The organism is Paraburkholderia phosphatilytica, assembly GCF_003443895.1.
Classification (GTDB): Bacteria; Pseudomonadota; Gammaproteobacteria; order Burkholderiales; family Burkholderiaceae; genus Paraburkholderia; species Paraburkholderia phosphatilytica.
Genome location: NZ_QQOA01000032.1, coordinates 1 through 92,597 on the forward strand (window position 1 = coordinate 1; position 92,597 = coordinate 92,597).

General features: G+C 65.2%; 85 protein-coding genes. 24 read left to right on the top strand and 61 right to left on the bottom strand.

Annotation, left to right across the window (positions count from 1 at the left end; genetic code table 11):
* Positions 1 to 123 precede the first annotated feature (123 nt).
* A complete protein-coding gene (locus DVS29_RS26885; RefSeq protein ID WP_118183572.1) occupies positions 124 to 1,428 on the bottom strand; it encodes a CitMHS family transporter in 1,305 nt (434 codons plus the stop codon).
* Between the two features lie 100 nt (positions 1,429 to 1,528).
* On the opposite strand from DVS29_RS26885, the gene DVS29_RS26890 reads away from it, so the two are divergent.
* The 5 genes from DVS29_RS26890 (at position 1,529) to DVS29_RS26910 (ending at position 5,288) form a co-directional block, all read left to right on the top strand.
* Positions 1,529 to 2,506, top strand: a complete 978-nt coding sequence (locus DVS29_RS26890) for a LysR family transcriptional regulator (protein ID WP_118183646.1) — start codon at positions 1,529 to 1,531, stop codon at positions 2,504 to 2,506.
* 102 nt (positions 2,507 to 2,608) lie between these two features.
* Positions 2,609 to 3,202, top strand: a complete 594-nt coding sequence (locus DVS29_RS26895; protein WP_118183573.1) for a cytochrome b/b6 domain-containing protein — start codon at positions 2,609 to 2,611, stop codon at positions 3,200 to 3,202.
* 4 nt (positions 3,203 to 3,206) lie between these two features.
* Entirely contained in the window at positions 3,207 to 3,980 is a 774-nt protein-coding gene (locus DVS29_RS26900; RefSeq protein WP_118183574.1) for a molybdopterin-dependent oxidoreductase, read from the top strand.
* Between the two features lie 67 nt (positions 3,981 to 4,047).
* A complete protein-coding gene (locus DVS29_RS26905) occupies positions 4,048 to 4,662 on the top strand; it encodes a hypothetical protein (protein WP_118183575.1) in 615 nt (204 codons plus the stop codon).
* A gap of 200 nt (positions 4,663 to 4,862) precedes the next feature.
* Positions 4,863 to 5,288, top strand: a complete 426-nt coding sequence (locus tag DVS29_RS26910; protein WP_118183576.1) for a DUF3237 domain-containing protein — start codon at positions 4,863 to 4,865, stop codon at positions 5,286 to 5,288.
* Between the two features lie 51 nt (positions 5,289 to 5,339).
* Here the strand turns inward: DVS29_RS26910 and DVS29_RS26915 are convergent, their stop codons facing one another.
* The 4 genes from DVS29_RS26915 to DVS29_RS26930 all read right to left on the bottom strand — a co-directional run bounded on the left by DVS29_RS26915 (position 5,340) and on the right by DVS29_RS26930 (position 12,104).
* Positions 5,340 to 8,123 (bottom strand): bifunctional diguanylate cyclase/phosphodiesterase, encoded by a 2,784-nt coding sequence (locus tag DVS29_RS26915; protein ID WP_118183577.1) that lies wholly within the window; start codon positions 8,121 to 8,123, stop codon positions 5,340 to 5,342.
* The gene (locus DVS29_RS26920; protein WP_118183578.1) at positions 8,120 to 8,884 is read right to left on the bottom strand and encodes a substrate-binding periplasmic protein; all 765 of its coding nucleotides are present in this window, start codon (positions 8,882 to 8,884) and stop codon (positions 8,120 to 8,122) included. The genes DVS29_RS26915 and DVS29_RS26920 overlap by 4 nt, the downstream gene beginning before the upstream one ends.
* A gap of 355 nt (positions 8,885 to 9,239) precedes the next feature.
* Positions 9,240 to 10,229, bottom strand: a complete 990-nt coding sequence (locus tag DVS29_RS26925) for a bifunctional helix-turn-helix transcriptional regulator/GNAT family N-acetyltransferase (protein WP_118183579.1) — start codon at positions 10,227 to 10,229, stop codon at positions 9,240 to 9,242.
* Between the two features lie 162 nt (positions 10,230 to 10,391).
* Complete coding sequence (locus DVS29_RS26930) at positions 10,392 to 12,104, bottom strand: purple acid phosphatase family protein (protein WP_118183580.1); 1,713 nt, start codon at positions 12,102 to 12,104, stop codon at positions 10,392 to 10,394.
* Between the two features lie 258 nt (positions 12,105 to 12,362).
* Between DVS29_RS26930 and gcvA the strand changes: the two genes are divergently transcribed.
* Positions 12,363 to 13,313, top strand: coding sequence for a LysR family transcriptional regulator (gcvA, locus tag DVS29_RS26935; protein ID WP_118183581.1), 951 nt, complete (start codon positions 12,363 to 12,365; stop codon positions 13,311 to 13,313).
* Here the strand turns inward: gcvA and DVS29_RS26940 are convergent.
* Positions 13,294 to 14,187 (bottom strand): LysR family transcriptional regulator, encoded by an 894-nt coding sequence (locus tag DVS29_RS26940; RefSeq protein ID WP_118183582.1) that lies wholly within the window; start codon positions 14,185 to 14,187, stop codon positions 13,294 to 13,296. The two genes, gcvA and DVS29_RS26940, sit on opposite strands and share 20 nt — an antisense overlap.
* Before the next feature lie 88 nt (positions 14,188 to 14,275).
* Here DVS29_RS26940 and DVS29_RS26945 point away from each other — a divergent pair, with 88 nt between their 5' ends.
* Entirely contained in the window at positions 14,276 to 15,052 is a 777-nt protein-coding gene (locus DVS29_RS26945; protein ID WP_118183583.1) for an NAD(P)H-dependent oxidoreductase, read from the top strand.
* Positions 15,053 to 15,081: 29 nt separating this feature from the next.
* Here the strand turns inward: DVS29_RS26945 and DVS29_RS26950 are convergent, their stop codons facing one another.
* On the bottom strand, positions 15,082 to 16,011 hold the full coding sequence (locus tag DVS29_RS26950) for a LysR family transcriptional regulator (RefSeq protein WP_118183647.1): 930 nt from the start codon (positions 16,009 to 16,011) through the stop codon (positions 15,082 to 15,084).
* 108 nt (positions 16,012 to 16,119) lie between these two features.
* Between DVS29_RS26950 and pcaD (DVS29_RS26955) the strand changes: the two genes are divergently transcribed.
* Complete coding sequence (gene pcaD / locus DVS29_RS26955; RefSeq protein ID WP_118183584.1) at positions 16,120 to 16,926, top strand: 3-oxoadipate enol-lactonase; 807 nt, start codon at positions 16,120 to 16,122, stop codon at positions 16,924 to 16,926.
* A gap of 6 nt (positions 16,927 to 16,932) precedes the next feature.
* Here pcaD (DVS29_RS26955) and DVS29_RS26960 read toward each other — a convergent pair whose 3' ends face one another.
* The 6 genes from DVS29_RS26960 to DVS29_RS26985 form a co-directional block, all read right to left on the bottom strand.
* The gene (locus DVS29_RS26960; RefSeq protein ID WP_118183585.1) at positions 16,933 to 17,322 is read right to left on the bottom strand and encodes a cupin domain-containing protein; all 390 of its coding nucleotides are present in this window, start codon (positions 17,320 to 17,322) and stop codon (positions 16,933 to 16,935) included.
* Between the two features lie 75 nt (positions 17,323 to 17,397).
* Positions 17,398 to 18,240 carry a helix-turn-helix domain-containing protein gene (locus DVS29_RS26965; RefSeq protein ID WP_118183586.1) on the bottom strand — a complete coding sequence of 281 codons (843 nt, stop codon included), beginning with the start codon at positions 18,238 to 18,240 and terminating at the stop codon, positions 17,398 to 17,400.
* 77 nt (positions 18,241 to 18,317) lie between these two features.
* Positions 18,318 to 18,530, bottom strand: coding sequence for a hypothetical protein (locus DVS29_RS38270; protein WP_118183587.1), 213 nt, complete (start codon positions 18,528 to 18,530; stop codon positions 18,318 to 18,320).
* Between the two features lie 509 nt (positions 18,531 to 19,039).
* Positions 19,040 to 19,744 carry a hypothetical protein gene (locus tag DVS29_RS26975; protein WP_124800721.1) on the bottom strand — a complete coding sequence of 235 codons (705 nt, stop codon included), beginning with the start codon at positions 19,742 to 19,744 and terminating at the stop codon, positions 19,040 to 19,042.
* A gap of 99 nt (positions 19,745 to 19,843) precedes the next feature.
* Positions 19,844 to 21,814 carry an APC family permease gene (locus DVS29_RS26980; protein ID WP_118183648.1) on the bottom strand — a complete coding sequence of 657 codons (1,971 nt, stop codon included), beginning with the start codon at positions 21,812 to 21,814 and terminating at the stop codon, positions 19,844 to 19,846.
* A 217-nt stretch (positions 21,815 to 22,031) separates the two neighbouring features.
* Entirely contained in the window at positions 22,032 to 22,400 is a 369-nt protein-coding gene (locus DVS29_RS26985) for a response regulator (protein ID WP_118183589.1), read from the bottom strand.
* Between the two features lie 306 nt (positions 22,401 to 22,706).
* On the opposite strand from DVS29_RS26985, the gene DVS29_RS26990 reads away from it, so the two are divergent.
* Positions 22,707 to 23,891 carry a metallophosphoesterase gene (locus tag DVS29_RS26990; protein WP_164707997.1) on the top strand — a complete coding sequence of 395 codons (1,185 nt, stop codon included), beginning with the start codon at positions 22,707 to 22,709 and terminating at the stop codon, positions 23,889 to 23,891.
* Positions 23,892 to 23,899: 8 nt separating this feature from the next.
* On the opposite strand, the gene DVS29_RS26995 is transcribed toward DVS29_RS26990, so the two are convergent.
* The 6 genes from DVS29_RS26995 to acnD all read right to left on the bottom strand — a co-directional run bounded on the left by DVS29_RS26995 (position 23,900) and on the right by acnD (position 31,823).
* Positions 23,900 to 25,138 carry a cyclic di-GMP phosphodiesterase gene (locus DVS29_RS26995; RefSeq protein ID WP_118183591.1) on the bottom strand — a complete coding sequence of 413 codons (1,239 nt, stop codon included), beginning with the start codon at positions 25,136 to 25,138 and terminating at the stop codon, positions 23,900 to 23,902.
* A gap of 340 nt (positions 25,139 to 25,478) precedes the next feature.
* The gene (locus DVS29_RS27000) at positions 25,479 to 25,763 is read right to left on the bottom strand and encodes a hypothetical protein (protein WP_124800722.1); all 285 of its coding nucleotides are present in this window, start codon (positions 25,761 to 25,763) and stop codon (positions 25,479 to 25,481) included.
* Positions 25,764 to 25,885: 122 nt separating this feature from the next.
* On the bottom strand, positions 25,886 to 27,229 hold the full coding sequence (locus tag DVS29_RS27005) for an ATP-binding protein (protein ID WP_118183593.1): 1,344 nt from the start codon (positions 27,227 to 27,229) through the stop codon (positions 25,886 to 25,888).
* Entirely contained in the window at positions 27,226 to 27,888 is a 663-nt protein-coding gene (locus DVS29_RS27010) for a response regulator (protein WP_118183594.1), read from the bottom strand. Before DVS29_RS27010 ends, DVS29_RS27005 begins: the two co-directional genes overlap by 4 nt.
* Positions 27,889 to 27,976: 88 nt before the next feature.
* Complete coding sequence (gene prpF / locus DVS29_RS27015; protein ID WP_118183595.1) at positions 27,977 to 29,161, bottom strand: 2-methylaconitate cis-trans isomerase PrpF; 1,185 nt, start codon at positions 29,159 to 29,161, stop codon at positions 27,977 to 27,979.
* Positions 29,162 to 29,228: 67 nt separating this feature from the next.
* A complete protein-coding gene (acnD, locus tag DVS29_RS27020; protein WP_118183596.1) occupies positions 29,229 to 31,823 on the bottom strand; it encodes a Fe/S-dependent 2-methylisocitrate dehydratase AcnD in 2,595 nt (864 codons plus the stop codon).
* Between the two features lie 305 nt (positions 31,824 to 32,128).
* On the opposite strand from acnD, the gene DVS29_RS27025 reads away from it, so the two are divergent.
* Positions 32,129 to 32,530: a heme-binding protein gene (locus tag DVS29_RS27025; protein ID WP_118183597.1), complete on the top strand. Its 402-nt coding sequence runs from the start codon at positions 32,129 to 32,131 to the stop codon at positions 32,528 to 32,530.
* Between the two features lie 66 nt (positions 32,531 to 32,596).
* Positions 32,597 to 34,780, top strand: a complete 2,184-nt coding sequence (locus DVS29_RS27030) for a malate synthase G (protein WP_118183598.1) — start codon at positions 32,597 to 32,599, stop codon at positions 34,778 to 34,780.
* Between the two features lie 69 nt (positions 34,781 to 34,849).
* Here DVS29_RS27030 and DVS29_RS27035 read toward each other — a convergent pair whose 3' ends face one another.
* The 3 genes from DVS29_RS27035 to DVS29_RS27045 form a co-directional block, all read right to left on the bottom strand.
* Positions 34,850 to 36,289, bottom strand: a complete 1,440-nt coding sequence (locus DVS29_RS27035) for an MFS transporter (RefSeq protein ID WP_118183599.1) — start codon at positions 36,287 to 36,289, stop codon at positions 34,850 to 34,852.
* Between the two features lie 124 nt (positions 36,290 to 36,413).
* The gene (locus tag DVS29_RS27040; protein ID WP_118183600.1) at positions 36,414 to 37,565 is read right to left on the bottom strand and encodes a CaiB/BaiF CoA transferase family protein; all 1,152 of its coding nucleotides are present in this window, start codon (positions 37,563 to 37,565) and stop codon (positions 36,414 to 36,416) included.
* Between the two features lie 7 nt (positions 37,566 to 37,572).
* A complete protein-coding gene (locus DVS29_RS27045) occupies positions 37,573 to 38,520 on the bottom strand; it encodes a hydroxymethylglutaryl-CoA lyase (protein ID WP_118183601.1) in 948 nt (315 codons plus the stop codon).
* Between the two features lie 139 nt (positions 38,521 to 38,659).
* On the opposite strand from DVS29_RS27045, the gene DVS29_RS27050 reads away from it, so the two are divergent.
* The gene (locus DVS29_RS27050; RefSeq protein WP_118183602.1) at positions 38,660 to 39,562 is read left to right on the top strand and encodes a LysR family transcriptional regulator; all 903 of its coding nucleotides are present in this window, start codon (positions 38,660 to 38,662) and stop codon (positions 39,560 to 39,562) included.
* A 196-nt stretch (positions 39,563 to 39,758) separates the two neighbouring features.
* Positions 39,759 to 40,922 (top strand): GGDEF domain-containing protein, encoded by a 1,164-nt coding sequence (locus DVS29_RS27055; RefSeq protein ID WP_118183603.1) that lies wholly within the window; start codon positions 39,759 to 39,761, stop codon positions 40,920 to 40,922.
* A 440-nt stretch (positions 40,923 to 41,362) separates the two neighbouring features.
* Here the strand turns inward: DVS29_RS27055 and DVS29_RS27060 are convergent, their stop codons facing one another.
* The gene (locus tag DVS29_RS27060) at positions 41,363 to 42,493 is read right to left on the bottom strand and encodes an ATP-binding protein (protein WP_118183604.1); all 1,131 of its coding nucleotides are present in this window, start codon (positions 42,491 to 42,493) and stop codon (positions 41,363 to 41,365) included.
* Positions 42,494 to 42,719: 226 nt separating this feature from the next.
* Here DVS29_RS27060 and DVS29_RS27065 point away from each other — a divergent pair, with 226 nt between their 5' ends.
* Positions 42,720 to 43,349: a LysE family translocator gene (locus DVS29_RS27065; protein ID WP_118183605.1), complete on the top strand. Its 630-nt coding sequence runs from the start codon at positions 42,720 to 42,722 to the stop codon at positions 43,347 to 43,349.
* A 54-nt stretch (positions 43,350 to 43,403) separates the two neighbouring features.
* On the opposite strand, the gene DVS29_RS27070 is transcribed toward DVS29_RS27065, so the two are convergent.
* Positions 43,404 to 44,807, bottom strand: a complete 1,404-nt coding sequence (locus DVS29_RS27070) for an aminotransferase-like domain-containing protein (RefSeq protein ID WP_118183606.1) — start codon at positions 44,805 to 44,807, stop codon at positions 43,404 to 43,406.
* Positions 44,808 to 44,962: 155 nt separating this feature from the next.
* On the opposite strand from DVS29_RS27070, the gene aptA reads away from it, so the two are divergent.
* Entirely contained in the window at positions 44,963 to 46,291 is a 1,329-nt protein-coding gene (gene aptA / locus DVS29_RS27075; RefSeq protein WP_118183607.1) for an omega-aminotransferase AptA, read from the top strand.
* Positions 46,292 to 46,325: 34 nt separating this feature from the next.
* On the opposite strand, the gene DVS29_RS27080 is transcribed toward aptA, so the two are convergent.
* Positions 46,326 to 46,844: a DNA-binding protein gene (locus DVS29_RS27080; protein WP_118183608.1), complete on the bottom strand. Its 519-nt coding sequence runs from the start codon at positions 46,842 to 46,844 to the stop codon at positions 46,326 to 46,328.
* A 305-nt stretch (positions 46,845 to 47,149) separates the two neighbouring features.
* Here DVS29_RS27080 and DVS29_RS27085 point away from each other — a divergent pair, with 305 nt between their 5' ends.
* Positions 47,150 to 47,398, top strand: coding sequence for a hypothetical protein (locus tag DVS29_RS27085; RefSeq protein WP_118183609.1), 249 nt, complete (start codon positions 47,150 to 47,152; stop codon positions 47,396 to 47,398).
* A 42-nt stretch (positions 47,399 to 47,440) separates the two neighbouring features.
* Here DVS29_RS27085 and pcaC read toward each other — a convergent pair whose 3' ends face one another.
* The 5 genes from pcaC to DVS29_RS27110 all read right to left on the bottom strand — a co-directional run bounded on the left by pcaC (position 47,441) and on the right by DVS29_RS27110 (position 51,598).
* Positions 47,441 to 47,824 (bottom strand): 4-carboxymuconolactone decarboxylase, encoded by a 384-nt coding sequence (gene pcaC, locus DVS29_RS27090; RefSeq protein ID WP_118183610.1) that lies wholly within the window; start codon positions 47,822 to 47,824, stop codon positions 47,441 to 47,443.
* Positions 47,821 to 48,612 carry a 3-oxoadipate enol-lactonase gene (pcaD, locus tag DVS29_RS27095; protein ID WP_118183611.1) on the bottom strand — a complete coding sequence of 264 codons (792 nt, stop codon included), beginning with the start codon at positions 48,610 to 48,612 and terminating at the stop codon, positions 47,821 to 47,823. The genes pcaC and pcaD (DVS29_RS27095) overlap by 4 nt, the downstream gene beginning before the upstream one ends.
* A 76-nt stretch (positions 48,613 to 48,688) precedes the next feature.
* Positions 48,689 to 50,059 carry a 3-carboxy-cis,cis-muconate cycloisomerase gene (locus DVS29_RS27100; RefSeq protein ID WP_118183612.1) on the bottom strand — a complete coding sequence of 457 codons (1,371 nt, stop codon included), beginning with the start codon at positions 50,057 to 50,059 and terminating at the stop codon, positions 48,689 to 48,691.
* A 155-nt stretch (positions 50,060 to 50,214) separates the two neighbouring features.
* Entirely contained in the window at positions 50,215 to 50,871 is a 657-nt protein-coding gene (locus DVS29_RS27105; protein WP_118183613.1) for a 3-oxoacid CoA-transferase subunit B, read from the bottom strand.
* Between the two features lie 19 nt (positions 50,872 to 50,890).
* Positions 50,891 to 51,598, bottom strand: coding sequence for a 3-oxoacid CoA-transferase subunit A (locus tag DVS29_RS27110; protein ID WP_118183614.1), 708 nt, complete (start codon positions 51,596 to 51,598; stop codon positions 50,891 to 50,893).
* A gap of 336 nt (positions 51,599 to 51,934) precedes the next feature.
* Here DVS29_RS27110 and DVS29_RS27115 point away from each other — a divergent pair, with 336 nt between their 5' ends.
* Positions 51,935 to 52,858 (top strand): LysR family transcriptional regulator, encoded by a 924-nt coding sequence (locus DVS29_RS27115; protein ID WP_118183649.1) that lies wholly within the window; start codon positions 51,935 to 51,937, stop codon positions 52,856 to 52,858.
* 99 nt (positions 52,859 to 52,957) lie between these two features.
* Entirely contained in the window at positions 52,958 to 53,602 is a 645-nt protein-coding gene (gene folE / locus DVS29_RS27120) for a GTP cyclohydrolase I FolE (protein WP_118183615.1), read from the top strand.
* A gap of 31 nt (positions 53,603 to 53,633) precedes the next feature.
* Here folE and DVS29_RS27125 read toward each other — a convergent pair whose 3' ends face one another.
* From DVS29_RS27125 to DVS29_RS27140, 4 genes are all read right to left on the bottom strand, one after another.
* Positions 53,634 to 54,602: a DMT family transporter gene (locus DVS29_RS27125; protein WP_118183616.1), complete on the bottom strand. Its 969-nt coding sequence runs from the start codon at positions 54,600 to 54,602 to the stop codon at positions 53,634 to 53,636.
* A gap of 113 nt (positions 54,603 to 54,715) precedes the next feature.
* The gene (locus DVS29_RS27130) at positions 54,716 to 55,510 is read right to left on the bottom strand and encodes an AraC family transcriptional regulator (RefSeq protein ID WP_118183650.1); all 795 of its coding nucleotides are present in this window, start codon (positions 55,508 to 55,510) and stop codon (positions 54,716 to 54,718) included.
* Between the two features lie 65 nt (positions 55,511 to 55,575).
* Complete coding sequence (gene epsC / locus DVS29_RS27135) at positions 55,576 to 56,526, bottom strand: serine O-acetyltransferase EpsC (protein ID WP_118183651.1); 951 nt, start codon at positions 56,524 to 56,526, stop codon at positions 55,576 to 55,578.
* 130 nt (positions 56,527 to 56,656) lie between these two features.
* Positions 56,657 to 56,890, bottom strand: a complete 234-nt coding sequence (locus DVS29_RS27140) for a hypothetical protein (RefSeq protein ID WP_118183617.1) — start codon at positions 56,888 to 56,890, stop codon at positions 56,657 to 56,659.
* Between the two features lie 562 nt (positions 56,891 to 57,452).
* Here DVS29_RS27140 and DVS29_RS27145 point away from each other — a divergent pair.
* Positions 57,453 to 58,058, top strand: a complete 606-nt coding sequence (locus tag DVS29_RS27145) for a short chain dehydrogenase (protein ID WP_118183652.1) — start codon at positions 57,453 to 57,455, stop codon at positions 58,056 to 58,058.
* Between the two features lie 94 nt (positions 58,059 to 58,152).
* On the opposite strand, the gene araD is transcribed toward DVS29_RS27145, so the two are convergent.
* The 8 genes from araD to DVS29_RS27185 all read right to left on the bottom strand — a co-directional run bounded on the left by araD (position 58,153) and on the right by DVS29_RS27185 (position 68,191).
* On the bottom strand, positions 58,153 to 59,913 hold the full coding sequence (gene araD / locus DVS29_RS27150) for an L-arabinonate dehydratase (protein ID WP_118183618.1): 1,761 nt from the start codon (positions 59,911 to 59,913) through the stop codon (positions 58,153 to 58,155).
* A gap of 33 nt (positions 59,914 to 59,946) precedes the next feature.
* Positions 59,947 to 60,957: an ABC transporter permease gene (locus DVS29_RS27155; protein WP_118183619.1), complete on the bottom strand. Its 1,011-nt coding sequence runs from the start codon at positions 60,955 to 60,957 to the stop codon at positions 59,947 to 59,949.
* Positions 60,957 to 61,841 carry an ABC transporter permease gene (locus DVS29_RS27160; RefSeq protein WP_118183620.1) on the bottom strand — a complete coding sequence of 295 codons (885 nt, stop codon included), beginning with the start codon at positions 61,839 to 61,841 and terminating at the stop codon, positions 60,957 to 60,959. Before DVS29_RS27160 ends, DVS29_RS27155 begins: the two co-directional genes overlap by 1 nt.
* Positions 61,838 to 62,956: an ABC transporter ATP-binding protein gene (locus DVS29_RS27165; protein ID WP_118183621.1), complete on the bottom strand. Its 1,119-nt coding sequence runs from the start codon at positions 62,954 to 62,956 to the stop codon at positions 61,838 to 61,840. The genes DVS29_RS27160 and DVS29_RS27165 overlap by 4 nt, the downstream gene beginning before the upstream one ends.
* A 95-nt stretch (positions 62,957 to 63,051) precedes the next feature.
* Positions 63,052 to 64,203, bottom strand: coding sequence for an extracellular solute-binding protein (locus DVS29_RS27170; RefSeq protein ID WP_420816169.1), 1,152 nt, complete (start codon positions 64,201 to 64,203; stop codon positions 63,052 to 63,054).
* Positions 64,204 to 64,509: 306 nt separating this feature from the next.
* On the bottom strand, positions 64,510 to 65,448 hold the full coding sequence (locus tag DVS29_RS27175) for an SMP-30/gluconolactonase/LRE family protein (RefSeq protein WP_118183623.1): 939 nt from the start codon (positions 65,446 to 65,448) through the stop codon (positions 64,510 to 64,512).
* A gap of 97 nt (positions 65,449 to 65,545) precedes the next feature.
* Positions 65,546 to 67,126 (bottom strand): aldehyde dehydrogenase (NADP(+)), encoded by a 1,581-nt coding sequence (locus DVS29_RS27180; RefSeq protein ID WP_118183624.1) that lies wholly within the window; start codon positions 67,124 to 67,126, stop codon positions 65,546 to 65,548.
* A 114-nt stretch (positions 67,127 to 67,240) separates the two neighbouring features.
* Positions 67,241 to 68,191, bottom strand: coding sequence for a dihydrodipicolinate synthase family protein (locus DVS29_RS27185; RefSeq protein WP_118183625.1), 951 nt, complete (start codon positions 68,189 to 68,191; stop codon positions 67,241 to 67,243).
* A 646-nt stretch (positions 68,192 to 68,837) separates the two neighbouring features.
* On the opposite strand from DVS29_RS27185, the gene DVS29_RS27190 reads away from it, so the two are divergent.
* On the top strand, positions 68,838 to 69,542 hold the full coding sequence (locus DVS29_RS27190) for a helix-turn-helix transcriptional regulator (protein ID WP_118183626.1): 705 nt from the start codon (positions 68,838 to 68,840) through the stop codon (positions 69,540 to 69,542).
* Here DVS29_RS27190 and DVS29_RS27195 read toward each other — a convergent pair.
* The gene (locus DVS29_RS27195) at positions 69,526 to 69,900 is read right to left on the bottom strand and encodes a helix-turn-helix domain-containing protein (protein WP_240655812.1); all 375 of its coding nucleotides are present in this window, start codon (positions 69,898 to 69,900) and stop codon (positions 69,526 to 69,528) included. The two genes, DVS29_RS27190 and DVS29_RS27195, sit on opposite strands and share 17 nt — an antisense overlap.
* 153 nt (positions 69,901 to 70,053) lie before the next feature.
* On the opposite strand from DVS29_RS27195, the gene DVS29_RS27200 reads away from it, so the two are divergent.
* The gene (locus DVS29_RS27200; protein WP_118183627.1) at positions 70,054 to 70,647 is read left to right on the top strand and encodes an acyl-homoserine-lactone synthase; all 594 of its coding nucleotides are present in this window, start codon (positions 70,054 to 70,056) and stop codon (positions 70,645 to 70,647) included.
* 201 nt (positions 70,648 to 70,848) lie between these two features.
* Here DVS29_RS27200 and DVS29_RS27205 read toward each other — a convergent pair whose 3' ends face one another.
* Together DVS29_RS27205 and DVS29_RS27210 are read right to left on the bottom strand one after the other, a co-directional pair.
* The gene (locus DVS29_RS27205; protein WP_118183628.1) at positions 70,849 to 72,357 is read right to left on the bottom strand and encodes an MFS transporter; all 1,509 of its coding nucleotides are present in this window, start codon (positions 72,355 to 72,357) and stop codon (positions 70,849 to 70,851) included.
* Positions 72,358 to 72,592: 235 nt separating this feature from the next.
* A complete protein-coding gene (locus DVS29_RS27210; RefSeq protein ID WP_118183629.1) occupies positions 72,593 to 73,282 on the bottom strand; it encodes a FadR/GntR family transcriptional regulator in 690 nt (229 codons plus the stop codon).
* Between the two features lie 408 nt (positions 73,283 to 73,690).
* Here DVS29_RS27210 and DVS29_RS27215 point away from each other — a divergent pair, with 408 nt between their 5' ends.
* Both DVS29_RS27215 and DVS29_RS27220 read left to right on the top strand, forming a co-directional pair.
* Complete coding sequence (locus DVS29_RS27215; protein WP_118183630.1) at positions 73,691 to 74,347, top strand: helix-turn-helix domain-containing protein; 657 nt, start codon at positions 73,691 to 73,693, stop codon at positions 74,345 to 74,347.
* Between the two features lie 156 nt (positions 74,348 to 74,503).
* The gene (locus tag DVS29_RS27220; RefSeq protein WP_118183631.1) at positions 74,504 to 75,802 is read left to right on the top strand and encodes an SUMF1/EgtB/PvdO family nonheme iron enzyme; all 1,299 of its coding nucleotides are present in this window, start codon (positions 74,504 to 74,506) and stop codon (positions 75,800 to 75,802) included.
* A gap of 80 nt (positions 75,803 to 75,882) precedes the next feature.
* Here DVS29_RS27220 and DVS29_RS27225 read toward each other — a convergent pair whose 3' ends face one another.
* The 11 genes from DVS29_RS27225 to DVS29_RS38190 all read right to left on the bottom strand — a co-directional run bounded on the left by DVS29_RS27225 (position 75,883) and on the right by DVS29_RS38190 (position 86,538).
* Positions 75,883 to 77,334, bottom strand: a complete 1,452-nt coding sequence (locus DVS29_RS27225; RefSeq protein ID WP_118183654.1) for an NAD-dependent succinate-semialdehyde dehydrogenase — start codon at positions 77,332 to 77,334, stop codon at positions 75,883 to 75,885.
* A gap of 26 nt (positions 77,335 to 77,360) precedes the next feature.
* Positions 77,361 to 77,678 (bottom strand): NIPSNAP family protein, encoded by a 318-nt coding sequence (locus DVS29_RS27230; RefSeq protein ID WP_118183632.1) that lies wholly within the window; start codon positions 77,676 to 77,678, stop codon positions 77,361 to 77,363.
* Positions 77,678 to 79,309, bottom strand: coding sequence for a bifunctional 3-(3-hydroxy-phenyl)propionate/3-hydroxycinnamic acid hydroxylase (locus DVS29_RS27235; protein WP_118183633.1), 1,632 nt, complete (start codon positions 79,307 to 79,309; stop codon positions 77,678 to 77,680). Before DVS29_RS27235 ends, DVS29_RS27230 begins: the two co-directional genes overlap by 1 nt.
* Before the next feature lie 11 nt (positions 79,310 to 79,320).
* Positions 79,321 to 80,196, bottom strand: coding sequence for an alpha/beta fold hydrolase (locus DVS29_RS27240; protein WP_118183634.1), 876 nt, complete (start codon positions 80,194 to 80,196; stop codon positions 79,321 to 79,323).
* A 26-nt stretch (positions 80,197 to 80,222) separates the two neighbouring features.
* Complete coding sequence (locus DVS29_RS27245; RefSeq protein WP_118183635.1) at positions 80,223 to 80,828, bottom strand: amino acid synthesis family protein; 606 nt, start codon at positions 80,826 to 80,828, stop codon at positions 80,223 to 80,225.
* A gap of 23 nt (positions 80,829 to 80,851) precedes the next feature.
* On the bottom strand, positions 80,852 to 81,310 hold the full coding sequence (locus DVS29_RS27250) for a VOC family protein (RefSeq protein ID WP_118183636.1): 459 nt from the start codon (positions 81,308 to 81,310) through the stop codon (positions 80,852 to 80,854).
* An 8-nt stretch (positions 81,311 to 81,318) separates the two neighbouring features.
* Positions 81,319 to 82,335, bottom strand: coding sequence for a WD40/YVTN/BNR-like repeat-containing protein (locus tag DVS29_RS27255; RefSeq protein WP_118183637.1), 1,017 nt, complete (start codon positions 82,333 to 82,335; stop codon positions 81,319 to 81,321).
* Between the two features lie 13 nt (positions 82,336 to 82,348).
* Positions 82,349 to 83,152 carry an SDR family NAD(P)-dependent oxidoreductase gene (locus DVS29_RS27260; protein ID WP_118183638.1) on the bottom strand — a complete coding sequence of 268 codons (804 nt, stop codon included), beginning with the start codon at positions 83,150 to 83,152 and terminating at the stop codon, positions 82,349 to 82,351.
* A 15-nt stretch (positions 83,153 to 83,167) separates the two neighbouring features.
* On the bottom strand, positions 83,168 to 84,682 hold the full coding sequence (locus DVS29_RS27265; RefSeq protein WP_118183639.1) for an aldehyde dehydrogenase family protein: 1,515 nt from the start codon (positions 84,680 to 84,682) through the stop codon (positions 83,168 to 83,170).
* A gap of 36 nt (positions 84,683 to 84,718) precedes the next feature.
* Complete coding sequence (locus DVS29_RS27270) at positions 84,719 to 86,311, bottom strand: acetolactate synthase large subunit (RefSeq protein WP_118183640.1); 1,593 nt, start codon at positions 86,309 to 86,311, stop codon at positions 84,719 to 84,721.
* Between the two features lie 92 nt (positions 86,312 to 86,403).
* A complete protein-coding gene (locus DVS29_RS38190) occupies positions 86,404 to 86,538 on the bottom strand; it encodes a hypothetical protein (RefSeq protein WP_276314343.1) in 135 nt (44 codons plus the stop codon).
* A 204-nt stretch (positions 86,539 to 86,742) separates the two neighbouring features.
* Here DVS29_RS38190 and DVS29_RS27275 point away from each other — a divergent pair, with 204 nt between their 5' ends.
* Entirely contained in the window at positions 86,743 to 87,504 is a 762-nt protein-coding gene (locus DVS29_RS27275) for an IclR family transcriptional regulator (protein WP_118183641.1), read from the top strand.
* Between the two features lie 82 nt (positions 87,505 to 87,586).
* Here the strand turns inward: DVS29_RS27275 and DVS29_RS27280 are convergent, their stop codons facing one another.
* The 5 genes from DVS29_RS27280 to DVS29_RS37435 form a co-directional block, all read right to left on the bottom strand.
* Positions 87,587 to 88,018 carry a hypothetical protein gene (locus DVS29_RS27280; RefSeq protein WP_124800723.1) on the bottom strand — a complete coding sequence of 144 codons (432 nt, stop codon included), beginning with the start codon at positions 88,016 to 88,018 and terminating at the stop codon, positions 87,587 to 87,589.
* On the bottom strand, positions 87,993 to 89,432 hold the full coding sequence (locus tag DVS29_RS27285; RefSeq protein WP_118183643.1) for an APC family permease: 1,440 nt from the start codon (positions 89,430 to 89,432) through the stop codon (positions 87,993 to 87,995). Before DVS29_RS27285 ends, DVS29_RS27280 begins: the two co-directional genes overlap by 26 nt.
* Before the next feature lie 126 nt (positions 89,433 to 89,558).
* The gene (locus DVS29_RS27290; RefSeq protein WP_118183644.1) at positions 89,559 to 90,503 is read right to left on the bottom strand and encodes a helix-turn-helix domain-containing protein; all 945 of its coding nucleotides are present in this window, start codon (positions 90,501 to 90,503) and stop codon (positions 89,559 to 89,561) included.
* A gap of 35 nt (positions 90,504 to 90,538) precedes the next feature.
* Positions 90,539 to 91,864 carry an MFS transporter gene (locus tag DVS29_RS27295; RefSeq protein ID WP_118183645.1) on the bottom strand — a complete coding sequence of 442 codons (1,326 nt, stop codon included), beginning with the start codon at positions 91,862 to 91,864 and terminating at the stop codon, positions 90,539 to 90,541.
* Positions 91,865 to 92,097: 233 nt separating this feature from the next.
* Positions 92,098 to 92,597, bottom strand: a 500-nt coding sequence (locus DVS29_RS37435; RefSeq protein WP_164707998.1) for a WD40/YVTN/BNR-like repeat-containing protein, incomplete at its 5' end; no start/stop codon positions are given.

Here is a 92,597-nt window from a genome sequence, read left to right on the forward strand (position 1 = left end):
GGCGCGCACTGTCTGGCTGCGAGTTGCTGAGAGCAATTGCTCGCGCTCAAGCGCCGTCAGATTCATCTTTTCCATGCATTTCATTGAATACCACATCGGGTGCCTTTTCAATGACGCAATGGACTAGAGGGGAAAAATGCCAAGCACGACGCACGCGAGAGTCATCACGAGCGACGCGCCAAATAACAGCGGAAACGTGAATTTCTGGTGATCGGCGAGATCGATGCCCGTCAGGCCGCAGACCAGAAACGTGGCCGGCGTGAGCGGGCTCACCGGAAAGCCGGTCGTCATCTGGCCGAGCAGCGCGGCCTGGCCGATCTTCACCGCGGGAATGCCGAGGTGCGACGCGATCTCGGCGATGACCGGCAGTACACCGAAATAAAACGAGTCCGGATCGAACAGCAGGCTCAACGGCATCGACAGCACGCCGAGCGCCACCGGAATATGCGGCGCCATCGAAACCGGCACGAAGCCGACCGCCGTCTGCGCCATCGCCTTCAGCATGCCGCTGCCCTGCATGATGCCGGTGAACACGCCGGCCGCGAGCAGGATGCCCGCCATCATCAGCGCGGCGCGCGCGTGCGCGTCGATGCGCTTGCGCTGCATCTCGACATCCGGGTAGTTGACGAGCAGTGCGATGCACAGCCCGACCATGAACATCAGCGCGGGCGGCACCTGCTCGCCGAGCGCGACCATCGAGCCGAGCACGATCACCGTCAGCACGATGTTGAACCAGAAGTTGCGCGGGCGGCGCAGCGCTTTTTCCTCGTCGGTCAGCACGCGTTCGGGCATCGGAATCGAACCGTTCGCGCCCGTCAGCCCGAGCCGCTTTTCTTCGCGGCGGCCAAGCCAGTACGCGGCGCCGAACACGAACACGAGCCCGATCAGTTGCACCGGAATCAGCGGATTGAAGAGCGCGGGCACCGGCAGATGCAGCGACGCGGACGCGCGGATCATTGGGCCCGTCCACGGCAGGAAGTTGATGCCCGCCGCCATCGACGCCGCCGCGGCCAGCACGCGCCGGTCCATGCCGAGGCGGTCGTAGAGCGGCAGCATCGCCGGGATCGTGACGAGGAAGCAGACCGCGCCCGAACCGTCGAGGTGAATCAGCAGCGCGAGCAGCGTGGTGCCGATCACGATGCGCGTGGGGCGCGTGCCGACGGTGCGCAGGATGCGGTCGATGATCGGATCGAGCGTGCCCGCGTCCGTGATCGTGCCGAAGTAGAGGATCGCGAATACGAACATGCCGACCACGGGCGCGAGGCTCTTCAGCCCGTCGATCACGAATTTGCCGGTATGCAGACCGAATCCGCCGACGAGCGACGCCGCGACCGGCACGACGATCAGCGCGACGAGCGGCGACATGCGCTTCGACAGAATGGCGGCGAGCAGTACGACGATGGTGGCGAGGCCAAGGAGCGGCAGCACGATGGATGTCTCCAGTCTTGTGTTTTGATGCTGTCGAGCGTAATTTCGGTCTATCGATAACACAATTGAAACGATTTCATCGCAGCAATTACAGTTAATGATCGATCTCAACCTGCGGGAGATTCGCGCGTTCGTTGCAGTGGCGCAGACCGGCAGCTTCACGCGGGCCGCCACGCGCCTGCATCTGTCGCAACCGGCCCTCACGGTGCAGATTCGCCGGCTCGAGGAGCTGATCGGCACCCGCCTCTTCGATCGCAACAGCCGTAGCGTCGCACTGACTGCGGCCGGGCGGGAGCTATTACCGCTTTTGCAGAAATCTCTGTACGATATGGAGAACGTGCTGCATGACGCGCGAGCACTTGGCGATGGGTCGAGCGGAAAACTCCGCATCGCATGCCTGCCGTCGTTCGCTTCGAGCGTTCTGCCGGACTGCATCCGGTCGTTTGCGCGCACGCTGCCGGGCGTCACGTTCGAGATCCGCGACGTGGTGGCGAGCGTCGTCAATCAGCTGGTGCGAAACGAGGATGTCGACCTGGGCGTGACGGGCGGCGAGGTGGACGACCCGGCGCTCGACGTGCTGATCGCCGGCACCGACCAGCTCTGCGTGGTCTGCCCGCGCGGGCATCCGCTCGCGAAGCCGCGCAAGGTCAAGCTCGCGGACATCGTGCGCTACCCGCTCGTGCTGACCGCGGCGGGCACCAGCGTGCGCGCCGTGGTGGACCGCGCCCTGGCCGACGCGGACGTCGAGCCCACGCTGACGTGCGAACCCACTTACATGATGACCGCGGTCGCGATGGTCCGTGCCGGGCTGGGCGTGACCGTGCTGCCGGGCTCAGCGCGCGAGGTCCATGCGGAACCGCATCTCGTCGCGCGACCGATCGACGACGCACGCTTCACGCGGCCCATCGCGCTCGTGAAGCGGCACGGCCGGTCACTGTCGAAGGCCGCCAGTGCGTTCGTCGACGTGGTCGCGCGGCAACTTGGACAGGCCACGCCCGACCGATCGCACACATCCCGCATTGGCCGCGAAAGTCACAAGACTGCATTGCGGCCAATAAAATCAATCCGCCTGGAATAAACCCATCGACGATGGCGTTCGCCACTTGTCGCCTGCCTTGTTGCCGGCTTTCGGGCATGTCCGTGCGCGCGCGGCAGCCCGCATCCTTTCAGCGAGAAAGCTTTGAGCGAGTCTCCGATTCAACCGCTGTGGGTCCGCGTCACCCACTGGATCAACGCCGTCGCGATCGTGCTGATGGCGATGAGCGGCTGGCAGGTCTACGACGCGTCGCCGATCTTTCCCGGGTTCACCTTCCCGCCGACGATCACGCTCGGTGGCTGGCTCGGCGGCGCGCTGCTGTGGCACTTCGCGGTGATGTACTTCCTCGTCGCGAACTTCGCCGTGTACGTCGTGCTGAATCTCGTGACCGGCCGCTGGCGCCGCAAGCTGTGGCCCGTCACGCCGCGCGCGGTGCTGCGCGATCTCGGCGCCGCGCTGCGCGGCTCGCTCAAACACGACGACCTGTCCCGCTACAACGCCGTGCAGAAGCTCGCGTACTTGCTAGTGATCGCCGACATCGTGCTGGTGGTGCTGTCGGGCCTCGCAGTGTGGAAATCCGTGCAGTTTCCGCTGCTGCGCACGCTGATGGGCGGCTACGACAACGCGCGCGTCGTGCATTTCTGCGCGATGAGCGTGCTGGTCGCGTTCTTCGCCGTGCACGTCGCGATGGTCGCGATCGTGCCGCGCTCGTTGCTCACCATGATTCGCGGACGCTAAACCGATGAGCCTTCGAAACCGCCTGCAACGCGCCGACGCCGACCTTATCGTCAAGGACGCCCAGCGCGAACTGAAAAGCCCCGCGCGCCGCCTGCTCGGCCGGCGCATCCTGTCGCTCGGCGGCCTCGTAATGCTTTCGGGCTGCGACCTCACGAACGACAAGTCCGTCGATACGATGCTGCGTCGCATGTCGCGTTTCAACGACGACGTGCAGGCGCTGCTGTTCGATCCGAACGCGATGGCGCCCACCTACCCCGAGTCGATGCTCACGCGGCCGTTCCCGTTCAACGCTTACTACGACATCGACGACGTGCCGGAAGTGGACCCCGCGACGTACCAGTTGACCGTCGGCGGACTCGCGAAGGGCAAGCGCGTGTGGCATCTGGAAGAACTGCGCGCGTTGCCGCAGGAAAGCCAGATCACGCGGCATATCTGTGTGGAAGGCTGGAGCGCGATCGGCCATTGGGGCGGCGTGCGCTTCTCCGACTTTTTACGGCGCTCGGGTGCGGACACCACCGCGAAGTACGTGTCGCTGCATTGTGCGGACAACTACTGGACGAGCATCGACATGCCCACCGCGCTGCACGCGCAGACGCTCCTCACGCTGACCTACGACGGCGCCGTGCTGCCGCCGAAATACGGCTTTCCGATGAAGCTGCGGATGCCGACCAAGCTGGGCTACAAGAACCCGAAACACATCGTCGCGATCACCGTGACGAACGACTACCCCGGCGGCTATTGGGAGAACCAGGGCTACAACTGGTTCGGCGGGTCCTGAGCGTCGCCGGCTCAACGGGCATCGGGCCGGTACGGCCGATCATTTCCCATTCTCTTCCGGAGCTGCCATGAGTCATCGATTCACCCTGGGCGCGGGCGCGCTGCTGCTTGCCGCCTCGAGCGTCGCGTTCGCGCAGACACCCGCCGCGAAACCCGAGCGCATTCGCGGCGAAGTCGTTTCGCTGGACGGCAATACGCTGAAGGTGCATCGCCGCAGCGGCGACACCGTCGACATCGCACTCGCGCCGAACGCCACGATCTCCGCCGTGAAGGCGCTGCAGCTGAGCGATGTGAAGCAAGGCGAATTCATCGGCACCGCCGCGACGACGGGCGCCGACGGCAAGCTGACCGCGACCGAAGTGGTGGTGTTTCCGGAAGCCGCGCGCGGCACCGGCGAAGGTCACTACGCGTGGGACCTCGGGCCGAACAGCAGCATGACCAATGCGAACGTGGACAGCATCGTGCAGGGCACGTCGGGACGCGATCTGAAGCTGTCGTACAAGGGCGGCAACAACACGGTGACGGTCCCCGCGAATGTGCCGATCGTGACGTTCATCCCCGCTGCCCGTTCGGATCTGGTTGCGGGCAAGAAGGTGTTCGTGGTCGCGACGCATCCCACGCAGGGCACGTTCGAAGGGCAGCGCGTGGTGGTCGAGAAGGATGGCGTTGCGCCGCCGATGTGAAGTTGAGGTCGATGTCGATGTGATGACGCGTGACCGTGCGGGCGGATGCTGGAACCGCACGGTCATCCGCCACCAGCGCACCACGCGCAACCGTGGCATCCTCCAGGTTCCCCGACACCGACGGTGACCTCCATGTCCACGACCCGTTTCGACGAACTCCCCGCCGCACTCCAGCAGATCCAGACCGCCCGCTCTTCGTGATGAAGCTCGACGTGAAGCCGCTCGTCACGGTCGGCGAAACGCCGGGATCGTTCCGCCGCATCGGCATCGTGCCGTCCGGCACCTTCACGGGAGAGCGGCTGTCGGGCAAGGTGCTCGACGGCGGCGCCGACTGGCAGGATGTGCGCAGCGACGGCAGCACGACGCTCGACGTGCGCCTCACGCTGGAAACCGACGACGGCGCCTATCTGACGATGGCGTATCGCGGCGTGCGGCATGGTCAAAAGGACGTGATGGAACGGCTCGCGCGCGGCGAAACCGTGGATCCATCCGAATACTATTTCCGCACCCTCGTCACGTTCGAAGCGCCGGTTGGCAAGTACGGCTGGCTGAATGGCATCGTCGCGGTTGCGACCGGTCACCGCTTCCCGGATGGCCCGGTGTACAGCGTGTTCGAAGTGCGATGAGAATGCGCGGCGTGACGCGATGCAAAGCATAAAGCGAGGTATGCCGCCCGCTCAGTCGACCATCGTGTCCGGTTCGATCGGCGAGGTCTCGACGGCGGTCTGGCGCCGCTGGTAGCCGGCCACGAACGTTTCGAACAGCTCGACCGGCAGCGGCCGCGCGAAGTAGAAACCCTGAAACGCGTGGCAGCCGGCGCGCACCAGAAAATCGCGCTGCGTTTCCGTCTCCACGCCTTCCGCGATCACGCCGAGGCCGAGCGTCTGCGCGAGCGCGACGATGGTGCGCGCAATCACCGCGTCGTTCGCATCGACGAGCACGTCGCGCACGAACGAGCGGTCGATCTTCAGTTCATCCAGCGGCAGCCGCTTCAGATACGACAGCGACGAATAGCCGACGCCGAAGTCGTCGAGCGAGAACGCGACGCCGATCGCCTTCAGCGCGGAAATCTTCTGGATGATGTCGCGCGCGTTCTCCACCAGCACGCTTTCGGTCAGCTCGATCTTGAGCTTCGTGGGGTCGGCGCCGGTGCGCGCGAGCAGCGTCATGATCCGCTCAACGAAACGCGCATCGCGGAACTGCCGCACGCTCACGTTCACCGCGACCACCAGATGCGCGAGCATCGGATTCATGGCCCAGCGCGCGAGCTGCAGACACGCGGTCTCCATCACCTTGCTGCCCAGTTCGAGAATGAGCCCGGTATCTTCCGCAAGCGGAATGAACTCCGACGGCTGCATCAGCCCGCGCTCCGGATGCTGCCAGCGCACCAGCGCCTCGGCGCCCGTCACGCGGTCTTTCGAATTCACCTGCGCCTGATACTGAACGAAGAACTGGTCTTCCTCGATCGCGCGGCGCAGCGCGGCTTCCATCGCCGCGCGTTCCATCACGACAGTCTGCATCGACGGATCGAAGAAGCACATCGCGTTGCGGCCGCGTTCCTTCGAGCGGTACATCGCGAGATCGGCCTGCTTCAGCAGCTCGTCGATCGACGCCTTGTGTCCTCTGAACACGGTCGCACCGATGCTCGCCGACGTGCGGTAGTCGATCCCGTCGAGCTCGTACGGTTCGCCGAGCAGTTCGAGCATCGTCGTGCCGACCGTGCCGGTGTGACCGATCGCCTGGCCGCGTCCCGCCCCCAGGCCGCCCAGCACCACGACGAACTCGTCGCCGCCAACGCGCGCCACCGTATCGCCTTCTCGCACGCATCTCGCCAGCCGCTGCGCGACCTGGCGCAGCAGCAGGTCGCCCTTGTCGTGACCGAGCGTGTCGTTCAGCGTCTTGAAGTTGTCGAGGTCGATGAACAGCAGCGCGCCGTACGCGCCGCTCTGCGCGCTCGCCGCGATCGCGTCGCGAATGCGCTCCCACAGCAGCGTGCGGTTCGGCAGACGCGTGAGCGAATCGTAGAACGCAAGCTCCTTGATCTGCGCTTCGGCCTTCTTGCGCTCGGTGATGTCGCGCCCGCTGGTACGGAAGCCGGTGAACGCGCCCTGCGCATCGTAGATCGGCTCCCACGACACCGACAGCCACAGGGTCGAGCCATCCTTGCGCACGCAGCGGAACTCGAGATCCGTGCCGCGCAAACCCTGGCGCCCGCGCGTCAGTTCCGGCGCGACGCGCGGCATGTCTTCGGGATGGATCAGCGTGGCCGCGAAATCGTCCATCGCCATGCATTCGTCGACGGTATAGCCGGTGTATTCCTTCACCGAAGGATTGATCCAGCGCGGCTTGCCGTCCGGTCCCCACCACACGTCGAGATTCACCGCGCAGTCGGCGATCGCGCGAAATTTCTGCTCGCTCTCGCGCAGCTCGCGCGTCATCACCGACGCGAGCCGCATCGCACGGCTGCGCCCCGAGCCCAGTGACCATGCGAGCACGGCAAGCAGCAGGCTCAAGCCGGTGCCGGTGAAGAAGATCAGCCACTCCGCCTTGCGGTCGTAGCGCGCTTCGAAGCTGTCCAGTGCCTCGAGCGACAGCAGCCAGTCGTGGCCGCCCACCACCAGATATTCGTTCGCCGACATCAGCACCGGCGTGTGCGCCGCATTGGCGTCGCGCTTGCGGTACATCAGCGCGGCCGGCGTCGGCTCGACGCCGTCGTAGATCGCCATCGACACGCCCGCCGGCTGCTCGCCGTACAGGCTCGCGACCACGTCGTGCATATGAAACGACGCATAGACCCAGCCGATCAGCGCGGCGCGGCGCTGTTCGACGGTGTCCTGCGGCGCGCCGCGCGCGTACAGCGGCAGATACATCACGAAGCCAGGCTGCGTGTCCTTGTCGGTATCGATCGTCAGACGCACCTTGCCCGACACGACCGCGAGCCCCGAGTCGCGCGACTGCTCCATCGCCGTACGGCGCTGCGGTTCGTTCCATGCATCGAAGCCGGTCACGTCGCGCTTGCCGTCGCTGTGCGGCTCGCGCAGGATCACGGGCCCGTAGTTGTCGCGCACGCCGGCGGGCTTGATCGCATAGTTCGGCATGCCAAGCTTGTGCATCGCGTCCACGTGCTGCGCGTAGTCCGCGCCGCGCACCCACTGCACAACGCCGAGCGACGCGACGCCCGCGAAGTTCGGATCCGAGTTGACCGCGTTGATGTAGTCGCGAAAGCGGTTCAGATCGATCGAACCGCTGGCGATGAAGAGACCCTGCGCGCCGCGCAGCAATTCTTCATAAGTGGCCATGCGCTGCTCGACGCGACCCACCGTGTCGCCCATCGCATGATCGAACTGGGAGAGCAGTTCCCGTTGCGATGCCTGCCGTTCGTGATGCCAGAGCGTGAACGTGACCGCGAAGCCGGCCAACAGGATCAACACCGGCAGCAGGAAAAGCCGCAGCCTGTTCACGGCGGCAGACGCACGTTGACCATCGATGCGGCGAGGTCGGGTTTGAAGTACTTCTCGAAGATGCGCAGCACCGTGCCGTCTTCGCGCATGCCGTTCACGAGCGCGCGCCATTTCGCCTGCTGCGCCGGCGACAGCGCCTTCTTCGACATGATCAGCCCGTGCGGCACCGCCGGATCGTTGAACTCGACGATCGTGGTCACGTCGCGGATGCGGGTTTGATCGACGGCCGGATAGTCGAACGGCTCGATGATCATGCCCTGGATGTCGTTGTGTACGAGCGCGTCGTACAGCGGCTCGAGACCGCCGGCCTGGCTCACGCGGTTGTCGGCCGCCAGCCGGTCGACGAGTCCGTTCGCCGCGTCGCTGTAGCGGAAGCTGCGGATCACGCCCAGCCGGAAATGGCTGTTGTGCTCGGCATCGGCAACCTTGCGGATGCCCGCGTCCTTGCGCACCAGCAGATAGAACTTGTCCGCGAAATACCACGCAAACGTCGCATAGCGGTCACGATCGGCATTGGTAATGCCGGACAGGCTGAAATCGAGCGCGCCCGATTCGATCAGATTCCAGATGCGCGCGCGCGACATCAGGCTCACGTGAATCTCGCAGCCGCTGCGGCGCGCGAGTTCGTCCGCGAAGTCTTTATCGATGCCGGTATTCGTTTCCTGTGAATACAGGAGGCCGTGATCGTGCAATGCGAGCGTGAATGGGCGCGTGCAATCGGGCCCCCCGGCCGCAACGGCCTGGGCAACGCAGCACAACATCAGGAACAGGCCGCCGAGAAGAGATCTGGTCACAGCGCCTCCGCGCTGAAAATTCTTGGTTTTTATGACGACTTCGCCTGTCGCGGACAACCGACCCGTCGTACGGCCGTCATCGCCTCGAAGATGACGCGTACCCGGTTGCCCGTTTCAACGCCAGCGCGACTGGCCGCCTATGATAGTGCTGAAATTCGCATACGGGTTAACGGAGCCGCGGCGCGAGACTTGAGCGTGCTGCCGCCTGGCCGCAACGGAACCGTGGGCATTTTCGGCGCCGCGAAAGGCGTGAGCGCAGATAGTAACGTGGATTAATTTCCGCCGCACCTGGTGGCTTTGCCCCTCAACTTTGGCCTGCCAATCAAACCGGCGCATTCGGGCGAATCCGTCTGAAGCGCTGTTCGGTCACGGCGGTGCCCCATTGCGAGCCCGCGAACTCGTCGGTCAGCTGAAAGCCCCACGATTCGTACAGGTGGCGCGCCGCATCGAGCCCCTTGAAGGTCCACAGGTACGTTTCTTCGTAATGCCGGTCGACGAATGCCATTGCCCGCGACATCAGCGCGCGCCCCATTCCGGTCCCACGCAACGAATCGTCGACGATGAACCAGCGCAGATGCGCGACCCGCGCGTCCAGATCGCCGTCGATGGCCAGCGACGCCAGCGTGCGGCCGTTCTCCACGCACAGCCACAATTGCCTGCCTTCGGCGGGCAGGCTTTCCGCGAACGCGGCCAGCTCCGTCGCGACCCGCTTCTCGAAGAACGCGCCGAAGCCCCAGTGCTCCGCATAAAAGCGGCCGTGCAGGCTCGCCACGTCGCCGATGCAGCCCGGCCGGTAGCCTTCGGCGATCGCGACGCCCGTTGCGCCGTCCACGGCCTCGGCGGCGGGCTTCGCGAGATTGCCCTGCGCCAGCGCATCCGCATAGAGCGCGAGCGAGCGCACGAGCGTCTGCTGCTCGGCGGGCACGAGGCGCCGCAGCGCATTCGACACCTGATCGGTCGCAAAGCGGTCGATCTTGCGCCGCAGCGTCTGGCCCGCCTCGGTCAGCTGGAGCCCAAACGAGCGCGCATCGTCCGGTGCCGCGTTGCGGCGCACCAGCCCTTCCGATTCGAGCCGCGCGACCTGGCGGCTCATGTTCGACTTGTCGAGCCGCAGGATCGCCGCGAGCTCTTTCGCGGCGATGCCCGGCTTCGCGCCGATCTCGAGAATCGCATGCACGGCCGACGGCGCGAACTCGCTCTCGGCCAACGTCGCGCGCATGAAACCCAGCTCGCGCACGAGGCGCCGCGAGAATTCGCGCAGTTCGAGAATGGTGCTGTCCCGCGGCGCGGCGGGGGGATCGATGACATCCATGACGGCTCCTTGCCATTGGCGCGGCCATGAATCCGCCACGCATGAGTTGCGCTTCGCAACCAATCTAGTTGCGAAGCGCAACCCGCGCAAGCAGTAGTTTTACGGATCGTCAGCGAAAAAGGCCCGCGCGACGCGGGCCCCGCACATCACAACACCGCGCGCTCAGCCGCGCCGCGGCTTCACGAGCTCGATGGTCTCGAACAGCTCGTAACTGGCGGTCGGCGTCTTGTCGGCACCGGGCGCGTGGTAGTAGTTCATCGTGATCTTCGTCGCGCCGCCCGGATGGCCCGGGTCGTGATCGAACACCGCGATGCCGTAGCCCGTGCCCGTGTCGCGCTGCGCGGACCAGATCGCATCCTCGACCGCGTCGGCCGCCGGACGCACGAACGCACCCGCGGTCGTCGTGCTCGCCACCGGCCGGTTCGACTTCGTGAACACCTGCGCCTGCGGCTTGCCCGTGCCGACGTCGAGCCCGTACACGTCGAGCGGCGCGCTCGTGCCGCCGCCGCCGAGAATCAGGTGGATCGTGCCGTGGCTCGTATCGAAGGTGGTCGCGCTCGCGGCCACCGCCGGCGCCGGACGCGGCTGCAGCGTATCGACCGCCTGGCCGGTCGCGACGTCGGTGCCGGCGTTGTGGTTGCAACCGCGCACCGGGTAGCTGCGCTCGTAGTCGTGGTCGTGCCCGCACAGCACGAGGTCGACGCCATAGCGGTCGAACAGCGGCAGCCACGCTTCGCGAATGCCCTTGTCCGAGCCGTTGCCGGTCTTCGACGAGCTCAACGCATCCTGATGCATCTGCACGATGATCCAGTCGATATCGTCGTCTTCATGCGCGCGGCGCAGCGTGTGTTCGAGCCAGCGCGTCTGCTCGCCGTTGCTGTAACCGCGCACGTACAGCGACGTGCCCGCCGGAATCGGCGCATTGCCCGTGCTCGCGACCGGCACCAGCGGCGTCGGTCCCGCGACGAACGCCGAAGCGTCCTGATAGACGACGTCGTCCGCGTCGAGCGACACGAACAGCACCGAGCTCACGCGGAAGCTGTACCAGTGGCCCGAAAAGCGCGTGCCGTTGTCGGGCAGCGTATAGCGCGTCAGATACGACGTGAGTCCCTGCTCGCCGTTGTAGAACTCGAGTTCGTGATTGCCGGGGCACGGCATCCACGGACGGTTCGCGGCCGAGCTCTGGTTGTTGTTGCCGAAGTCGCGCCACACGTCGGGCTGATGCGTCGGGTTCAGGTTCGCGTAGCAGAGGTCGCCGTTGAGCAGGTGGAAGAGCGGCTGGAAGCGCTCGACGGCCTGCACCGCGAAACGGCTCTGCGGATACGACAGCGCCCAGGCCGTGTTCGGCGTCGCGAGGTCGCCGTAGCTCGTGAAGCGGAACGGCGCGCGGCCGTGCGGCGCGGTGCGGAAGGTCGCGCTGAACGGCTGGCCGGCGCTGCTGTCGTTGTCGGCGGTGACTTCGTATTCGTATTCCGTATCCGCCTGCAGGTCCGACAGCCGCGCGTGATACGCGATCACGATCTCGCCGTTCAGGCCGTCGGTGTAGCTGCGCTGCACGCCGTGCACGCTGGTCTTCTTCTCGCCGCTGCGGCCGTAGCGCACGCGCGGATTCACAGCGGCCGCGAGCGACGCCCACGACACGATCACTTCATGCGCGGGCTCCTTGCCGAAGGTCAGGTGGATCTGCTCGGGCGTGCCGTCCGGCGTCGACGACGTCGCGCGCGATACGGACGCGAGTGTGCCGGTGGCGGTCGCGAAACCGGACGCGCCGGCGAGCTTCAGGAAGCCGCGGCGCGACACGTTCAGGGCCGGGCCATCGTCCTGGCTCGTGGATAAATCGATGGGCGAAGCATCAGCGGGGTTGTTGTTCGACATGTCTGCGTTCTCGTCCGGGGAGGGAGGGACGCTCGCGCATCTCCGTGGCACGACGGAGTGCCGCCAGTGCGCCAGACCGGCCGCACCTGGCCAGCCGCGCGGCGGGCTCGACCCGTACATTAGTCGTGCTGCCGTGACCGGGCTATGACACCGCAAAGCGCGCACCCGCTCGCTGCGGACGGGCCCGGCGCGGTTCCCGACGGCGCCAGGCGCAAGCGAGGATAATGGCGCCAGCCCCAAGAAAATCTATCACCTTCGATGCGTCCTCATCTTCCGCTCAATGCGCTGCGCGCGTTCGAATCGTCGGCGCGACACCTGAGTTTCACCCGCGCGGCCCAGGAACTGAACGTCACCCAGGCAGCCGTCAGCCAGCAGGTGCGCAGCCTCGAGGAGCGGCTCGGCTGCACGCTGTTCCGGCGGCTGCCGCGCGGCCTCGGCATCACCGACGAAGGCCAGGCGCTGCTGCCCGTGCTGAGCGATGCGTTCAACCGGATCGAGACGGTGCTCAAGCAGTTCGACGGCGGCCATTTTCATGAAGTGCTGACGGTGGGCGTGGTCGGCACGTTTGCTGTGGCGTGGCTGATTCCGCGCCTCAAGCTGTTTCGCGACACGCATCCGTTCGTCGAACTGCGGCTCCTGACCCACAACAACCTCGTCGACCTCGCGGCCGAAGGGCTCGACTTCGCGATCCGTTTCGGCGAAGGCAACTGGCCCGGCACGCAGAACGCGAGACTCTTCGACGCGCCGCTCGCGGTGCTGTGCGCGCCCGAGATCGCGAAGCGTCTTCTCACGCCTGCCGACCTCGCGAAAGAGACGCTGCTGCGCTCGTACCGCGCGGACGAATGGCAGAACTGGTTCGCCGCGGCCGGGCTCGAGCCGCGCACGCTGAACGGACCGGTGTTCGATTCGTCGCGCCTGATGGTGGAAGCCGCGGTGCAGGGCGCGGGCGTGGCGCTCGCGCCGCCGCGCATGTTCGAGCGCGAGCTGCAGACTGGCGTGCTGGTGCGCGTGTTCGACACCGAAGTGCTGACCGGCAGCTACTGGCTGACCTGGCTGAGATCGCGCGAGATGTCGCCGGCGATGCAGCTCTTCGTTGCGTGGATTCTGGCCGAAGCTGAACGTGACGAACCCGGTGACGAACCCGGTGACGGGCCCGATGACGGGTCTGATGGCGGTTCCACGCACGCCCTCACACCGACCGCGCGATGAAATCCCGCAGCCATTGATGCGCGGGATCGCGATGCGCGCGCTCGTGCCATAGCATCGACATCTCGTAGCCCGGCACCTCGACGGGCGGCTCGACGATCCGCAGCGCGCGGCTGTCGCGCACCAGACGTTCCGGAATCATCGCGACGAGATCCGTGTGCTCGATCACCGACCTGACGAACAGGAAGTGCGGCACCGACAGCACCACGCGGCGCGCCAGGCCGCGCTCCGCGAGCGCGGCGTCCGTGGGACCGCTGAAGCCGCCGCCATCCGGCGACACGATCACCTGTTCGAGCGCGCAGAACTGCGCGAGCGTCGGTTTGCGCTTGAGGCTCGGGTGCCCCGCTCGCGCCGCGAGCACATAGCGCTCGGTGAAAAGCGCGCGGCGGCGCAAGCCGGGCGGCGCGCCTTCCGTCGTATGAAACGCGAGGTCGATGTCGCCCTGCTCCGCCTGCTTCGCGACCCGCGACGGCACTACTTCGATCACGGCGAGGCGCGAACCGGGCGCTGCGCTTCGCAGCCCGGCCAGCACCGGCTGCACGACCGTCGACTCGCTGTAGTCGGACGCGGCGACCCGCCATGTGTCGTCGGCCGCGGCGGGATCGAACGGCGCGGCGGGCGACACCGCGCGCTCCAGCGCCGCCAGCGCCTGCCGCAACGGCTCGCGCAGGTCGTCGGCGCGCGCGGTGGGCCGCATGCCGCGCGGCCCCGGCAGCAGCAACGGGTCGCCGAAGATGTCGCGCAGCCGCGCCAGATGCACGCTCACCGACGGTTGCGACAGATTCAGCCGCTCCGCTGCGCGCGTCACGTTGTGCTCGGACAGCAGCACGTCGAGCGTCAGCAGCAGGTTGAGGTCGAGGCGCCTGAGATTAATCATCACAATACCTGACATTTCATCAATTCATTTCCAATATACCAGTGCGCGTCGTACGCTGTTCTCCAGAGTCCTTTCCGGAGATCGAAACATGAACGTCCTGCTCGTCTATGCCCACCCCGAACCGCGCTCGCTGAACGGGTCGCTGAAAGATTTCGCAATCGCGAGCCTCGAAGCGGCCGGCCACCATGTGCAGGTGTCCGACCTGTACGCGATGCAATGGAAGGCATCGCTCGATGCGAACGACAGCCTCGACCGTGAGCCCGACGCGCGCTTCAACCCGAGCCTCGATTCGAAGCACGCGTTCGCGAACGGCCGGCAAAGCGCGGATATCGCGCAGGAGCAGGCGAAGCTGCGCTGGGCGGATGCGGTGATCCTGCAGTTTCCGCTGTGGTGGTTCTCGATGCCCGCGATCCTGAAGGGCTGGGTCGAGCGCGTGTATGCGTACGGCTTCGCGTATGGCGTCGGCGAGCACTCGGATTCGCACTGGGGCGATCGCTACGGCGAAGGATCGATGGCGGGCAAGCGCGCGATGCTGCTCGTGACGACGGGCGGCTGGGAGTCGCACTACGGCGCGCGCGGTATCAACGGTCCGATCGACGACGTGCTGTTCCCGATCCAGCACGGCGTACTGTATTACCCAGGCTTCGACGTGCTGCCGCCGTTCGTCGTGTACCGGACGAGCCGGATGGACGACGCGCGTTTCGCGTCCGTTCAGGACGAGCTGGGCCAACGCCTCGATACACTGTGGACCACGCCGCCGATTCCGTTCCGTCAGCAGAACGCGGGCGATTACGAGATTCCGGCTCTTACGCTACGGCCGGAGATCGCGCCGGAACGGTCTGGGTTTGTCGCTCATCTGGCTTGAGCGGCTGCGCGAGGTGGCGGCCGCTACCGCTAGCGGCGGCCGCGGCGGGTTCCTTCCAGTTCATCGCGCAACGCTGAAGCCTGCGCCCCGATCGCGTCCCACAGCCGGTTCGCGACGGGGCCATGCGGGCGATCGCGCCGCCGCGCCGCCACCACTTCCTCGCGTCGCCCGGGCAATGCGCGGCTGACGATCGAACGCAGGCTGCCGTCGTCCAGCTCCGCTTCGATCAGGAAGCGCGGCAGATGTCCCCACGCGAGCCCCTGCAGAATGACCTCTTTTTTCATCGTCTGATCGGGCACCGTGCATTGCTGCGCGCCGTCGAGCACGAAGAAGTCACGAGCCGGCGAATGACGCGCGGTATCGCGGATGATGCACTGGGTGAACGCGCGCAGCTGCTTCGGTTGAGGAGCGCGCGCGGTCGGATCGGGCAGCAGCGCCGGCGCGATCACCGGCACGAACTGCACCTTGCACAGGTCGATCCACTCGATCCGCGCGTCTTCCTTGTCGACCCGATGCAGGATCAGATCGGCATCGCCATCCAGCAGGCGCTCGATCGGCCCCGTTACCGCTTCGAAATGCAGATGCAGCCGCGTGCCTGGACAGCCGGCGAACAAGCGGCTCAGGAGCCCGAGCAACGGCGCGCGCGGACACACGTCGCCGATCACCACGTGCAGCTCGCTCTCCTCGCCGTTCGCGAGATGCGTCGCGTGTTCGTGCAGGTCGTCGAGTTCGCGCAGAAGCGCCTGTGAGCGCCGATGAAACGATGCGCCGGCCTCCGTCAGCCGCACGCGATAGCCGGCGCGATCGAGCAGCGTGAGTCCGAGCTGCCGCTCGAGCCGCGCGACCGCGGAGAAGACGGCGGGATGCGAGCGATGCAGCGTCGCCGCGGCGGCCTGAAAGCCGCCCGCATGGACCACCGCGTCGAAGCACTGCAGATCGTGGAGCGTGAAATCGGCCATGTTCGTTTCGCTGACAAAGATTGTGCGATCTTTGTAATAGCTTTGGCGATCGCGCGCAACTACGATGGGTTCGTCATAGTCAATCACCGAACCCGGAACCCATCGAACATGAACACCCTTTCCAGTTTCACCACGTCGGACGGCTGCCGCATCGCATGGCGTCTCGACGGCGACGAACATCGCCCTGTGCTCGTGCTGTCGAATTCGATCGGCACCTCGCTGCATATGTGGGATGGCGAAATCGCCGCGCTGGCGTCGCGTTTTCGCGTGCTGCGTTACGACACGCGCGGACACGGCGCGTCGGGCGTGCCGTCGGGAGACTATTCGCTCGCGCGTCTCGGCATGGACGTCGTCGAGCTGCTCGATCATCTCGGCATCGAGCGCGCGCATTTTCTCGGGCTGTCGCTGGGCGGCATCATCGGGCAATGGCTCGGCATTCACGCGGCCGGACGCATCGAGCGTCTGGTTCTTGCGAACACGTCGTCGTATCTTGGGCCGGTGGAGCAGTGGAAAGACCGCATCGCGTCCGTGCTGCGCGTAGCGGACACGGGGGACATGACGGAAACCGCCGAAACGTTTCTGCGCAACTGGTTCCCGGCGCGCATGCTGGACGCGCGGGAACCCGTCGTCGAGCGATTTCGCGCGATGCTGCTGGAGACCGACCCGCGCGGTCTCGCCGGCTGCTATGCGGCCGTACGCGATACCGACCTGCGCACGGCGATCGCTTCGATTCACGTGCCGACGCTCGTGATCGCCGGCCGCTACGACACCGTCACGGCCGCAAGCCACAGCGAAGCGATCGCCGCGACGATACCGGGTGCGATGCTCTTCGTGCTGCCCGCGGTGCATCTGTCGAATGTCGAATTTCCGCGCGAATTCGTACAGGCCGTGACGGGATTTCTGGACGAAGCCTGAGCGGCCTCAAGCGTCGCCGGTCGGCACGATGCCCGCGCCTTCCACCATCAGCATCACCGTCTTTTCCGGCGCGCGCGGCCGGTGCAGCGTGCCTTTCGGCACGACGAAGCCGAAGCCCGGCTGCAATTCGACGGTGCGGCCTTCGAGTTCGATCAGCAAACGGCCGCTCACCACGTAAAAGAACTCGTCCTCGGTGTCGTGCTTGTGCCAGTGGTACTCGCCCTGCACCACACCGAGTCGCACGACCGACTCGTTCACGCGGCAAAGCGTCTGGTTGTACCAGGGGTGCTGGTTCGCGGCGACGAGCGACGGCACGTCGATCACGTGCGCGGCGCCGAACAGCACGTCGAGCCGCGTCAGGTAAGGGGAAGAACTGCTCTGCACGACATCCTCCATGGCGGATCGCCTTCGTTTGTTGAATCAACGAGCGATTCTGGAGCGCCATGCAGGCGGGTGTCTTGAACGATGCCGTCAGGCTTTGGAACGGGAGCGATCGGCCGCAAAGCGTGCCCGATACGCGCCCGGCGTCACACCGGTCCTGCGGCGGAATACGCGCGTGAAATGGCTTTGATCGGCGAAGCCGGCTGCTTCCGCGATCGCCGCCAGCGAGTCGCGCCCCGCTGCGAGCCGTTCGCACGCGAAATCGACGCGCAGGCCGCGCACGTAATCGCCCACGGTGCAACCGAAGCGCCGGCGAAACTCGCGCGCGAGATGGTCCGCGCTCACGTGGCTCCCGGCCGCGATCGCTTCGAGCGAAAGCGTCTCGTGAAAACGCTCGCGCAGCTGCGCTTCGACGCGATCGAGCCACTGGCGGCGACGCCCGGCGGACGTCGCGGGGTTCGACGCGCGCTCGCACGATGCGAGCAGTTCGAGAATCAGGCCTTCGATGGCGAGCGGCGTGGCAGAGTCCTGCTCGCGGCATTCGAGCGTCAGGCGACGCATGAACCACGCGGGCATGCCGCCCGCGAAATCCGCGGGACGATCGAGCACCTGCGTGCGGCCGCCGAGCCGCTCCACCCACGACGACGCGAACTCCACGTGCAGCGCTTCGCCGCCCTCGCCGTACCAGCGGTTCGCGTGAGGCACACCGGCTGGGAACAGCGTGAGCGACATCGGCGCGTCCTGTCCGTCGCGAGCGGACCACGAGCGTGTGCCCTGACCGCCGAGCACGAAGCAGAAGAACGGGTTCAGGTGTTCGTGCTGCGGAATGATCAGGTTGGTGGCGAAGTGCGTTTCGGCGATCGCGATACCGTCGGCGCTGTAGCGCGGCAGCGTGGCGCCGAAATAGTCGCCGGGTTCGAGAATTCTGAGCATGAGCCCTCCAGCGGGCAGCGGGGGCGCAAAGGAACGCGCCCGGGCGGGGCTCATTTTACGCGTGCGGCAGCCTGGACTCAGTCTGTCGTGAAGATCTCGATGCTGCCGGCCTGAAACGCGTCGACGCGCCCCGCGCCCAGATCGAGGATCAACTGGCTGATTGCATCGATACGCTGTTTCAGTGCCCTTCCTTCTTCGTGCGACATACCCTCGAACCTGCGGTTCAGAGCGGTACGCGCGTGAACGAGATACTCGATCGCCGCCGCACGGGACTGGAAATGACGTTCCATTGTGATTGATGTTTTCAGTAGTCAAAGCGACGTGCGGAACCACCGCCACCGCACGACCCATTCATGGCCCAATGAATGTGCGCCGATTATATCGCCAAAGACTCTGAAAAGAATTGAGATTTTTTGCGCTAAAGGAATCCGAATCGTTACGGTCGAATACGTAGCTTTAGTCAGGCCGGTCCGCGTTGCCCAGCTTTGATGGCGTCATGTGAACGCGATTGATCGCAATGCGGAAATGCCAATCGAAATGCCTTAAAAACAGGCGCTCACGCCGCTTCCGCAGCGCGATAGAACTCGTCATTGCGCTTGATTAAAGGCATTCGACTAACAAAGATCGAACCGCAAAACGCGTAATAGCGCTCCGGCACAACCCTTTAGAAATCGGCAAATGGCGAAGCTTTGAAGCCGCACTAAAGCCGCTCAATTCGTTCGCTTGATCAGCATTACGCGAATTATCGAGTCGTCGCAGTTGAAGACGCGCGGTTAAAGCCGATCAAGCCGCCCGGCGTTCAGTCCGTTTCAACCGGTCTGGCTGCCGCGCGCTGCGCGTCAGCTTCGAGCAGCGTGGCAAGCCGGTCCAGCAGTTCGTCGAGCGGGCGCTCGTCCGGATGCAGTGCGACGGCCTGAACGAGCGGGTTAGGATGCGCGGCGCGCTCTTCCGCGCTGAGCGACGCGACATGGGCATCGACCAGTTCCGACGCGTGCCCCAACGCCCCATACGAATCCTGCAACGCCGCGACCGTTGCTTCGGCCACGCCCGTCACGCGCGCTTCGGATCCATACGGCAAGACCGCGACGCCGTCATGAAAAAACACCACGCCATTGCGCGGCGTCAGAAACGGCAGCAACGCGGCGCCTTGCGGCAACTGCAGAGGAGGCGTGGACGTATCAGAAGCCAGCATGACGTCGAGCCGCTCGCGGGTGACCGCAAGCAGCCGCTTGGCCAGCGACGTGGGTGGGTTGAGCCAGGGATCCGCCGCAATGGCGGCTGCCCGGATTCGCCGGGCGCGAAGTACGGCTAGCAGGCCCGGCACTGCACAGCTCAGGAAGCCGCCGAGGAACCACACGATCTGCATATCTACGTATCTGACTGGTACATCCGCCCCGTTTGACGGACAGCGCGTCCCCGACGCGACGTGACGGTCACCAGCGCCTGTTTTACGTTCGATGGTACTTTCAATGGTACTTTCGATGGCGGACGCGACCGTCAGCACATCGTAACACTTTCAGTGACAACGCGTCCGTACCGCGGGCATTGCGCTCCGTTTCCTTGTGTTTCACCGTAAGGGGGCACGGTCAGACGCGCCGGTCAGTCACCCCACATTCATCGGCAGCAGCACCATCTGTCTGCCTTGCTGATGCAGGCGCGTCTGGATTTCGACAGGCGTCTGGTTATGCAGCCATGCGGTCAGGAAATTGACGCGCTTGAAGATCAGCTTGCTCGCGAAGCAGACGCTGTTCGGATACGCGTCCATCGTCGTCTCGGCAAGCTTCATGAATTCGCCAATCGGCTGCGTGCCGAAGCCGATGCGGTAGTCGGCCGCGAGCTGGTGTCGCCGGCAGTGATCCACGTAGTACTTCAGCGACGACGTGATGGTCTGCCGCAGCCGGTCCAGCTGTTCCGCGCCCTCATAGCTTTGCGCGTCCACTTCGCCAACTGCGATGAAAATGAAGTTGCGGAAATGCTCCGGGAACAGCCGCTGCACCCACAACAACGCATGCATGCTGGCGCCGCGATGTTTGCCGACGAGCAGGATCGCGGTGGGCAGCGACGCATCGAGCGCCGGTACCGTGGCTTCGTCGACCACCGGCGCCGCGGCGGAAAACAGCGCGTCTTCTTTCGCGAGCTGCGCGCGCGTGTCGCTGTAGTGCCGCTTGATCAGGAAACACAGCAGCACGACGGCGCTCGTCACGAGCACGGTCAGCCAGCCGCCTTCGGCAAACTTCTCGATCAGCGTGATCACGAGCACCGCACTCGTCACCGAAAGCCCCAGCGCGGACAGCGCGAAATGCTTGAGCCAGCCCGCGTCCTCGCTGCGGCGTCGCCACCAGTACGTGCACAGCCCGAGCAGCGACATGCTGAAGGTCAGGAACACGTTGATGCTGTACAGCACCACCAGCACGTCGACGTTGCCGCGCGTCCAGATCAGGATCGCGAGGCTCGCGAGGCCCATCACGATGATGCCGTTCTGACGCACGAGGCGGGTCGACAGGTCGCGGAAATGGCGCGGCACCCATGAGTCGGACGCCATGTTCGACAGCACCGCCGGGCCGTCCAGAAAGCCCGTCTGCGCGCCCACCAGCAGCAACCCGGCTTCGAACGCGAGCACCGCGGCGAGCAGCGCATGCCGCGCGAACGACGAGCCGAGGCCAAGATGATCGATCACGCTGCCGAACACCACCGCGTTCAGCGTCTGGCCCTCGACAGGCGTTGCATGCCACAGCATGTACAGCAGGATGATGCCGCCCGCCGTGAAGGCCAGCGACGTCGACATGTACAGCATGGTCCGCTTGCCGGCAGGCACGCGCGGCTCCGCTAGCATGTTGACGTTGTTCGACACCGCTTCGAGGCCCGTGTAGGTGCCGCCGCCCAGCGAGAACGCCCGCATCAGCAGCGCAGCGACGACGAGCGGTCCCATCGCGTGCGCCAGGCCGTGCGCCTCGCCCACGGCCGACGGTACGACGCTCGCGAGATGGCTGCCGTGCGCCGCGACGCCGTAGACGATCAGCCCGAGATGCAGCACGACGAAGCCCATGAAGATCGGCAGCAGCACGAGGATCGATTCGCGCATGCCGCGGAAGTTGAGACCCGTCATCAGCACGATCAGGATCAGCTCGGTGGCGAGCTTGACGGACTGTGCGCCGACGGGCAACAGGCTGAAGAACGCATCGACGCCGCTCGCGAGCGACGTCGCCACCGTCAGCACGTAGTCGACGAGCAGCGCCGCGCCGGATACCAGCCCGGCGCGCGGTCCCAGCAGCGCGGTCGCGACGCGATAGCCGCCACCGCCGGTCGGAAACAGCTCGATGACCTGGTTGTAGCCGATCGCGATAATGAAGACCGTCGCGGCCGTGGCGAGCGCGAGAAAGAGCGCGAGGGACGTATGCTGACCGAGCGCGAGGAACGCCTCCTCGGGGCCATAGCACGACGACGAGAGCCCGTCCGCGCCGAGGCCGACCCACGCGAGCAGCGGTGTGACGGCAATCGCATGCCGCGTTCGCGGATCCAGCGGATCGAGCGGTTTGCCAACGAGCCACTGCCCCAACTTGCCGAAAGCTGCCACGTTGCGCTCCTGCGGTCTGATTATCGATGTGCGGAGCCGGCTGTCGCGCGGCTGCCCCGTGAATTGCTGCATCGATTGTCATTGGCGCGAGATCAACGCACCGTAAAAAACCGCAGCCGACCTATAAAAAAGTCGTAAACGCGCGGCCTTCGTGTTTACGCGTTTGTTATTCGCAGCCGATGCGACTCAAGCGGATCTCACGCGCCATGTGCTGAGTTCAGCCCGACAGTCCGGCGAGTACCGCCTGGATCCGCCGCAAACCGACGGGCTTCGACAGGCACACGTCGAAGCCCGCGCGGATCGCTTCGTTCTTCGTCTCTTCGTCGATGTGGCCCGTGCAGGCGACGAGCGTGGTGTCGGACAGCGTGTCGTCCTTGCGTAGCCGTCGCACCAGCTCCATGCCGCTCATGCCGGGCATGTCGATGTCGATGAACGCGACCTGAGGCCGAAAACGGGCGAGCACGTGCAGCGCAGAAGCGCCCGAAAGCGCTTTGCGCAGGTCATGTCCAAGCGCGGCGAGCAGCGCGCTGAACGCATCGATCAACAATGCGTCGTCGTCGACCAGGAGAATGCGCGTCGACTTCATCCGATCGTCCGGGTCGGGCGGACTGCGGTTTCGCCGTCGGCGCGATGGCGCGCGACGGCCCGTCAGCCGCTCGGGCAGGTCCCACAAGTTGGATGCGAAACAGCTTAAACGACGGCCGGAAGGCACGATGCTGAAATTGCCGTCAGGGAATCCTGACGGCAACTGTCGTTCATCCACCTTTCATTGATCTGGATACCTGATTAAACCGGAGGGCATAAAGCGTCATATCGCCGCGTCATTCACGGTCCTGTCATACAGGTTCGCTCATATCGGCACTGGTCATCCACAACCCCGATGGAGGAAGACATGGCAACCGGATTCAAGGGCGCGACGTTCGCGAAGCAGCGCCGCAAGGTGGGCAACCCCGTTTCGCCCGCCGCCGAACACGCGCGCTTCGAGCCGCTTCCCGCCTACACCGGCACCGGCAGCGACCTCGTGCTGATGCTCGACTCGATCCTGCCGGGCGCCACGGCCGATGCCACGAAGGCCGGCCAGCTGGTGTTTCATACGGTCGGCGATACCGGCGGCATTCACGGCACCGAAACGCAGTCCGCGATCTCCGACGCGATGGAAGCGCAGATCACCGCGGCCGCCAAAGGCAAGAACGCCGCGCAAGGCGACGCGCCGCGCTTCTTCTATCACCTCGGCGACGTCGTCTATTTCAACGGCCTCAGCACGCAGTACGTCGAGCAGTTCTACGAGCCGTACCAGTACTACGACGCGCCGATCTTCGCGATCCCGGGCAATCACGACGGCGACACGCAAACCCGCAAAGGCGACGAGGCGGACAACGAGCCGTCGCTGTACGGCTTCATGAAAAACTTCTGCAGCGCGACGTCGCAACCGTTTTTCAAGTACCGGTCCACGATGACGCAGCCGTACTGCTACTGGACGCTGCAGGCGCCGTTCGTGCACATCATCGGCACCTATTCGAACGTGGACGGCCTGCTCGATGCGCGCGGCTCCAACCCGCAGCTCACGTGGCTCGTGCAGCAGTTGCAGGCGGCCCCGAAGGACAAATGGGTGATCCTCGGCGTGCATCACCCGTGCTATTCGCTCGACTCGGTGCACGGCGGCTACGAGGAAACGCTCGCCACGCTCGATCGCGCGTTCGAGATGAGCGGACGCGCGCCGGACGCGGTGCTGTCGGGCCACGTGCACAACACGCAGCGTTTCTCGCGCAAATGCGACGACAAGACGATCCCGTACATCATCGCCGGCGCGGGCGGCTATGCGAACACGCAGCGCGCGATGCACCCGCTGCAGGACGGTCTGGACAAGGCAAAGCGGCCGTACCCGACGACCGTGCCCGGCGTCGCGCTCGAGTTCGCCGACGATCAGAACGCCGGCTTCCTGCGCGTCACCGCGAATCCGACGAAACTCGTGTTCGACTACTTCTCCGTGTCGTTCGATACGCCGCCGAAGGTTGCGTCCGCTCCGGTCGATACGGTCACGGTCAGCGCGCCCAAAGGAACGAAGATGACGCCCTGAAAACGCGGTCAGGCGGGATTGACGAGCCAGATGTCGTCGAGCCGCTCGAAGCCCCACTGCACGGCATCCTCGGGGCCGACGATGCTGTCGTTGGCGCCGCGCGCGGACAGATCGATCGTCTGCATCGCGATCGGCTCCTTCGAGCGCACCGAGAAGAACGCACGCACCTTGGGCGTGAGCAGCGATTCGGGATTCGGCTCGATGACCACCGCGAGCCGTTGCGACGCGAGCCGCACGAGCGAGCCGACCGGGTAGATGCCGACGGTCTTCACGAACGCGTTGAACACGCGCTTGTCGAAATGGCCCTGCCACTTCGCCATCTGACGCATCGCGTGCGCCGGATCCCAGGCCTGCTTGTACGCGCGGTTCGACGTGACCGCGTCGTACACGTCGCAGATCGCGCCCATCCGCGCGAGCAGCGAGATATCTTCGCCCGCGAGCCGATGCGGATAACCGGAACCGTCCACCTTCTCGTGGTGATGCAGCGCGACGTCCTGCACTTCGGGCGCCGCGTTGCTGTCCACCAGCATGCCTGCGCCCGCCAGCGGATGACGCTTGATCACGTCGAACTCATGGTCGGTCAGGCGGCCGGGCTTGTTGAGCACATCGAGCGGCATCATCGCCTTGCCGATGTCGTGCATCAGCCCGCCGTGCCCCGCGAGGCGCACGGCCTGCTCGTCCATGCCGAGCTGGCGGCCGAGCGCCACCATCATCGTGCAGACCGCGACCGAATGCAGGTAGGTGTAGTCGTCGTGGCTCTTCAGCCGCGCGATGCTCAGGAGTGCGGCAGGATGGCGTTGCACCGATGCGGTGATTTCGCTGACGAGCGGCAGGGTGGCCTGCGCATCGAGCGTTTTGCCGAGCCGTGCATCGCGAAAGAGGCCGGTCATCTGCCCGCGCGCAAGCTGGCACAGCTTGCGCGCGCGATCGAGTTCCATGCCCATCGAAGGTCGGCTCGATGCTCGCGGCGATGCAGCGGCGGTTGTGGTTGTAGCTGTGGTCGACTCAGCGGGCGCGTTCTGCGCGGTATCTTGCGACGCCGCGTGATGCGCGTCGGCATCGGCCGCCAGACCCTTCGATTCGTCGATCCACAGTTCGCCGATTCCGGCGTCGAGAATCGCGCGTAGGTCTTTCGCGTCGGTCAGCAGGAAGCTGGTGCGCAGGAACGGGTGATTCATCCACGAGCCACCGAGCTTGTGGATATACATGCCCACGCACAATGCGGAAACCGGTATTCGGGTGATCACCGTCGGCGCCTCCAACGATGTCAGGCGAACCGGCCGCCCAGCGGCCGCGCAGCGCGCACGCCGGCCCGCGTCTGCTGCGCGCGCGCCTCTTCCGTCGACCCGTAGGTCGACGGCACCCCGGCCTTCGAAGCCTCACTGCACGACATCGTCCTCACCCCAGATTGCGAAGTGCGCTGTCTTTTCCCGCGGCCTGTCGCTTCGCGCGCCGTCTGACGGTACGGACGGACGAACGCAATGGCGCGAAACGCGCAACTTACATCTGTTTACGTCGGGAGCGCCGGAACCTTGAGCGGGTCCGGGTATTTACCAGGCGAGTCGTCGTTCGATCGTCGTTCGAGCGCTATTCAACGTCGCGCATCGCAGTGGAGTAGTACGTGACGAACATGGCCAGGGTGACGAGGCCCACGCCGAGCGCGCGGAAAGTGGCCGTTTCGAACAGCGATTGCGGTACGCCGAAGCACAGCACCGCGATGGCCGCGAACGCGTCGATCGTCGCGGCCGCAATCGCGGCGGCGATCAGGTACGGCCGCACGATGCCGGCGAGCGATCGCTTCGCGGTTCTCGTTTCGCGTATCGCTCGCGAAACACGACGGGTGCGTTCGTGCTGCTCGGTTCTGGAAAGCATCGGCAATCGGCGCGTAATGACGACGTAAGGGCGGGAGCACGCACGCGCGCGTCCACGGGGAAGAACGGCCATGCTGCCCCGCTCCACCTGAAGAAACGCTTAAATGATGCGATGGGAGTGTTTCAACTCGTTGCGCCATCCGGCCGCAAACCGGCGACGCGAACCGCCAGCCCTGGGCGTGCCGCGTGGTTCTCGAGCGTGAGCCGCGCGTGATGGCGTTCGACGATTTTCGACGCGATCGCGAGCCCCAGCCCGCTGCCCTGCTCCTGCGCGTCCGCGCCGCGGAAAAAGCGGTCGAACACGCGGCGTCGTTCCTCTTGGGGGATACCGGGCCCGCTGTCGCTGACTTCGAGCGTGATGCCGGCGGGCTCGCGCAGCAACACCACGTCGACGGTGCCGCCACGCGGCGTGTAGCGGATCGCGTTGTCGATCAGGTTGTTGAGCAGCGTGGTCAGCGCGCGCCCTTCCGCGATCACGACGTAGCGGTCGTCGGGCTGCGTGCCGCCCTTGCATTCGAGGCCGAGATCGATCTCCTTCGCCTCCGCGAGCAGCGACAGATCGCCGACGGCCTGTTCCGCGAGCCGCCGCAAACTCACCGGCGCCGCCGCGAGCGAGCCCGGCGCATCTTCGCGCGCGAGCGTCAGCAGTTGCTGCACGAGGTGAATCACGCGGTTCAGGCGCTGCTCGATATGCTCGAGCGTGTGATCCTGCGCGACGAGCGTGCCTTCGCGCGCGGCAACCTGCAGCTGCAATTTCAGCGCGGCGAGCGGCGAACGCAGTTCATGCGCGGCGTCCGCGACGAACGTGCGCTGCGCCTGCGACGCGACGCTGAGCCGGTGCAGCAGGCCATTGAGCTCGTCGACGAGCGGCTCGATCTCGATCGGCAGCGTGCCGTCCACCTGCACTGGATCGAGCGAATCGCTGGTGCGCGCGGAAAGCACGCGCGACAACCCGCGAATCGGCTCGAGCCCGCGGCTCACCACGAACAGCACGAGCACGATCGTCACCGGGATGAACACCCACAGCGGCCACAGCGTGCGCGACGCGAGATGGATCGCAAGATCGTCGCGCACGGAGATCGGCTGCGCGACCTGCACGAAGCGGTCCCCCTGGTGCACGCCGAACACGCGCCACGAATACTCGTCGCGCTCGATGGTGCGATAGCCCTTCGGGTAGCGCTTGAGCGTCAAACCTTTGATCGACTGGTACGACAGGTTGCCTTGCTGGTCCCAGATATCGATGACGAGGCGGTCGTCGGAAATGCCGCCGAAATCGGGCGTCGCGGACGACGCGCCCGCGTCGCCGAAGTTGGCCGGCAGCGACAGCGCGACCGTGCGCAACTCGTAATCGAACAGTTCGTTCGCTTCGTCGCGGGACATCTGGAAGATGCTGAACGCCGCGATCAGCCCCGACGTGGCCAGCCCCAGGATCAGCCAGGTGAGCAGCCAACGCCGGATCGACGTCATTCAACCCTCTTGAGACGATAGCCGACGCCCCGGATGGTCACGATCTCGTCGGCGCCGATCTTGCGGCGCAACGCATGCACGTGCACTTCGATCGTATTGCTGCCCACTTCCTGACCCCAGCCGTACAGCTTCTCTTCGAGTTCGCTCTTCGTGAAAACACGCGTCGGTTCTTCGATCAGCGCGTGCAGCAGGCTGAATTCGCGCGGCACGAGCGGCAGCAGTTCGCCGGCCTTGCGCGCTTCGTGGGCGGCGGGGTCGAGCGTGAGGGCGCCATGGCTGTACACCGGGTTCACATGACCGCCCCGGCGCCGCAGCAGCGCGCGGATGCGGGCGGCCAGTTCGTCGATGTCGAACGGCTTGACGAGGTAATCGTCGGCGCCGGCGTCGAGGCCGGCGATGCGGTCGTCGACCGCGTCGCGCGCCGTGATGATCAGCACGGGCGCATCGCCGCGCTTTCTGCGGTAGCTGTCGAGCACCGAGATGCCATCCCGCTTCGGCAGGCCGAGATCGAGCAGCACCAGATCGTACACGCCGTTCGCGAGCGACAGTTCCGCCTCGCGGCCGTCGCGCGCCCAGTCGATCGCGTAGCCCGCGCCCTTCAACGACCTGAGCACAGGCGCAGCGATCATTTCGTCGTCTTCCACCAGCAGCAGGCGCATCGCGTGCTCCTCTGTCCCTAACAGATCGCGATTGTCGCCCGCGACAGCTTAAGCGCTACTTAAGCGTTCCTTAATCCGTTGCGATGCATCAGAACGTGACCGGCACCCGCACCCAGCCTTCCATCAGCACGCGCGCGCTGCGGCTCATCACGGCCTTCGTGACGACCCATTCGCCGTCCACCTGCTTCGCCTCGGCGCCCACGCGCAAGGTGCCGGACGGATGGCCGAAACGCACCGCGCCGCGATCGCCGCCGGCCGCGAGATTGACGAGCGTGCCCGGAATGGCCGCCGCGGTGCCGATCGCGACCGCCGCCGTACCCATCATCGCGTGATGCAGTTTGCCCATCGACATCGCGCGCACCAGCAGGTCGGCGTCGCCCGCCTCGACGCGCTTGCCGCTCGATGCGGTGTACGCGGCCGGCCGCGCGACGAACGCGACCTTCGGCGTGTGCTGGCGCGTCGCGATCTCGTCGAGCGACTTGATCAGCCCCATGCGCAGCGCGCCGTGCGCGCGGATCGTTTCGAACTTCGCGAGCGCCTTGTCGTCGCCGTTGATCGCGTCCTGCAGTTCGGTGCCCTTGTAACCGATCGATTCCGCATCCACGAAGATGGTCGGGATGCCCGCGTTGATCATCGTCGCCTTCAGCGTGCCGACGCCGGGCACCTCCAGATCGTCGACCACGTTACCGGTCGGGAACATCGCGCCGCCCGCGCCGTCTTCATCCGCCGCGGGGTCCATGAATTCGAGCTGCACTTCGGCGGCGGGAAACGTCACGCCGTCCAGTTCGAAGTCGCCGGTTTCCTGCACCGCGCCGTTCGTGACCGGCACGTGCGCGACGATCGTCTTGCCGATGTTCGCCTGCCAGATCCGCACGATCGCGATGCCGTTCTCCGGCACGCGCGATGCGTCGACGAGCCCCGCGCTGATCGCGAACGGACCCACCGCCGCGGAGAGATTCCCGCAGTTACCGCTCCAGTCGACGAACGCCTTGTCGATCGACACCTGCCCGAACAGGTAGTCGACGTCGTGATCGGGCTTCGCGCTCTTCGCGATGATCACGGTTTTAGACGTGCTTGAGGTCGCGCCGCCCATGCCGTCGATCTGCTTGCCGTACGGGTCCGGGCTGCCGATCACGCGCATCAGCAGCGCGTCGCGCGCGCGGCCGGGTACGCGCGCGGCTTCCGGCAGGTCGTCGACGCGGAAAAACACGCCCTTGCTGGTGCCGCCGCGCATGTAGGTCGCGGGAATCTTGATCTGCGGTTGGTGAGCCATGTTGGATGCATCCTGTGGTTTTGATGCGGAAGGACGGCTGTGCGCCGTTCGCTTCGCTTGTGTCGTGTCATGCCGCCTGCGAAGACTCCAGAAAATCCTGCGCGAAGCGTTGCAGCACGCCGCCCGCTTCGTAGATCGACACTTCCTCGGCGGTATCCAGCCGGCACGTCACCGGCGTCTCCACCGTCGAACCGTCGCGGCGATGGATCACGAGCGTGAGGTCCGCGCGCGGCGTGCGCGCGCCGATCACGTCGAAGGTTTCGGTGCCGTCGATGCCGAGCGTCTTGCGGTTCGTGCCCACCTTGAATTCGAGCGGCAGCACGCCCATGCCGAGCAGATTCGTGCGGTGAATGCGCTCGAAGCCTTCCGCGACGATCGCCTCGACGCCCGCGAGCCGCACGCCCTTCGCGGCCCAGTCGCGCGACGAGCCCTGACCGTAGTCCGCGCCCGCGACGATGATGAGCGGCTGCTTGCGCTCCATGTAGGTTTCGATCGCTTCCCACATGCGCGTGACCTTACCCTCCGGTTCGATGCGCGCGAGCGAGCCTTTCTTCACCGCGCCCTCCACGATCGCCATCTCGTTGACGAGCGTCGGGTTCGCGAACGTGGCGCGCTGCGCCGTGAGGTGGTCGCCGCGATGCGTCGCGTACGAGTTGAAGTCCTCTTCGGGCAGGCCCATTTTCGCGAGGTATTCGCCGGCCGCGCTGTTCGCGAGAATCGCGTTCGAAGGCGACAGGTGATCCGTCGTGATGTTGTCGCCGAGCACCGCGAGCGGCAGCATGCCCTTGAGCGTGCGTTCGCCGGCGAGCGCGCCTTCCCAGTACGGCGGACGGCGGATATACGTGCTCTGCGCGCGCCAGTCGTACAGCGGGCTGATCGTGTCATCGCTCACCGCGTTCAGCGCGAACATCGGTTCGTAGACCTGGCGGAACTGCTCGGGCTTCACGCTGGTCGCGACGATTGCGTCGATCTCTTCATCGCTTGGCCACAGGTCCTTCAGGTACACCGGCTGACCGTTGCTGTCGATACCGAGCACATCGCGTTCGATGTCGAAGCGGATCGTGCCCGCGATCGCATACGCGACGACGAGCGGCGGCGACGCAAGGAACGCCTGCTTCGCATACGGATGGATGCGGCCATCGAAGTTGCGGTTGCCGGACAGCACCGCCGTCGCATACAGGTCACGGTCGATGATTTCCTGCTGAATTGCAGGGGCCAGCGCACCGGACATGCCGTTGCACGTGGTGCATGCGAACGCGACGATGCCGAAGCCGAGCTGTTCGAGTTCGGGCAGCAGCTTCGCTTCCTGCAGGTACAGTTCGACCGCTTTCGATCCCGGCGCGAGCGACGACTTCACCCACGGCTTGCGCGTGAGCCCCTTCGCGTTCGCGTTGCGCGCGAGCAGTCCGGCTGCGATCACGTTGCGCGGATTGCTGGTGTTCGTGCAGCTCGTGATCGCGGCAATGATCACGGCGCCGTCGGGCATCTGGCCCGGCACGTCGTCCCACTTGCCGGCGATGCCGCGCTCGGCAAGATCGGACGTGGGCAGGCGCTTGTGCGGATTCGACGGGCCCGCCATGTTGCGCACCACCGTCGACAGATCGAAGCGCAGCACGCGCTCGTACTCCGCGTTCCGCAGCGAATCGGCCCACAGGCCAGCGGTTTTCGCGTAAGTCTCGACGAGCTGCACGTTTTCATCGCTGCGGCCGGTCAGGCGCAGATACTCGAGAGTCTGCTCGTCGATGAAGAACATCGCCGCGGTCGCACCGTATTCGGGCGCCATGTTCGAAATGGTTGCGCGGTCGCCGAGCGTGAGGGTCGACGCGCCCTCGCCGCGAAACTCCAGATACGCGCCAACCACCTTCTCCTTGCGCAGGAACTCGGTGAGCGCGAGCACGATGTCGGTCGCGGTAATGCCGGGCTGGCGCCGTCCCGTCAGCTCCACCCCGACGATATCGGGCAGCCGCATCCACGACGCGCGCCCGAGCATCACGTTCTCCGCTTCCAGACCGCCGACGCCCACCGCGATCACGCCGAGCGCATCGACGTGCGGCGTATGACTATCCGTGCCGACGAGCGTGTCCGGATACGCGACGCCATCGATCGCATGGATCACCGGGCTCATCCGCTCCAGGTTGATCTGGTGCATGATGCCGTTGCCCGGCGGAATCACGTCGACATTGCGGAACGCCTGCTTCGTCCACTCGATGAAGTGGAAGCGGTCTTCGTTGCGGCGGTCTTCGATCGCGCGGTTCTTCGCGAACGCATCCGGGTCGAAGCCGCCGCATTCCACCGCGAGCGAGTGGTCGACGATCAGCTGCACCGGCACGACCGGATTCACCTTGGCCGGATCGCCGCCCTGGTCCGCGATCGCGTCGCGCAGGCCCGCGAGATCGACGAGCGCGGTCTGCCCGAGGATGTCGTGACACACGACGCGCGCCGGGAACCACGGGAAATCCAGATCGCGCCTGCGCTCGATCAGCTGCGTAAGCGACGCGTCGAGCGCGGCCGGATCGCAGCGCCGCACGAGGTTTTCCGCCAGCACGCGGGAGGTGTACGGCAGCCGGTCCCAGGCGCCGGGTTGAAGTGCATCGACGGCGGCGCGGGCGTCGAAGTAGTCCAGCTTCGTGGCTGGCAGCGGCTTGCGATGGGTGGTGTTCATGTCTCGAATGGGGACGATTGGAAGGGCTGCCGAACGAACCGCCGGCTTGTGAGCTGGATTTTAGCGGCTGCCGCACAAGGCGTCACCCAACCGGGGCAGCGCACCAACCCCGCTCGGGGCCATATGCGCGCGCTGCATCCCGGCATTGCCAACTTGAGCATGCCCGCCGCGCGTCACGACGTAAAATCGAACGGCTCGCGCGCCGCGCGAGCCGTCTGCCATTCCGTGTGTCGCTATCCGGGCACCGGAAGCTGCAACTGGCGGGCGGGCATCCTGTTCCAACCATTTCACCTGGAAAGTACACGATGAAAACGAAAGCCATTCTGGGCGCCGCCGAGGTCGCACGTATCCTCGACGCGGCCCGGACGGAAGCGGAAAAGCATAGCTGGGCAGTAACGATCGTCGTCGTCGACGATGGCGGGCATCCGCTCGCGCTGCAACGTCTCGACGGCTGCGCGCCGGCTGGCGCGTACATTGCGACCGAAAAGGCGCGTACCGCCGCGCTGGGCCGCCGCGAAACCAAGCAGTATGAAGAAATGATCAACAATGGCCGCACGGCCTTCCTCAGCGCACCGCTCTCCGGTACGCTCGAAGGCGGTGTTCCGGTGATCGTCGACGGCAATGTGGTGGGTGCGGTCGGTGTCTCGGGCGTCAAGGCCGATCAGGACGCACAGATCGCCAAGGCCGGCGTGAACGCCGTTCAATAACAACGCGGCGGGCTGACAGCCCTCAGCCCGAACATTTTTGCCGCGCTTTCCAGACAGGTGGACCCCATGCCCCACATGACCCGACGCGGCGAATTGCAGGTCGCCGCAGACCTCAGCCAGTTCATCGAGGCCGAAGCGCTGCCGGGCACCGGCCTCGAAGCTGACGCGTTCTGGGCCGGCTTCGACAGACTGGTGCACGACCTTGCACCAAAGAATCGCGCGCTGCTCGCGGAACGCGATCGCCTGCAAACCGAACTCGACCAGTGGCACCGCGCGAATCCCGGCCCGGTGCGTGACCTGCGCGCGTATCGCGCGTTCCTCGAAAAGATCGGCTATATCGTGCCGGTGCCTTCGAAGGTCACGGCCACCACCGACAACGTCGACGACGAAATCTCCACCCAGGCCGGGCCGCAGCTGGTCGTGCCGCTGTCGAACCTGCGCTATGCGCTGAACGCGGCGAACGCGCGCTGGGGCAGCCTGTACGACGCGCTGTACGGCACCGATGCGATTCCCGAAGGCGGCGGCGCGGGCAAGACCGGCGCGTACAACCCGGTGCGCGGCGAACGCGTGATCGCGCGTGCCCGGCAACTGCTCGACGAAGCCGCGCCGCTCGCGAACGGCTCGCACAAGGACGCCACAGGCTATCGGGTGGAAGGCGGCAAGCTGGTCGTCGCGCTCGGCAACGGCACGACGACGCTCGAGCACCCCGAGCAGTTCATCGGCTGGCAGGGCGATGCGGCCGAGCCGCACGCGGTGCTGCTGAAGCACAACGGCCTGCACCTCGAAATCCAGATCGACCCGAACGCGCCGATCGGCAAGACCGATAAAGCACACGTGAAGGACGTGCTGGTCGAGGCGGCCGTCACCACGATCATCGACTGCGAAGATTCGGTTGCAGCTGTCGATGCCGCGGATAAAGTCCAGCTCTATCGCAACTGGCTCGGCCTGATGCAGGGCGACCTCGCCGAAGAAGTAACGAAGAACGGCAAGTCCTTCACGCGCCGCATGAACGCGGACCGCGAGTATCAGGGTGCGGACGGCAAGGCCGTGAAGCTGCATGGCCGCTCGCTGCTCTTCATCCGCAACGTCGGCCACCTGATGACGAATCAGGCCGTGCTCGATCGCGACGGCAACGAGATTCCCGAGGGCATTCTCGATGGCGTCGTGACCACCCTGTGTTCGTTGCGCGACCGCCAGAACCGTCTCAACTCGCGCAAGGGCTCGATCTACATCGTCAAGCCGAAGATGCACGGCCCCGCCGAAGTCGCGTTCGCGAGCGAGCTGTTCGCGCGCGTCGAAGACCTGCTCGGCCTGCCGCGCAACACGATCAAGATGGGCATCATGGACGAGGAGCGCCGCACCAGCGTGAACCTCACCGCGTGCATCGCCGAAGCGGCGCCGCGCGTCGCGTTCATCAACACGGGCTTTCTGGACCGCACGGGCGACGAGATGCATTCGTCGATGGAAGCCGGCGCGATGTTCCGCAAGGGCGACATGAAGTCGAGCGCGTGGATCGGCGCGTACGAGCGCAACAACGTGGTGGTCGGTCTCGCGGCCGGGCTGCGTGGCCGCGCGCAGATCGGCAAGGGCATGTGGGCGATGCCCGACCTGATGGCCGCGATGCTCGAACAGAAGATCGCGCATCCGAAAGCCGGCGCGAACACCGCGTGGGTGCCGTCGCCGACCGCGGCGACGCTGCATGCGTTGCATTACCACATGGTCGACGTGCAGGCCGTGCAGGCGGGTATGGAAGGCACGAAGCTCGACAGCGTGCATGACGAACTGCTCGACGGCCTGCTGACGATTCCCGTCGTCGAGCACGCGCAATGGAGCGCCGACGAAGTACGCCATGAAATCGAGAACAACGCGCAGGGCATTCTCGGCTACGTGGTGCGCTGGATCGACCAGGGCGTCGGCTGCTCGAAGGTGCCGGACATCAACAACGTGGGTCTGATGGAAGACCGCGCCACCTTGCGCATCTCGAGCCAGCACATCGCGAACTGGCTTTATCACGGTGTGGTGTCGGAGGCGCAGGTTCGCGAGACGTTCGAGCGGATGGCGGCGGTGGTCGACCAGCAGAACGCCGGCGATCCGGTCTATACGCCGATGGCGCCGAACCTCGCGGGCTCGCTCGCGTATCGGGCCGCGTGCGCGCTGGTGTTCGAAGGACGCGCGCAGCCGAGCGGCTATACGGAGCCGCTGCTGCATCGCTATCGTCTGGAGTTGAAGCAGGCGCGCGGCGAGCAGTGAGGTTTCGCGCCACTGAATGAAGCGAAATGAGCAAGAGGGCCTGCGGGACCTCTTGCTTTTTTGCGGCCGCTATTTGTTCAGCTCTTCCAGCTTCAGGCCATTCGTCCTCGGACCGAAGCCGCCGATCGACAGCACCACGATCGCCATGCACGCGCTGATGCCGCCGAATACGCCGCTCACACCGAAATCCCGCAGCAGCGACGCAATGATGAAGCCCGACATCATTGCGCCGATGCGGCTCGCGGAGTACACGATGCCGTTCACGCGGCAACGGATCGCCGTCGGAAACAGCTCGGCCTGGTACGCGTGATAGCACACGGAGATGACCTGCCCGGCAAGGCTGATCAGCACGCCGAGCGCGATCAGCAGTGCCGGAGATTTCATCTGCGCGAACGCGAAGCCGCAGACCATCACGACGAACGCCGAGCCGACGATCAGCCACTTGCGCTGGATCCGGTCCGCGACGAGCATCGCGAGAAGCGGCCCCGCCGGCAGCGCGATCGCGATGATGAACGAGTACAGCAGGCTCTTCGTCACGGTAATGCCCTGCCCGATCAGCAGCGTCGGCACCCAGTTCGCGAAGCCGTAGTAGCCCACCGCCTGACACAGGTTGAACACGATCAGCATCACGAGCCGCGAGCGATACGGCGGCTGCCACAGCTCCAAAAGCGACGCGCGCCGATGCGCGGGCTGCTCGACCGCTGCAAGCGGCGGCGGCAGCGCGGCGCCGGTCTGCCGCTCGGCCATGCGCTCCATCCGCGCGACGATGCTTTCGGCCTCGTCGACGCGCCCACGGCCGACGAGCCAGCGCGGGCTTTCCGGCACCGCGCGACGGATGCCCCACACGATCACCGCGCCGAGCGACCCGGCGAGGATCACCCAGCGCCAGCCGTCGAGCCCAAGCAGCTGGGTCGGCACGAGCCAGTACGACAGGATCGCCGCGACGGGCGCGGCCGCGAACATCACCATCTGGTTGAACGCCATCGCGCGGCCGCGCAGGTGCTGCGGCGCCATCTCGGTCACGTAGCTGTCGATCGTCACGATTTCGATGCCCACGCCGATGCCGGTGATGAAGCGCCACAGGATCAGGCCGTCGGCCGTGTGCTGGAACGCCATGACCGCGGAGCCGAGCGAATACCACAGTAGCGAGAACGTGAACACCGACCGCCGCCCGAAGCGGTCGGGCAGCCAGCCGAGAAAGAAGGTGCCGGCAAAGAGACCCGCGAACGTCGCCGCGATGAAGCCGGCAAAGCCTTGCATGCCGAACAGCGCGCCGGAAGTCGTCTGCAGGATGCCGCTCTTCGCGAGGCCGGGCGCGATGTAGCCGGTGAAGATCAGGTCGTAGATCTCGAAGAAGCCGCCGAGCGAGATCAGCAAGACCAGCGTCCATAGATACGCCGTGGGCGGCAGCCGGTCCATCCGCGCGGACAAGGCCGCCGCGACGCGAGCTTCGGGCCGCGCGGCGGCGGGCGCGAGTGACGACACGTCCGCCACGATCGTACGTTGCATTGCTGTCTCCTTCCTTTATATGGATGCCGAACTATTGCCGGCATTTCCGGTTTTGCCGGTTTTTCCGGCGGCAACGCAGGCGTTAGCGTTATCGCTCGCGGGCGCCGCGTGTTGCTGCCAGTCCCTACGCCGACAGACGCGCTTTCAGCCGCGACAGGATCTCCTCCGTGTGCTCGCCGACTTTCGCGAGCGCCTGCCGCACGCCGGGGCGGCGGCCGCCCATCAACAGCGGCAGCAGCACGACTTCGGTGGTCTCGCCGTCGTCCGTCTGCATCGGCGCGAGGCCGCCGCTCTGCTTCAGGTGCGGATCGTCGAACAGCTGGTCCGGACGCACGATCGGTGCGTAAGGAATGCCCGCCGCTTCGAGCTTCGGCGCCAGTTCGTCGACGCGGTGATCTTTCAGGATGTCGCCGAGAGACGCGAGCAGTTCGGGACGGACTGCGACGCGCAGCGCGTTGTCCGCGAACTTCGGCTCGGCGGCAAGATCGGGGCGCGCCAGCACGTCGCACAGCGTGACGAACTGCCGGTCGCTGACGGCGCCGATGAAGAGCTGCTCGCCGTCCGCCAGCGTGAACACGTCGTACACGCTCCACGCCGACACGCGTGACGGCATCGGCGGCGGCGGCTCGTGTGTCATCGCGTACTGCTGCATGTGCTGCGCGCTCAGGAACACGCAGTTCTCGAACAGTGCGCTCTGCACTTCCTGACCGCGCCCCGTCACATCGCGTTCGCGCAGCGCGGCCAGCACGCCGATCGCGCCGAACATGCCGCCCATGATGTCGTTGACCGACGTGCCGGCGCGCAATGGGCGCCCGGCCGGTCCCGTCATGTACGACAGGCCACCCATCATCTGCACGACTTCGTCGAGCGCGAGACGCTTCTCGTACGGCCCTGGCAGAAAACCCTTGTGCGATACGTAGATCAGACGCGGATAGCGTTGCGAGAGCGTCGCGTAGTCGAGCCCGAGCTTGCTCATCAGGCCCGGCCGGAAGTTTTCGAGCACCACGTCGCACTGGCCGACCAGTTCGACGGCGGCCGCCTGACCATCCGGCGTGTTGATGTCGAGCACCACGCTCTTCTTGTTGCGGTTGAACGAGCGGAAGAAGCCGATGCCGAGACCGGGCAGCCGGCGCGTCTTGTCGCCGCCGGGCGGCTCGATCTTGATCACTTCGGCGCCGAGGTCCGCGAGAATCATCCCGCAGGTTGGACCCATCACCATGTGAGTGAATTCGACGACGCGGATGCCGTCGAGCGGCAGGCGATCGGATGAGGTCATGGCAGTCTCAGGCATGGGCCGCGACGTACGTATCGCGGCGTGAGGTAATCGGAAGTCCGGCGCGCCACAGCGTGCCGTGCAGGGTTTCGCCGGCGAGCCATTGCGCGACCTTCGCGCGCAACGCCAGCAGCGCGTCGATGTCGATGCCGGTTTCGATGCCCATACCGGCGAGCATGAACGCGAGGTCCTCGCTCGCGGCATTGCCGCTCGCGCCCGGCGCATGCGGACAACCGCCGATGCCGGCCAGCGACGCGTCGAAGCGCGCGACGCCGGTTTCGAGCGCCGCATAGACATTCGCGAGCGCAAGGCCGCGGGTATCGTGAAAGTGGCCGCACCACAGGCGTTCGCCGGCAATGCGCACCGCCTTCTCGAACAGCGCGCGCACCGCAGCGGGATTCGCATAACCGACCGTATCCGCGAGGCTCACGCGGTCCGCGCCGGCATCGAGCAGCGCCTGCATGCAGCGCAGCACCTCGGCTTCGTCGACCGCGCCCTGAAGCGTGCAGCCGAACGCCGTGCCGATACCGCCTTCGATCACGATCTTCGAGCCCGCCGCATCGCGCGCGGCGCGCATCCGGGCAACTTCGGCGATCACTTCGTCAGGTGTTTTGCGGAGGTTCGCGACGCTGTGCGCGTGACTCGCCGACAGCGGCACAAGCATCGCATCCGCCTGCGACTCGATCGCGCGCTCTGCGCCTTTCAAGTTCGGCACGAGCACGGAAACGGCAAGGCCCGGCAAGGTCTTCGCGAATGCGATGAGGTCCGCGGTGTCCGCGAGTTGCGGCAGGAGCCGCGCGGGCACGAACGAGCCGACCTCGATCTCGCGCTGGCCGGCCGCGTACGCGTCGCGGATCCATTCGAGCTTGCGCTCCGTCGGCAGGATAGTCTGGATGCTCTGCAGGCCGTCGCGCAGCCCGACTTCACGAACCACCGCGCGAGGGGGAAATGCCGCCATACGTGTCTCCATAGGGTGCCCGCCAGTCGTTGGGCCGCTGGCGATGGTTCCACTTTAGAGTTTCCTGGAAACACATAAAGCGTTATCTTGGAACCGTCATGCTTCCATTCCGGAAACCCACCACCCCACGGGATACGCGATGCGCGACATCGACCTGAAGACGCTGCGACTCTTCGTGGCGGTCTGCGAACACGGCAACATGGCGCGCGCGGCGCAGGACGAGCACATCGAGCCGTCCGCCATCAGCAAACGGATCGCGCAGCTGGAAAGCGATCTGGGCGTGCCGCTCTTCACGCGCTCGCGCCGCGGCGTGCAGCCTACTGCTGGCGGCAGCGCGCTGCTCGAACACGCGCGCAGCGTGCTGTTCACGATGGAACGGATCGCGAGCGACGTCGCCGCATTCGGAGGAGGCCTCAAGGGCAGCGTCAGCGTGTGTGCGTCAGCGTCCGCGATCGCCGAGGCGCTGCTTGACGACATCGCGTCGTTCATGCGGCTGCCCGCGCATCAGAACATCCGCGTGAACGTCGAAGAGGCCGTCTCGACCGAACTCGTGCGCATGGTGCGAGACGGCGTCGTGTCGCTCGGCATCTGCTGGGACAACGTGGGGCTCGAAGGACTCGAGCATCGTCCTTACCGGCGCGACCGTCTCGCGGTCGCGGTGCACCGCGGGCATCCGCTCGCCAGCCGCGCGTCGGTGGAATTCGCGGAGACGTTCGGCTACGAACACGTCGGCCTGCCTCCTTCAACCGCGGTGCACCGGCTGTTGCGGCGGGCGGCGGCGCGCGCCGGCCACACCATTTCGTACCGCGCCGTGGTGTCGAATTTCGACGCGGCGTTCCGTGTGGTGGCCGCCAACCTCGGGATCAGCGTGATTCCGCAGGAGGTCGGCGAAGCGTACGCGCGGCTGCTCGACGTGCGGATCGTGCCGCTCGCCGACGCGTGGGCGGAACGGCGCTTCGTCGTCTGTTTCCGCGCGCTCGACACGCTGCAGCCAGCCGCGCAGCGGATGGTGGAGCACCTCGCGGAGCATGCGCGGGGTTAGATTGATGTTGGATTGCGTGGAACCGCGGCTGCAAGATTGCGAAAGCGGTCTATGTCGGCCGCGCGTCACGCTGCTTCTCACCTTCCTCCTGTATAGTCCCGACAGACATTCAAACCAGCGTTTGATTCCGGGGAAAGCCAGCGTCGCCGTTGACATCGCGACCGCTTTCGCATCGCCGGTTCGCGCGTGAAACCGCATGCCCGCCTTCGATCTGCGCACCGTCATCCTGATGTCGTCCGTCATGCCCGGCTTGATGGCGCTCGTCATGTTTTCGCTCGGGCGCGGCTTTCCGACCAACATTCGCGGTGTCGGAAACTGGGCGAGCGGCGCGCTCATCGTGTCGGCATCGGCATTGCTGCTCGCGCTGCGCGGCAGCGTGCCCGACTGGCTGTCCATCGTCGCGGCGAACTGCGGCATGATCGTCGGCACCGGACTGTGGCTCACCGGCAGCCAGCGCTTCTTCGGGCTGCTGCCGTCGTGGCGTTTTCTCGTGCTGATGCTTGCGATCGGCGTGACCGCGCTCAGCTGGATGACATGGGTTCATCCGTCGGTCGGAGGACGCACGCTGTGCATGACGGCCGTCCTCGCGCTCATCTACGGGCGCCAGAGCCTCGTCATGCTGCGCTACGGCCGGCGAGAAAGCAGCGCGGTCTTCCTTGGCGCGATGTTTCTCGTGCAGACCGTCGTCACGTTCGCGCGCTTCGTCACAACATTCGGTGCAGGCTTCGCGCATGCCGAGTTGTTCGCGAGCGACGCCGTCCAGGTACTCTACCTCACCACGGGCGCGCTGATGTCGCTGACCGTCACGGTCGGTTTCCTGCTGGTGGGGATGGACCGTTTGCGCACGCAGCTCGAACAGCAGTCGTTCGCCGATCCGCTCACGGGTCTCCTGAATCGCCGCGCGTTTCTCACCGCACACCAGGAGGAACGCGAGACGATGATGCGCACGGGCGGCCTGCTGTCGCTGCTGCTGATCGATCTCGATCACTTCAAGGCGATCAACGACACCTTTGGCCATGCGAAAGGCGACGACATCCTCGTGGACTTCTCGCAGCGCGCCGCGAGCATGCTGCCGCGGCACCATCATTTCGCGCGCTGGGGCGGCGAGGAATTCGCGGTGCTGCTGCCTGGCCTGAACCCCGAGCGCGCGGTCGAAGTGGCCGAAGCGGTACGCGCGAGGATCGCCGGGAATGACGACCACCTGCTGCCCGACTACACGTGCAGCATCGGTATCGCGTGCAAGGCAAGCGGCGACGCGACCATCGAACGGCTCGTCAAGGATGCGGACGAAGCGCTGTACCGTGCGAAACACAACGGCCGGAACTGTACCGAGGTCAGTGATCAGGTGATCCTGCTGTAGACGCCGGTGGTTCACCGCCACTCCGATCTCCCGCTTCGGGTATTTCATATGTAGTACACCTCAACGAAGGTCCGTCACTAGACTTTCCATGCGGAGCGAATGCGCTCCGTCGACGGCCCCATGAGTGCGGACCTTTTGCGCGCGGGCTCGTCGGTATCCATACGGATAACCTTCCAAAGACGCGGAAGACAACGCGCGCACGGCGACAGCGCTGCCGCGATCTGGCGGCAAACCTTCGCGCTCCATCAGGCACTCGCGCAACGGTTCGAGCGCGAGATCGCGAGATCGTCGTCGCATGAAGCGGACGCGCTCGCCGAGCTGCGACGCGCGCGCCTCGCGCTGCGCTGCGCTGCGAGATGCTGTCGCGCAACGATGCTGAGAACCGCGCGCGGCAAATCGCGCACGATCTGCTCGACGAAGGCTAGCCGGGCCCAGCGCGGTCAACGCTTCGCCAGGCTATGCCGGCGAATCCACTCTGCGAACGCTTCGTCTTCGATACGGTATTCGCCGAACGCCAGCCGCGTGACGGCGTTGTGCGCCTGAAGGCGGCGCAGCGCGTGCGCCACGGTATTTTTCGTCGTCGGCTTGCCGAGCAATGCATTCATCCGCTCCAGGGCCGCGGCACCGTGTGTGTCCGTCTCGCCGCGTGCGAGCAGCGTGATGACCGCCTGGTCGGCCGCATGCATCCCCTTCCATTGCCAGAGGAAACTTTCGTCGGAGAACACGGATGCCTTCGTGTGTTCGAGCGCGGCCTCCTCGCCGTCGAACTGGTAGAGCATGTAGCGCTCGACGAACCGCTTGAAAAACTCAGGCGTGCGATGCAGTTCTTCGAATGCGTGCTGCCCCTGTTCGATCGTCAACCCGTTGCGCGCCATGCGGTTCATCAGCTTGATCGTGAACGCGACGAACTCGTCGCCCAGCAGCGGAAACGGTTCGAGCGCGGCCCAGTTGTAGAACGGCTCCGATGCGCGCGCGAACATCTCCCGCAACGTGGTTTCCGAGCTGCCTGCAAAAATCACCTTGATGCGGTCCTTGCGGATGTCGAGCGACGCCCGCAGCGCGTGCGCGAAGTCTCCGTGGTCGGCGCGCGCCAACACCTGCGCTTCGTCGATGACGAGCAGCAGCGCCTTCTTCTGCCGGTCCAGCTGCCTCAGCACTTCACGCAGCGCCACGCCGCTGTCGGTGTCGGGCGCGGCGAGTTCGGCCTCCAGTGCCCCTTCCACGCCGCCGGGCAGACGCGCGCTCGCCTTGATCTTGCGCACCGGCTTGCCGAGCTTCGCGAGCACCGCCTTGATGCCCTGCGGTTCCAGCGACTCCGCAAGCGCCGACACCAGCGCCGAATCCGGCGACAAACGGCTGTCCCACAGGTCCGTATACGCGACGAGATAGCCCCGCTCATACGCCGCCGGCAACAGGTCCCGCCGCAGGAATTCCGTTTTGCCCATGCGCCGGCGGGCGAACAGCCCCCGCGCCGACGAGAGCTTCAGGTCGAACGCCTGCAGGTAGGCTTCAGCCAGCGCGGGCCGGACAAAATGCCAGGGGTTCGAAACCAGAGTTTCAGACGGTTTCATAGGAACTGAAAAGTTTCATGAACGATGAAACTTTATGATACTTGCGCCCGCGCAGACAGTAAGCGGAAGGCCGCGCAGCCTTGCAGCATCCTGGAAACGAGAGCGACCGCGTGGCAACCCGACCCGCGCCTGCGCGCTGTACCGGATTTCATCCATCAAAGCGTACCGGTACTGTACCGGCAATGACCCGCTAAACTGCTGAAAATCGCCCATGCCGGAGTTTCATATGTCGTTCGACACCCTCTTCGCAGCGCTGCCCGCCGGTATTCTGTTCGCGCTCGTCACCACGATCACGCCCGGCCCGAACAATGCAATGCTGCTCGCGTCCGGCGTCAACTTCGGCTTTCGCCGCACGCTGCCGCATATTCTCGGCATCAGCGCGGGGGTCGTCCTGCTGATGGTGTCGGTCGGGTTCGGTCTCGGCGAGGCGTTCAACCGTATTCCGGTGCTCTACACGGTGCTCGAAGTCGCGAGCGTCGCGTATCTGCTGTATCTCGCATGGAAGATCGGCACCTCGGGCGAGATGAAGGTTCGCGAAGGCAATCGCCGGCCGATGCGCTTTCACGAAGCGATTGCATTCCAGTGGGTCAATCCGAAGGCGTGGATGATGGTGCTCACCGCCGCGACGACGATCCACCTGAGCAACAGCTTCGGCGCCAACGCGCTGCTGATGGCGGCGGTGTTCTATTTCGTGGGCTTGCCGTGCATCTGCCTGTGGGCCGCGTTCGGCACCGCGATGCGCCGCCTGCTGTCGAAGCGGGTCTGGCTGCGCACGTTCAATATCGTGATGGCGTTGCTGCTCGTCGCCACGCTCTACCCCGCGGCGATGCATCTGATCGGGCGCGGCGCCGCCTGAGCGCGCGGGCGCAGCGGCGGGCGGACACCCGCATGCGTCGCATCGATCGATCGTTCAGCGAATGCCATCGATGAACCGCCACAACGCGTCGTCGGTGGAGTACGGCGCGTTGAAGCGGAACCAGGCGCCCGGCCCATCGTCCGGCCGGAAGTAGGAACCGGGCGCGAGCCAGATGCCGCGTTCAAGCGCGGCGGTCGCCACCTGCGCTGAGCGTTCCGCGTCGATCGGCAACCGCACCCACAGGAACAGGCCGGCTCGCGGCCGGTGAAACATCTCCAGACCGAGTTCGTCGCAGCGCGTCTCGACGCTCGCGTGCGCGAGCTTCAGTTGCTCGTTCACCGTTTCCACGTGGCGCGCGTAGCGCCCTTCCACCATCACCTTGTCGACGAGCCGCTCGATCGCCTCGGACGACGTCAGCCCCACCGCCATTTTCGTGCGCGCCAGTTCGCGCAGCACGTCGCGCTCGGCAACCACATAGCCGCAGCGCAGCGCGGGGCTCACCGTCTTCGAAAAGCCACCGATATACAGCACGCGCTGCAGCCCCTCCATCGCCGCGAAGAGCGGCGCGCCCGGCGGCGCGAGCTCGCGGCTCACGTCGTCCTCGATCACCCATATCCGCGCGCGCTCGGCGATCTGCAGCACGCGGAACGCCGAAGCCATGCCGAACGTCGCGCCGGTCGGGTTCTGCAATGTCGTGTTGACGAAGATCGCTTTGGGCTGATGCCGCGCGACCAGGGTTTCCAGCGCGTCCGTGTCGATGCCCGCGATCGTGCGCGGCACGCCGTGCACGACGAGCCCCGCGAGCTTCAGGATCTGCAGCAGGTTGCAGTAGCCCGGATCTTCGACGATCACCACGTCGCCGGCGCGCAGCAGCGTCCGCACGACGAGGTCCAGCGCCTGGGTCGCGCCCTGTGTCAGCAACACGTTCGATACCTCGACCGGCAGACCGTGCCGGTCGAGCTGCTCGGCGACCCGCTCGCGCAGCGGCGCGAAACCATACGGATGTCCGTAGTCGGCGAGCCGCGTGGCGGGGACGCGGGACAGCGCGCGCAACGCGTGCTGCATGCCCGTCGCGTTGACCCACTCGTTCGGCAGCCAGCCGCAGCCGGCCTTGATCGGCACCGAGTGGTCGGCGAAGACGTCGGACAGCAGCCACGTCGCGGTCAGGCTGGGCGGCTGCCACAGCGGCGCGGCGCTGCGCGCGCTGGGGGTGCGCGGCGCGACCCGGTAGCCCGAACCGCGCCGCGCGACCACGAGCCCCATCGAGACGAGCCGGTTGTACGCCTCCGTGACGGTGAAGGTGCTGAGGCGCTGCGTCTGCGCCAGCTGCCGCACCGACGGCAGCAGCGCGCCCGCGCGCAGCGACTGCGCGTCGATGGCGCGGGCGAAGCCTTGCACCAGCTGTTCGACCAGCGTCGGCGAGTTGCGGCGGTCACGTTGCAGGTCGAGTTCGATCACGTTGAGGACGACGGCGAGGCCGTCACGGCTGCGGCTGGAATCAGCACAGTTTAGCCGAAACCACCAGCACAGTTAGCAGCGCAGTGCGTGCACTGTCTATGTCCGCGGATAAATTGCCGACGCTACAGTGGCGTCACCATTCCGAGGAGAACCCCATGACTTCGCGCCCCGTCATCGACGACCTGTCGTCGTTCTGGATGCCCTTCACCGCCAATCGTCAGTTCAAGGCCGCGCCGCGCCTGCTCGAATCGGCGAAAGGCATGTTCTACCGCTCGACCGACGGCCGCGAGATTCTCGACGCGTGCGCGGGCTTGTGGTGCGTGAACGCGGGTCACGCCCGCGACGAGATCGTTGCAGCGATCGCGCAGCAGGCTGCGACGCTGGACTTCGCACCGACCTTCCAGATGGGCCACCCGCTCGCATTCGAAGCGGCATCGAAAGTCGCGGCGCTGATGCCGTCGGGTCTCGATCGCGTGTTCTTCACGAACTCGGGTTCGGAGTCGGTCGACACCGCGCTGAAGATCGCGCTCGCGTATCACCGCGCTCGCGGCGAAGGCCAGCGCACGCGGCTGATCGGCCGCGAGCGCGGCTACCATGGCGTGGGCTTCGGCGGCATCTCGGTCGGCGGGATCGCACCGAACCGCCGCACGTTCTCGGGCGCGCTGCTGCCGTCCGTGGACCACCTGCCGCACACGCACAACCTCGAACACAACGCGTTTTCGAAGGGCCAGCCGGCGTGGGGCGCGCATCTCGCCGACGAACTCGAGCGCATCGTCACGCTGCACGATCCGTCCACGATCGCCGCCGTGATCGTCGAGCCGCTCGCGGGCTCGACGGGCGTGCTGGTGCCGCCGCAAGGCTATCTGCAGAAGCTGCGCGAGATCTGCACGAAGCACGGCATCCTGCTGATCTTCGACGAGGTGATCACGGGCTTTGGCCGTCTCGGCAAGGCGACGGCGAGCGAATACTTCGGCGTGACGCCGGACCTGATCACGCTCGCGAAGGCGATCAATAACGCGGCCGTGCCGATGGGTGCCGTCGCCGCGAGCCGCACGGTGCACGACGCGATCGTGAACGCCGGCGCGCAGGGCGCGATCGAGCTGTTCCATGGCTACACGTATTCGGCGCACCCGCTCGCCGCGGCGGCCACCATCGCAACGATCGACCTGTATCAGCGCGAAGGTCTCTTCGAGCGCGCGCATGCGCTTGCGCCGAAGTTCGAAAGCGCGGCGCACGCGCTGCGCGATGCGCCGCACGTGAAGGACATCCGCAATCTCGGCCTCGTCGCCGGCATCGAACTGGAATCGCGCGACGGCGCGCCGTCGGCGCGCGCCTACGAGACCTTCGTGAAGTGCTTCGAAGCGGGTCTGCTGGTGCGCTTCACCGGCGACATCCTCGCGTTCTCGCCGCCGCTGATCGTCGACGAAGCGCAGATCGACCGCATCTTCGGCACGGTTCGCGATGTGCTCGCGACGGTGAAGTAACGCGCGTCTTCTGCAAGGCGCTCAACGCAGAAATTCAGCGATGCGCGCGAGCGGCCCGGGTCTGGGCCGCTTTTTTTGCGGCCGCCGATCGGGCGGCTGCGCCCTTTGTCGCCGCACCCTTCTTCGCAGCGGCCGAGCGGCTCGCGGCTGGACGCTTCGCCGCCGCGCTCTTCGCCTGCTTCGCGAGCGCCGGCTTCGATGCGCCCGCCTTGCTCTCGCGCTTCAGCACGGCTTCCGTCGTGCGCGAACGCTTCGCCTTCGTTTCCGTGCTGCTCGCGCGCTTGCGCTCGCCGTGACCGGCGGCGCTGTCCTGTGCGGCCTTCCTGCGCGTCGCGGCGCTCGTCGTGCCGGGCTTCGGCGGTTTCAGGTCGACGCCGGCGCGGCGCGCCTTCGACAGGCCGATCGCCACCGCCTGCTTCGCGTTCCTCACGCCGTGTTCGCCGTGCCGCACGCGCTCGATCTCGTCCTGCACGAATGCGCCGGCCTGCGTGCCCGGCGACTTGCCCGCACGCTTCGCCGCGTGCGCTTTTTCGGTGGTCTTCCGGTCGGGCATCACAGCCTCCTCGAGTGCTCTATTGTCGGTTGAGAAATGGATTGATGCATGCGTCCGGCGAGCAATGGCCATACCCCGCACAGGCCGCCTGGCGATAACGCAACAGCAGGACAGCGTTCGCATACCGCGGCCGCAGAAAACGGCATGAATCGGTGGGTCGTTGAAGCAAATCGCACGGAAAGGCCGCGAAACGCGGTGGATTCGCGTCAGCGGGACGGGTGCGCGGCCTGCGCGCGGGGACTATTGTGGTAACTGAAGCGCGGCCGACGCAGCGGCCGGCGTCGATTGTCCCAAGGAGACGAACCATGAAAGCGACGGTCCGGGCGGGCACCCATATCGAAGGACTCCACTGGGTAGCGGAGTATTTCCAGGAAGGACACGAAATTCGCGTGCTGCGCGAAGGTCAGGAGGTGTGCGTCTACGATGCGCCGCCGACCTTGTTCGGCGACGAGAAAGACGCCGGCTCGAAGAGCTGCGCCGATCATCGCGCAGGCGAGGCCGCGCTGCTCGCGAGCCTCAAACGTTTCGTGGCCGAGCACGACAGCGAAGAATGACGGATCGCGCCACGCCGAGCATCGCCGTCCGGCGCTCGCGGTTTACTCCGCGTCCTGCTCGCGGAAAATCTTGTCGGCGAGATGGAACGCCGAGTTCGCGGCAGGCACCCCACAGTAGATCGCGGTCTGCAGCAGCACTTCCTTGATCTCTTCGCGCGTCACGCCGTTGTTGCGCGCCGCGCGAAGATGCAGCGCGAGTTCTTCGCCGCGGTTCAGCGCAACCATCATCGCGATCGTCAGCAGACTGCGCGTATGTCGCGGCAGACCGTCGCGCGTCCAGATCTCGCCCCATGCATAGCGCGAGATGAAGTTCTGGAACTCCTCGGTATGCTCGGTGCGGTTCTCGAGCGACCGGTCGACGTGCGCATCGCCCAGCACCGCGCGCCGTACCTTCATCCCTGCTTCGTAGCGTTCGTCGTCAGTCATCGCGACTCCGTCAGGAACTCGAGCACGGTCGAGGTGAACACCTCGCGCTGCTCGATGTTGGAAATGTGCGAGGCGTCGAGCTCGACGTAGCGCGCGCCGCGAATGGATGCCGCGAGTTCCTGGCCCTGCGCGGGCGTGGCGGCGAGATCGTGCGTGCCCGAAATCACCAGCGACGGCGCCGCGATACTGGCCGTTTCCGCGCGCAGATCGGCTGCGTTCAGGCCTTCGCAGTTGAGCGCATAGCCTTCGTTGTCGGTATGCACGAACACATCGCGGATCACCGCCATCATCAGCGGCTCGCGTTCGAAGCAGGCCGGCGTGAACCAGCGAGGCAGCACGGCGTCGGCGAGCGCGAGCATGCCTTCGTTGCGCGCTCGCGCGGCGCGCGGCACCCACACTTCGGGCGAGCCGATCTTGGCGGCGGTGTTGCACAGCACGACCCGATCGATACGTTTCGGATAGCGCGCCGCGAGCCCGATGCCGGTGAGCCCGCCCATCGATACGCCGCAGAAATGCGCGCGCTCGATCTGCAGCAGATCGAGCAGGCCGATCACATCGCCGGTCCAGCCCTCGACCGTATAGGGACCTGCCGGCACCGCGGAGTGACCATGGCCGCGCGTGTCGTAGCGCAGCACGCGGAAGTGCCCGGAAAACGCCTCGACCTGCGGCGTCCACATCGACAGATCGCTGCCGAGCGAATTCGACAGCACGAGCCACGGCGCGTTGCTGTGCTGCGCACCGTCGATGCGGTAGTGGATCTCCGTGCCGTTGACTGCTGCGAATGGCATGTTGCTGGCTCCTGCTATGTCCGAAGGTTGAGCCGGCCGCTCATGAGCGAAGCCAGCTGCGAAATGGCGAAACACGCTACGACTGCGAGCGCGAACGCGCGTCGTGCAACGCGAGCACCGCATCGACGAACGCATGCGCCGAGCCCACGTAGTGCGCGGGATCGAGCAGGCGCCGCAATTCGTCGGCGGGAAGATGCTGCGTGACGGCCGCGTTCGCGCTCAGCACGTCGAAGAGCGAAAGCCCGCTCTTCACGGCTTCCTTTGAAGCCTGCTCGACGAGATGATGCGCATCCAGCCGGCCGATCCGGTCGCCGAGCGCGAGCATCACGGCCTCGCCGAGAATCAGGCCATGCGTGACGTCGAGATTCGCGGCGAGCCGCGCTTCGTTCACTTCGAGCCCCGACGCGATCTGTCCGATGTGAGCGAGCGCGCCACCGGCCAGGCGCGCGAGGTCGGGCAGCGCGTCCCATTCGGCCTGCCAGCCGCCGAGCGCGCGCTCGTGCTCCTGCACCATTCCGCCGATCACCGTCGCCACGAGCCCCGGCGCGCGCGCCGCCGCCGTCAGCACCGCCGCGCAGCCAACCGGATTGCGCTTGTGCGGCATCGTCGACGAGCCGCCCTTGCCCGCCGCGGCCGGCTCGGCCACTTCGCCGATCTCGGTCTGCATCTGCAGCGAGATGTCGCGGGCAATCTTGCCGAGCGTACCGATCAGGATGCCGAAGTACGATGCGCAGTCCGCGATGCGGTCGCGCTGCGTATGCCACGGCAACGCCGGCACCGCGAGCGAGAGTTCTTTCGCGAGCGCCTGGGTAACGGCAGGCGCCGCATCGCGCAGGCTGGCGAGCGTACCGGCCGCGCCGCCGAACTGCAGCACGAGCACCCGCTCGCGCAGCGCGTCGAGCCGCTCGCGATGACGCAGCAGCGCATCGAGCCATTGCGCGAACTTGAGGCCGAGCGTGATCGGCAGCGCCTGCTGCAGCCACGTGCGGCCGATCGCGGGCGTCGTGCGATGTGCGCGCGCGAGCGCGGCGACGGCATCGCAAACATTCGCGAGCTGCGTATCGAGCAGCGCGAAGGTATCGCGCAGTTGCAGGACCGTCGCGGTATCGATGATGTCCTGGCTCGTCGCGCCCCAGTGGACGAACTTGGCCGCTTCCGCGTCGAGGTCCTTCACGCGCGCGGTCAGCTGCTTGACGAGCGGAATCGCAAGATTGCCGCCGAGCGCGGCGTCGCGCGTCAGCGCATCGGCATCGAGCCGGTCCGCTACGCACGCCATTTCGATCGCGGCGACGGCGCTCTGCGGAATCACCCGATGCGCCGCCGACGCACGCGCGAGCGCCGCCTCGACATCGAGCATCCGCTGCAGCGTCGCGCGGGGCGACCAGATATCGTTCATCGGCTGCGTGCCGCAGATAAGCGCGGTCAGGCGGGCACTGGCTTCGAGCATGGTCTTCGAGGATCAGGGAAGGACGGACGGATGACCGCCGCGGTGGCGGCGGTCAGGTGCATCAGCGTGCGTCATTGTCGCGCGAATCGTTCGGGTGCGACGACACGCACAGCGTGCTCAGCGACACGAGCGACGCATTGAAACGCGCAGCGCACTCAGGCTGCGGCCTTCCGCGTTGCGTCGATGAGCGGCACGCCGGTCAGCTTCACCAGTTCGTCGAAGCCGATGTCCGTGCAGATCTCGCGCACCGCGAGACCTTCCGGCGTCACGTCGATCACCGCGAGGTCCGTGTAGATGCGGTTCACGCAGTTCACGCCGGTCACCGGATACGAGCATGCGGAGACGATCTTGCTTTCGCCCTGCTTCGTCAGGTGCTCCATCATCACGTAGACCTGCTTCGCGCCGATCGCGAGGTCCATCGCGCCGCCCACCGCCGGAATCGCGTCGGGCGCACCGGTGTGCCAGTTCGCGAGATCGCCCTGCGCCGACACCTGGAACGCGCCGAGCACGCAGAAGTCCAGATGACCGCCGCGCATCATCGCGAACGAGTCGGCGTGGTGGAAGTACGAGCCGCCCGTCAGCAGCGTCACGTGCTGCTTGCCGGCATTGATCAGTTCGTCGTCTTCCTCGCCCTTCGCGGGTGCCGGGCCCATGCCCAGCACGCCGTTTTCGCTGTGCAGGAAGATTTCCTTGCTGGCGTCGAGGTGGTTCGCCACGAGCGTCGGCACGCCGATGCCGAGGTTCACGTACGCGCCTTCGGGAATGTCGCTGGCGACGCGCTTCGCCATTTCATCGCGGGAGAGTCGTTTCATGTCGGTGTCCTCGGGTCGGTCACGCGGCCTGCTGCGGCACGCTGGTCGCGTCGTGATGCGCCGCCTGCGGCACTTCGATCACGCGCTGCACGAAAATGCCGGGCGTCACGATCGCTTCCGGATCGAGTGCGCCGAGCGGCACCACCTGCGACACCTGCGCGATCGCCGTCTTCGCGGCGCTCGCCATGATCGGCCCGAAGTTGCGCGCCGTCTTGCGATACACGAGGTTGCCCCAGCGGTCGCCCTTATACGCCTTGATCAGCGCGAAATCCGCGTGCAGCGGCGACTCGAGCACGTAGTGCCGGCCGTCGATCAAACGCGTTTCCTTGCCTTCGGCGAGCTTCGTGCCGTAGCTCGTCGGCGTGAAGAAGCCGCCGATGCCAGCGCCCGCCGCGCGGATACGCTCGGCGAGATTGCCCTGCGGCACGAGTTCGAGCTCGATTTCGCCGGCGCGGAACAGGCCGTCGAACACATACGAATCGGTCTGGCGCGGGAACGAGCAGATGATCTTGCGCACCCGCTTGGTCTTCAGCAGCGCCGCGAGGCCGATGTCGCCGTTGCCCGCGTTGTTGTTGACGATGGTCAGGTCGCGCGCGCCCTGCTCGATGAGCGCGTCGATCAGTTCGGACGGCATGCCGGCCGTGCCGAAGCCTCCGATCATCACGGTCGCGCCGTCCCGCACGTCCGCGACCGCGGCCTGCAGCGATTCGAAAATCTTGTTGATCATCTGGGATCCTCTGGAATGTCCGCGTCCGCGGACCGTCTCCGACTCTTGCCGGCTGCGGGCGTTGCGCCTGAGCTGCCGGTTGGATGACGTCGACGTGCTGCCGTATCGATTGCCACCCGCCAATTTGTTCGCTATGTGAACGTTGATTCGTTTAGCGAACGCATGGCGCATTATCGGCAGCGTCCGCCTCGCTTGTCAAGGTAGGCGTTGCACGCACGGAAGACCAGGCGCGCGGACGACGCGCTTTCCCCAATATGCGTCAGCGTGATTTCACCGGTAGCCTGTATCGTCTTCAGCGATAATCGTCCGACACCTCGAATGGACCGCCCGGCCGCGATGCAGGACCTCGACCTCAACCTGATTCCATACCTCGTCGCGCTGGACGAAGCGCGCAACGTGAGCCGCGCGGCCGAACGACTGGGCGTGAGCCAGCCACGCGTCAGCACGGCGCTTGGGCGTCTGCGCGAGTATTTCGACGATCCGCTGTTCGTGCGCACGTCGCGCGGCATGGAGCCGACGCCGCGCGCGCTCGCGCTGATTCCGGCTGCACGCGAGGCGCTGCTGTGCATCGAGAAAGGGATGCTCGAAGCGCAGGAGTTCGATCCCGCCACCACCACGCGCACGTTCTCGATCGCGCTATCCGACGTCGGCGAGATCGTGTTCCTGCCGCGCCTGCTGCAACTCTTCGCGACGCGCGCGCCGCTCGCCAGTCTGCGTTCGGTGTCGGTGCCGCCGTCGATGGTGGAGCGCGGTCTCGAATCCGGCGATGTCGATCTGGCAGTCGGCTATTTCCCGGACCTTGGCGGCAACAACTTCTTCCAGCAGCGTCTGTTTTCGCATCGCTTCATCTGCATGATGCGCAGCGATCATCCGCTTGCGGGCGCGCCGCTGACGCTCGACCAGTTCCTCGCGTGCGGTCATGCTGTGGTGCGCGCGGAAGGCCGCAGCCAGGAAGTGCTCGAACAGTATCTGGAGAAGCGCCGCATCCACCGCCGCGCGGTGCTGGAAACGCCGCACTTCATGAGCCTGCCGTTCATTCTCGCGCGCACCGATCTGATCGCGACGGTGCCGCACGCGATCGGCTTCGCGTACGTCGCCGAACACGCATCGATCACGCTCGTCGAACCGCCGCTCGAACTGCCGCGCTTCGACCTGCGGCAGCACTGGCATCGCAAGTATCACAACGATCCGCGCACGGTCTGGCTGCGCGGCGTGGTCAGCGAACTGTTCAACGACGCGCTCGACGAGTGGCCGAAATAGCGCGCGCGGGCGTCGTGGCGCCTGACCGCGTCAGGCACCCGCGCGCGAATCATGGAACAATGGCCGTTTGCCAAACACGCGACCGATGAGGAGCGAGGGATGTCCAACAACGTCAAGAAAGGCAAGCGCGCTGCGGCGCCGGCCACACCCGTCCGTCCTACCCGCGAAGAAGCGGAAGCGGCAGTACGCGTCCTGCTGCGCTGGGCCGGCGACGATCCCACGCGCGAAGGTCTGCTCGATACCCCTGCGCGCGTCGTGCGCTCGTACGAAGAGTTTTTTGCGGGCTACGAAACGAATCCCCGCGACATTCTCGCGCGCACCTTTTCGGAAGTGGACGGCTACGACGAGATGATCGTGCTGAAGGACATCCGCTTCGAGAGCTATTGCGAGCATCACATGGTGCCGATCATCGGCCGCGCGCACGTTGCGTATCTGCCAGAGCATCGGGTGGTCGGCATTTCGAAGCTCGCGCGGCTCGTCGATGCGTTCGCGAAGCGCCTGCAGATCCAGGAGAAGATGACGGTACAGATCGCCGATACGCTGAACGAGGTGCTGCAACCGAGAGGCGTCGGCGTGATTCTCGAAGCGTCGCATCAATGCATGTCGACGCGCGGCGTGCACAAGGCCGGCGTCGCGATGGTCACGTCGCGGATGCTCGGCTCGTTTCGCGACGACCCGTCGACGCGGCGCGAGTTTCTGTCGATCGTCGGGCATCCGTCGGCGAGCAACGTCGGCAACGTTTGAATGTGATCCGGCAGATCGTCAGGCATCCGTATCAAACCGTCTCGTTGCAGCGTTCGTCGGGTTCCGGCAGCGCCCGCTGACGACGTACGCTGCATGTGCCGCGCGTCGCGAGCCACACCGCGGCGAGCACGCATGCCGCTCCGGCCAGCTGCATGCGCGTCAGCGGTTCATGCAGCAACACCACCGCGAGCGCGATCGACGCGACCGGCACGAGCGCCGTCATCAGCCCCGCCTCCGTGCCGGATAGCCGCGCGGCGCCTGCATACCAGGCCACAAAGCCGCCAACGGTCGGCAGCAGCGCGTAGTACGCGACGCCCAGCAACGCCGCGCCCGATGTGCGCGAATCGTACGCCGCGTCGAACGGATGCTCGAAAGCCAGCGCAGCGACGGTCGCCACGACGAGGCCGATGCCGGACATCAGCGCAGATAGCGGCAGCGGCGCAATCGGCACGCTCAGCTTGCGGTTCAGCAGGATGAAGAGCGCTTCGCACACCACCGCGGCGAACACCAGCAGATTGCCGGACAGCGCGACTCCGCCGTGGCTCGATGTAGTCGCACGTGCGAACGGCTCGAACACGCCGGTGCAGGTCAGCACGCCCGCCGTCGCCAGCGCGATCGCGGCCAGCGTCGCGATGCGCGGGCGCTCGCCCAGCAGCAACATCGACACCAAGGCCGCGACGGCCGGCAGCGTACCCGCGATCACGCCCGCATCGGCCGCCGACGCGAGCTTCATGCCGCTGATCAGACACACCGTATAGCCGACGCTACCCGCCCCCGCCTGCGCGACGAGCAGCCCCGCATCGCGCCAGCCGACGCGCGGCCAGCGCACGCGGCGCCACCGCAGGACCGCGACGAACAGCGGGAACGCGATCGCGAAGCGCAGTGCGGTTGCGCTGAACGGCGGCAGACCCGCCGCGATGGGCTTGCTCACGACGACCGTGCTGCCCACGCCCACCATCGCGAGCGCGCAGAGCAGATAACCTTGAAGACGTGAGTTCATGCCGGGTCCTTTCATCGTGCGATGAGGACGCAGCTTGAGGTCGCGGTGCGCGTGAGTCTTGAATGAAATTGCAGCGCGCGCGGTTGCGCTACACCGTTGCGCTACGCAGTTCGCTAGCGTCGCACCGCCGCCGCATACCGCGACGGCGTGAGCCCGAACGACTGCACGAATGCGCGCGTCATATGGCTCTGGTCCGCGAAGCCGACACTCGCGGCCACGTCGGCCAGCGCACTGCCTTGCGCGATCAGGTGGCGCGCGAGCGTCACGCGCCGCTGCATACGGTACGCATGCGGCGGCAAGCCGGTTTCGCGCGCGAAGCTGCGCAGCAGCTGAAAGCGGCTGAGCCCTGCTTCCGCGGCCAGTTCCGCGAGCGAGAGCGGCGCAGCGGGATCGTCGTCGATGCGCGCCTTCGTTCGCGCGATCGACGCCGGCATCGCGCGCGCACGCCGCAGGCTCAGGTGATGTTCGCTCACGTGCGCCATGAACACGACGAACGCCTCTTCGCACGCGAGCCTGTCCGCATGCGATGCATCGTCGACCGCGAGCGCGAACAGCTGCTCGAACCGATGCTTCAGCAACGGATCGTGCGCGACCGGCTGCGTCAGCTCGACGATGCTATCCGGCGCATCCGCATATTCACGCGCTGCATCGCGCAGCACCTGCGGCGCGAAATAGAGCATGCGCCAGCCGCGGCCGCGCTCGTCGAGCGGGCTGCCGTCGTGCACTTCGCCGGGGTTGACGGTAATCACGTCGCTCGCGCGCGCTTCGACGGGGCCGCGTCCGCTCGCGGAACGTTGCCCGCCGCGCAGCATCACGCCGATGCCGAACTGGTCGTGCGAATGACGCGCGAATGCATGCGTGGTTTCGGCGATGGTGGCGAACGCGCCATCGAGCGCGCAGCGCGGCATCAGCACGCGCTCATGCCGTTTCGCCGGCAGCCTGCCCGACGAAGACGGTGCGCGCGTGCTCACACTCACGGCCGATCCTCGCGGCCGCGCGCGGCGCCGTTGTGGACGATGCGCTCGCCTTCGCGCACCTTGCCCTGCGACACGCTGCTGCCCGGCGGCACGCTGTGCGTGAGCCAAACATTGCCGCCGATCACCGAGCCCTTGCCGATGGTCACGCGGCCGAGGATCGTCGCGCCCGCATAGATCACCACGTCGTCTTCCACGATCGGGTGGCGCGCATTGCCCTTCACGAGCGTGCCGTCGCCTTCGGCCGCGAAGCTCTTCGCGCCGAGCGTCACCGCCTGATAGACGCGCACGCGTTCGCCGATGATCGCGGTCTCGCCGATCACGACGCCCGTGCCGTGATCGATGAAGAAGCTCGGACCGATCTGCGCGCCCGGGTGAATGTCGATGCCGGTTGCCGAGTGCGCGATCTCGTTGATGAAGCGCGCGAGGAGCGGCACGCCGAGGCGATGCAGCGCATGCGCGAGCCGGTGATGCGTCATCGCCCAGATGCCCGGATAGCACAGCAGGATTTCGGTGATGTGCTGCGCGGCCGGGTCGCCGACGTAAGCCGCCTGAATGTCGCTGACGAGCAGCGCGCGAATGGCGGGCAGCTGATGCCCGAATTCGCGGGCGACGTCGAACGCGCGCTTGCTCAAATCGTCGTCCGGTGTCTGCCCATGTTCAGGCAGGAAGCGCAGCGCGCGGCGGATCTGTTCGGCGAGCAGCCGCAGCGTACTCTCGAGCGTCTGGCCGACGAAGTAGTCGACGCTTTCGTCGGTCAAGTCCGGCGCGCCGTAATGCGTCGGAAACAGCGCGGCGCGCAGACCGCCGACGATCGTCACGATCGCCTGACGCGACGGCAGCTCGCGAATGCCGAGCGGATGCCGCGTGCGATGCAGCTCTTCGCGCGACGTGCGCAGCGCTTGCACGATCTGTTCGAGACCCCAGTGATGGGAAGGCACGTTTGACATGGTCAGCACGGCAGCGGCGCCGTAGCGCCGCCGCTGGTCATTAGATGGGGTGAGCTCAAGATTAACCTGTTTTACAACCGACCGTGCGAGGCGGCCCGGACGGCGACGCGCGTGCGGATAAAACGCAGGTTCAGATGGTGACGCTGCTCGCGTCGATCCAGCGCACGGCCCAGTCGCGCGCATGCGCGATCGCGGCGCTTTCGTCGGCAAAGCGGAGTTCGGCCGGGAAGAAACGGTTCGCGACGAGTTCGCCATCGCTCGACCGCGAGATCACGACATAAGGTTGGTACAGCCCATCGCCTGAACGCGCCGGTGCGCAATTCAGCAAGTAGCCGCGATGTGTGAATGCAGCATCGAAGTGCATGAAATCATCCGCCCCTGACTGCTTCCGATGTTGGATCGAACCAGCGGCGCGGTCTCCTCTGGATGCGTCGCGGCTCTTATCGAACCACTCGCCGGACCGTTTATATTCATGCGTGCCGGCCCGTCGGACTAAGATCATACTCTGGAGAAAACCCGGGTTCCACGGAAAAAAAGCAAAAAAACGCAAGCTCCATCGCGGCCGCCGATCGACCGCCCGCAAAGCCTTGAAGCGTCGGCCCCGGAATGGCTCTTGCTGTTTCGCGCGCCGCTCGCGGCGAACCGGGGACAGTGGCGAAGCGTACAGAACGAAGCGCTGCATCCGCACGCGAAGCGACGGCTCACCGCGTGCGCATCGCGCCGCCGCCGCGATGGCCACACTGTTTAGCGCAGCGAGCGCTGGCGTTTAGCGGCCGCATCGGCAACCCGACGCCGCGCTCGCCGAATTCGAAACCACGGGTTGCGAGACCTGTACCCAGCGATGACTGTTTCAGTTAACCGCACGCGATGACAATCGCAGCACGTATCGTACATACCAGCGGTACATACCAATGAGGAGCATGCAGATGAACAAGGTCGTAGTGATCGGCGCGACGGGCACACTCGGCAGCGCGGTGACGGGGCTGCTCAAGGAGCGCCATGAGGTGATCGAGGTGGGCGCCACGCGCGGCCGCCATCAGGTGGACAGTACAGATCCGAAGAGCGTCGCGAAGCTGTTCGCCGAGATCGGCAAGGTGGACGCGGTGGTGACGACGACGGGCAAGCTGCACTTCGGTTCGCTCGCGGAAATGACCGCGGAACAGTTCTGGACCGGCCTGCGCGACAAGCTGATGGGCCAGATCAATGTCGTGCTCGCCGCGCAGCATTACCTCAATGACGGCGGCTCGTTCACGCTGACGAGCGGCATCATCGCCGACGAACCGATCCGGCTCGGCGTCAACGCAACGACCGTCAACCTCGCGCTCGAAGGCTTCGTGCGCGGCGCCGCGATCGAACTGCCGCGCGGCATCCGCATCAACCTCGTGAGCCCGACGGTGCTCGAGGAATCGATGGGCGCTTACGGCGATTTCTTCCGCGGCTTCGAACCGGTGAGCGCAAAACGCGCGGCGCTGGCGTACGTGAAGAGCGTGGAAGGCGCGCAGACCGGACGCGTGTATCGCGTCGGGTCGTAAAGAACGGTAAACGGCGGGTAAACGGCAAGCAAACGAAAAGCGGCGCGGCAGCGGAAATGACCGCTGCCGCGCCGCCTTATTTCATACCGTCAGTTCAGTGAATTTCCGGTTCGCCGCCGCTCTTCGTCGTTGCGGCAACCGATGATTTCTTCGCTCCGTCGCGCTGCAGGAAGTCGAAGTCGCAGCCGGTGTTCGCCTGCATCACGTGCACCTGATGCATCGCGCCATAGCCGCGCTCGAAGCGCGGCGGCGGTTCGACCCACGCGGCCTTGCGGCGCGCGAGTTCGTCGTCGCTGACGAGCACGTTGAGCTTGCGCTGCGGCACGTCGAGCTCGATCATGTCGCCGTCCTGCACGAGCGCGAACGGACCACCGACAAACGATTCGGGCGCAACGTGCAGCACGCACGCGCCGTAGCTCGTGCCGCTCATCCGCGCATCGGAAATGCGGAGCATGTCGCGCACGCCCTGCTTCAGCAGCTTCTGCGGAATCGGCAACTGGCCCCACTCGGGCATGCCGGGCGCGCCGACCGGACCCGCATGCTGCAGCACGATCACGCTGTTCGCGTCGACATCGAGATCGTCGCTATCGATACGCGCCGCCATGTCGTTGTAGTCCTTGAACACCACCGCGCGCCCCTTGTGCACGAGCAGCTGCGACTCCGCGGCGCCCGGCTTGATCACCGCGCCGTCCGGCGCGATGTTGCCGCGCAGCACCGCGAGGCCGTTGTCCGGCATCAGCGGGTTGTCGCGGCGACGGATCACATCGTCGTTGAAGATCTGCGCGTCGGCGATGTTCTCGCCGAGCGTGCGGCCATTCACCGTCTTCTGCGTGCCGTCGATCAGGTCGCCGAGTTCCTTCAGCATCGCCGTGAGGCCGCCCGCGTAATAGAAGTCTTCCATCAGCCACGCGCCCGTCGGGCGGATGTTCGCGAGCACCGGCGTGCGGCGCGACAGCGCGTCGTAGCGGTCGAGCGTCAGATCGATGCCCGCGCGGCGCGCGAGCGCGATCATGTGCACGATCGCGTTGGTCGAGCCCGACAACGCGAGGCAGGTCGTCACCGCGTTGTCGACGGAATGCGCGGTGAGGATGTCCGATGGCTTCAGGTCTTCCCACACCATGTCGACGATCCGCATGCCGGTTTTCGCCGAAATCTGCGCATGCCGCGAATCCGGCGCCGGGATCGACGCGAAGCCGGGCAGCGTGAAGCCAAGCGCTTCAGCGGCGCTCGTCATCGTCGATGCCGTGCCCATCGTCATGCAGTGACCCGGCGAACGCGCGATGCCGCCTTCCACGCCCTTCCAGTCCTGCTCGGTGATCTTGCCGGCGCGCAGGTCGGCCCAGTACTTCCACGTGTCCGAGCCGGAGCCGAGCGTCGCGCCGTTCCAGTTGCCGCGCAGCATCGGGCCCGCGGGCAGGAAGATGGTCGGCAGGTTCATCGACACCGCGCCCATCAGCAACGCCGGCGTGGTCTTGTCGCAACCGCCCATCAGAACCACGCCATCCGCCGGATACGAACGCAGCGTCTCTTCCGCTTCCATCGCGAGGAAGTTGCGATAGAGCATCGTGGTCGGTTTCTGGAACGGTTCGGACAGCGTCTGCACCGGCAGCTCGATCGGAAAACCGCCCGCCTGCCAGATGCCGCGTTTCACTTCTTCCACACGCTGCTTGAAGTGCGTGTGGCACGGGTTCATCTCGCTCCACGTGTTGAGGATCGCAATCACCGGCTTGCCCGCATATTCCTCGCGGCTGTAACCCATCTGCGCGGTGCGCGAACGATGGCCGAACGAGCGCAGATCGTTCACGCCATACCAGCGATGACTGCGCAGTTCCTCAGGGGTCTTTCTCTTGCTCACACGAACTCCGTCGATACGTTATGGGTTCAACGCTCAGCGCGGCTGCTCCTTTACGCGCGAAACGATCTGCGTCGGGCTCACGAACTGCAGCGCGATCAGCACCCAGATCAGCGTGATGGCCATGTAGATCATCGCCATCGCATCGATCGATTGCGGCGCGCGCACGCCCGTCGAAAACACAGCGTAGTACAACGCGACGACGAGCGTCTGCGTCGAGGGCCCCGCCGTAAAGAACGTCAGCTCGAACATGCCGATCGTGCGCACCAGCACGAGCAGGCCGGCCGCGAGCATGCCCGGCACGAGCAGCGGCAGCAGCACGTAGCGAAAGTAACGGAACGTGTTCGCGCCGAAAATGCGCGCGGCGGATTCGAGGTTCGGATCGATCTGCTCGATGAACGGCGTCATCACGAGAATCACGAACGGCAGCGCCGGAACCAGATTCGCAAGGATCACGCCCGACAGCGTGCCGGCGAGCCCGACGCGATACATCACGGTCGCCATCGGAATGCCGTAGGTGACGGGCGGCACCATCAGCGGCAGCAGGAACACGAGCATCGCGAGGCGCTTGCCGCGGAACTGCACGCGCGCGAGCGCATACGCGGCCGGCACGCCAAGCGCCACCGACAGCAGCACGACCGCGCCCACCACTTCGACGGTCACCCACAGCACGCTCGCGAGCTGGAAGTCGTCCCATGCCTGGCCATACCAGTGCAGCGTGAAGCCCTGCGGCAGCGGCGTGCCGAACCAGCGAGTCGCGACCGAGTTCATCGCGACGGTCGCGATCAGCAGCACGACGTTCGCGAGGAAGAAGATCATCGTGCCCCAGACGAGCACCTTCCATGCGCGGTCGGGCAGGCTCCTGCGCTGCTTCGCGCGCGGCGCTGGACGCGGGTTGCGCGCGCCGTCGGCATCGTTGCCTCGGCCTTGATGTGGATCGCGCGGCGGGTCGCCCGACGGATCGCCGGGTGGCTCGCCGCCGGTCGTCGAGCGCGTCTGCGGCGTGGCGCCGGACCACGGATGCGCGGCGTGGCGATCGGTCGTCATCACCCTTTCCCTCCCGTCACCGGACCGCGATAGAAGAAGCGGCGCGCACCGAGCATCGCGGCCACCACCAGCAACTGCACAAAGCCCATCACCATCGCAACGGCGGAAGCGAGCGAGTAGTCGTAGCTTTCGAACGCCGCTTCGGCGGCCGCGATCGAGATCACGCGCGTCGGCCCCGCGGGCGCGCCGAGCAGCACCGCCGACGGAAACACCGAGAAAGCCTGCACGAACGAAAGACACGCGGCCATCGTGAGTCCGGGCATCAGCAGCGGCAGATAGATCTGGCGAAACTGCTGCCATGGGCTCGCGCCGAGCGTCGCCGCCGCGTTCGCGAGCGTCGGGTCGATGCCGGTCACGTACGACAGCGTCAGCAGGAACGCGAACGGAAAACCCGACACGATCAGCGACAGCAGCACGCCCCAGTAGTTATGCGTGAGCCGCACTTCATCGCTGTACAGATGCAGACCGTGCAGCACCTGCGGGAACCAGCCGTTCGGCCCGAAGTACGTGAGCATGCCGTCGGCGATCAGCACGGTGCCGAGCGTCACCGGAATCACCAGCAGCGTGGTGACGAACTTCTGGTACGGCGAATTGCGCCGCAGCGCGAACGCGACCGGCACCGATACGCCGACGTTGATGATCGTCGCGGGCAGCGCGAGCTTCAGCGTGACGAGCACCGTCGGCCACATCGACAGATCGGTGAAGAACGTCACGTAGTTGGCCCACACACTGCCGCCGTTCATCGGCTTGAACGACAGCATCAGGCCATACGCGAACGGATACAGGAACAGCGCGACGATGAAGATAAGCGCGGGCGCGACGAGCCAGGCCTTCGGGTCGCGCGGCGCGGCCGGCGTGAGCGCCGCGGAAGCGGCGGTGCTCATGCTGCGGCTCCGTTACGCTCGATGTGCTCGATGTGCTCGCTACGTTCGGCCGGATAGACGAGCGTGCGCGCAGGCGGCACGCTCAGCGTCACGCGCTCGCCCTCGCTGAATTCACCGGGCAGACGCGCCCACAGTTCGCCGAACGGCGCCTTCGCGCGAATCAGCGAATCGCGGCCACCGTATTCGACCGCGGTGACCTGCGCGTCGAACGCATTCGTCGCGCCCGGCGCAGCGCGCTCGAAATCTTCGGGGCGCAGCGCGACGGCCACGTCCTTTGCGTCGAAGCTCGCCATCGCGGTACCAGTCAGCGCGACACCGGCCGCGCCGAGCTTCACGAATTCGCCCTGCGCGCCATCGAGCTGAGCGGGCACGACGTTGCGATAACCCATGAAGCGCGCAACATGCAGATTCTTAGGCCTGCCGTACACTTCACGCGGCGTCGCGACCTGCTGCACGACACCCTCCTTCATCACGACGATACGGTCCGCCATCGACAGCGCTTCGTCCTGATCGTGCGTCACGTAGATGGTTGCGCGATTGAGCTGCGTATGGATGCGGCGGATTTCCGCGCGCATCTCGATGCGCAGCTTCGTATCGAGATTCGACAGCGGCTCGTCCATCAGCACGAGCGGCGGCTCGATCACGATCGCGCGCGCGATCGCGACGCGCTGCTGCTGCCCGCCCGATAGTTGCCCCGGCAGCTTGCGTTCGTGCCCGACCAGCTGCACGAGCTGCAACGCTTCGCGCGCGCGGCGTTGCGCGTCGCGCTTCGCGACGCCGCGCATCTTGAGGCCGAAGCCGACGTTGTCGAGCACGGACATGTGCGGGAACAGCGCGTAGTTCTGGAACACCATCCCGAAGCCGCGCTTTTCCGGCGGCAGGATGTCGATGCGTTGTTCGTCGAGCCAGATTCCGCCGCCCGACAGCGGCTGCAAACCAGCGATGCAGTTGAGCGCGGTCGACTTGCCGCAGCCCGATGGCCCGAGCAGCGCGATGAACTCGCCGCGCCGGATGTTCAGGTCGAGTCCCTGCAAGGCTGCAACGGCATGGCCTTCCGCGTTGGTGAAACTGCGGCTGACCGACTCGAGACGCAACTGCTCGAATTGATGCTTCATGGCGAATTCCTGACCCTGGCAGCAGCGCGCGACAACCCGCGCGCCACTGCCGTGAACTTCACTGGACAATCATCGTGTGCACGCTCACTGCGCGCTCATTGCGATTTTGCCGCACCGATATCGCGGTCCCACTTCTGGAACGCGGCCACCATCGCGGCCGCGGAAAGCGGCTGCACGTGCGGATGGTCCGCGAGCAGCTTGTCGTACTCGGGGCGGCCGAACTTCTTCAGCACGTCCTGGCTGTGCTGCGGCGCCTGCTCGATGCTGACGCCCTTGATCGCGGGGCCCGGATAGAAGTAGCCGTCGTCATAGGTCAACGCCTGCTGCGCGGGCTCGAGCATGAAGTTCATCAGCTTGTACAGCACGTCGAGCTTTTCTTTCGGCACGCCCTTCGGGATCACCATGTAGTGCGCGTCGTTGACCCACGTCATGTTGTCGAACGCCTGCACCTTGAACTCCGCGGGCACGATGCCGAGCGCGCGCGGATTGATGTCCCAGCCCGTCACGGTGACGGTCATGTCGCGCGTGCCTTCGCCGAGTTCCTTCATCACCGCCGACGTGCCGCCCGGGTAGTACGGAACGCAGTCGTTGAGCTGCTTGAGGAATGCCCACGTCTTGTCCCAGCCGTGAATCGGGTCGCGCGGATCTTTATCGCCGAGCACGTACGGCAGGCCCATCAGAAACGTGCGGCCCGGGCCCGAGTTGGCGGGACGCGCGTAGATCAGCTTGTTCGGATGCGCCTTGCACCATTGCAGCAGCTGGTCGGGGGTCTTCGGCGGATCGGTGACTTTCGCGGGGTTGTATTCGAGCAGCGGACCGGCCGGCATGTAGGCGACTTCGAGCCCGAACCCTTCGGCGAGATCCTGCATCTTGCGCGGACCGGGCGCGTACTTGTCGAGCACGCCGGGGAACGTCGCGGCCTGGTCGGGCAGCAGCTTGATCCACAGGTTCTGTTCGATGCCGGCGGCGAGCGCGTCGGTGCCGGTCAGCACGAGGTCGATGTCGGAGCGGCCGGCCGCCTGCATCGCCTTGATCTTGCCCGGCAGCTGCGGCGCCGGCGCGTTGGTGTACGTGATGTTGGAGACGAGGTTCGGGTACTTCGCCTTGAACGCTTCGAAGCCCTTCTGCGTGAGCTGCAGGTCGCCGGCTACGTCGACGATATTGAGCGTAACCGGCCCCGCCGCGCGGGCCGCCGTGATACCGAGCGTGCCCACTGCCACGCAGACGGCCGCCAGCTTGACGGACATTCTGCCGAACGACCACTTGCCATTCAGGTTCATCGCATCTCCTCGCTTCTTGGTATGGAAGCCCGCCGGTCGCGTTGCGCAATGCGGAGCGCCGACGGTACCCGTGTCTCTTACGGGAACATAGCGAACGGCGCGCGATGATGTCAAGCAAATTGTCCAGCCCTCGAACGGACGGGCTGCGGCGTTTTTTAACTGGAAAGTGCTTCGTATACAGCGATTTACCAAAGTGCTGTACGTGCATTCGAGGGTAACAATACTCAGGTTTCCCTTTACTTGTTTAGCAACTTGTCCAGCCCCTCGACCCGCTTAGCCGCCCGCGACACCCTGGGTATTCACGTACACCGCGTACAGGCCGTGGCTCGCCGCCATGAAGAGCCGGTTGCGATGCGGCCCGCCGAAGCACACGTTCGCGCAGCGCTCCGGCAGCGCGATGTGACCGATGGCCTCGCCTTGCGGCGTGAAGATGCGCACGCCGTCGAGTTCGTCGGTGCCCATGCCCCAGCCGCACCACAGGTTGCCGTGGATGTCGACGCGAAAGCCGTCCGGCGTGCCCGGACCCGCGTCGATCAGCACGCGGCTGTTGCGGATCGTCCGCCCGTCGGGCGACACGTCGAACACGCGGATCTTGCGCGGAGTCGCGCGCGATTCGACGATGTACAGCAGCGATTCGTCCGGCGAAAACGCGAGCCCGTTCGGGCCGAGGATATCGTCCGCGACGACCGTGATCTCGCCGGTGTCGCCATCGATGCGATAGACCGCCGGCTTCACCTCCGAGTCCTGCTTCTCGCCTTCGTAGAAGCTGTCGATCCCGAAGGTCGGATCGGTGAACCAGATCGAGCCGTCGGACTTCACGACGACGTCGTTCGGCGAATTGAGCCGCTTGCCCTGGTAGCGGTCCGCGAGCACGGTGATCGAACCGTCGTACTCGGTACGCGTGACGCGGCGCGTCAGGTGTTCGCAGGTGACGAGCCGGCCAGCGCGGTCGCGCGTATTGCCGTTGCCGTTGTTCGACGGCTGGCGAAACGGCGTCACGTTGCCGGTCGCTTCGTCCCAGCGCAGCATCCGGTTGTTCGGGATGTCGCTCCAGACGACACAGCGCGCGTCGCCGAAATACACCGGACCTTCGGACCAGCGCGCGCCCTGATACAGGCATTCGACGGAAGCGGCCGGCAGGCGCAGCGCGTTGAAGCGCGGATCGAGCACGCGGATGGCAGGATCGGGATAGCGTTGATTGAGTTCGGGCATGGGAGCGGGATTCGAGGATTTCGAGGAGGCGCGACGTGGAGCGGGCGCCCCAAACGACAGCGCGCCGCATGAAAGCGGCGCGCTCCGGTGACGACGATCAGCTCTGCGCGAGCTTGCCGTCGCGCAGGCGCCAGAGCTTCAGCGGATTATCGTCCTGAACCGCTTCGGGCAGCAGCGCCGCCGGCAGGTCCTGATAGCAGACCGGACGCAGGAAACGGTCGATCGCCGTCGCGCCGACCGAGGTCGCGCGCGGATCGGATGTGGCGGGGAACGGTCCGCCATGCACCATCGCGTACGACACTTCGACGCCCGTCGGGAAACCGTTCGCGAGGATGCGGCCGGCCTTGCGTTCGAGCGTGGGCAGCAACTGGCGCGCGAGCTCGTGATCTTCGGGCTCGACCTGCAGCGTCGCGGTGAGCTGGCCTTCGAGATACTCGGTGACCTTGATCATCTCGCCGACATCCGCGCACGTGACGATCAGCGAACTCGGCCCGAAGATTTCGTCTTCCAGCGCGGCTTCCGCGAGGAACTGCGTGGCATTGGTGGCAAACAGCGCCGGCAACGCGGAGCAGGCCGCATCCGTCTGTGCGCCTTGCGCGACCGCCTGCACGCCATTCACGTCGCCGCGGCGCGCGATGCCGTCCTTGTAGGCCGCGGCAATGCCCGGCGTGAGCATCGTCTGCGCGCCCTTCTTCGCGAGCGCCTGCGCAGCGGCATCGATGAAGGTTTTCGTCTGCGGACTATCGAGCACCAGCACGAGACCGGGGTTCGTGCAGAACTGGCCGACGCCGAGCGTGACCGATTCGACGAAGCCGTTCGCGATGCTTTCCGCGCGCTTCGCGAGCGCGCCCGGCAGCACGAAGAACGGATTGACGCTGCTCATCTCCGCGAACACGGGGATCGGTTCGCGACGGCGCGACGCGATGTCGACGAGCGCGAGGCCGCCGCGGCGCGAGCCCGTAAAGCCCACCGACTTGATCGCCGGATGCGCGACGAGCGCTTCGCCGATCTCGTTGCCCGCGCCGATCAGCAGCGAGAACACGCCTTCGGGCAGGCCTGCGTCCTGCACCGCTTTCTGGATCGCACGGCCGACCAGCTCCGACGTGCCGAGGTGCGCCGGGTGCGCCTTCACGACGACCGGGCAACCGGCCGCGAGCGCCGACGCGGTGTCGCCACCCGCCACCGAAAATGCGAGCGGAAAATTGCTCGCGCCGAACACGGCGACCGGCCCGACGGCGATCTTCTGCATGCGCAGATCGGAGCGCGGCAGCGGCTTGCGGTCCGGCAGCGGCGAATCGAGCGTCGCGGTGAGCCAGCGTCCTTCGCGCGCGAGCGACGCGAACAGCTTCAGCTGGCCGACCGTGCGTCCACGCTCACCTTCGAGGCGCGCCTTCGGCAGCGCGGACTCGGCCTGCGCGCGTTCGATCAGCGCATCGCCGAGCGCCATGATGTTGTCGGCGATCGCTTCGATGAAGCGCGCGCGCGTCTCCAGCGGCGCGAGGCGGTACGGATCGAACGCGGCGGCGGCGAACCCGCACGCACGTTCCACTTCGGCCGATCCGCCCGCGCCGAACGCGGGTTCGATTTCCGCGTTCCGGGCCGGGTCGAACGCGCGCAGCGTGCCCTTGGTGCCGCGCACCGCCGATCCGCCGATCAGCATTTCACCGGTAATCTGCATCTCCACTACTCCTCGTTAAATGCCGAACGGCCACGATGCGATCGCGGCCGTTACGGCTTCAGAATGGGATGGGCGCCGCTATCGGCGCGCCATGGTTTCGCGCGGATGAGCGCCTCAGGCAGGCGGCGCTTTCGCGTTCCAGCTTGCGAGCGACTGTTCGAACGCGAGCAGATCCTTGACTGCAGCGTCGATCTTCGCATGATGCTCCTGCGGCGTCGAACTCAGGAGCGGCTGGATCGGGCCCATGTCCGCGATCTTCGAGAACGTGACCGCGTCGTGCAGCACGCGGATCAGCGAGATGTCGTCGCGCAGCGTTTCGAGCGGCATGAACGCGTCGAAGAGCCGCTTCGCTTCGTCGTTGCGACGTTCGCGCGCGGCGGCCAGCAGCGCCGTCACCGCGTTCGGCGCGATGCAGCCCGAGCCCGTCGTCCATGCGGCAAGCCCGAACTCCTGCACGTGCACGAGCGCGGGACGCTCGCCCATGCCCGACACCACCTTCGACGGATTCACGCTTTGCAGCAGACGGCGCAGGTAGACGTCGTCGCTCGGATTGTCGCGCACGATCGCGTACTTCACCGCAAGCAGCGTGCCGCGATCGACCAGACGCGCGAGCGTGTCGACGTCCACATAGTTTTCGCTCTTCACGTACAGCGTGAGCGGCATGCCGGCGATGTCGGCGATGCGCGTGAGGCCCGCTTCCACACCTTCCGACGTCGTAAAGCCGGCGAGCGGAAGCACCATCGCCGTGCGGTAATTCGTCTGCGCGAGGATGCGCGCTTCGTCGAGCATCTTGCCGTAGTCGGGGCCGATGGACGGAATCACGCGGGTCGTCGGGCCGGCGCACTCGGCCAGCATGTCGAGCAGCTCGCGGTACTCGCTGACGGCGACGTGATAGAGGTTCGCGTTGCCGCCATACAGCAGCGTGCGCACCCCGCCCGCTTCGATGTGCTGGATCAGCTTGCGGTTCTGTTCGGCATCGAGCGAGTAATCGGCTTTGCGCGCGAGCGGCGGTACAGCCATCACCGAGGCGGACAGTTCGCTTTCAAGGATCGGGGAAACGTTCATGGCATCTCGCGGGGTGAGCGGTCAATGCCAGCAACGTTAACACCGCCGCCCAATGTTGTCAAACAACTTTGAGCGATCGTGTGCAGCTTCGTTTGACAACCTGCGAAGTCAAATTCGCCCGATATCGCTTTCGCCTCGCTCGTGGACGGAATGGCTATTCGTCGCTTTAAATCGATTACACCGTGTCGTGTCCAGCTTTTGAACGATCGAATTAAACAATGGCAAAACGCTTTATCACCGCTCTTTAAATCTCTTTAAAACACGGCACCGCAGCCGGTAAAAAATCCGGATTAAAGAAGCAAAACGGGAAAATTTACGATAAGTCATTGCTGGCGCAACGTTATTCGCGATGACGCGCAACACCTCAAGACTGCACGCAATGCCAGAAAAGTCCGCCACAGGATTATTCGAGTGTCAGACAGCCGGACAGGTCGGCCGTTTGAAAGCCGCTGTTATCTGACAAACCATCGTAAAAAAATGCACGGCTTTATTGCAATATCGTTTGCAAGACACCGAATGGTGTTAGATTCAGCATCTATAGAGTCATACAAGAAATCGGCAGACGCAACGATCTGCCGGCAACCTCGCAGCCGGGGTCGCTGCGTACCTGAGAGAAAGCAACGTGTCGCTACAATTCATCGAGCAGATGTCGCCGCTGCTCAATGCCACGGATGAAACGACGTGGTTCGGCGAAATTGCGCGCCTGGCCGAAGGATGGGGCTTCGACCAGGTGCTGCTAGGCATGCTGCCGCGCCCGGGCTTCCGCTTCGAGGGCGCCTACATTCGCAGCAACTACGCGCCGTCGTGGCGACGCACTTACGACGCCGAAGGGCTCGTGCATATCGCCCCGACGGTCGAGCATTGCGCGACCCGCTCGCTGCCGCTGATCTGGTCGCCGGATATCTTCACGACGGACCCGCAGCAATCGATGTACGAAGAAGCCTGCTCGCACGGTTTGCGCGCGGGGGTAACCCTGCCGATTCACGGGCCGAACCAGGAAGCGGGCATGCTGTGCTTCGTCAACGACAGCCACCCAGGCGGCGCCTTCTGGCAGCACATCAATGACGTGCTGCCGAACCTCGTGCTGCTGCGCGACGTGGTAGTCGACACGAGCCAGCGCTACCTGAGCGAACACACGCGTTCGCTGATGCCGCGGCTCACGCCGCGTGAAAACGAAGTGCTGCAATGGACTGCGCGCGGCAAGTCGACCTGGGAAATCTCGCACATCCTGAGCTGCTCGGAAGCAGCGGTGGATTTCCACATGAAGAACGTTCGCACCAAGTTCGGTGTGAACTCTCGCCGCGCGGCGGCCGTGATCGCCACGCAGATGGGGCTCATTGACCCAAATTGACGAGCGTGCGCGTCTCTCGGTGATACACCACGCGTTCCGCCCGGCCGAGGTCGCCGTCGGAAATGGTTTTCGTGAAGTAAAGGCCGAGCAGGATGGACACCGGAGCGGGAATCTCCGCGCCGGATTCGAAACGGCTGCCGCGCGACTGCGTGACGCCGAAACGGGCCCAGAAGCGACGCTGGCTTTCTTTTTTCTTCTTGCGGTACGCGATGATGCGGACCCGATCGACCGGAGCCGAATCGTCTTCCAGCGTGGCGTTGAGCAGTTGGGTGTCATCCTGTGTGTCGAGCCGGGCATCGGCCTTCGATGGGGATTGCGCCTGCGATCCAGCCTGGGAATGAGTGTGCTGAAGTTCCATGATGTCTTCCGCTTTATGTTGATTGGGTACCGCTAGACCGATTTTCCGCATATGCGAAGTCGTGCACACCTATCCAGGTAGGTAGGTGCGGAGTCGATCCGAAATGCATACGTTTTGATGCGCAATGGGTCACCCACGCGTAAGGAGAACGTCATGCAAGCAGCGATCCGGATTGGTTTGCGTCAGGAATTCGACAACGCAGTGATCAACGAGATGTACCGTCTGCGCGCCCGCGTGTTCCGGGGCCGCCTCGGCTGGGATATCCCCACCATCGCGGGCATGGAGATCGACGGTTACGACGCGCTCGGTCCGTACTACATGCTGATCCAGAACCCGGCGGGCGTGGTGCGCGGCTGCTGGCGGCTGATGCCGACGGACGGCCCCAACATGCTGAAGGACACGTTCCCGCAGTTGCTTCACGGCAACGCCGCGCCGGTCGGGCGGCATATCTGGGAGCTGAGCCGGTTCGCGATCGAATCGGATGGCGACGAACCGTCGTTCGGTTTCGGCGACGTGACGATGCACGCCATCCAGTCGCTCGTGAAATTCGCCGACCGGATGGGTATCACCCGTTACGTGACAGTCACGACGACGCCCATCGAGCGTCTGCTGCGCAAGACGGGCATCGAGCTCGGACGGCTCGGGTCGCCGATGCAGATCGGCGTGGAGCGCGCGGTGGCGCTCGATATCGCGGTCAGTCCGCAGACCCGCAACGCGCTGTTCGGGCCGATCCCGGTAGCAGCCTGACGGCGTGGCCGTGCGGCCATCCGGCTGCGTGCGCAACGTACGCGACATACGCGACATACGCGACATACGCGACGTACGCGACATACGCGACATACGCGACATACGCGACGTACGCGACGTACGCACCAGCGGGCCCCGGCCGGCGCGTGATCAGTACGCGTGCCGCCAGCCGCTGCGGATTGCCTGCGCCAGCCGTCGCGGCTAGTGCTTGTGGAACGTGATGTGCGCGATCCGCCGCACCATCAGCGCGGCGGCGAGCGCGGCGCAGCCGGTCAGCCCGACGCCGATGTGAATCGACTGCACGAGCACCTGGCGCGCCGCTTCGACGAGCGCCGGGCCGTCCAGCCCCGCGGCGGACAACTGCGCCAGTGTGTGATCGCGCAACGATGGGTCGATCAGGATGCGCGGATCTTCGAGCACCGGCTGCCATTTCGCGGCAACCGGCGCGCCCAGCACGCGGAGCGCATCGCCGACACCCGACGCGTAGCGCCGGTTCACGATCGTCGCCACCACGCTCGTGCCCAGCATGCCGCCCACCATCCGCGTGGATTGCAGCAGCGCGGTGGTGATGCCGAAGCGTTCGCGGCCGGCAATCTCCTGGCCGAACACGTTCAGGTTGTTCAGGATGAAGCCGAGCCCGATGCCCACCGCGCCCATCGCCAGTTCGAGCGCGAGGTGCGACGTGGCCTGCGTCGCGAACGCGAGACCGAGCGACGCCACCACGAGCAGCGTGAAACCGATCGACAGGATCAGCGTGGGCCGCGGCAGATGAATCACGATGCGCGTGTTGATCACGCTGCCGAGCGCGATGCACGCGGCGATCGGCGTCGCGAGCAGGCCGGCCTCCTGCGGCGACAGGCCGAAGCCGCCCTGCAGCAGCAGCGGCGCGAAGAAAATGAGCGAGAACATCACGAAGCCCGACAGCGTCGACAAAGTGAACAGCGTGACGAGCTGACCGTCGCGGAACAGATCGAGCGGTACCATCGGATGCGTCGCGCGACGCTCGCACATCAGCAGCGCTGCGAAGCACACGAAGATCACGACCGCGAGCACCAGGTTCGCGGTCGTGAAGCCATCCTTCGGCACCGCCTCGATGAAGGCCTGAAAGCCGCCCAGCACGACCGCGACAAGCGCCGCGCCGGTCCAGTCGATGCGCACCGCGCCGCTGCGCGCGTGGCGGATGGACGGCAGATGCGCATAGATGAAATACAGCGCGAGCGCGCCCACCGGCAGATTGACGAGAAAGGTGGAGCGCCAGCCGAAATGCTGGCTCAGCCAGCCACCCAGCGACGGCCCCGCCGCGGTGCCGATGCCGTATGCCGCCGCCATCACGACCTGCCAGCGCACACGGGCGCGCGGGTCCGGGAACAGATCCGGAATCGACGCGAACGCGGTGCCCACCATCATGCCGCCGCCCACGCCTTGCAAGCCGCGCGCGATCACCAGAAACGGCATGCTGGTCGCGACGCCGCATAGCACCGACGCGAGCGTGAACACGATTACCGCGGCGATCACGAACTGCTTGCGGCCGAAATAGTCGCCGAGGCGCCCGAATACCGGCACCGTGACGACCGACGCCAGCAGATACGCGCTCGCGATCCACGCGTAGTACTCGAAGCCGCGCAGTTCGGAGACGATCGACGGCAGTGCGGTACTGACCACCGTCTGGTCGAGCGCGACCAGCATGTTGACGAGGCCGATGCCGAGCATGGCCAGCAGGGCATCGCGGAAAGGCAGAGGACGGGAAGCGTTCAAGACGGGATTCGCAACGAATCGGCGCGAGGCCGCGGGATCAGGGAAAACGGAAGACGGCGGCCGCGCTTGCGGAAAGTCGCGCTACGGCAACGCTCACCATACACGACAATGACGACAGGACCCTGCGCCAGCGCGTATCGCAGCCAGCGGCGGAGACAACGACCAGGCGGCCAGCCGGCCAGGCGCGCGGTCAGGAGCCGAACATCCGCTCGAGCGCGTTTTCCAGGTGGTCGCGCATGGCCTGCGAAGCGGCGGCCGCGTCCTTGCGACGCACGGCCTCCATCACTTCGCGATGCTCGGCCTGCACGAGCCGTTGCCGCTCCAGCGTCTTCACGAGCGACAGATTGCGCGACAGGTTCATGCTGAACACGATCTGCTCTTCGATGAACGACATCACCGTGATGAAGAACTGGTTCTTCGATGCGCGCGCAACGGCGAGGTGAAACATGAAGTCGTCCTTCGCGCCGATGCCCTGGGTCTCGATGATCCGCTCGAGCTCGTTCCACGCGTGCTCGATTGCGGCGATGTCGTCCGGCTCGGCTTTCTGCGCAGCGAGCGCCGCGGCGCCCGACTCGATCACGATGCGGAACTCGTAGCAGCGGCGGATATCGGACAACGTCTCGAGCGGCGCGAAGCGGCGCACGTCCGGGTCGGGCCGGCGCGCGACCGTGGTGCCCGAGCCGTGCCGCGTGACGATGATGCCGTCGGCGCGTAGCCGCGCGAGCGCTTCGCGCACCGTGGGCCGCGACGTGTCGAAGCGTTCCGCGAGCGCGTGCTCGGTGGGCAGCCGCTCGCCTTCCTTGTATTCGCCTTCGAGTATCCGGTTGAGGATGTCGCTATAGATCCGGTCCGGCAGGCCTGATGGCTTCCGTTCGTTCATTGTTTGGCAGGGCGCCTGTCTGATTGTCTGAATTGGTCTTAATTGTAAGGCAAACCATCGCAACTACAGCCAGAAAGTATCACATCGCGCCACACGACTGGCCGTCAATGGCCTGTCGCCATTGATTTTTACACGGTGAACTCCGATCGGCGAAATTTGACAAGCGCTGGATTGACATCTTCGCGCTCGCAAATGCCGATGCGATCAAGTCCCAGCGCATCGGCAGGAGCAAGCGCGGCGATTTGCCGCCCGTTCGTGCGCGGCGCGCTATGGAACAATCCCTATGCCTCTTCCCGCGCGCCCGATATGTTGAATCCCGTTACCCTGGCGCCTCGCACCAAGCGCCGCCGCGCACCCCTCGCACACGTCCGCGGCGCCATCACCCAGGACCGCTGCTCGAGCTGCTCGATGCGTCAGCTCTGCATGCCGCGCGGCCTCGCGAACGAAACGCTGCCGCGGCTCGAATCCGTCATCTGCATCGCGCGCCCCGTCACGCGCGGCGAAGCGCTCTACCGCGGCGGCGATCCGTTCCGTTACCTGTACGCGATCCGCACTGGCGCGATCAAGACCGTGATGACCCAGCGCGACGGCCGCGAGCAGGTCACTGGCCTGCGCATTGCCGGCGAGCCGCTCGGGCTCGACGGCCTCGGCAGCAACGCGCACACATGCAGCGCGATCGCGCTCGAAGACAGCTCGGTGTGCATCGTGCCGTACGCGCCGCTGCTGGAACTGTGCCGCGACATCGACACGATGCAGGCGCGCCTCCTCGCGCTGGCCGGCGAGCACATCGCGCGGGTCGAAGCGCAGATGATGGTGAACGACTCGATGAGCGCCGACGAGCGCGTCGCGCGCTTCCTGCTCGATCTGTCCGAACGCAACGCGCAACGCGGCTACTCGGCCACCGAATTCAGCCTGCGGATGACCCGCGAAGAACTGGGCAGCCACCTCGGTGTCACGCTAGAAACGGTGAGCCGGACACTGTCAGGATTTCAACGGCGTCGCCTGATCGAACTGCGGGGCAAGGCCGTCCGCCTCGTCTGCGCCGAAGCGCTGCGCGCGGTATAGTTTCTCTTTGCGCGCGTTGTGGGAACCTGGCAACGCGTTACCCGACGTTGTGGCCCATAGCGGCCTGCCTGCGTCGGCCACCACGGCTAGCCAGCCGTGGCATGCGTTCTGCGAAGCAGTACGGTTTTGTGTCCGCCCCTATGGAGAGCCGGCGAAATGAAACGCGACCCCGCTCCGCTGCATCCGCTCATCAATCGTCTGATCGACGCCCGGCGCGTCACCGATGCGCTTTTTGCGATCGTCAGGCCGGAATTCCTCTACGAGCGGCCGATCCGCGAACGGCACCGGATCGTGTTCTACATCGGCCATCTTGAAGCGTTCGACCGCAATCTGTTCGACCAGCGCCTGTTCGATCTGCCTGAAATCTCGGCGGAACTGGACCAGCTGTTCGCGTTCGGCATCGATCCCGTCGACGGCGGCTTCCCGACCGACGAGCCTTCCGACTGGCCGTCGCTCGACGTCGTGCGCGCCTACGGCGGCCGTGCACGCGAGCAGATCGACGTCGCGCTCGCCGAGCTGGACCTGACGCCGCAGGGCATGGTCACGGGCTCCGAGGAGCAGTTGCTGAACGTCGCGATCGAACACCGCCTGATGCATGCGGAAACGCTCGCGTACATGCTGCATCAGCTGCCGATCGAACAGAAGCAGGCGCCGGCCGATGCGAACCAGCGCGCCGACGCGCGGCGAAACACGAACGAAGCGCGCGCCGCGACGCCGATGGTCCGCGTGCCCGCCGGCTCCGCGGTGCTCGGCATGCCGAAGGCGGACGGCCTGTTCGGCTGGGACAACGAGTTCGGCAAGCTCGACGTGGACGTGCCGGCGTTCGAGATCGACCGCCATATGGTCACGAACGGCGCATTCCGCGCGTTCGTCGAAGCCGGCGGCTATCGCGAGCGCGCACACTGGACCGATGCCGACTGGACGTGGAAGGAAGCCGAACGGATCGAGCATCCGGCGGGCTGGTCGCAGCATGGCGACCACTGGACGCTGCGCACGATGTTCGCCGAGATTCCGCTGCCCGACGACTGGCCGGCGTACGTGAGCCATGCGGAAGCGAGCGCGTACGCGCGCTGGGCGGGCAAGTCCTTGCCGACCGAGGCGCAGTGGCAGCGCGCCGCGCAAGGCGCGCCGCATGCAAGCGCCGACAACGCGGACTTCCGCTACTGGGATCCGCAACCGGTCGACGCGGATCCGCACAACGTCAGCGCGTGCGGCGTCGAAGGCCAATACGGCAACGGTTGGGAATGGACCTCGACGGTGTTCGACGCGTTGCCCGGTTTCGAGGCCTTTCCGTTCTACCTCGGCTATTCGGCGAATTTCTTCGACGGCCAGCACTACGTGATCAAGGGCGGTTCCGCCCGCACCGCGCAGTGCATGCTGCGGCCCACGTTCCGCAACTGGTTTCAGGCGCATTACCAGTACGTGTATGCGGGGTTCCGGTGTGTGCGGCCGTGACGAATCGGGCGCTCCGGGTCAGCGCGTGACGCTGCCCGCCCGTTCCCGCCAGTGCGCCTGGAGGAACGAGCCAGAGGCAATCACAGCCCAGCCAGGCAGGTGTACTTCAGCGACGTATAGTCATCGATTCCAAATTTCGAGCCTTCGCGGCCCAGTCCCGATTGCTTTACGCCACCGAACGGCGCCATCTCGTTCGAAATCAAGCCGGTATTGACACCCACCATCCCGTACTCCAGTGCCTCTGACACCCTGAAGGTGCGACCGAGGTCCCGGCTGTAGAGGTAGCTCGCCAAGCCATACTCGGTATCGTTGGCAAGCTCGATGACCTCGTCCTCCGATGTGAACCTGAAGAGCGCCGCGACCGGACCAAACGTCTCTTCGCGCGCAATCTTCATTGCTCTGGTTGCGTTCGACAGCACCGTCGGTTCAAAGAAATTTCCGCCCAACGCGTGTGACGTGCCGCCGCACAGAACCTGGGCTCCGTGCTCCAGCGCATCTTCGATATGTTCCTTGACCTTCTCGACGGCGGACGCGTCGACCAGCGGACCTTGTGTCACGCCATGCTCTGCGCCGTTCCCAACTTTTAGCGTCTGGACAGCTGCCACCAGACGTTCGGCAAACGCGTCGTAGACGCCGTCCTGAATGTAGAAACGATTCGTGCAAACGCACGTCTGCCCGGCATTGCGATACTTGCTGGCAACGGCCCCCTCGACGGCCGCATCGATGTCGGCATCGTCGAAAACAATGAAAGGGGCATTCCCCCCGAGCTCCATCGAGATTTTCTTGACGGTCGACCCCGCCTGCGACATCAGCGTGCGACCGACCGCGGTGGAGCCCGTAAAAGACAGCTTCTTGACAAGAGGACTCGTCGCCAGCGTCGTGCCGACTTCCCCCGCGGGTCCCGTGACCACTGAAAAAACACCTGGAGGCACATCGGCAAGCTCCGCCAGATCAGCCAGTGCCAATGCCGAAAGCGGTGTCTTCGAAGCCGGCTTGACCACGACGGGGCAACCCGCCGCCAAAGCCGGTCCCACCTTGCGCGTGATCATGGCGAGCGGGAAATTCCAGGGCGTGATCGCCGCGCACACGCCGACCGGCTCGCGGGTGACGAGAATCCGTTTGTCGGGAGACGGCCCAGCTATCACGCTTCCGTCAATACGCTTTGCTTCCTCCGCATACCACTCGAGGTACGCGGCCGCGTACCGCACTTCACCGAGTGCCTCGTTCAACGGTTTCCCCTGCTCGGCCGTCATGATCATGGCAAGATCATCGGCATTCTCGATCATCAGCTCATACCACCGGCGCAGGATGCCTGAACGCACCTTCGCAGGCGTCTTGCGCCATGCGTTCGCTGCCTGGTCGGCCGCAACGATAGCCTCCTGTGTTTCGGTGACGCCGAACCGCGGCACCGTCCCGACGACAGCTCCCGTCGCCGGGTTAGTGACGGGGATCGTGCCTCTCCCGTTCGCGGCTCGCCACTCGCCAGCGATAAAGGCGTCGCTTCGCAAAAGGCTGGAATTGTTCAACCGCATGTGTTCGGTCTCCGTGTTTTCTCGCGTCATCGTCTCGTCGCTGGAAAGACGACAGCTTTGAGAATGCAATTTTTTTGCTGCACGAGCAGACTACGGACGCTCTTTCTGAATGCTGTGAACTGCTCGTCCGCCATGAGCGCAGCGCGGCGCGCATCCCGGTCGGCCAGGCTTTCATACCGCCACAGAAAAACGATCTGGTTCAGTTCGCCAACTTCCGACTGGAAGCAGCCAACCATTGTCCCGAGATGGCGTTCCTGCGGTTCGCGCCCCAGCTCCTCATACTGCGTCAGATATTGCGGCACGCCCCCTGGTACCAGCGTGTAGCGGCGTTCTTCGAGTATCACTATGCTTCCTCCAGTTCATGTTCGGTGCATCGCACCTTCGCAGCGAATGCGCGCGTCACGCCGGCAAACGAAGACGGATCTGCAAGGGCTGCCACGTAACGGTCGGGGCGGATGATCGCAATGCTGTGTCCCTGCTGCTGGAACCACGGCTCCAGCGCATTTTCGAGATCCTCGACGCAAACGGTCGTCGCGGATCCGCGCAGTCGGTCGTATCGCGAAGCGCCGCTGCGCGAACGCTCCACGCGCACGAAAACCGCGTTTTGAGACTCCCAGAACGTCCGCGTTTGCGCATCCAGCGATTCGTACGGATCGGTACGCCAGCCAACGACGGCGAACCATGAACCCAGGACGTCATCGAGCTTCTGCTTTTTCCGGAACCCGACTTCGACATCTGGCTGGATGAACATGCGACCGACGGCCGTGTGGGCTACACCGGGTGAAGCGTCAACCACCAGTCCCCGGTCATAGCGCGGCATTGGCTTGAACTTCATCTGCAGTACGTAGTTGCGTACGGCATTCAGCGAGCCGATCGACTTGAAGAACACATCACGGAAAAACGCCTTGACGCTGCTTGTCGGCATGAGGACCCGGCCGAACGTATCCGCCAGGTCGATCATCGCCTTCGCGTGGTCGCGCCGTTCTGCCTCGTAACTCGCGAGGATCCCCGCATCCATCTGGCCTTTGACGACCGCCGCGAGCTTCCATGCGATGTTGCCTGCGTCTCTCAGCCCAAGATTCAGACCTTGGCCGATCCATGGCGGACTGAGGTGGGCAGCGTCGCCTGCGAACAGGGTACGGCCCACGACGAAACGGTCGGCCACTCGCGAGTGATGCGTGTAAATTCGCGCGCGCACCAACTCGAGGTCGTCGGTGTTCTTGACGTAGGGTGCAATCAGGTCTTTGACCGATGCCGTCTCGACCAGACGATCCGCGTCCTCGTGCGGAAAGACCATGAACTCCCAGCGACGGTACCCGAACGGCAGATGAATACAGACGTTCGGACGGCGCGGATTGCAATGCAGCGCGGTGTACGGCGCATCCAGCCCGGCATGGCGGACGTCGACGACCAGCCATTTGATCGGATGGGTATTGCCGACCAGCGTGACGCCGACAAGCTCTCGAAGCGTGCTGCGACCGCCATCGGCAGCAACGCAGTATTGCGCCTCGATTGCGCGTTGCACGCCATCGCGGTCGGTCACCGTCAACGTCACACCCTGTCTGTCCTGGCGAAGAGCCGAGACTTCCGCTCCGAGACGCATCCTCACGTGCGGGTAGTTCGCCAGATGTTCGCGCAGCGTGGCTTCGGCCAGCTGCTGCATGAAGATATTGCGACGATACCAACCGTATTCGCGCGTCTCGGGACGGATATCGGCAAACATGTCGCCCTTCGCGGTAAACATCCGAAGCGACACGTTCTGGATGACGTCGTCGAGCAACGCTTCGGCAACACCCGCGATCTGAAAGACACGCAACGCTTCGTCATCCATGCCCACGGCGCGCGGGTACGGCAGGATCTCCTCGCTGCGATCGATCAGGATGGCGTCGATGCCGTACACGCCGAGCAGATTCGCGACGGTGCATCCAACGGGTCCGGCGCCGACGATCGCCACGCTGGTACGTATCTTTTCCATGATCTCTGAAGTCAATCTGTTTGCCCGACGTTCAGCTTCCGCAGGAAGTCCCCAAGCGCGACGACGAAACCGGCGCTATTGTCGTCGTGAACGTAATGCCCTGCGTTGCTGACTTCACGCCACGCAATGTTCGGATTGCGGCGGCCCATCTCCTGCACCGTCGAACTCGACAGGAAATCCGATTGCGAACCGCGGATGAACAGCGTCGGGCAACGCAGCGCATCGACAACGGGCCACAGGTCGACCCCCAACTCGGGTCGCCGCGCGAGTTCCATTCGTGCATGCCCGATGCCGTCGGCGTCGTATTTCCAGACCACGCTCCCGTCTTCGCGCGCTTTCAGCGTGTACCTGAGACGGGAGTTCAACGCATCCTCCGAAATGTTGGGGCGTTTGTCTCTCCAGAACTGCCGTGCACTATCCCAGTCGTCAAAACGCGATGGAGTCGACTCGATTTCGCGCACGATACGTTTCGCACCTTCGGTCGAACTCGACGAACCTGGCCCGATGTCTTCGACCACCAATGCGCTGACTTTCTCGGGATGGCGCGCGGTATAGACGAGGGCGTTGGTGCCCCCGAGCGAGTGCCCGACCAGAATGAAGCGTTCGAGACGGAGGTGGGCCACCAGCGCCTCGAGATCCTCTACATAGGCCGACGTGAAATAGTTGCGCTCAGGATCCCAGTCGCTGTCTCCGCGCCCGCGCTGATCGAGTGCGATCAGGCGAAAGCCGCTCGCGAAGAACCGCGCCACCGGCTCCCACGTCATCGCATAGCTTCGCAGTCCATGGAGCAGAATCGCCGGGGGTGCGTCTTTCGCTCCCCATTCGACATAGCGCAGGTTTAGTGCCCCGCTGCGGAATTCGCCCTGGCTCGTTCGACACTCGCTCATGATGGATGGCCTGTTATTGCCCGCCGTCAATGCAGGCCGTCCTGGCCTTTGATTTCCGCGCTCTTGATGCCGCCGAGCCGCGCATGCAGGCGGCCTCGCGAAGCGAAGGCGAATGCGATGACCACCTCGTCCGGATTCGGCGCATCGGCGAACATCGTCGAGACGGTGTCGTAGTGCGAGCGCACGTATAGCGCATCCTTGTGCGCGAGCGGGATATCGATCACCGTGTTGACGCCGCCGCGCTTGCCTGTTGACGGGACCCAGGCCTTGCCGCCGCCAACGGCATCGCGAACCGGATCGGCGAATACGCTCGTCAGGAAGGCGTTACCGTGTTCGTACTCGCCGTCGGCACCGACGATGCAGGCCTTGCCGTAGCTCTCCACCTTGTCGTCGCCGAGAATCTGCCGGATACGCCGCGCGAATTCATGACCGAGCGCCGGCGACGCGTTCACCACTTCGCTCAGGTCGTCCACACTGCGGCCGGCGAACGGATTGAGAATCGCCGCGGCGATGACGATCTTGCGCAGGGGCGCGCCATCGGCTTGGCGGCCATTTTCATTGGTCAGCGTGTCTTCGATATTCGAATACCACTTGCGGATCTGGAAGCCTTCGAAATTGGGAGATGTTTTCATCACTGGATACCGGTTGATCGACGTCAGTCGAAGAGAGGTTGAAGATCGATTGGGTCGCTTGGCGCGTGGTACTGGTTGAGAAGGCGCTTACCCTCGACGTCGTCGGTGCAGAGATCGCAGAAGAACTCCAGCCGATTGCCGTCCGGATCGTTGAAATACAAGCCGTAGCCGACCTTGTGGTCGGTCGTCTTGACGACCTCGACGTTCTTGCGCAGCAGCATTCCGTACAGACGCCGCAGATAGCTCACGTCGTCCCCGATCTCGAGACCGTAATGCTGCAGGCCGCGCTTGATCGGCGGATTGACCTCGTCAGTGCGGATCAGCGCGATATCGTGATGCTTCGTACCGAAGGACATGAACACCCATTCCTCGCCGCGGGCGGTCTCCTCCATACCGAGCACTTCCGCGTACCATTTCCCCGAAGCGACAGGATCGCGAACGTAGAGCGAGATATGCGTCCGTTTGACGTTAGGTTTTTCCATCCCTGGCCTCAGTGATGTTGAGGAGGATTGTCGACGGTCAGCACCGGCGTCCACGTCACGTCGGTGATCTCGCTGAACTCGCGCCACTCCTTGAACCACGTCTGACCGCCGTCCTCCGTGCGGAACAGATGGCCGTATTTCGAACCGGCGAACATCAGTTGCGGATCCGCCTCGTTGACACCCACGGCCCAGAACGCGGAGTTCGGAGTTTGCGTCAACGGCACTTCAGACCAGGACTCGCCGAGATCCGACGATTTCAGCACCTTGCTCGTGTGCCCGGGAGTGGAATCCCCAATCACCAGGAACGCGTCATTGCTCTTCGGCCGGACACGGACCGTGCGCGCATAGCGCAGCGTCCATTCCTGCCTCGCGTGGAAACCCTTCCACGTCTTTCCGTCGTCTTTCGAGACATAGATCGCATTGACGACCACGACGAGCAGCGTTTGCGGCGGCCCCGGAATGAACGTGACGCAATGGATATCGGAATTGCCGACTCCGCCAGGCTGGCCGTCCAGACGCTCCCAGGTGTCGCCTGCATCCCGGCTGCGAAAAAGTCCGCCCTCCTCGATGCCGAACCACAGATGGCGTGAATTCGAAGGGTCGATCGCGCAGGTCAGCACACGCGGTTTGCTGACGCCGGCGCAATGCTCCGGAATTTCCGGAGGCAGCTTCGTCCAGCTCTCGCCGCCGTCCGTCGAACGGAAGAAGCCCGCACGCGAAGGCGCACCCGTGCCGCAGAGCATATGGTCCAGGTTGTTCGGGTCGAAACAGATGGACCAGACGGTCTGGCCATTCAGGATCGAATCGATCCGTTTCCAGTTCACGCCACCGTCGGTACTCCTGCAAAGGCCAACGTCGGCGCCGGCGAACACCACGAACGGGTCGAGCGGGTGCACCGCGAGACTGCGCACCACTCCGTCGAACTCGATATCCTGATCAAGATCGAGGCGCCTCCACGATTTCCCATTATCTGCACTGCGAAGTATGCCTTGACCAGCTGTCGCTACAAGAATGGTTTTCTTCACTGACTACTCCCAGTTAGAGAAAGATGCCGCGCGTGATGCCGCCGTCTGCACCGAGCGATTCTCCCGTGATCGCACCCGCCTTCGGCGAGGTCATGAACGTGGCAATCCACGCCATTTCTTCCGGTTGAAGCACCCGGCGAATGGGTGTGACCTTGATGTAGTTCTGTTCCACCTGCTCCGCCGTCAGTCCCTGCTTCGCGGCTTCCTTTTCGTAGAGCTCGTGGATATGCGGCGTTTCGACGACACCCGGATGAATCGTATTGACGGTGATGTTGAACGGACCCAGTTGATCGGACAGCACCTTGGTCATATGCACGATCGCCACGTTGCGCATGCCCGAGAGCTGCTTGCTGCCGCGCCCGGTCAACCCGCCGATGTTCAGGATGCGGCCGTACTTCTGACTCTTCATGATCGGTGCAACGGCCTTCGCGCAGCGGAAATAGCCCACGACCTTGATGTCGATGTCCTTGAGCAGACCGTCCGCGTCGGCATCTTCGAGCTCCGAGCGCACGAGACCGCCGGGATGCGCCGCGCCGTTGATCAGGATATCGATCCGCCCGAACCGCTTCACCGCTTCATCGACACCCGCCTCGACCGACGCCGTGCTGGACGTATCGACCGAAATACAGGCGAGCTCGCCTGAAGCCGCGGGCAAGCGCGAACGAATATCGGCGGCTGCCGCTTCGAGGTGCTGCATGCGTCGTGCGGCAAGCACGACGTTGACGCCCTCGCTGGCCAGTTGCTCGGCAATCGCTTTACCGATGCCCATGCTGCCGCCGGTGATAAACGCCACCTGACCTCTCAGTCCCAAATCCATTTTTATGCTCCGTACTCAATCCAGATTGACCCAAACACTCTTTGTTTCCAGATAGTTTTCCAGGCCTTTGCGGCCAAGCTCGCGTCCCCAGCCCGATTCCTTGAAACCGCCGAACGGCGACGCCGGATCCGTCACGTTGTAGCAGTTCACCCAGACGGTGCCCGCCTTCAGTCGCGCGGCAATCCGATGCGCGTCTTTCACGTCGCGAGTCCATACGCCCGCGGCGAGGCCAAACGGGGAATCGTTGGCGCGGCTCACCAGGTCGTCGATATCGTTCCAAGGCATCGCGGTCAACACGGGACCGAAGATCTCCTCCTTGACGACACGCGCGCTATCGCCGGCGTCGACGAAGACGGTGGGTTCGAAGAAATACCCGTCGGGCCTGTCTTGCGGACGGGCGCCACCCGTGACGGTCGTGCCGCCTTCGCTGCGGCCGATCTCCACGTAGTCGCTCACACGCTGATGCTGAAGCGACGAGACGAGCGGCCCCATCTGCGTGCCGGCTTCGAGCCCCGGTCCAATCCTGATGGATTGGGCTTTGGCAGCAACGTCCGCGATCACGCGATCGAAGTGCTTCTTGTGGATGTAGAGCCGCGAGCCCGCGGTGCAGACCTGCCCCTGGTTATAGAAGATCGCGGTTGCGGCGGCGTCGGCGACGTCCGCCGGATCGGCATCCGGCAGGATGATGTTGGGCGACTTCCCACCCAGTTCGAGCGTGACCCGCTTGAGCGAATCGGCGCATTTCCTCGCGATCTGCTTGCCCACCTGGGTCGAGCCGGTGAAGGCGATCTTGTCGACGCCCGGGTGATCCACGAGCGCGGCGCCCGCTGTCGCGCCACGCCCCGTCAGCACGTTCACGATACCGGCGGGAAAGCCCGCCTCGGCGATCAGCTCGGCTAGTCTCAGCGCAGTGAGCGGCGTCTGCTCGGCGGGTTTCAGGATGCAGCCGCACCCGGCCGCCAGTGCGGGGGCCAGCTTCCACGCAGCCATCGACAACGGGAAATTCCACGGCACGATGAGCCCGCAGACGCCGACAGGCTCGCTGCGCGTGTAGTTCAGGAACTGCCGCCCTCCGCTCGGCGACACAGGGATCGTGGCGCCTTCGAGCTTGCTCGGCCAGCCCGCGAAGTAGCGGAACAGCTTCGCGGTACCGGGGACGTCGCCGTTCAGCGCGGCGGAAAGCGGCTTGCCGTTATCGAGCGACTCCAGTTCCGCGAGCTCCTGCGCATTGGATTCGATCAGGTCTGCCAGGCGATTGAGCAAGCGTCCACGATCGACCGGCGTCATCCTTTTCCAGGCGGAAGACTCGAACGCCGCACGCGCGGCGCGGACCGCCGCATCGACGTCCACCGGCCCCGCATCGGCGACGCTCGTAATAACCGTGCCGCTCGACGGATCGAACGTTTCGAACGTTGCGCCCTCGGCGGGGTCACGCCACACACCATCGATAAAAAGTCGGTGCCGGCGCAACGCGAAGCGGCGCGCCGCTTCGCCGACAAGATTGCTCCAGTGGTTCTCGCTAGTCGACATGTCGATATACCGAATCAGTGTGCTCGTGGGCAGCGCTCACGCGAGCGCCATTTCGATCAGGAACGGACCGCTCGCGTGGCCGATTGCTTCGCCAAGTGCAGCCTCCAGTTCGCGGGTGGTTGCGGCGCGCACGGCAGGTACGCCGTATCCGGCTGCAAGCCCTGCCCAATCGAACGCGGGGTCGTCGAGTTCCGTGAGCGCGCGCGCTTGCGGGCCGAACCCGGTGCTTCCCGCTCGACGCAACTCCGTTTGCAGAATCCCGTAGCGGCGATTCGAGGTGATCAGGATGACGACGGGCAAACGCTCGCGCGCCATCGTCCACAATGACTGGATCGTGTACTGCGCGCTGCCGTCGGATTGCAGCGCGAACACGCGGCGTTGCGGGCACGCGATCGCGGCGCCGAGCGCCACGGGCAATCCTTGCCCGATCGCGCCGCCCGTGTTCGTGAGGATCGTGTGGCGCGCCGCGGCTGCGGACGCCGTCACGAAGGGGTAACCGCACGTCCCGCCCTCGACCGATACGATGGCCTTGTCGGGCAGCTCGTTCGACAGCACCTTGCCGACGAGAACCGGGTCGAGCGCGCTATCGGGAATCGCATATTGCCGGGTTGGCACACCGGCATCGGACGCATGCTCGCCGACCGCCTGCGCCAATCGCTCGAGTGCGCCCTCGCCGCTCTCCGCGACGTCGGCCAGCGTCAACAATCTGCGCTCGTCGACGAGCAGGCTCGGCAAACCCTCGTAGCCGAAATACGCAACCGGCGCGATCGTTTCCACCAGGACGACCAGGTCCGCTGCTTCGAGCTGCTCGATCGCCTTCTCAGGGAAGTACGGCAGACGGTCGATGTCCGGCAGGCCGCCGCCGCGCTCGGTTCGCGCGGGAAAGGTTTCGCTGAAAAAACGCGCCGAGGTGCCGGCCCCGATCCGGCTGGCCGCCTGCTGCCCGCGTTCAGACAGCGCGCCGCCGCCAAGCAGGAACACCACGTTCTTGCCCGCTTTCAGCGCTTCTTCGACGGCCTCGACGCGAGCTTCCTGGAAGCTGCGCGCGTTCGGGAGCGGCGCCGGCTCGTCCGCGTGGTTCGTCGCCGGCTGCTGCTGGAAGTCGACCGGAAAAACGAGGGTGGAGATGCCGCCCGGCGCCTTCAGCGAAGCCTGGAACGCGTCGAGCGTATCGCGCCCGATGTCCGCCGTGCCCGCGACGGTTCGCACCCAGCCGCTAACGGGCCTGGCCAGCGAGTGAATATCGGAAGTCAGCGGCGCGTCGTACTTGAGGTGCCAGCTGGCGTGATCGCCGACGATGTTCACGATCGGCGTGCGCGCGCGCCTGGCGTTGTGCAGGTTGGCAATGCCGTTCGCGAAGCCGGGCCCGAGATGCAGCAGCGTCAGCGCGGGCTTGCCGGTCATGCGGCCATAGCCGTCGGCAGCGCCCGTGCACACCCCTTCGAACAGGCCGAGCACGGCCCGGATGCCGGGCACGGCGTCCAGCGCGGCAACCAGCGGCATCTCGGTCGTGCCGGGGTTCGCGAAACAGACTTCTGCGCCTGCGGCGCTCGCCGCCAGAAGCATGCGTTCGGCACCCGTCGTTTCAACGCGGGCAGACTCGGATCGCACGTGAGTCGGATTGTTCATTTGCATCGGTTCGTCCAGATTTGAGGCAGCACGGCGCGCTACCGCGCCGCATCTGATGAAGTCATGTTGATCCCGTATTTGGGGATTGTCAATCACACGAACGGAAAATTAATGGTAAACGATGAATCGCAAATCCCTAAAAACAGGATTTTCATGCTTAAACTGAGATGACCGAGCCGCACCGGAAAGCCGCCGCCGACACCCGGCGCCGCCAGCCGGGCGAGCATCGGCCAAGGCCGGCTCATGACCTCGCAGGCGCGCCGGGTCTTTCCCGGACAGCGGCAACGAGGCATCATCCGGGGCTGAACGTCGCGTATCCCGATAGGCGGGACTGGGTCGACAGACCGCTTGCGACGACCCAAGCCCAGCCGTGCGCAAATCCGCGCCCGGTCGTTGACCAACCTGCATAGAGAAGAGCGATAGAAAACGCTATGTCGAGTCTCACCCGGATGTTGTCGATCCTTGACCTGTTCTCCTCCACCGCGATGTCGATGACGGCGGAATCCATCGCCGAGGGGATGGGCTTCACGCGCACCACCTGCTATCGATATGTGAAGGAGCTGACGGAAGCCGGACTGTTGAACAACGCGAACGGCCTGTACTCGCTCGGCGCGAGAATCATCAATCTCGATCGCAAGATGCGTGAATCGGACCCGCTCCTGCAGGCGGGCATTCCGGAGTTGCAGAAGCTCGTGAGGAGCACTGGCGGCGAGGGGCTGATCTCGACGATGTATGACGAGCAGATCATCAACGTTCATCACGAGAGCGGGGCCGAACAGCTCAATCTCGGGTTCAGCCGTGGACAGGTGATGCCCCTGATGAAGGGCGCCTCGTCGAAAGTCATCATTGCGACCATGAGCCGGGCCCGTCTCAAGCGTCTGTTCGATCGGCATCTGCTGGCGGGGGACCCGGCGCTGACCGACGACTGGCCCACGTTGTGGCGGTATTGCCAGCAAATCATCCAGCAGGGGTATTGGGTCTCGCACGAAGAGCTTCATGCGGGCCATGTCGGCATCTCCGCGCCCATTCCGTCCGGCGAAAACGGCGAAGCCGTGTCGAGCGTGACGCTGGTCTTCACGCGGGAACACTACGCGCTGTTCAACGAATCGGCGTTGGGCGGTGCGATATCCGCCGCGGCCACGCTGATCGGCCAGAAGGCCTTCCCTGCCGCTCCGGTTTCCTCGGACAACTGATCATCGCAGCGGTGCCGCATGCCGCCGCTGGCGGAGCCGGGAATAGCGTGCCGTCCGGCACGCGCTTTCCCTGAGCACCGCGTCACCAGAGGATGCAGGTCTCGAACGCGGCACCGCGCGCGAAGAGGCGCTGCTCGCAAAACACGGATTCGGCGGCATTCACCTGCATCAGCGCAACATAACGGCTGCTGCCGTCGCGCCCCACGATCGCGAAGACGCTGCCGTCGAAGCCGTTCGAGAATCGCGCGTCGCCGTCCATGATGTCCGCTTCGTCGTGCAGGCCGCGCAGCCGCGCGTTCTCCACGACGTTCCATACCTGCGGGAGCCGCAAGGCGATATCGAGCACGTCCTCGGACAGGGAAATGATTGCGGCATGCGCACCGGCGCAGCGGCCGAACCAGTCCGCCTCGCCAGTGGGTTCGACCCGCACGGCAGCGACGGCATATAACAGCATCGGGGTGGTTTCGACAGACATTGGCCGCCCGCGATCATTGAACCGCACGCCCGAGATCACGGTAGTGCTCCGGATTTCTTCGTCGCAGACGCAACGCGGCGCAGACGCCTGATGCGCCGATCGCAAGCACCAGATACGGAAACAGAGCGACGAGCCTGGAGTCCGAACCGCTCAGGACGGAAAGGTTGCGAATGACGAGCACGAGGCACGCTCCAAGCGCGATCACGCTGATCAGCGGGGCGATCAGGCGATGCACGATGCCGGCATCGCGATGATCGCGAGCGAAGAATGCAATGACCGATCCCGCCACGAGTATCTGCACGACGATGATGCCGATCGTCGCCAGGGCGCTCATCCACGAGAAGACGATCGCGAACGGATCCAGGCGCAGCGCCGCCGAGCCCGCAACTGCGGTCAGTGCGATGAACGTCTGCACTTTGCCGGCGACGTCGGGGCAGTGATAGACCGGGCACGTATGGCCGAACTTCCGCCACAACACCCGTTCACGCCCCATCGCATAGAAATAGCGCGTGATGGTGTTGTGGAATGACAGGATCGCGGCGAAGAGGCTCGTCACGAGCAGGACGTTCATCGCGTCGGTGGCGACCTTGCCGAGCAGATGTTCGCTCACGGCAAACCACAGGTTGGCCGGATCCTTGTTGGCCTGCGCGACGATCTGGTTCTCTCCCCACGCTTCGACGATCGCCCAGGAGGAGAACGCGTAGAACGCCATGATCAGCAACACGGCCAGATAGGTGGCGCGCGGAATCGTGCGCTTCGGGTCGCGGGCCTCCTCCGAGAAGATGGCCGTTGCCTCGAAGCCCATATACGACCCGAGGACGAACACGAGCGCGGTTCCCAGTCCAGGGCTGAATACCGCGGCGGGACTGAAGGGCCTCGCGCTGAAACCGCCAGGCCCACCGCCTTTCGCGACGATCGCGAGATCGAGCACCATCACGATGGCGATTTCGCAAATCATCAGTATGCCGAGCAGCCGCCCACTGAATTCGATATGCCGCGCGCCGCAGAAGTGCACGACGGCGATGCAGGCCAGCGCGAACACCCACCATGGAATATCGATCCCGTAATGCTGCAGGATGCCGTTGTTGAGAAAGAAGCCGAACATGCTGTAGATCGCGATCTGCACCGCGTTATAGGCGACGATCGCGATAAAGGCACCGCCCACGCCGGGCGGCCGGCCAAGGCCGTTGGCGATATACGCGTAAAACGCCCCGGCGTTCGAGATATGACGGCTCATCGCCGCGTAGCCGATACTGAAAATCAGATACATCACGCCCGCCAGCACAAAGGCTCCAGGCACCCCGGCGCCGTTGCCCAGCGAAAACGCCGCCGGTGTCGCACCCACCATGGCGGTGAGCGGGGCGGCAGCGGCGACGACGAAAAAGACGATCTGGGGCAGGCCGACAGCGTCCTTGCTAAGCCCCTCGCTGGGCCGGCTTGAAAGTTCGTTCATGGGTAGTCCTGAAAACGGGAGTCCGGTCACTGTACGGCGCCGCAATCCGCCGCCTTGTCCGCTATTGGCAATCCGTGCTCATCGGGCGAGCCAGGAGTTACCCGAGCGCCCCGTGCAGGATGCGCTTCAGGCGCGCGGCGTCTGCGAGGGCAATTCGTGAAACTGCTGCTGGTAGTAGGCGGAAAACCGGCCGAAGTGGCAGAAGCCGAATTGCGCCGCCACATCGCCAATGCGGACCGTGCCCGGCGTAGTCATCAGGAAGCGGCGGACAGCGTTCAATCGAATCGATCGAAGATACGCCGTCGGCGTCGCACCCGCGATGTTCTGAAAGCTGTATTGCAGGGTCCGGCGGCTGATTTTCAGCTGGTGACAGAGGTCAAGCACCGTCAGGACGTCGTCATTGCTTTCGGCTGCGATCTCCTGGCTCTTGCGGACGATATAGCTCTGCGTCGACATCTGGGGCAGCGCGTGGTCTTCCAGTTCATCGGGTTGCACAAGCTCGAGCAGAATGCCCATCAGGCCGTCTGCCAGTACTTTCTCGACGAACCGATCGCGGTCCATCAGCGATTCGCTATCCAGCGCCAGGGTCAACAAGCTCTGCAAGCCGTCCATGGCCGCTCGATAGCGCGCGGGCAGCAAGGGGCGCACTGGTTGCATGTGTGTCCGGTCGGGCAGATTCGCGAGTGCGATGTGCTCGCGCTCCGCGACGAGCGAACTCTCGAACGTGAACGCCATCACCTCGGAATCGCATGGCAGATGCGCGACGAACTCGTCGCCGCCGCGCAGCATCAACAGGCTGGGACAACTGACCGCCCTCCCCTGGACGATCGGCGCAACCGTGTGAACGACAGGCAATGCAAAGCAGAGCCGGTTGCGCGGTGCAAGACCCTGCTGCAACACGCGCTGATTGATCCGTTCATGAAACACGTGAAAGCGCTGCCCGGCGATCTGGCGCAGCGTTGTGCTCGCGGAGCCGGGGCTGATCTGGTCATAGCGTTGCGTCCAGTTCGAAATGGCTTGCGAGTGCAGGAAGACATCCGAAAAGCGCCGTGTTTCAGCACGAAGATTCATGACCGGTCTCACCGTTTACAGTCGGGTCCATGCGGCTACGATCCCGCGGCGCCGACCGCGGTCCCCGTAGCGTCGCGCTGCGTCTCTTTCACGCAGCCGAGCAGAAGCATCATGCCGAGCATCAGCACGGCAGCCACCGCCGACATCGCGGCATAGGGCGAGCCCGTGCGGGCCGAAATCGATCCGATCAGCCACGAGCTGAGTGCACCGCCGATCGACCCGGTCATGCTGATAAAAGCAATGCCGACCGCCGCGGAGCGGCCCGAAAGCATGCGGACCGGGATGGTCCAGAAGACGATCGGCATCGTGAACGCCGTCATTTGGGCCACGGCGAGCAACACGACCGTGGCCGCGACGCTGTGCGACGCGGCGTACAAACCCAGCAGGCAAACCGCAGCGACAATCCCGCAGCCCGCAACATGCCAACGCCGATCGTTGAAGCGGTCGGAGCTGTACGCGATAGCGAGATTGCCGGCCATCGTCAGCAGCGAGATAAGCCCTGCGATCCAGCCGATCGTGGACAGGTTCGCCACCCCCGCATCGCGCAAGATCGTCGGCAGCCAGAAGGTCACGGCGGTCAGACCGATATAGATGCAGAAGTAGACAGCTGCCAGCACCAGAACACGAGGCGCGCGAAAGACGTCTCGCAGCGGGGCGCTCGCGTGAAGCGTCGCTGCCGAAGCGTCGATATCCGCCTGCAGCGCGCGCTGGACGGTCTCCTTTTCCTGCGGCGTGAGCCACCGCGCATGCTGCGGAGAATCGCTGAGGAGAAGAGGAGCCAGCACGCCAAGGACCAGCGCGGGAAGTCCTTCGATCACGAATAACCACTGCCATCCGCGCAACCCGAGACTGCCGTGCAGGTTCGACATGATCCAGCCGGACAGCGGGCCGCCCAGCATCCCCGCGATCGGGACGGCCAACAGCAGGATGCTGTTGACCCGGGCCCGGATCCGGTCGGGGAACCAGTAAGTCATGAAAAGGATCATCCCCGGAAAAAACCCCGCTTCGGCGGCGCCGAGCATGAATCGCAGCACGTACAGTTGCAAAGCGCTCGTCATGAACATCTGCAGGGCGGTACAGGCGCCCCAGAGCACCATGATTCGCCGCAAGGTCCTGCCGACACCGACCCTCGTCAGAAGCAGATTGCTGGGCACTTCGAAAATCGCGTACGCAACGAGAAAAAAGGCCGTTGCGATCCCGAACACAGACTCGTCGAAATGCAGGTCGCGCAGAAACTGCAGCTTCGCAAAGCCTACGTTGACCCTGTCGATGAAGTTCAGCACGTAGCATGCGAACAGAAACGGGATGACGCGCCAGCCGATTCGGCGGAACGTCCGGTCGTCATTCGTTGCATCGGACATGGGAGCTCCTAAACGGATCGCCACCGGAAACCCCCGATCTTGTATGGATTATGTAATCCTGTATTTGGGGATTTTACTTAAATAGCTCGCGATATTTACCGCGTTGAATTTACGATAATCCCACAATAAAAGATCGTCAACACATTCAGCATAGGCGTTTTCATCGGGTGCCGCCCGGACGCCCAGGTTGCACGGACAGCGCCGTCCGTTCGTCCCTTCGTGCCTGTGTCCAATCACTCCGCCGGCAGAATGCCTTGCTTCGACAGGAGGATCGCACCGCCAGCACCCGAGAGAGCCATGCCCGTCAGCGCCGCCCGATCCGGGCGCTGCGTTGCCGTGAATCGCGCGGAGGTACTGGTGCCGCTGATGACGAAGCCGTCAAGGCCAACGCCCAGTATCCGGTTGCCCGATGCAACGAGATCCGTGATCGAGCCGGTCGAAGCGGAACCGATCGACTCCCATGTGTCGCCGCCGTCGCGACTGCGATACAGATGACCGAGCAAACCGCCGACGAAGATCGTGCCATCCGCGCTCGCCGTGCCGGTCCACAGGCTGCCCTTGTTGCCTGTCTGCCGGTATTCCCACGTGACGCCACTGTCGCGCGAGCGCAGCACCACGCCCTGCTCGGCCGCAACGAACAGCGTGCCCGCGCGGTCGGCGAAGATCCGGTAGAGATTGCGATCGGCCTTGCCGCCACCCGGCGGCGGTGGCAGCTTCGAGACCTTCCACGTAT

Bases quoted from the DNA above. Each gene is read 5' to 3' on its own strand.
- DVS29_RS27290 (WP_118183644.1), bottom strand. From the start codon at position 90,503: ATGAATCTTCGTGCTGAAACACGGCGCTTTTCGGATGTCTTCCTGCAC.
- DVS29_RS27175 (WP_118183623.1), bottom strand. From the start codon at position 65,448: ATGCCCGAACTCAATCAACGCTATCCCGATCCTGCCATCCGCGTGCTC.
- DVS29_RS27185 (WP_118183625.1), bottom strand. From the start codon at position 68,191: ATGAACGTTTCCCCGATCCTTGAAAGCGAACTGTCCGCCTCGGTGATG.
- aptA (WP_118183607.1), top strand. From the start codon at position 44,963: ATGACTTCGCGCCCCGTCATCGACGACCTGTCGTCGTTCTGGATGCCC.
- DVS29_RS27275 (WP_118183641.1), top strand. From the start codon at position 86,743: ATGTCGAGTCTCACCCGGATGTTGTCGATCCTTGACCTGTTCTCCTCC.
- DVS29_RS27130 (WP_118183650.1), bottom strand. From the start codon at position 55,510: ATGCCGCGCTGCGCGCTCGATGGCGCGTTCGCCACCATCGCCGAAACC.
- DVS29_RS38190 (WP_276314343.1), bottom strand. From the start codon at position 86,538: ATGCTCGCCCGGCTGGCGGCGCCGGGTGTCGGCGGCGGCTTTCCGGTG.
- DVS29_RS27030 (WP_118183598.1), top strand. From the start codon at position 32,597: ATGCCCCACATGACCCGACGCGGCGAATTGCAGGTCGCCGCAGACCTC.
- DVS29_RS27065 (WP_118183605.1), top strand. From the start codon at position 42,720: ATGTCGTTCGACACCCTCTTCGCAGCGCTGCCCGCCGGTATTCTGTTC.
- DVS29_RS27235 (WP_118183633.1), bottom strand. From the start codon at position 79,309: ATGGAAAAGATACGTACCAGCGTGGCGATCGTCGGCGCCGGACCCGTT.
- DVS29_RS27210 (WP_118183629.1), bottom strand. From the start codon at position 73,282: ATGAACGAACGGAAGCCATCAGGCCTGCCGGACCGGATCTATAGCGAC.
- epsC (WP_118183651.1), bottom strand. From the start codon at position 56,526: ATGTCAAACGTGCCTTCCCATCACTGGGGTCTCGAACAGATCGTGCAA.
- DVS29_RS26960 (WP_118183585.1), bottom strand. From the start codon at position 17,322: ATGGAGGATGTCGTGCAGAGCAGTTCTTCCCCTTACCTGACGCGGCTC.
- DVS29_RS27155 (WP_118183619.1), bottom strand. From the start codon at position 60,957: ATGACGACCGATCGCCACGCCGCGCATCCGTGGTCCGGCGCCACGCCG.
- DVS29_RS27115 (WP_118183649.1), top strand. From the start codon at position 51,935: ATGCAGGACCTCGACCTCAACCTGATTCCATACCTCGTCGCGCTGGAC.
- DVS29_RS27200 (WP_118183627.1), top strand. From the start codon at position 70,054: ATGCAAGCAGCGATCCGGATTGGTTTGCGTCAGGAATTCGACAACGCA.
- DVS29_RS27060 (WP_118183604.1), bottom strand. From the start codon at position 42,493: ATGAAACCGTCTGAAACTCTGGTTTCGAACCCCTGGCATTTTGTCCGG.
- DVS29_RS27035 (WP_118183599.1), bottom strand. From the start codon at position 36,289: ATGCAACGTACGATCGTGGCGGACGTGTCGTCACTCGCGCCCGCCGCC.
- DVS29_RS27260 (WP_118183638.1), bottom strand. From the start codon at position 83,152: ATGGATTTGGGACTGAGAGGTCAGGTGGCGTTTATCACCGGCGGCAGC.
- DVS29_RS26925 (WP_118183579.1), bottom strand. From the start codon at position 10,229: ATGGATGTCATCGATCCCCCCGCCGCGCCGCGGGACAGCACCATTCTC.
- DVS29_RS27105 (WP_118183613.1), bottom strand. From the start codon at position 50,871: ATGAAACGACTCTCCCGCGATGAAATGGCGAAGCGCGTCGCCAGCGAC.
- pcaD (WP_118183611.1), bottom strand. From the start codon at position 48,612: ATGCCATTCGCAGCAGTCAACGGCACGGAGATCCACTACCGCATCGAC.
- DVS29_RS38270 (WP_118183587.1), bottom strand. From the start codon at position 18,530: ATGGAACGTCATTTCCAGTCCCGTGCGGCGGCGATCGAGTATCTCGTT.
- DVS29_RS27140 (WP_118183617.1), bottom strand. From the start codon at position 56,890: ATGCACTTCGATGCTGCATTCACACATCGCGGCTACTTGCTGAATTGC.
- DVS29_RS26930 (WP_118183580.1), bottom strand. From the start codon at position 12,104: ATGTCGAACAACAACCCCGCTGATGCTTCGCCCATCGATTTATCCACG.
- DVS29_RS27045 (WP_118183601.1), bottom strand. From the start codon at position 38,520: ATGGCGGCATTTCCCCCTCGCGCGGTGGTTCGTGAAGTCGGGCTGCGC.
- DVS29_RS27125 (WP_118183616.1), bottom strand. From the start codon at position 54,602: ATGAACTCACGTCTTCAAGGTTATCTGCTCTGCGCGCTCGCGATGGTG.
- DVS29_RS26910 (WP_118183576.1), top strand. From the start codon at position 4,863: ATGAAGCTCGACGTGAAGCCGCTCGTCACGGTCGGCGAAACGCCGGGA.
- pcaD (WP_118183584.1), top strand. From the start codon at position 16,120: ATGAACACCCTTTCCAGTTTCACCACGTCGGACGGCTGCCGCATCGCA.
- DVS29_RS27180 (WP_118183624.1), bottom strand. From the start codon at position 67,126: ATGCAGATTACCGGTGAAATGCTGATCGGCGGATCGGCGGTGCGCGGC.
- DVS29_RS27250 (WP_118183636.1), bottom strand. From the start codon at position 81,310: ATGGAAAAACCTAACGTCAAACGGACGCATATCTCGCTCTACGTTCGC.
- DVS29_RS27085 (WP_118183609.1), top strand. From the start codon at position 47,150: ATGAAAGCGACGGTCCGGGCGGGCACCCATATCGAAGGACTCCACTGG.
- DVS29_RS27165 (WP_118183621.1), bottom strand. From the start codon at position 62,956: ATGAAGCATCAATTCGAGCAGTTGCGTCTCGAGTCGGTCAGCCGCAGT.
- DVS29_RS27240 (WP_118183634.1), bottom strand. From the start codon at position 80,196: ATGAGCGAGTGTCGAACGAGCCAGGGCGAATTCCGCAGCGGGGCACTA.
- DVS29_RS27265 (WP_118183639.1), bottom strand. From the start codon at position 84,682: ATGTCGACTAGCGAGAACCACTGGAGCAATCTTGTCGGCGAAGCGGCG.
- DVS29_RS27170 (WP_420816169.1), bottom strand. From the start codon at position 64,203: ATGTCCGTCAAGCTGGCGGCCGTCTGCGTGGCAGTGGGCACGCTCGGT.
- DVS29_RS27010 (WP_118183594.1), bottom strand. From the start codon at position 27,888: ATGCGCCTGCTGCTGGTGGAAGACGACGAAATGATCGCTGCGCCTGTG.
- DVS29_RS27160 (WP_118183620.1), bottom strand. From the start codon at position 61,841: ATGAGCACCGCCGCTTCCGCGGCGCTCACGCCGGCCGCGCCGCGCGAC.
- DVS29_RS27220 (WP_118183631.1), top strand. From the start codon at position 74,504: ATGAAACGCGACCCCGCTCCGCTGCATCCGCTCATCAATCGTCTGATC.
- DVS29_RS26905 (WP_118183575.1), top strand. From the start codon at position 4,048: ATGAGTCATCGATTCACCCTGGGCGCGGGCGCGCTGCTGCTTGCCGCC.
- DVS29_RS26900 (WP_118183574.1), top strand. From the start codon at position 3,207: ATGAGCCTTCGAAACCGCCTGCAACGCGCCGACGCCGACCTTATCGTC.
- DVS29_RS26965 (WP_118183586.1), bottom strand. From the start codon at position 18,240: ATGCTCAGAATTCTCGAACCCGGCGACTATTTCGGCGCCACGCTGCCG.
- DVS29_RS27145 (WP_118183652.1), top strand. From the start codon at position 57,453: ATGAACAAGGTCGTAGTGATCGGCGCGACGGGCACACTCGGCAGCGCG.
- DVS29_RS27195 (WP_240655812.1), bottom strand. From the start codon at position 69,900: ATGGAACTTCAGCACACTCATTCCCAGGCTGGATCGCAGGCGCAATCC.
- DVS29_RS27005 (WP_118183593.1), bottom strand. From the start codon at position 27,229: ATGACGTCGATCCGGCGTTGGCTGCTCACCTGGCTGATCCTGGGGCTG.
- DVS29_RS26940 (WP_118183582.1), bottom strand. From the start codon at position 14,187: ATGATTAATCTCAGGCGCCTCGACCTCAACCTGCTGCTGACGCTCGAC.
- DVS29_RS27110 (WP_118183614.1), bottom strand. From the start codon at position 51,598: ATGATCAACAAGATTTTCGAATCGCTGCAGGCCGCGGTCGCGGACGTG.
- folE (WP_118183615.1), top strand. From the start codon at position 52,958: ATGTCCAACAACGTCAAGAAAGGCAAGCGCGCTGCGGCGCCGGCCACA.
- DVS29_RS27025 (WP_118183597.1), top strand. From the start codon at position 32,129: ATGAAAACGAAAGCCATTCTGGGCGCCGCCGAGGTCGCACGTATCCTC.
- DVS29_RS27100 (WP_118183612.1), bottom strand. From the start codon at position 50,059: ATGCTCGAAGCCAGTGCCCGCCTGACCGCGCTTATCTGCGGCACGCAG.
- DVS29_RS26920 (WP_118183578.1), bottom strand. From the start codon at position 8,884: ATGTTGTGCTGCGTTGCCCAGGCCGTTGCGGCCGGGGGGCCCGATTGC.
- DVS29_RS27080 (WP_118183608.1), bottom strand. From the start codon at position 46,844: ATGCCCGACCGGAAGACCACCGAAAAAGCGCACGCGGCGAAGCGTGCG.
- DVS29_RS27215 (WP_118183630.1), top strand. From the start codon at position 73,691: ATGCGTCAGCTCTGCATGCCGCGCGGCCTCGCGAACGAAACGCTGCCG.
- DVS29_RS27245 (WP_118183635.1), bottom strand. From the start codon at position 80,828: ATGAAAACATCTCCCAATTTCGAAGGCTTCCAGATCCGCAAGTGGTAT.
- DVS29_RS27040 (WP_118183600.1), bottom strand. From the start codon at position 37,565: ATGACCTCATCCGATCGCCTGCCGCTCGACGGCATCCGCGTCGTCGAA.
- DVS29_RS27190 (WP_118183626.1), top strand. From the start codon at position 68,838: ATGTCGCCGCTGCTCAATGCCACGGATGAAACGACGTGGTTCGGCGAA.
- DVS29_RS27050 (WP_118183602.1), top strand. From the start codon at position 38,660: ATGCGCGACATCGACCTGAAGACGCTGCGACTCTTCGTGGCGGTCTGC.
- DVS29_RS26985 (WP_118183589.1), bottom strand. From the start codon at position 22,400: ATGAAGTCGACGCGCATTCTCCTGGTCGACGACGACGCATTGTTGATC.
- DVS29_RS27270 (WP_118183640.1), bottom strand. From the start codon at position 86,311: ATGAACAATCCGACTCACGTGCGATCCGAGTCTGCCCGCGTTGAAACG.
- DVS29_RS27205 (WP_118183628.1), bottom strand. From the start codon at position 72,357: ATGCTCGGCATCGGCCTCGTCAACATGCTGGTCGCGCTCGACCAGACG.
- DVS29_RS26990 (WP_164707997.1), top strand. From the start codon at position 22,707: ATGGCAACCGGATTCAAGGGCGCGACGTTCGCGAAGCAGCGCCGCAAG.
- prpF (WP_118183595.1), bottom strand. From the start codon at position 29,161: ATGGCTCACCAACCGCAGATCAAGATTCCCGCGACCTACATGCGCGGC.
- DVS29_RS27055 (WP_118183603.1), top strand. From the start codon at position 39,759: ATGCCCGCCTTCGATCTGCGCACCGTCATCCTGATGTCGTCCGTCATG.
- DVS29_RS27285 (WP_118183643.1), bottom strand. From the start codon at position 89,432: ATGAACGAACTTTCAAGCCGGCCCAGCGAGGGGCTTAGCAAGGACGCT.
- gcvA (WP_118183581.1), top strand. From the start codon at position 12,363: ATGCGTCCTCATCTTCCGCTCAATGCGCTGCGCGCGTTCGAATCGTCG.
- DVS29_RS27225 (WP_118183654.1), bottom strand. From the start codon at position 77,334: ATGCGGTTGAACAATTCCAGCCTTTTGCGAAGCGACGCCTTTATCGCT.
- DVS29_RS26950 (WP_118183647.1), bottom strand. From the start codon at position 16,011: ATGGCCGATTTCACGCTCCACGATCTGCAGTGCTTCGACGCGGTGGTC.
- acnD (WP_118183596.1), bottom strand. From the start codon at position 31,823: ATGAACACCACCCATCGCAAGCCGCTGCCAGCCACGAAGCTGGACTAC.
- DVS29_RS26945 (WP_118183583.1), top strand. From the start codon at position 14,276: ATGAACGTCCTGCTCGTCTATGCCCACCCCGAACCGCGCTCGCTGAAC.
- pcaC (WP_118183610.1), bottom strand. From the start codon at position 47,824: ATGACTGACGACGAACGCTACGAAGCAGGGATGAAGGTACGGCGCGCG.
- DVS29_RS27000 (WP_124800722.1), bottom strand. From the start codon at position 25,763: ATGCTTTCCAGAACCGAGCAGCACGAACGCACCCGTCGTGTTTCGCGA.
- DVS29_RS27295 (WP_118183645.1), bottom strand. From the start codon at position 91,864: ATGTCCGATGCAACGAATGACGACCGGACGTTCCGCCGAATCGGCTGG.